Here is a 111,071-nt window from a genome sequence, read left to right on the forward strand (position 1 = left end):
GTCGGTCCCGAACGGCGACCCTCTTACCGCTGCCGAGTAAAGGCTTCCTAAAATATGGGTATCGGGGCGCCGGCCCCGGGCGTTCGTTCCGCCACCTTGGAGGCCCCCATGTATTCCACGCCCCTTGCAGCGTCGCAGGAGCCCACGGGCGGCATCGCGGGCTGGGCAGCCGGCCTCGTCGACACCCTGGGCGGTCCCGGTGCCGGACTGGCCATCGCTCTGGAGAACCTCTTCCCCCCTCTGCCCAGCGAGATCATCCTCCCGCTCACCGGCTTCGCGGCCGGCCAAGGAGTGCTGAGCCTCGCCTCGGCCCTGTTCTGGACGACGCTGGGTTCGCTGGTCGGTGCGGTGGCCCTCTACTGGATCGGCGTACTCATCGGCCGTGACCGGCTGTTCGCGCTGTGGGCCAAGCTGCCGCTGGTCAAGACCTCCGACCTGGAGCGGACCGAGGCCTGGTTCGCCAAGCACGGCACCAAGGCGGTGTTCTTCGGCAGGATGGTGCCCATCTTCCGCAGCCTCATCTCGGTCCCCGCGGGCCTGGAGCGGATGCCGATGCTGCAGTTCGCCGTACTGACGACGCTCGGCAGCCTCGTCTGGAACAGCGTCCTGGTGATGTGCGGCTACTGGCTGGGCAGCCGGTGGGACGTGGTGGAGACCTACGTCGGCTTCCTGAGCAAGGTGGTCCTGGTCGTCGTCGTGGTGGCCCTGGTCGTCTATCTGACCGTACGGATCAAGGGCCGCAACTCGAACGCGCAGCACCGCCGTACCTCGTGAACGCAGCACCGGACCCCGTGCCTCACGAGGAGCCCACTCGCCCCCGTTCCCGTGGCCGCGCCGCAGCGCGGGCGTGCTGCTCGGTTGCGTGACCGCGCTGGTCCGCTCCCTGTACTTCCTGGTCTCCGGTGCGGCCCTCGGACTTCTTCTCCCGTGGCCACGCACCCGCTCGAGCGCCCTGGCCCTGCTGACGGCCGGGGCGCGCCGCCCGGCGGGGCCCGAAGGGGCCCGCCGCTCCGTCTTCTTCCGCGACCCTTCCCCGAGCCTGCCGGGCCTCCGGCCAGAAGGTCATCCGCCACCACCTTCAATGGGTGGCTATGACCAGCACGGACCGAATCGATCTGACCGTTGATGTCGAGCCCTGTTCCGTACAGACGGTCCACCTTCAACCGGACGACCACTCGGCGCTCGGCTACCAACTCCTCCAGGAACGCGTCTTCATGCTCCGGCTTCGCGGCCGGTGGAATCAGTCCGAGGAGTTCCCGGCCGACCGCATCGCCAGGAACCGTGGTGGTATCGGAGACCTCGGCCTCGCCTTCAGCGACGGCGAACGACCAGACGGTCGGCACCAGGAGGCGGTGACCCCGTTACGCCGGACCCAGGCGGGCGCACCGGCGGCTGGCGCGGGCAGAGCCCGCCACCACTGCGTGCGAGGCCGCCGAGAGCGCCCCGGCCAGGGCGAGCAGCGGCCAGTCCGCGGTGAGCGCGGCGGCCACGGCCAGCGCGGGCGTCGCGACCGCCATGGCGACGCTGGTCGTGGTGCCGGCCCAGGCGACCGCCAGGGGCAGCCGGCGCGGGGTGGGCAGCCGACGGGCAAGGGCGCCGGTGGCGGCGAGCAGCGTCGCGGCGAGCAGCGCGGCGACGATCGCGACACCGGCCAGGCTCACCGCCACCATCCGGGCCATGCGCGGCAGGTGCCCCGCCGCGTCGGGGAAGCCCGACGTCCGGGCCAGGTACCAGCAGGCGACCAGGAACGGCGCGGTGAGGGTGACGGCGCGGGCCGTGTGCCGGGCCTGGGCGATGGTCAGTTCGCGCTGGGCGGCCGGGGCGATCTCCTCGACGGTCCCGAACTCCCGTATGGCCAGGCGGGCGGCCTGACCGTAGGGCGTTCCCTCGCGGACGTGGGCCTCGGCCGTGTCCGCCAGGCCGTCGCGCAGCTCCTCGATCATGCGGGCCTTCGGCCCACCGGGGCCGTGCAGGACGTCCGCCAGGGCCGCCTCGTAGTCGGCGATGGGGTCGGCCGACACCTGTGCGGTCATGTCGTCAGCCCGGGCGGGGTGGAGGGGTTGAGGACGGAGCCGATCGCCGTGGTGAATTCGTCCCACGCCGTCCGCTCCCCGGCCAGGGTGCGCCGCCCCTCCTCGGTCAGCTCGTAGCAGCGCCTGCGCCGTTCACCTGCGGACTCCCAGCTGCTGCTCAGGAGTCCGATCCGCTCCAGCCGGTTCAGGGCCGGATAGATCGTGCCCGTACGCAGTTCGAGTACGCCCCCGCTGCGGCGCTGCACCGCCGCGATGATCGCGTAGCCGTGCAGCGGGCCCGGTTCCAGCACGGCCAGCAGCAGTCCGTCGAGGTGCCCTCGCACCGCATCCGCCTTCATGGGTAGGCAGCCTACCCAAAAGAGCCGTAGGCAGTGTATGTATTGGCAGCCAACATATATGCGTGTTCCGAGCAGGAGGCACCCGCAGTGACCAAGCTGCTGCTATCCATCCATGTCATCGCCGCGATCGTGGCCGTCGGGTCGATCACCGTCGCCGCCTCGATGTTCCCGCGCTACGCGCTCCAGGCGCTGGACGGCACGGAGGGGCAGGGCAGGTCGGCCGGGGTCGCCGCCCTCCTGCACCGCGTCTGTTACGGCTACTCGCTCGCCGGCGTCTTCGTGCCGGTGTTCGGGATCGCGACCGGCGCCGCGCTAGGGGTCCTCACCGATGCCTGGCTGATCGCCTCGCTCGTCCTCACCCTGATCGCCGCTGCCATCCTCGGACTCGCCATCCTGCCCGGGCAGCGGCGCCTGCTCACCGAGGGCGAGGGCGAAGGCGGGGACCCACCCACCCTGGAGGCGGCACGCCCCATGGCGGCGCGTCTGACGATGCTCACCGGCATCTTCAACCTCGTCTGGGCGGTGGTCGTGGTCCTGATGATCGTCCGCCCCGGGTCCACCACCGGCGCGTGACCGGCGCCGTACGGTGCGAACTGACGCTGCCCCCACCCCTGTTGTCCACCGACCGGTGGACAACAGGTTCAACCGGCAGGACGTGCCGGGCGAGCCCCCTCGCCGACCAGGATTTCCGGCATGAGACAACTCCACTTGACGACCGCCCGATGGAGCGCCCGGCACGCCGGGCGCGCGATCACCGGCTGGTTCGCGTTCGTCATCCTCTGCCTCGTAGCGGGCATCTCGGTGGGCACCGACGAAGCCACCACCAAGGACTTCCGGGTCGGTGAGGCGGGACGCGCCGAAGCGATGGCGGCCGAAGGCGGCCTGGAGCGCTCACCCACCGAGCGGATCATGATCCGGTCCGGGTCCGGACCGCTGGACATGGCCGCTGCCGGGCAGGCGGCCCAGGACGTGACCGCGCGGATGCGGGACCTGCCCGAGGTGGAGAGCGTGGCGGCGCCCGTCCGCTCGGACGACGGGAAGGTCCTGCTGGTCTCGGTGGTCCTGAAGGGCCCCGAGCTGGAGGGCAGGAAGAACGTCGTACCGCTCCTGGAACAGACGGCGGCGGTCGGTGCGAGCCACCCGGACCTGATCGTGGAGGAGACCGGCTCCCCCGCCATCAGCAAGGGCGTCAACGACCAGCGCGGTGAGGACCTCGCACTCTCCGAACGCATCAGCCTGCCCGTCACGGTCATCACGCTGCTGGTCGTGTTCGGCTCGGTGATCATGGCGGGTGTGCCGCTGCTGCTGGCCCTCTCCTCGATCGCCGCCGCGATCGGGCTGTCCATGGTCGCTTCGCACGTCCTGCCGGACGCCGGGGTCGGGATGAACCTCATCCTGCTCATCGGGCTGGCGGTGGGCGTCGACTACACGCTCTTCTACCTGAAACGTGAACGCGAGGAACGGGCCCGTGCGGGTGGCAGGCTCAGCTCCGAGGCCCTCGTCGAGCTGGCCGCGGCGACGGCGGGCCGGGCCATCGTGGTCTCGGGCCTCGCCGTGATCGTCTCCACGGCCACCCTGTACCTGGCCTCGGACGTCATCTTCTCCTCGCTGGCGACCGGCACCATTCTCGTCGTGGCCGTCGCCGTGGCCAGCTCACTCACCGTGCTCCCCGCCCTGCTGGTCGTCATCGGCCGCCGGACCGAACGCCTCGCCCCCCGCAGGGCAGCCCGCCGGGCGAGGCGCGGCAAGCCGGCCCTGGCCGCGAAGCCGGAGACCGGGCGGGTGTTCGGCGCCCTGCTGAAGCCCGCCAGGACCCGTCCCGCCCTCACCCTGTGCCTGTCGGTCCTCGTCATGCTCGGCCTGGCCGCGCCCGCACTCGGCCTGAAGCTCATCGACCCGGGCAAGGACACCTTCTCCCGCGACATCCCGGCCATGCAGGTCTACGACCGGCTGACCGGCAGCTTCCCCGAACTCCTCGTCACGCACGAGGTCGTGGCCCGCTCGGCCCCGGAACAGAAGGACCGGGTGAAGCAGGCACTCAAGGACCTCGGACGGCGGACCCAGGCGGATCCTCTGTTCGCGAAGAGCGCGGAGCCCAGGGTGCGTACGTCGGCCGACGGCCGCATCAGCGTCCTGGAACTCGCCGTCCCCCACCCGGCGCCCTCCGCCGAGGCGATCGAGTCGCTCGCCCACCTCCGCCAGGACCACGTCCCCGCGATCGTCGGGCGACTGTCCGACGTGGAGACCGGGGTGAGCGGTGACGTGGCCCGGGGCCGGGACTACGTGGCACACGAGAGCGACAAACTGCCGCTGGTCATCGGGTTCCTGCTGCTGGTGACCTTCCTGATGACGGTGTGGGCGTTCCGATCGGTGGTCATCGGACTCGTCGGCGTCGCACTCAATCTGCTGTCCGCCGGCGCCTCGCTCGGCATGCTGGTCGTGTTCTTCCAGGGGACGTGGGCGGAGGGCCTGCTGGCCTTCGACTCCCTCGGGGCCATCGCGTCCAGGGTTCCGCTGTTCCTCGTGGTGATCCTCTTCGGACTGTCGATGGACTACCAGGTGTTCGTGGTCAGCCGGATCCAGGAGGCCAGGCAGAACGGCATGTCCGCCCGGGAGGCGGTACTGGAGGGCATCAACCGGTCGGCCAAGCTGGTGACCAGCGCGGCGATCGTGATGGTGACGGTGTTCGGCGCCTTCGTGGCCCTGCACCTGACCGAGATGAAGCAGATGGGCTTCTGCCTGGCCGTGGCCGTCCTGCTGGACGCGGTGATCATCCGGCTGATGGTCCTGCCGTCCGTGCTGCTGCTCCTCGGCGAGCGTGCGTGGTGGCCGGCCCGCCCGGTGCGGGACCGGCGTGCCGGGACGCCTGCCGCCGGACCCCTGGCAGAAGTAGGCTGACGCGGTGAAGCAACGGCCGCAGCCCGGCACCGAGTTGACCGTGCCGTCGCTGCACCGGTGGAACGCCGTCCTCTGGGTGCTGCTGGGCGTGGTCCCGCCGGCCCTCGCGGTCGCGGACGCCCCGGGCGCGACGAGGTTCCCGGTGCTGGCGCTGCTGGCCGTGCTCGCCCTCTCGTACGGCGCGGTGGGGCTGTTCCCCGGCAGCCCCGTCCTGCGCCACCGCCCCTACCTGTACGTCCTCGTGGTGGGCCTCGGCGCGATGTCGTACCTGCTCGACGGCAGCGCGGCGCTCTTCGTGGTGACGCTGCCGCACTTCTGGATCTACACCGCGAGCGCGCGGGCCGCGATCGCTCTCAGCGGCCTCGCCGCCGCTGGAGTGGTCGCCGGCAACGTCGTACGGCAGGGCTGGGACGGGGAGTTCTTCACCGGCAACGTGATCTTCACGCTCATCGGTTACGCGGCGGGCGTGCTGATCGGACTGGTGGTGCGCCACATTTCCGAGGACGCCGACGAGCGGGCCCGGCGGTTGCGGGCGGAGCTGGAGGACGCCCGGCTCCGGCTGGTGGAGGCACACCAGCGGCAAGGGGCGGCGGACGAGCGCGAACGGCTCGCGCGGGAGATCCATGACACGCTCGCCCAGGGCTTCGCCTCCATCGTCGTCCTCGCGGAGGCGGCCCGCTCCGGGCTCGAGGACGATCCCGGCCGGGCTGCGCGGCAACTGCTCGCGATCGAGAACACCGCACGCGAGAACCTCGCCGAAGCACGCGTCCTGGTCGGTGCGGCTCCCCGGGGCGGTGTCGCCGCCGGCTCGGTGGCGGACACCCTGCGGCGGACCCTGGACCGGTTCACCGAGGACACCGGCATCGGCGTCACCGCACACCTGCCCGACGTCGCCTGCGACCAGCAGACCCGGATCGCGCTCCTGCGCTGCACCCAGGAGTCCCTCGCCAACGTCCGCAAGCACGCGGGCGCGTCCGCGGTGGAGGTGGTGCTCACCGCGCAGGCGTACGGCGTGGAGCTGGAGATCACCGACGACGGCCGTGGTTTCGTGGCCGAGGACTCCCACGGTTTCGGCCTGCACGGCATGCGCGAACGCCTCGCCGAGCTCGGCGGCGACCTCACCGTCACCAGCTCGGTCGGCGACGGCACCCGCGTCCTCGCCATGGTCCCCACCACCACCGACGGACAGGACTGACATGACCGATGGCGTACCGGCGGCCGGCACGGTCCGGGTCGTCGTGGCGGACGACCACACGGTGATGCGTGCCGGGGTCGTCGCCCTGCTGACCGGCGAACCCACCATCGACATCGTCGGCGAGGCCGAGGACGGCCGGGCGGCCGTCGGGCTCGTCGAGCGGCTGGAGCCCGACGTGGCGCTGATGGACCTGCGGATGCCCGTTCTCGACGGGACGAGCGCCACCGAGGAGATCATCGCCGGCCGCACCAGGACCCGGGTCCTGATCCTGACCACGTACGACACCGACGCGGAGATCGAGCGCGCCGTCGAGGCCGGCGCCATCGGCTACCTGCTCAAGGACGCCACCCGCGAGCAGCTGGTGGATGCCATCCACGCCGCGTCCCGCGGCGAGACCGTCCTGGCTCCGCGCGTCGCGGCGCGGCTGGTGGCCCGGATGCGGAAGCCGCCCCCGGTGGCGCTGACCAGGAGGGAGGTGGAGGTGCTGGGCGCGGTGGCCGACGGGCTGTCCAACGGGGAGATCGGCCGCCGGCTGGTCATCACGGAGGCCACGGTGAAGACGCATCTGCTGCGGGTCTTCGCGAAGCTCGACGTCAGCGACCGTACGCACGCGGTGGTCAAGGCGCTGGAACTGGGGCTGCTCACCAGACAGCCGTGACGCCTCACACCGCGCCGAGCTCCCACACCAGCACCTCGGCGTCCCGCAAGGCCACCAGTTCCAGGCCCCGGGACCGGGTGATGCGCGCCGAGTCCCCTTCCCCCAGCTGCTCGCCGTCGAGGCTCACCTCGCCCCGGGCGACGTGGACGTAGACGCCCGCCGCGTCCGGCACGGCGGTGCGCTCGCCCTCGGACGGCCGGCACACGTGGAGCATCGCGCCCGCCTCCGGGAGGGCGTACGGGGTGGCGTCGGCGATCCCGGCGACATGCGTGTAGGAGGGCTCCCCGCCGGGCTCCAGGGGGGAGAGCCACATCTGGATGAACGTCAGCGGGCGTTCCCCGTCGTTGCGTTCGACGTGCCGCACACCGGCGGCCGAGCTGAGGTGCTGGACGTCCCCGGCCCGTACGACGGTGGCGTGCGCCGCCGAGTCGCGGTGGGTGAGCTCGCCCTCCACCACCCAGGTGACGATCTCGGTGTGGCTGTGCGGATGCTCGTCGAAGCCGGCGCCCGGGGCGAGCCGCTCCTCGTTGCACGCGAGGACGGGCCCGAAGCGCAGGTTGTCCGGGTCGTAGAACCGCCCGAAGGAGAACGCGTGCAGCGTCTCGATGCCCGCGGAGTCGCCCGTGGCGGGGTCCCCGCCGCGGAAACGGTCCCCGGACCTGCGTACGTCCATCACGCCCCCACGCTATCTCCGCCGGCCCGCGCCGCGCCCCTCCCTCCGGGCGCCTGTCCCGATAAGGCAGTCTTGTGTGCGTGCCCCGACCCGATCCTGAGCAGCCCGCCGCGCATGACGCCCACCTCCACGCCGCGACCCTGAAACGGCTCGAGCAGTCCTCCGGCCGGCTGGCCGCCGACGCCATCGCCCGCATGGACGAGACGCTGCCGTGGTACCGGGCGATGCCACCGGAGAACCGGTCCTGGATCGGTCTGGTCGCCCAGGCTGGTATCGCCGCGTTCACCGAGTGGTTCCGGCACCCGGAGACCCCGCAGGCGATCTCCACCGACGTGTTCGGCACGGCTCCGCGCGAGCTGACCCGGGCGATCACCCTGCGCCAGACCGTCGAGATGGTGCGGACGACGATCGAGGTCATGGAGACCGCGATCGACGAGGTCGCCGCGCCCGGCGACGAGTCGGTGCTGCGCGAGGCGCTGCTCGTCTACGCGCGCGAGATCGCCTTCGCGACCGCCCAGGTGTACGCACAGGCCGCCGAGGCCCGTGGCGCGTGGGACGCCCGGCTGGAGTCACTGGTGGTGAACGCGGTGCTGTCCGGTGAGGCGGACGAGGGAGCCGTGTCCCGGGCCGCCGCGCTCGGCTGGAACTCCCCCGAGCACGTGTGCGTCGTCCTCGGCACCGCCCCCGACGGGGACAGCGAGCTCACCGTGGAGGCGATCCGGCGGGCCGCCAGACACGCCAAGCTCCAGGTCCTGACGGGGGTCCTCGGACACCGCCTGGTCGTGATCGCGGGCGGCAGCGACAACCCTCTGAACGTCGCCAAGTCGCTGATCGGCCCCTATGCGGCGGGTCCCGTCGTCGCCGGACCCGTGGTGCCCGACCTCCTCGCGGCCACCCGGTCCGCACAGGCCGCGGCAGCGGGTCTCAAGGCCTGTTCGGCGTGGCAGGACGCTCCGAGGCCCGTCCTGTCGGACGATCTCCTTCCTGAGCGTGCGATGGCCGGCGATCCGGCCGCGCGCGATCAACTGGTGGAGGAGATCTACAGACCGCTGGAAGAAGCGGGTTCGGCACTTCTGGAGACGCTGAGTGTGTACCTGGAGCAGGCGAGCAGTCTGGAGGGCGCGGCACGGATGCTCTTCGTGCACCCCAATACCGTGCGCTACCGGCTGCGACGTGTGACCGACGTCACCGGCTGGTCACCCTCCGACGTGCGTTCCGCGTTCACGCTGCGGATCGCCCTCATCCTGGGGCGCTTGGCCACCGGGGACACTCGGTCCTAGACTTTTGTCGAACTTCAACAATTCCCCTGACGGTTCTTCGTCCCTGTCCCCACGGGCGTCCGGGGCCGTCCACAAGAGAGAGTGTGAGGGTGCTCGTACTCGTCGCTCCCGGCCAAGGCGCTCAGACGCCCGGCTTCCTGACTCCCTGGCTCGACCTCCCCGGTGCCGCCGACCGCATCGCGGGATGGTCCGACGCCATCGGGCTCGACCTTGCCCACTACGGCACGCAGGCCGACGCCGACGAGATCCGTGACACGGCGGTGGCCCAGCCGCTGCTGGTCGCCGCGGGTCTCCTCTCCGCCGCCGCCCTCGACGCCTCTCCGGGCGTCGTCGCCGGCCACAGCGTCGGTGAGATCACCGCCGCCGCGCTCGCCGGCGTCCTCGACGACGAGGCCGCGCTCCGCTTCGTACGCGCCCGGGGGCTCGGCATGGCCGAGGCCGCCGCGGTCACCGAGACGGGCATGGCCGCGCTCCTCGGCGGGGACCCGGACGTCACGGTCCCGCACCTGGAGAAGCTGGGGCTCACCCCGGCCAACGTCAACGGCGGCGGGCAGATCGTCGCCGCCGGCACCGCGGAGCAGATCGCCGCGCTGGCCGAGGACAAGCCCGAGGGCGTACGCCGTGTGGTACCGCTCAAGGTGGCCGGCGCGTTCCACACGCACCACATGGCCCCGGCCGCGGACAAGCTGCGTGCCGCCGCCACCGCCCTGACGGTCACCGACCCGAAGGTGACGTACGTGTCGAACGCCGACGGGAAGACGGTCGCCACCGGCGACGAGGTCGTCGCGCGGCTCGTCGGCCAGGTCGCCAGCCCGGTCCGCTGGGACCTGTGCATGGAGACCTTCGCCGCGCTCGGTGTCACGGCCCTCATCGAGGCGGCGCCCGGCGGGACCCTGGTGGGACTCGCCAAGCGCGCGCTGCCCGGTGTGAAGACCCTCGCGCTCAAGACCCCCGACGACCTCGACGCGGCCCGCGCGCTCATCTCCGAGCACGCGGGCGCCTAAGGAGCCCGAGAGCATGTCGAAGATCAAGCCCAGCAAGGGCGCCCCGTACGCGCGGATCATCGGTGTCGGCGGCTATCGCCCCACCCGTGTCGTGCCCAACGAGGTGATCCTCGAGACGATCGACTCGTCCGACGAGTGGATCCGCTCCCGCTCCGGTATCGCCACCCGCCACTGGGCCTCCGACGAGGAGACCGTGGCCATGATGTCCGTGGAGGCGTCCGGCAAGGCGATCGCGGACGCCGGGATCGCTCCGGAGCAGATCGGCGGAGTCATCGTCTCCACCGTCTCGCACTTCAAGCAGACCCCCGCCGTCGCGACCGACATCGCGCACCGGATCGGCGCGGGCAAGCCCGCCGCCTTCGACATCTCGGCCGGCTGCGCGGGCTTCGGCTACGGCCTCACGCTCGCCAAGGGCATGATCGTCGAGGGCTCGGCGGAGTACGTACTCGTCATCGGCGTCGAGCGGCTCAGCGACCTCACCGACCTGGAGGACCGCGCGACGGCCTTCCTGTTCGGCGACGGCGCGGGCGCCGTCGTGGTCGGCCCGTCCCAGGAGCCGGCCATCGGTCCGACGGTCTGGGGTTCCGAGGGCGACAAGTCCGAGACGATCAAGCAGACCGTCTCGTGGAACGACCTCCACATCGGCGACGTCTCCAAGCTGCCGCTCGACAGGAACGGCGAGGTCAAGTTCCCGGCCATCACGCAGGAGGGCCAGGCGGTCTTCCGCTGGGCCGTCTTCGAGATGGCGAAGGTCGCCCAGCAGGCGCTGGAAGCGGCCGGGATCTCGCCGGAAGACCTGGATGTCTTCATCCCGCACCAGGCCAACATGCGGATCATCGACTCGATGGTGAAGACACTCAAGCTGCCGGAACACGTCACGGTCGCCCGTGACGTGGAGACCACCGGCAACACGTCCGCCGCCTCGATCCCGCTCGCAATGGAGCGGCTCCTGGCGACCGGTCAGGCCAAGAGCGGCGACACGGCGCTCATCATCGGCTTCGGGGCGGGTCTCGTCTACGCCGCGACGGTCGTTACCCTCCCCTAGGCACCCCGGACCTTTCGGTCCACCTGCCCGAACCCTGCAGAAACACATCGAAGGAGCGCCAACATGGCCGCCACTCAGGAAGAGATCGTCACCGGTCTCGCCGAGATCGTCAACGAGATCGCCGGTATCCCGGTCGAGGACGTCCAGCTGGACAAGTCCTTCACCGACGACCTGGACGTCGACTCGCTGTCCATGGTCGAGGTCGTCGTCGCCGCCGAAGAGCGCTTCGACGTCAAGATCCCCGACGAGGACGTCAAGAACCTCAAGACGGTCGGCGACGCCGCCGACTACATCCTGAAGCACCAGAACTGATCCCAGTTCGTCCTGTGTGTCGCCACCCGGCGGTGGCGCCGCTGATTCACGACCCTCTACACGTGGAGAAGATTTTCCAGTGAGCCCGACCAATCGCACCGTGGTCGTCACCGGTATCGGCGCAACCACTCCGCTGGGTGGCGACTCCGCATCGACCTGGGAAGGTCTGATGGCCGGCCGGTCCGGCGTCAAGCCTCTCGAGGGCGAACGTTTCGCCGAACTGCCCGTCCGGATCGCCGCCCTCGCGGCTGTCGACCCGGGTGACGTCCTTCCCCGCCCCCTCGCCCGCAAGCTGGACCGCTCGGCGCAGTTCGCGCTGATCGCCGCCCGCGAGGCGTGGGCCGACGCCGGTTTCACCGGCAAGGCCGGCGAGGACGAGAAGATCCAGCCCGAGCGTCTGGGCTCGGTCATCGCCTCCGGTATCGGCGGCGTGATCACCCTGCTCGACCAGTACGACGTGCTGAAGGAGAAGGGCGTACGCCGCGTCTCCCCGCACACCGTTCCCATGCTCATGCCCAACGGTCCGGCGGCCAACGTCGGCCTGGAGGTCAACGCCCAGGCCGGTGTCCACACCCCGGTCTCCGCGTGCGCGTCGGGTGCCGAGGCCATCGGTTACGCCGTCGAGATGATCCGCACCGGCCGCGCCGACGTGGTCGTCGCCGGTGGCACGGAGGCGGCCATCCACCCGCTGCCGATCGCGGCGTTCGCCAACATGATGGCGATGTCCAAGAGCAACGACGAGCCCGAGAAGGCCTCGCGTCCCTACGACACGGGCCGCGACGGCTTCGTCCTCGGCGAGGGCGCCGGCGTCGTGATCCTGGAGTCCGCGGAGCACGCGGCCGCGCGGGGCGCCAAGGTCTACTGCGAGGTGCTCGGCCAGGGCCTGTCCGCCGACGCCCACCACATCGCGCAGCCCGAGCCCACCGGGCGAGGGATCGCCGCCGCGATGCAGAACCTGCTGGACTCCACGGACCTGAAGCCGTCGGAGGTCGTGCACCTGAACGCGCACGCCACGTCCACGCCGCAGGGCGACGTCGCGGAGATCAAGGCGCTGCGTGCGGTGCTGGGCGACGACCTGGACCATGTCGCGATCTCCGCCACGAAGTCCATGACGGGTCACCTGCTGGGTGGCGCGGGCGGTATCGAGACCGTGGCGACGGTCCTGGCGCTGCACAACCGGATGGCGCCGCCCACGATCAACATCGACGACCTCGACGAGGCGGTCGACGCGGACGTCGTGCGCGGTGAGCCGCGGGCGCTGCCGGAGGGGCCGATCGCCGCGATCAACAACTCGTTCGGCTTCGGCGGCCACAACGTGGTGCTGGCCTTCCGCTCGGTCTGACCAGCCACCCCTGCCACGAGGCCCGCTTCCCCCTGGGGAGGCGGGCCTTCCGCGCCGTGCGGGCCGTTTCCGGGGCTCCCGGCACCCTCACACGCCGGCGAGGCCGGAGCGCGCCTCCTGCGCCACGAGGAGAGCGGCATGGCTGAGGTCGGCCGGACCCACGAGGGCAACGTTTCAGCACACACAGGGACGCCGGGTCCGGGCCGGGCCCGTCACACCACCTGGTGCAGCCATCGCACCGGTGCGCCCTCGCCCGCGTGCCGGAAGGACTCCAGCTCGTCGTCCCACGGCTTGCCCAGGAGCTTGGCCACCTCGGCCTCCAGGTCCGTCTCGCCGTTCAGGGACCGCGCCAGCGCCGCCCTCAGCCGGTCCTCCGGGACCAGGATGTCGCCGTGCATGCCCGTGACGGCGTGGAAGATGCCGAGGCCCGGCGTGGAGCTGTAGCGCTCACCCTCCGCCGTGGGGCACGGTTCCGCCGTCACCTCGAAGCGCAGCAGGTCCCAGCCGCGTAGGGCCGAAGCCAGCTCCGAGGCCGTCCCCGTACGGCCCTTCCAGGAGACTTCCGACCGCCAGGTGCCCGGGGCGGCCGGCTGTCTGGTCCAGTCCAGCTGGGCCCGCACACCGAGTACACCCGCTACCGCCCATTCGACATGCGGGCACAGCGCGCGCGGTGCGGAGTGAACGTAAAGGACTCCACGTGTCGTCACCGGGACCTCCAGTGTGGGACGAGGTTCGCCTTCTCCAGCAGCCTCGCGCCCGTACCGTCTCTTTTCGGCCGGCTCCCGAGGTTGTCATCAGTAAACAGCATCGGGAGGGAATCTCCTGAAAAGGGACAGTATGTGACGTGAGCTAACTTACCGGACCCGCTGATGTGTCGCGGACCGGGCGGGCGTCACTGGTCCGACGGGGAAAAGCTACCGTGCCCCGGGGCCGGGCGTGTGACGTACGGTCAGTCCCGGGGCCATGATTCGCAGAGCATTCACCTGCGAGGGCGTGAAGGCCCGCCACCTGGGGCTGTCCGGTTGTGCCAGGGGCACGATCACCCGTGTGGCCGGAGGAGAAACAGGGATGTCCGAGCGTTCGTCACGTCGCCGTGTCCGAGGGGCCGCAGTCACTCTGACGGCGGTCGCGGCCGTGGGCGCCACCGCACTCGCAGGCTGCACCTCCGACGGAGGCCCGACCGCGCGGAGCACCGCGGGCGCCCGGAGCCCCTCCCCCTCGCCGACGCCGCTGTGGGACGCGAGCCCCGCGTCCATCGCCGCCGTCGGGGACTCCATCACCCGGGGTTTCGACGCCTGTTCGGTGCTGGCCGACTGCCCCGAGGTGTCCTGGGCGACCGGGAGCGACAGCGGGGTGCGGAGCCTCGCCGTACGCATCCTGGGCCCGTCGAAGGCCGCCTCGCACAGCTGGAACCACGCCGTGTCGGGCGCCAGGATGGCGCAGTTGCCGGAGCAGATGGCGCTGGCGGCGCAGGAGGAACCGGAGCTGGTCACGGTGATGATCGGCGCGAACGACGCCTGCCGTGACACGGTCGCGCTGATGACGCCGGAGGCCGACTTCCGGGCGTCCTTCGAGGCGTCGATGCGGCAGTTGCGCGCCGCGGCCCCGAAGGCACAGGTGTACGTGTCCAGCGTCCCCGACCTCAAGCGGCTCTGGTCGACCGGGCGGGAGAATCCGCTGGGCAAGCAGATCTGGGAGCTGGGGATCTGCCGGTCGATGCTGGGCGACGCCGACGACATGGGGGCCGCGGCCGTCGCCCGGCGCGACACGGTGCGGAAGCGGGTCGTCGCGTACAACGAGGTGCTGCGGGAGGTCTGTGAGGGGGACGAGCGCTGCCGCTACGACGGCGGGGCGGTGTTCGACTACCGGTTCACCGGTGAGCAGCTCAGCCAGTGGGACTGGTTCCATCCCGGCCGCGACGGCCAGGCCAGGCTGGCAGAAATCGCTTACCGCAACGTCACGGCGTCCGGGCCGCCCGCGTAAAGTCGGTGATCATGACGACGGGTGCAGCGGTACACAGCGAAGACTTCTCCACGCTCGGCGACGGTGCGCCGGTCCGGCGCTGGACCCTGGAGCGCGCGGGCGTCCGGGTGCGGGTCCTGACGTACGGCGCCGTGGTGCAGTCCGTCGTGGTCCCCGGAAGGGACGGCAGCCGGGCCGAGGTGGCTCTGGGGCTGCCGGACGTCAAGGGGTACGAGACGTACACCGGCCCCTACTTCGGCGCGGTGGTCGGCCGGTACGCGAACCGGATCGCGGGCGGTTCCTTCGTCCTGGACGGGCGTACCCACCGGGTGACGAGGAACGAGGGCCGCAACACCCTGCACGGTGGTGAGCGCGGCTTCGACAAGCGGGTGTGGGACGCCGAGGAGGTGCCGGACGGTGTGCGGCTCTCCCTGGTCGCCGAGGACGGCGAGGAGGGCTTCCCAGGGCGGCTGGCGGTGTCGGTGGCGTACACCCTGGACGAGGACGGCGCGCTGCGGATCACCTACCGGGCGACGACGGACGCGCCGACCGTGGTGAACCTGACGAACCACACGTACTGGAACCTGGCCGGCGCGGAGAGCGGGAGCGCCCTCGGGCACGAACTGCGGCTCGCGGCCGGGCGGATCACGCCGGGCGACGCGGAGTCGATCCCCACGGGCGAGTTTCTGCCGGTGGAGGGGACCCGGTTCGACTTCCGGGAGCCGAAGCCGGTGGGCCCCGGCTACGACACCAACTACGTGCTGGAGGAGACCGGAGGGGATCCGGTCGCCGAGTTGTACGACCCCGCCTCGGGTCGTCTGCTGACGGTCCGTACGACGGAACCCGGACTCCAGCTGTACACCGCCGATCACCTCGGCGGGGGCCCGTTCGTGTCGTGCGCCGGGATCGCGCTGGAGACGCAGCACTTCCCCGACTCGCCGAACCACCCGGATTTCCCGAGCACGGTGCTGCGGCCGGGCGAGGAGTTCGCGTCCACGACGGTGTACGGCTTCTCGGTGCGCTGACAGCCACCCCGGCGCGACGATCCGCGTCAACACGAGCCCGCCTGGATCACCGGCGGGTGATTCGCCGCCGATCCCGCGCGTCCTCCGGGTGCGGCACACCAGGCTGATCGCCATGATCACACCTGATGAGACGTCACCCGCCCTCACCTCCCGCCGTGCGGTGATCGCGGGCGCCACCGCCGGCGCCGCGGCGCTCGCCATGACGAGCGCCACCGGGTCCACCGCGGCGCCCCGCGCCGCGGCAGCCGCGCCGGGAGCAGCGTCCGGATCCGACCGGGAGGCCGCTCTCACGGTCGCCCGCGCCATCCTCGTACGTGACGAGGACAACCGTGACCTGATCCCCCGTTACCGCGAGGTCCTGCTGGGCAAGGGCCTGCCCCGCACCCGGGCCGCGCGCAGGAAGGTGCTGGTCGTCGGCGCGGGGCCGGCCGGGCTCACCGCGGCGCGGCTCCTCCGGGACGCCGGTCACGAGGTCACCGTGATCGAGGCCAACGGCAACCGCGTCGGCGGCCGCATCAAGACCTTCCGGGCCGGCGGGCACGAGCAGTCCGAGCCGCCCTTCGCCGACCCGAAGCAGTACGCCGAGGCCGGTGCGATGCGCATCCCGGACAGTCATCCGCTGGTCACCGGGCTGATGGCCCGTCTCGGGCTGAAGACCCGCCGCTTCCACCTGGTCGACGTGGACGGCGAGGGGCGCCCCGCCAACCGCACCTGGATCCACGTCAACGGCGTCCGCGTGCGCCGTGCCGACTACGCCGTGAAGCCGCAGGCCGTGAACCGCTCCTTCCACGTGCCCGCGGCTTACGAGAACATCCCGGCCTCCCGGATCGTGCGGAACGCCTTCGCCCCGGTGCGCGAGGAGATCGAGGGCAAGGAGGGCAGCGCCCTGGTCGAGGGCTGGGCGACGGTGCTCCAGCGGTACGGGCACTGGTCGATGTACCGCTATCTGACCGAGGCGGCCAAGCTCGACGAGCGCACCATCGATCTCATCGGCACCGTCGAGAACATGACCTCGCGGCTCCACCTCGCCTTCCTGCACAGCTTCATCGGGGCCTCGCTGATCAGCCCGGCCACTTCCTTCTTCGAGCTGCCCGACGGCACCGCGACCCTCGCCGACGCGATGTACGCGCAGGTGAAGGACCTGGTGCACCTGGACCGCCGGGCCACCCGGATCAGCCACACCAAGGACGGTGTGCGGGTCGAGACGGTCTCCGAGGGCCGGGGCGGCCCGGTGGTCCGGGAGACCTTCACCGGTGACCGGGCGATCATCACCGTGCCCTTCTCCGGGCTGCGGCACATCCCGGTGACGCCCGCGCTCTCGTACGGCAAGCGGCGGGCGATCACCGAGGTCCACTACGACGCGGCGACCAAGGTGCTGCTCGAGTTCAGCCGCCGCTGGTGGGAGTTCGACGAGGCGGACTGGAAGCGGGAGCTGGAGGCCGTACGCCCCGGTCTGTACGACGCCTACCGGCTGGGCAGGGCCCCGGCCGACGGCTCGCTGCTGGGCGCGCACCCCTCCGTGCCGCGCGGTCACATCCCGGCCAACCAGCGGGTGCACTACGCCGCTTGCCGGGCCACCGCCCGTAACCAGCCGGAGGCGGCACACGTCATCGGCGGCGGCTCGGTGACGGACAACGCCAACCGGTTCATGTACCAGCCCTCGCACCCGGTCGAGGGCAGCAGGGGCGGGGTACTGCTCGCCTCGTACAGCTGGGCCGACGACGCCCTGAAGTGGGACTCGCTGGACGACGACGAGCGCTACCCGCGCACCCTGGGCGGTGTCCAGGACGTGTACGGGCAGCGCGTCGAGGTGTTCTACACGGGTGTGGGCCGCACCCAGTCCTGGATGCGTGACCCGTACGCGTACGGGGAGGCGTCGGTACTGCTTCCCGGGCAGCACACCGAGCTGTTCCCCGATGTCCGCACCCCGGAGGGGCCGCTGCACTTCGCCGGCTGCCACACGTCCGTCAAGCCGGCCTGGATCGAGGGCGCCCTGGAGTCCGCGGTCAGGACCGCCCTGGAGGTCCACAGCGGCTGACCGGTGGCGGGCCGCAGGACCGGCGGCCCGCTCAGTCCTTGTGCAGGGTGTAGGGCTCAGGCGCGGGCGCCGCGGCGGGGCCGGTCCCGGGCGTCGCCGTCAGGTCACGGGCCAGCAGTGTGGCCCCGGCGACGGCGCCCGGCATCAGCAGCACCGCGACGAACGGGACGAGGAAGGCGAGCGCGAGGGGGACGCCGAAGCCGAGGACCATCATGCGGCGCCCGCGCAGCAGCACGAGGCGGTCCTTGAGGACCATGCCGCGGCGCTGGAGGGCGACGGCGGTGAGCTCCTCGGCGAGGAAGTAGCCGGTGACGCAGAAACCGAGGACGGGGATCACCGTCTGACCGATGACGGGGATGAACCCGAGGGCGAAGAGCACCACCCCGTACAGCGCGACGCGCAACAGGATGCGGACGGAGTCGCGGGCGGAGATCCACAGTTCGCGCCAGAGCGGCAGGCCCGACTCGGGCACCTCGCCGCCCTCGCTGCGGTCGACCTCCTCGGAGAGCGACTCGTAGAACGGCTGGCCGACCAGCAGGGTCGCCGCGGTGAACGTGATGACCGCGAGGAACGCCCCGAATGCGAAGACAAGGACGACCAGCGTGTTGCGCAGGAGCCCCAGCCAGGGTGAGGACCAGTCGTCGGCGAACGGGGTGGCCCAGCCGACGAAGTCGTCGGCGCCGTAGCCCAGTCCGACGAGCGCGCCCGCGTAGACGACCAGAGTGATCAGCGCGGGGAGCAGGCCGAAGCCGAACCACCGGCCGTGCCCGAAGGCCCAGCGCTGGCCCTTGATCAAGTAACTGAAACCCGCCCCGAGATCACTCATGACGTCAGCGTACTTGCGCTGAGGGCTGTCCCGTCATCCCCGGTGGATCAGCGCACGGCGTCGGACGCGGTGCGTCGTGGCGCGGAGGGCCATCCGCATACGGGCGGGGGTATCTCCCCGGGCGATGCCTCGGGGGAGTATGCGGGCGTTCCGACGACGCGGCGAGGTGCCTCGGCTGTCGTCGTGCGCCCGCCGGGGACAACGGGACGGCCCTCAGCCATTGACACGTCCCCTGGCCCGTCATTACCGTCACGCCAGCATTTCGAACGAGCGACGAAATACCGAACACGTGGAGAGGCAACACCCGTGCGCATCACCGGAATCAGCACGCATGTCGTCGGCACACCCTGGCGCAACCTCACGTATGTCCAGGTCCACACCGATGAGGGCCTCACCGGGGTCGGTGAGACCCGCATGCTGGGCCGCACGGACGCGCTGCTCGGCTATCTGCGCGAGGCGTCGGCCAACCACATCGCCGGCTCGGACCCGTTCGCCGTCGAGGACCTCGTCCGCCGCATGAAGTACGGCGACTACGGGCGGGCCGGGGAGATCGTGATGTCCGGTATCGCCGTCATCGAGATGGCCTGCTGGGACATCAAGGGGAAGGCGCTCGGCGTCCCCGTCTGGCAGCTGCTCGGCGGGAAGGTCACGGACCGGGTGAAGGCGTACGCCAACGGCTGGTACACCACGGAGCGCACCCCTGAGGCGTACCACAAGGCGGCGCAGGGCGTCGTCGGGCGCGGTTACCGGGCGCTGAAGATCGACCCCTTCGGTACGGGGCACTTCGAGCTGGGCCAGGAGGAGACCCGGTACGCCGTGTCCCTCATCGAGGCCGTCCGGGACGCCATCGGCCCTGACACCGAGCTGATGCTGGAGATGCACGGGCGGTTCAGTCCGTCGACGGCGGTGCGGATCGCCCGGGAGATGGCGCCGTTCGCGCCGGCCTGGCTGGAGGAGCCGGTGCCGCCGGAGAACCTCAAGGCACTGAGCAAGGTCGCGGAGAAGGTCGACGTGCCGATCGCGACGGGCGAGCGCATCCACGACCGGATCGAGTTCCGCGAGCTCTTCGAGTCGCAGGCCGTCGACATCATCCAGCCGGACGTCGGTCACATCGGCGGCATCCTGGAGACCCGTAAGCTCGCGGCGACCGCGGAGACCCACTACACGCTGATCGCCCCGCACAACGTGGGGGGTTCGGTACTGACGGCGGCCAGCCTGCAGGTCGCCGGCTGCACCCCCAACTTCAAGATCCTCGAGCACTTCAACGACTTCGCGGACGCGGACATCAAGAAGGTCGTCAAGGGGGCCCCGACGGTCGACCCCGCCACCGGCTGCTTCGAGCTCTCCGACGCCCCGGGGCTCGGCGTGGAGCTGGACGTGGACGCGGCGGCCGAATTCCCGCAGCAGCAGGCGCGGTTCGACCTGTGGGCGGACGGCTGGGAGAAGAGGCAGCCCAAGTGACGCCCCTGTCACGCTCGTTGACCGTGGAGCGGCCCGGCAGCCACCGGCTGTCCGAGGGGCCGCTCCCGGAGCCGGGCCCCGGTGAGGTCAGGGTGCGGGTCGCGGCGGCCGGCATCTGCATGAGCGACCGCGAGGTGTACGACGGCCACCGCGACCCGGCCTATGTGCGCTACCCCGTGGTGCCGGGTCACGAGTGGTCGGGGACCGTCGACGCGGTGGGTGAGGGCGTCGATCCCGCGCTGACCGGCCGGCGTACGGTCGCCGAGGGCTTCCGGGCCTGCGGGCGCTGCGAGCGGTGCCGGTACGGGGAGACCTCCCTGTGCACGGCGGGGTACGACGAGACCGGGTTCACCCGGCCCGGCGCGTTCGCCGACCACCTGGTGGTCCCGGCGCGGTTGCTGCACCCGCTTGCCGACGACGCCGATCTGCGGGCCGCCGCCCTGCTGGAGCCCGCCGCCGTGATCGCGGCGGCGATGCGGGCCGGGGCGCCCGAGCCGGGCGAGCGGATCGCCGTACTGGGCGCGGGCACCCTCGGCCTGCTCGCGGTACAGCTGCTGGCGGCGGTGTCGCCCGCCGAGCTCACCGTGATCGACCCGAGGGAGGGCCGTGCCTCCCAGGCCCTGGACTTCGGGGCGAGCGAGGCACGGGTGCCCGAGGAGGCCGAGGAGGTGCGGGGCCGGTACGACCTGGTCGTGGAGACGGCCGGAGCACCGTCCACCGCTGCCGACGCGTGCCTGCTGGCGCGGCGCGGCGGGCGGGTGGTGCTGACCGGGATGTTCACCCCGGGCGCGGCCGGCATCGACCCGGTGCACCTGTCGCTGAGCCAGCTCACCGTGCGCAGCGTCTTCGGCGCGTCCTCGGCGGCCTGGTCCTACGCGGTACGGGCGTTCACGGCCGGACTGCTCGACCCGGCGCCCCTGATCACCCACGAGTTCCCGCTGGAGCGGTTCGCCGAGGCCGTGGCGCTGGTGGGGTCCGGGGACCCGGCAACCGGGAAGGTGCTGCTGCGGCCGTGACGGGCCCGACCTGATCCGTGCGCCGGTACGGCGGCGTTCCGACCACCTCCGTACCGGCGCACCACCGACGATCCGCATACGGCCGGATCCGCACGCCTCCAGATCCGCATGCCGCCAGATCCGAATCTCGTCCGAAATACCGAACATGAAGGACCAGTCGTGAACGACACCCCCGTCTCATCCCCCGGCGCCGCCGGTGCCCGACGCCCTGGTGACGCCGCACTCACCGGGCTCGGCCTCGGCCCGGCGCCCCTGTCCCCCGCGGACGCCTCCCCGCACTCCTTCCCCGACGGCGGGAGCTGGCGCACCGAGGTCCCGTCCGTGGAGGGCCCGGAGGTTCTCGGTGTCGTACTCGAGGAGTCCGCGAGGCTCGACGTGCCGGTCCACCGCATCAGCCAGGGCAGCGGCATCTGGATGCTGACGGACGCGGAGATCACCGAGATGGTGGGGGCCTGCGCCGAACGGAACATCGAGCTCTGCCTCTTCACCGGTCCGCGCGGCACCTGGGACACCGGCGCGTCCGTCCGTACGGACTCCGGCGGCGCCGGGCTGCGCTCCCGTGGCCACGACGCCCTGGCCGGCTGTGTGGAGGACGCCCTGCGCGCCACCGCACTGGGCGTGAAGTGCCTGCTCGTGGCCGACGAGGGCGTGCTGTGGACCCTGCACCGGCTGCGCGAGCAGGGCGTGCTGCCCGCGGACACCACCTTCAAGGTGTCGGCGCTCATCGGGCCGGTGAACCCGGCCTCGTTCGCCGTGTTCGAGCAGCTCGGCGCCGACTCGATCAACATCCCGTCCGACCTGACGCTCGCCCAGTTCACGGAGATCCGGCGGGTCTCCCGGGCCCCGATGGACCTCTACATCGAGGCCCCGGACGACCTCGGCGGATATGTACGGATGTACGAGGTCGCCGAACTGGTCCGGCGCGGCGCGCCGCTGTATCTGAAGTTCGGCCTCTCCAAGGCCCCCGGCATCTACCCGTACGGCCGGCACCTGCGCGATCTGGCGCTGGCCACCGCCAGGGAGCGGGTGCGGCGCGGCCGGCTGGCGCTGGACCTGCTCGCGCGGCACGGGGCGGACGGCGGCATGGCGCCGCTCGGCAGCCGACTTCCGGGCCCGCTCAACAGGTTCGGAATCTCGTCATAACGTTCCGGAAACTCTCTCCCCAAAAGACGACACAGCCGCGCACAATCCCACACACCTGTTCTCGGTCGACCCGCCCTCAGCTTTCCGGGCGTGCCGGCGCCACCGGACCGAGCCCTGCTCCCCCATCAAGGATGATGACTATGCGCAACCGCAGAGCCGCACTTGCCGCCATGGCCTCCGCCACCACCCTCGCTCTCGCCCTGACCGCCTGCGGCCAGAGCGGCGAGGGAGGCAGCGAGGAGGAGAAGGGTGGCGCCGACGGCGGCACCATCGGCATCGCGATGCCGACCAAGTCCTCCGAGCGCTGGATCGCCGACGGCGCCAACGTCGTCAAGGAACTGAAGGCCAAGGGTTACGAGACCAAGCTGGCCTACGGCGAGGACGACACGGATCAGCAGGTCTCACAGATCGAGAACATGATCACGCAGGGGGTGGACGCCCTGATCGTGGCCGCGATCGACAACAAGTCCCTCAACAACGTGCTCCAGCAGGCCAAGGACGCCGACATCCCGGTGATCTCCTACGACCGGCTGATCCTGGGCACGGAGAACGTCGACTACTACGCCTCGTTCGACAACGAGAAGGTCGGCGAGCTGCAGGGCACGTACATCGTGAAGCAGCTCGGCCTGGCGGACGGCAAGAAGGGCCCCTTCAACATCGAGTTGTTCGCCGGTTCCAACGACGACAACAACACCAAGTACTTCTTCCAGGGCGCGATGAACGTCCTCCAGCCGTACGTGGACAAGGGTGAACTGGTCGTCCGGTCCAAGCAGACCGCCCTCAACCAGGTCACCACGCTGCGGTGGGACGGCGGTACCGCGCAGAGGCGCATGGACGACCTGCTGACGTCCAGCTACCGCAGCACGCGGGTCGACGCCGTGCTCTCGCCGTACGACGGCATCTCCATCGGCATCCTCTCCGCCCTGAAGTCGGACGGCTACGGCACGGCGGCCAAGCCGTTGCCGGTCGTCACGGGCCAGGACGCCGAGGTCGCCTCGGTGAAGTCGATCATCGCGGGCGAGCAGACGCAGACCGTCTACAAGGACCTGCGCCAGCTCGCCAAGACCGCCTCGAACATGGTCGACGCCGTCCTGAACGACAAGAAGCCCGAGGTCAACGACAGCAAGTCCTACGACAACGGTTCCAAGGTCGTCCCGGCCTTCCTCCTGCAGCCGGTCAGCGTCGACGAGTCCAACTACAAGGAAGTCCTGGTCGACGGCGGCTACTACACCGAGAACGACCTCAAGTAACCGGGCTCCCTCAAGGATTGGAAGGCACAACCATGGCGGGACCCGTCCTGGAAATGCGCTCGATCGTCAAGACCTTTCCCGGTGTGAAGGCGCTGTCGGACGTCACACTGACCGTCCGCCAGGGCGAGGTCCACGCCATCTGCGGAGAGAACGGCGCCGGCAAGTCGACCCTGATGAAGGTGCTCTCCGGTGTCCATCCGCACGGCAGCTACGAGGGGGACATCCTCTTCGAGGGCGAGACCTGCCGGTTCAAGGACATCCGGGCCAGCGAGCAGAACGGCATCGTGATCATCCACCAGGAGCTGGCGCTGGTGCCGTACCTCTCCATCGCGGAGAACATCTTCCTCGGCAACGAGCACGCCAAGCGCGGGCTGATCAACTGGAACGACACCCTCAGGCACGCCGGGGAACTGATGCGCCGGGTCGGTCTCGACGAGCACCCGGAGACCCGGGTCGCCGACATCGGCGTGGGCAAGCAGCAACTGGTGGAGATCGCCAAGGCGCTGTCGAAGAAGGTGAAGCTGCTCATCCTCGACGAGCCGACTGCGGCGCTCAACGACGAGGACAGCGGCAAACTCCTCGACCTGATCCTCTCGTTGAAGGAACAGGGCATGACCTCGATCATCATCTCGCACAAGCTGAACGAGATCCGCCGGGTCGCCGACTCGGTCACGATCATCCGCGACGGGCACTCCATCGAGACGCTCGACGTGAAGGCGGCGGAGACGACCGAGGACCGGATCATCAGCGGGATGGTCGGCCGCGACCTGGAACACCGCTTCCCCGAGCGCACCCCGCACCACCCGGAGGAGGGGACGGCGCCCGCCCTGGAGATCCGCAACTGGACTGTGCACCACCCCATCGACCAGCAGCGCAAGGTCGTCGACGACGTCTCGATCGAGGTGCGGCGCGGCGAGATCGTCGGCATCGCCGGACTCATGGGCGCCGGCCGCACCGAGCTGGCGATGAGCGTCTTCGGCCGTTCCTACGGCCGGTACGCGGGCGGCACCGTCCTCAGGGACGGCACCGAGATCCACACGAAGTCCGTCCCCGAGGCGATCAAGCACGGCATCGCGTACGCCACCGAGGACCGCAAGCACTACGGCCTCAACCTGATCGACACCATCAACCGGAACATCTCGCTGACCGCGCTGGGCAAGGTCGCCAGGCGGGGTGTGGTCGACGAGCACGGGGAACGGCAGGTCGCCGAGGACTTCCGCACGTCGATGAACATCAAGGCGCCGACCGTCTTCGAGCCGGTGGGCAAGCTGTCCGGCGGCAACCAGCAGAAGGTCGTCCTCAGCAAGTGGATCTTCGCGGGGCCCGAGGTGCTGATCCTGGACGAACCCACGCGCGGCATCGACGTGGGCGCCAAGTACGAGATCTACACGGTCATCGACCAACTGGCCGCCCAGGGCAAGGCGGTCGTCTTCATTTCCTCCGAGCTGCCGGAGCTGCTCGGTATGTGCGACCGCATCTACACGATGGCCGCGGGACGGCTGACGGGTGAGTTCTCGCGGGCCGAGGCCTCGCAGGAAGCGTTGATGCGTCAGATGACGAAGGACAAAGAGGTAACACGATGAGCACGGATGTGACCGCCAAGACCCCGGCCCCCACGCCGCCCGGCAAAGGCGGATCGGCCTCCGGCGACAGCATGCTGCAGCTGATGCTCGACGGCATGCGCCGCAACATGCGCCAGTACGGCATGCTGATGGCCCTCGGCCTGATCGTGGTGCTGTTCGCGGTGTGGTCGGAAGGTGACCTGCTGCTGCCGCGCAACGTCTCCAACCTGGTGCTGCAGAACAGCTACATCCTGATCCTCGCGATCGGCATGATGCTCGTCATCATCGCGGGCCACATCGACCTCTCCGTCGGTTCGCTGACCGCGTTCATCGGCGCGATGGCCGCCGTACTGATGGTCGAACACGACCTTCCCTGGCCGCTCGCGGTGGTGCTGTGTCTGGCCATCGGTGCCGTCGCGGGCGCGGTACAGGGCTTCTTCATCGCCTATCTCGGCATACCGTCGTTCATCGTGACCCTCGCGGGCATGCTGCTCTTCCGCGGTCTGACGGAGATCTTCCTGAAGGGCCAGACCCTCGGCCCCTTCCCGAAGGACCTGCAGGAGATAGCCAACGGCTTCCTGCCCGAGGTCGGTCCGGACACCAACTACCACAACCTCACCCTGCTGCTGGGCTTCGCCCTGATCGCCTTCGTGGTGATCCAGGAGGTCCGCGACCGCAAGCGGCAGCAGGAGTTCGCCCTCGAGGTGCTGCCGGCCAAGATGTTCGTGCTGAAGCTGGTCGCCCTGGTCTCGGCCGTCCTCGTCGTCACGCTGCTGCTCGCCAGCTACAAGGGCGCCCCGGTCGTACTGCTCATCCTCGGCGTCCTGGTCGTCGGATTCGGCTACCTGATGCGCAACGCGATCATCGGCCGCCACATCTACGCCATCGGCGGCAACCTGCCCGCGGCCAAGCTGTCGGGTGTGAAGGACAAGAAGGTCACCTTCCTGGTCTTCCTCAACATGGGCATGCTCGCGGCCCTGGCGGGTCTGGTCTTCGCCGCCCGCTTCAACGCGGCTTCGCCCAAGGCGGGCCTCAACTTCGAGCTCGAGGCCATCGCCGCCTCGTTCATCGGCGGCGCGTCGATGAGCGGCGGCGTCGGCACGGTCCTCGGCGCGATCATCGGTGGCCTGGTCCTGGGCGTGCTGAACAACGGGATGAACCTCGTCGGCATCGGCACCGACTACCAGCAGGTCATCAAGGGCCTCGTCCTGCTGGCCGCGGTCGGCTTCGACGTATGGAACAAGCGCAAGGTCGGTTCGTAACACACCTTCCCACCAGAGGAGTTGTTTCATGACCGGTACCAGCAGACGCACCGTCCTGGCGGCCACGGCCGTCACCGGGCTGGCCGTGGCGGCGGGCACCCCGGCCGCGCACGCCGCGGTCACCGGACGGGCCCCGTCCAAGGAGCTCTTCGGCACGCTCGCCGACGGGACGAAGGTGCACCGCTGGACCCTCGCCAACGGCGGGACCCGGCTGAAGGTCCTCTCCTGGGGCGGTGTCGTCCAGTCCCTGGAGACCGCCGACCGCAGGGGCCGGACGGCGAACGTGTCGCTCGGCTTCGACAACCTGCCGGACTACGTGGCGAAGTCCCCGTACTTCGGCGGGCTGATCGGCCGGTACGGCAACCGGATCGCCGAGGGGCGCTTCACACTCGACGGGACCACGCACCAACTGCCCGTCAACGACGGCCCGAACAGCCTGCACGGCGGGGACCAGGGCTTCGACAAGCGGGTCTGGGCCGTCGAGCCGTTCACCTCGCGCGGCGACGTCGGGCTGGTCCTGACCCGGACCAGCCCGGACGGCGAGGCCGGCTACCCGGGCGCGCTCTCCGTCCGTGTCGTCTACACGCTCACCTCCCGGGGCGAGTGGCGCATCGACTACACGGCGACCACGGACCGGGCCACCGTCCTCAACCTGACCAGCCACACGTACTTCAACCTGGCGGGCGAGGGCAGCGGGAGCGTCGACGGGCATCTGCTGGAGCTGGCGGCGGCGCGCTACACGCCGGTCGGCGCGACGCTCATCCCGACGGGTGAGCTCGCACCGGTGGCGCGTACACCGTTCGACTTCCGGCGGTCCCGGGCCATCGGGGAGGCGGTACGCACCCCGCACGAGCAGATCGGTCACGGGCAGGGGATCGACCACAACTACGCGCTGGACAAGGGGATCACGACCCGCCCGGAGTACGCGCTGACCGTGACGGACCCCGCCTCCGGCCGGGTGATGAAGATGTACACGACGGAGCCCGGCATGCAGGTCTACACGGGCAACTTCCTCGACGGCACCCTGACCGGCACCTCTGGACGGGTCTACCGCCAGGGCGACGCGTTCTGCCTGGAGTCCCAGCACTTCCCGGACTCCCCCAACCAGCCGTCGTTCCCCTCGACGGTGCTGCGGCCGGGCGAGACCTTCCGGTCGACGACGGTGCACGCCTTCTCGGCACGCTGACCCCCTGCCTACGACGGAAGGCGCCCTCCCCCGGCGGGGAGGGCGCCTTCCGTCGTCGTCAGACCAGCCGGATCATGTTCCAGGACAGCGGTTCCAGAGCCGCCCGCAGCGTGCCGTCGGTGAGCACGGTGCCCTCGGCGGCATGCGGGACGACCCGCTCGGGCTCGTCGAGGGTGTTACGGGCCTCCGGGTCGGCGTCCGCGACGACCTGGTGCTCGGCGACCCGCGCCAGATCCAGCCCCGTCAGGGCGACTTCGAGCGGCAGCACGGCGTCCTGGCTGCGGTTGACGGCGAAGACCGTGACGGCGCCCGTCTCCGGGTCCCGTACGGCGGTGGCGTGCAGCAGGTCCGTCTCGCCGTACTTCGCCGTCCCGTAGGTGGGCGAGTCCACCCGTACGTCCAGGACCTGTCCCTGCCCGTACCGTGCGGCCTGCGCGAAGGGGAAGAACGTGGTCTGCCGCCAGGCCGGTCCGCCGGGCTCGGTCATGATGGGTGCGATCACGTTGACCAGCTGGGCGAGACAGGCCACGGTCACCCGGTCCGCGTGGCGCAGCAGCGCGATGAGCAGGCTGCCGAAGACGACGGCGTCGGTGACGCTGTAGTTGTCCTCCAGCAGCCGGGGCGCCTCGGGCCAGTCGAGGGGGTTCTCCTCCGCGTCCTTCTGGTAGCGGCTCAAGTACCAGACGTTCCACTCGTCGAAGGAGAGGTTGATCTTCTTCGTGGACTTCAGGCGCGCACCCACGTGGTCGCAGGTCGCGACGACGCTCTCGATGAAGGACTCCATGTCCACCGCCGAGGCGAGGAAGGAGTCGCGGTCGCCGTCGGTCTCCTCGTAGTAGGCGTGCAGCGAGACGTAGTCGACGAGGTCGTAGGTCTCGGCGAGGACCGTCGCCTCCCAGGCGGCGAAGGTCGGCATGGCGCGGCTGGAGGACCCGCACGCGACGAGCTGGACGGACGGGTCGATCTGCCGCATCGCACGCGCGGTCTCGGCCGCCAGCCGGCCGTACTCCTCGGCGGTCTTGTGGCCGGTCTGCCACGGGCCGTCCATCTCGTTGCCCAGGCACCACAGCTTGATCCCGAAAGGGTCCTTGTCGCCGTGGGCGGCGCGGCGGTCGGAGAGTTCGGTGCCGGAGGGGTGGTTGGCGTACTCCTGGAGCTGGATGGCCTCCTGGACGCCGCGGGTGCCGAGGTTGACCGCGAGCATCGGTTCGGCCCGCGGGCCTATCTTCCTGAGGAAGTCGATGTACTCGGAGAGGCCGAAACGATTCGTCTCGGTGGAGCGCCAGGCGAGGTCGAGGCGGCGGGGGCGCTCGTCGGCGGGGCCGACGCTGTCCTCCCAGCGGTAGCCGGAGACGAAGTTGCCGCCGGGGTAGCGGATGGCGGTGACACCGAGTTCGCGGACGAGATCCAGGACGTCGGTGCGCAGTCCGGCGTCGTCCGCCGACGGGTGGCCGGGCTCGAATATGCCGTCGTAGACACAGCGGCCGAGGTGCTCGACGAAGGAGCCGAAGAGCCTGGGGTCGACGTCACCGACGGTGAAGGCCGGGTCGAGGGTGAAGCGCGCGGTGCGGGTCATGACTTCCTCAATCGTTCGATATTTCGAAAGCTGCTCGTAATCTCGAACGGGACCGTAGAGTTCAACCTCTGCGGCCGTCAATGCTTTCGCGCGCGCTTTTCCGGACAGGCCGCCGCACACGCCGGAGGGCCGCACCCCTGTGACGGGATGCGGCCCCCGGACGTACGCGACCAGGCTCGTGGACTCAGCCCCGGGTCAGGCGGCCGACAGCTCCACCTTGATGTTGCCCCGGGTGGCGTTCGAGTACGGGCACACCTGGTGGGCCTTCTCGATGAGCGCCTGGGCGGTGGCCTTGTCGACGTTCGGGATGGAGGCGCTGATCGCGACCTCGAGGCCGAAGCCGCCCGCTTCGGTCTTGCCGATGGAGACGGAGGCGGTCACCGTCGAACCGGAGATGTCGGCCTTCTCCTGGCGGGCGACCACGCCGAGCGCGCCCTGGAAGCAGGCGCTGTAACCGGCCGCGAAGAGCTGCTCGGGGTTGGTTCCCGCGCCGTTGCCGCCCATCGCCTTCGGCGGGTTGACGACGACGTCGAGCTGACCGTCGTCGGAGGAGACACGGCCGTCACGGCCGCCCGAAGCGGTGGCGACGGCGGTGTAGGCCACGTCTATGTGCTGGATGGTCATACGGTGATCTCCTCCTGCTGATTCGCCGCGACTCGCGCCCACGACCGCGACGGCCTCAGCGGAGCCTAGCGGGTGACGGCGCGTGGGCGGTGCTCCCGTCCGGCGCGGACGGGATAGGCATGGACCATGCAGACATTCCTGCCGTACGCCGATTTCCACCGAAGCGCCCTCGCCCTGGACCCACGGCGTCTGGGCAAGCAGCGGGTCGAGACGATCCAGGTACTGCGCGGGCTCACCGTCCCCGGCTACGGCTGGCGCCATCACCCCGCGGTCCGCATGTGGACCGGCTACGAGGAGGCGCTCGTACGCTACGGCCTGGACATGTGCGAGGCGTGGACCGCCGGAGGCAGGGCGGACACCTGCGCGGACACCCTGCGCAGGGACCTCGCCGCATCGCTGCGGCGCACCACCGTCCGGTCGGCCGCGGAACTCATGGCGGCGGGCGAACTGCCCCCGTGGCTGGGCGACGAACCGCTGCACGAGAGCCACCGCTCCGCGCTCGTGCGCAAGGATCCGGTGTACTACCGCCCGCTGTTCCCGGACGTGCCGCCCGATCTGCCGTACGTGTGGCCCCCCTCGGACCGCGCGGGGCGGTGAGGGACGGCCGCACGGGCGGCTTCACGGGCGGCTCCGCCGACGGCTGGACCGGTCAGGCGTCCAGCGAGACGATCATCTTGCCGGTGTTCTCGCCGCGCAGCAGGCCCACGAAGGCGTCGTAGCCGTTCTCGATGCCCTGGACCGTCGTCTCGCGGTACTTGAGCTCACCGGAGGCCAGCCAGCCGGCCACCTCCTGGACGAACTGCGGCTGGAGCGCGGAGTGGTCGCCGACGAGCATGCCCTGCAGACGCAGCCGCTTGCCGATGACGAGCGCCAGGTTACGCGGGGCCGGGGTGGGCTCCGTGGCGTTGTACTGGGCGATCATCCCGCAGATGGTGGCGCGGCCGTGGACGTTGAACGAGGAGATCGCGGCCTCCAGGTGCTCACCGCCGACGTTGTCGAAGTAGACGTCGATGCCGTCGGGGGCGGCCTCGGCGAGCTGGTCCTTGACGGGGCCGTTCTTGTAGTTGAAGGCGGCGTCGAAGCCGTACTCCTCGACGAGGAGCTTGACCTTCTCGTCGGAGCCGGCGGAGCCGATGACGCGGGAGGCGCCCTTGATCCTGGCCAACTGGCCGACCTGGCTGCCGACGGCACCGGCCGCTCCGGAGACGAAGACGGCGTCGCCCTCCTTGAAGGAGGCGACCTCGAACAGGCCGGCGTAGGCGGTGAGCCCGGGCATGCCGAGCACGCCGAGGTAGGCGGACAGCGGGGCCAGCGAGGCGTCGACCTTGACCGCGTGCTTGGCGGGTACGTCGGCGTACTCGCGCCAGCCGAGGCCGTGCAGGACGTGGTCGCCCACGGCGAAGCCGTCGGCGTTCGACGCGACGACCTCGCCGACCGCGCCGCCCTCCATGGGGTGGTCGAGCTTGAAGGGCGGGGTGTACGACTTCACGTCGTTCATCCGGCCGCGCATGTAGGGGTCGACCGAGAAGTGGAGGTTGCGGACGAGGACGCGGCCCTCACCGGGGGCGGTCACCGGCGCCTCGCGCAGCGCGAAGTCCGAGGCCTCGGGCCAGCCGTGCGGGCGTGCGACGAGGTGCCATTCGCGGCTGGACGTGGGAAGTGCAGACATGGGCTCGGGTTCTCCTCGATCTCGTACGGAGGGAAGCGAAAAGCTTCAGGACATGAAACAACCATGCGTCCAGATATTTCACCTTGTCAAGTAATTCGGTACCCTGGGTGTCATGGTCACCCACGCGCGCACGGACCCGCTCACCCTCGACGTCATCGAGCTCATCGGCGGAGTCGTGGCGCGCTACCACGAGGAGTACGACCGGGCCGCGGCCACACACGCGCTGACCGGCGCGCAGGCCAGGGTCCTCGGGCTGCTCTCCCTGGAGCCGATGCCCATGCGCAAGGTTGCCCGGAAACTGAAATGCGAACCGTCCAACATCACCGGAATAGTCGACCGGCTGGAGCTCCGGGGCCTCGTGGAACGCCGCCCCGACCCGGCCGACCGCCGGGTGAAGCTCGCCGCCCCGACCGAGGAGGGCCTCCGGACGGCCCGGCAGCTCAGGGACGCGCTGGACTTCGCCCGGGAGCCGCTCGCCGAGCTGTCGGACGCGGAGCGAACGGTGCTGCGCGACCTGCTGCGCCGGATGCTGGGCGAGGACGAGGACTAGGGCGTGTTTCGAAAGTCCCGCCTGCCTGGCGACGCCTGGCAGGCGGGACTTTCGAAACACGCCCTAGCAGGCTCCCCGCCGGCTCAGTCGCAGAAGAACTGCCACCACTCGCAGGGCTCCGCCGGCGACGGGGTGGGGGGCGGGGCGGGGTCGTCCGAGGGCTCCGGCGAGGTCGGGTCCGCGGTGGGTTCACCGGAGCCCGGGGGCTCGGGCGGCGCGCCGGTCTCCTCCGGAGCCGGCTCCGTGGACGCGGAGGCGGACGGTGGGACATCGGCGGGGGCGGAGGCCGACGGGACCGCCTCCGGCGCCGTGGTGGTCGCGGCGGGAGCGTCCGTGGGCGTCGCGGAGTGGGAATCGGTGACCGGTATGACGGTGGGCGCGTCCACCGGCCCGGGGTCGTCGGGCTCCGTGCTCGACGAGGCGGAGGGGACGGCTTCGGTGGCGGAGGACGTCGCCTCGCTGACGTAGTCCGCCGCGCCGCTGTCCCCCTCCGGCTCCGTCGCCAGCTCGGCCAGGCTCAGCGCGCCCAGCGCCAGCACCACACCGGCCGCCGTCAGCAGCAGCGCGCGGCCGCGCCGCCGGTGCGCGCGACGGCCGCGTCGCTCGGTGGCGCCGCGGGCACGGCGACGGTGACCGGCACCCCCGGAGGCCTCCGGGGTCCCGGTGGCGGGTCCGGCGTCACGGCCGGCGCGGTCCGGGACGGCATAGGGGGCCAGCGCGTCGGCGGGGGTCCCGCAACCGGCGCACGCCAGCGCCCCGTTGAGGTGCCGTTGGCACGGGTGGCAGTAATCCATGGAGCCCGCAGACTAGACGTGCCCGGAACAACACAGGAAGCCGCACGAGTGAGGATCCTGTGTGGAATCCGGAACTCCGCAGTACGCCGCCCGATACGTGCGATACGCGGCAGGATGGGCACCATGACCGCTCCCGCCCCGTTCGGGCCGCTCCAGTTCCAGCTCGTCCTGCTACGCCGGATGGCCGACCACCAGCCGGACCTCGCCGAGGACGCGCGTCATGAGCTGAGTGCCTCCCTCGCCGAGATGCGCGAGGCGAACCGCCGCTGGCAGGCGATGCAGCGCGCCCCGCGCGGCCGGGGCGCGCTGCGCCGCTACCGCTCGGTCCTGGGCGAGCCCGAGTCGTCCGTACGCCGCACGGTCGGCGACCTGGAGTGCGACGCGCTGCTGTGGGCGCTGCCACTCTGGCCGGACCTGCGGTTCGAGGTGATGGCGGGCCCCGGCGGAGCCGTGTGGAACGAATGGCTGGTCCGCGCCCCGGGTGCGGCGGGCCCCGAACTGCGTGGGGCCGCCGACCTGCGCCCGTGGTCCTGCACCGTGGACGAGGTGGCCAGGGCCTTCGCCCCTGCGCGCCCCCTGGAGGGCAGCGCGCCGACCCGCTGGGCGCTGGCCTTCACCGACCCGGCCGACGGCCGGGCGCAGGTCGCCGAGTTCACCTGGGGACTGTTCCAGCGACTGCTGCCCGGCCGCACCTGACATCTGGCGCGCCGTCAGTTCCCGGTCCCCCCGACGGCTCACCCAGCGCGCGGCGCCCTCGCACCGGCGCGACGATGCCAGGAGGGCCGGCTGCCGCCGGTGCCCCCCGCCAGCGCTCTCGGGAGAATCTGCCGTGACCGTCAGTCTCGATCAGTTGCGCCGTTGCCATGTCGCCGTCGATCTCGGGGCCGCCAGGACCCGTGTGTACGTCAAGGGAGTGGGGCTCGTCGTCGACGAGCCCAGTGTCGCCGCCGTGAACATGCGCACCGGCTCACTCATCGCCGTCGGCGCGCTCGCCGAACAGATGACGGGCCGTACGCCCGCGTACATCCGGGTGGCCCGCCCGGTCTCCGGCGGGACCGTCGTCGACATCGACATGGCGCAGCGCATGCTGCGCCATCTGCTCGGTGAGAAGCTCCGCCGCCAGCTGCGCCGCAAGCCCCGGCTGCGGGCCGCCGCCTGCACCCCGCACGAGGCCGATCCGCTGGCCCAGCGGGCGACCGTCGAGACCCTCGTGGGGCTCGGCGCCCGGCGGGTGGAGCTGGTCGACACCCTGATCGCCGCGGCCGTCGGCTGCGGGCTGCCCGTCGAGCAGCCGACCGCCACCCTGATCATGGTCTGCGGGGCCGCCACCACGCAGATCGCCGTGCTCTCGCTCGGCTCGATCGTGACGGCCGTACGCATCCCGATCGGTGGCGAGGCCATCGACCACGCGGTCATCCAGTACCTGCGCCAGCACCACGAACTGATGCTGCCCAGCCAGTCCGTGCGTCCTCTGCAGCTCGCGCTCCGGGGCAACGGCCTGACGCTCAACGGACCGGCGGTGACGGAGATCCACGGCCGTGACGTGGCCACCGGACTGGCCCGCTCGGTGCAGGTCGACACCGCCGCCGTACGCCAGGCGATCCATGCCCCGCTCACCGCGGTGCTCGACGGTCTGGGCAAGGTGCTGCGCGACTGCCCGCCCGACCTGGTGGCCGACATCGCCGAATCCGGCATCATGATGGTCGGCGGCAGCGCCCTGCTGCCCGGGCTCGACCAGATGCTCCGCGACGCCACGGGCGTTCCGGTGCGGATCGCCGAGCGGCCCGACGTGTGCTCGGTGCTGGGGCTCGGCGCGATGCTGGACGGCACGGTCCAGCCGCTGGTCCTCGCCCCGCTGGCCGGCTGAGAGCCGTCGGGCTCACCGGTGGCCGGAACGGGTCTCGACCTGAGGACCACCCTCCAGCACATCGTGGACACCGCCACGGCGCTGGCCGGGGCGCACTACGGCGCCCTGGCCCTCCTCCACGGCGAGGACCGCCGTGTCACCGATCTGTTCACCACGGGCATGTCCGACAGCGAACGCCGCGCCGCGACCCCGCTCCTGGACGGGCGCACGGGAGTCCTCGGCGCCCTCGTCGACGACGTACAGGCCGTGCGCGTCGACGATCTGACGTCAGGCCCGCGTCCCCGTGATCTGCCTGCTCCGCTCCTCCCGATGCGCTCCTTCCTCGGGGCGCCCGTCCGGGTGCACACGGAGGTGCTCGGCAGCCTCTGTGTCACCGCGGCTGAGCCGGAGCGTTTCACGGACACCGACCCCGCGCTGCTGCGACTGCTCGCCTCCCAGGCCGCCGCGGCGATCGGCGGCACCCACCTGCACGAGGCGGCACGGCAGCGGGAGCACTGGATCGAGGGTGCGGCGGCCGTCACCCGGGCGCTGCTGTCCGGAGCGGGCACGACGGACGCCCTGACGACCGTCGCCGAGCGGGCCAGGGTGCTGGCCGACGCGGCCGCCGGGGTGATCCTCCAGCCGACCCCGGGCGGTGGGATGGAGATCGTCGCCGCGTCCACCCTGGACGATCCGGCCGGTCTCGTCGGTACGTCCATCGAGCCCGGCTCCCCCGTCCTCGTCCAGCTGCTGGGCGGCGAGGAGGTCTACATCGAGGACTCCGCGACGGACGACCGGATGACGACCCCGGTGCGGTCCCGGTTCGGCCCCAGCATGATGCTGCCCCTGCAGAGCGGCGGACGGCTCATCGGCACGCTGGCCCTTCCCCGGCGGCGCGGGGAGGCCCCCTACACGGCGACGGACCGGCTGCTGGCCTCCCAGTTCGCCTCCCAGGCCGCGCTGGCCCTGGTGATGGCCGACGCACAGCACTACCGGGAACAGCTGGCGGTCTACGAGGACCGCGACCGCATCGCCCGCGACCTGCACGACCTCGTCGTACAACGGCTGTTCGCGACGGAGATGATGCTGGAGTCGACCCGCCGCAAGGACCTGGCGGGCGACACCGGGACCGCCGATCTGCTCGGGCAGGCCGTCGACGAGCTGGACTCCACCATCCAGGAGGTCAGGACCGCGATCTTCGCCCTTCAGCAGCCACCCGCCGACGCTCCCACGACGTTCCGCGGCAGGGTCCTGCGTGAGACGGGCGGCGCGGCGGCGGTGCTCGGCTTCCAGCCGTCGGTGCGGTTCACCGGCGCGGTGGACGCCCTGGTGACGGAGCCGGTGGACGGCGAACTGCTCGACGTGCTGCGCGGTGCCCTGGCCGCCGCGCACCGGCGGGCCGGGGTGTCGGCCGTCGAGGTGGAGGTGGACGCGACGGCGCGGCTGCCCGACGGGCGTGCGGCGGTGCGGCTGGCGGTCGCGGACGACGGGCTCGCCGAGGACGGCGCCCGGTCGCCGTCGGTCATCTGGCAGGCGCCGCTCTGAGAGCGATGCGGGTGTTGGAGTGGGCTACGCCCGCGTCGTTCCTCAGCCGGCGCAACAACGTGTCCAGGGAGCCGGAGTCGGCCGCCGTGGCGCGTACGAGGTAGTCGTGGGGACCCGTCACGTGTACCACCTCGGTGATGCCGGGCAGCGTGAGCACGGAGCGTTCGAACTGCTCGTTCGTCGTGTCCAGGCGCAGCGACACATCGATGAAGACGACGAGGCCCGACCGGGTGTCGGCGGCCGGGTCGACGATGACCGTGAAGCCGCGGATCACCCCGTCGCGGCGCATGCGGCGTACACGGTCCCCCGCCGCGTTGGCACTGAGCCCCACGCGTACACCCAGATCACGGTACGAGATCCGGGCGTCCTCCTGGAGGATGCCGAGGATCTCTCTGTCCAGCCGGTCCATACCTGAGATTGTCGCAGCCCCGGGCCGGAAAGGGCGGACGAGCGGTGCCTCCCGGGGTCCCGGAGGGGGTCCCCGCCCATGGGGGGTCTGCTGTGCGACGGCCTTGCCCGGATGGCTCAGCCCACCGCGCCCGGCCCCGTCGTCCGACCTTGACTTGCGGTGTGGACACGACCGCCGAGCAGGCTCCCCCGGACCGGAAGCAGTCAGCCGCCGCCTACCGGAACCTGATCATGGCCACGATCGGCTTCACGCTCACCTTCTGGGCGTGGAACCTGTACGCGATCGGCTTCGGCGGCATCGTGGCGTTCGGGGTGTACCTGCCGACATATCCGAAGGCCTGGTACGAGATGTCACCGACCGAGGCGGGAACCAAGGCGGCGGGATTCGCTCTGGTCACCGTCGTCTTCCGGCCGGTCGGCGGCTGGCTCTCGGACCGGGTCCACCCCGCCCTGGTCACGGCCGCGGCACTTCTGCTGGCCGCGCTGACGGCGATCGTCCAGGCCTTCGACCCGCCGCTGGATCCGCTCGGCACGATCGCGCTGCTCTGCATGGCGGCCGGGCTCGGCACCGCGAGCGGCAGCGTCTTCGCCCTGGTCTCCCAGGTGACACCGCAGGCCCAGGTGGGCAGCGTGACCGGCATCGTCGGCGCGATGGGCTCGGCGGCTTCGTGCCACCGCTGGTGATGGGTGCGATCTACAGCGCGAAGGACTCGTACTCGATCGGCTTCATGCTGCTCTCGGACCTGGCGCTGGCGGGTTCCGTGTACGCGTACGGTCGGATGCGGACCGTACGGCGCGACAGCTGACGGCCTGCGCGGGTCAGCCCGTAGGGTTCGTCGGGTGACCTCTCTTCTGCCCGCGCTGAGCGGAGCGTCGCGCCGGACGGACTCCCCGGAGGCCGTCCGGTTCGGCGAACACGTGCTGACCTACGCCCAGTTGGACGAGGCGTCCGCCTCCCTCGCCACCCGGATCGCGGGGGCGGGACGCGTCGCTGTCTGGGCGACGTCCACCCCCGAGACGGTGGTCGCCGTCGTCGCGGCACTGCGGGCGGGGGTGCCCGCCGTGCCTCTCAACCCGAGGACCGGCGGGCGCGAACTCGCGCACATCGTCGCCGACAGCGAGCCCTCCACGGTGCTGGCCGGGGCGCAGGACGCGCTTCCTGCCGCCCTCGACGGCCTGGAGCGGCTGGACGTCCGCACCGCCACCACCGGCCGGACCCCGGGGACGGACTTCCCCGAGCCTCCCGAGAACTCCCCCGCCCTCGTCGTCTACACCTCCGGCACGACGGGCCCGCCCAAGGGCGCGGTCCTCCCCCGCCGGGCGATCGCCGCGTCGCTGGACGCGCTGGAGGACGCCTGGCAGTGGACCGGCGAGGACGTGCTCGTGCACGCCCTGCCGCTGTTCCATGTGCACGGGCTGATCCTGGGCGTCCTGGGCCCGCTGCGCCGGGGTGGCTCCGTGCGTCATCTCGGCCGGTTCTCCACGGAGGGCGTGGCCCGGGAGCTGCTCTCCGGGGGCACCATGCTGTTCGGGGTGCCCACGATGTATCACCGGCTGGCCGGCGCGGTCACCGGTCCGGCGGCCTCCGGAGACCTCACGAAGGCGCTGGCGGGCGCCCGGCTGCTGGTCTCCGGCTCGGCGGCGCTGCCGGTCCACGACCACGAGCGGATCGCCGGGGCCACCGGCCGCCGGGTCATCGAGCGGTACGGGATGACGGAGACCCTGATGAACACCGGTGTACGGGCCGACGGCGCCGCGCGTGCCGGGACGGTCGGCCCGCCGTTGCCGGGAGTGGAGCTCAGGCTCGTCGAGGAAGACGGCACCGTGCTCCAGGACACCGCCTCCATCGGCGAGATCCAGGTGCGCGGCCCGAACCTCTTCACCGGCTATCTGAACCGGCCGGACGCCACCGCCGCCGCCTTCACCGAGGACGGTTTCTTCCGCACGGGCGACATGGCGACGGTCGACCCGGACGGCTGTGTGCGGATCGTCGGGCGCAAGGCCACCGACCTCATCAAGAGCGGCGGTTACAAGATCGGGGCGGGCGAGATCGAGAACGCGCTGCTGGAGCATCCGGGCGTGCGTGAGGCGGCCGTCACCGGCGAGCCCGACGCGGATCTCGGCGAGCGGATCGTCGCCTGGGTGGTGCCGTCCGACCCCGGATCGCCGCCAGGTGAGCGGGAGTTGGCGGACCATGTGGCAGACCTGCTGGCACCGCACAAGCGCCCGCGCGTCGTCCGTCACCTCGACGCGCTGCCCCGCAACGAGCTGGGCAAGATCATGAAGAGGTCGCTCGGTGCCTGACATCCCGTGCGCCCGCACGTCGGCGCGGGAGGCGATCGCCGCCGTCACCGCGAGCTTCACCGAACACCGTCCGTCCGCGCGCCCCGTCCTTCCCGACGGCCCGCTCGGCTGGAACGGTTACGCGGAGTCCAGGGCGCGCGCCTCTGCACGGACCGGTGAGGAGGAGTCCGTCCTGTACGGGACCGCCGTCGTCGGTGAGCGGGAGTGCGTCCTGGTCTCGTTCGAATTCGGGTTCCTGGGCGGCTCGTTGGGCGGACGCACCGGGGACCGCCTGGAGGCCGCGTACGCCCTGGCGGGTGAGCGGCGGCTGCCGCTCGTCTCGCTCGTCGCCACCGGGGGCAGCCGGATGCAGGAGGGCATGATCGCGCTGATACAGCTCCAGCGGGTGGCCCGCGCGTCCGCACGGCTGAGGGCGGCGGGGCAGGCGCAGATCTCGGTGCTGCGGGATCCGGCGACCGGGGGCGGCTGGGCCACCGTGGGGGCGGGTGCCGACGTGGTGCTGGCGCTGCCCGGGGCACAGATCGGGTTCGCGGGTTCCCGGGTACGGCCCGCCGACGCGGATCCGTACGCGTACACCGCCGAAGGCCAGCTGGCGGCAGGGCAGGTCGACGCGGTCGTCGCGCCGGACGAACTGGCCGGGACGCTGGGCCGCTGGCTGACGGCGTTGACGGTCGCGGGCCCGGCGCAGGCCGCCCCGGTGCCGGGCGCGCTGTCGGACACGGGGCTGCCGGCGACGGGGTGGGACGCGGTGGAGCAGGCCCGCGCGACGGCGCGGCCACGGGCCAAGGCCTATCTGGACGCGTACTTCGAGCACCGGCTGCCTCTGAGCGGCGACCGCTGCGGCGGCAGGGACCCTGGCCTGCTCTGCGGAGTGGGCATGCGCGCCGGGCGTCCGGTGGCGTACGCCGCCCAGTGCGGCACCGCGACCCGCCCGGCGGGCTACCGGACGGCGGCCCGGGTGATCCGGCTCGCGGACCGGCTTGGCCTCCCCGTGCTCACCCTGATCGACACCCCCGGCGCGGCCAACGACGCGGAGGCGGAACGGGCGGGCGCGGGCGCCGCCATCGCCGACACCTTCGCGGCGGTCGCCGCCGCCCGGGTCCCCGTGACGACGCTCGTGATCGGCGAGGGCGGATCCGGCGGCGCGCTGGCCCTGGCAGCACCGGACAACACCCATGTCACCGCGGACAGTTACTTCTCGGTGATCGCACCGGAGCTGGCGGCGGCCATCCTGAAGCGCGGTCCGGACGAGGTGCGGTCCACCGCCGACCAGCTCCGGCTGCGCCCCCAGGATCTGGTGGAGCTGGGGGTGGCGCGCTCGGTCGTCGGCCCGGAACGCTGAGGCGCGTTCGACGCGCCGCTCGGGCGACGGTTGGCTAGCGTGGCAGGAAGGACGATCCGCCGAGTGGAGAAGGGGCCGGGCCATGGCCGCACAATCCGAGGGCACTCCCTGCTGGGCCGACGGTACGTTCGGCGACCTGGAGGGGGCGAAGCGCTTCTACGGTGAGCTCCTGGGCTGGACGTACGGCGAGTCGATGCCGGAGTACGGCGACTACACCCAGGCCCATGTGAACGGCAGGGCGGTCGCCGCGCTGTCGCCTCCCATGCCGGGGCAGGAGGCGCCGTCGGCCTGGTGCCTGTACCTCGCTTCGCAGGACGCCGCCGCCACCGCCGCGAAGATCCGCGAGCACGGGGGCGAGGTGCTGGTGGAACCGATGCGGGTCGGCGGCTTCGGGACGATGGTGCTGGCCGCCGATCCCGGCGGGGCGCCCTTCGGGGTGTGGCAGGCGGGCAGCCACGAGGGCTTCCAGGCACAGGCGGTGCCCGGTGCGTACACCTGGGCCGAAATCTTCACCCGCGAGCCGGCGAAGGCGGACTCCTTCTTCTCGGCCGTCTTCGGGTACGGGGTGAAGCACCTGGACGACGACGCGATCGACTTCTCGCTCTACGACCTGGGCGCGGACCCGGTGCTCGGCCGGATGAAGATGGGGGACGACTTCCCCGCCGGGGTGCCGGCCCATCTGAACGTGTACTTCACGGTCGCGGACTGCGACGCCGCGGTGGAGAAGGCGAAGTCGCTGGGGGCGGAGGTGCGGTTCGGCCCGATGACCATCCCGTACGGCCGGTTCGCGTCCCTGGCGGACCCGCAGGGCGCGGTGTTCTCGGTGCTCGACCCCACGACGACCGGCGGCGAGATGCCGAGCGTCACGGACGCCACCTGACGGGTCCCGGGCCCTGCCCTGTCAGGGCTGCGGATCGTGCGCGTCGTACCGGGCGAAGCCGCGCCGGCGCAGCCCCGGCAGGCACACCAGCAGCACACAGACGATGCCTCCGCCGGTCACCGCCACGGCCGGTGACGTGAGGTCGGCGACGGAGCCGGCCACGAGATCACCGAGCCGTGGGCCGCCCGCCACGACGACGATGAACACGCCCTGCGGCCGGCCGCGCATCTCGTCCGGCGCCGCCGCCTGCAGCATGGTGTCGCGGAACACCATCGAGATGGAGTCCGCGCACCCGGCGAGCGCGAGCAGGGCCGGCCCGAGCCAGAGCTGCCGGGTGAGCCCGAACACGGCGATGGCTCCGCCCCAGCAGGACACGGCGATCAGCACCGCGAGCCCGTGCCGCCGTATGCGGGCCAGCCACCCGGAGAACACGCTGCCGAGCAGGGCGCCCAGCGCCGGGGCCGCGACCAGCAGCGAAGCGGCGTCAGGTCGGGGAGCATGCGGGTGCGGGGTACACCTTGTTCGGCTGTTTCGGTCACGGGGATGGTGACGACCGTGTGCCGCCGCCGTGACCCGCCTCGGGCCCGTCCGGGCCGGCGGGGGATCACGGTGGCCTCGGCCCGGCCGGCGCACCGTTTGCGCCACCCGATGCGAACGTGGCGCAATCACACGTTGCCGCCCCGTTCCGTGACGAGCAGCCTGGAGTCGCGGGAGCGCTCCCACACCTATCGAGGCCCGGCCTCACTCGTCCTCCGGGGAACCGCCACCGCATGCGAGCACCACCGCTGTGCAAGCGTCCTCTTTCCTGGAGCCCCTATGCCGATACGTCGCTGGACCGGGCCACTTCTGCTGGCCGCCCTCCTGTTGACCGCGCCCCTGTCGTCCCCCGTCGCGGCGGACGCCCCACCGCCCCGGACAGTGACGGCGCAGGGCGGCACGCCCGTGCCTCTGCCCTCGCTCAGCGCGACCACCACCCAGGTCGCCTCCGGGCTGAGACGGCCCACCGCGATCGCCGCCCCCGACGACGGCACGGACCGGCTGTTCATCACCGAGAAGTCCGGCACCGTCCGCGTCTACCAGCCGGACACCGGCCTGGCCGGGCCCCCGGTCGTCGACATCAAGTCGGCCGTGGACGAATCAGGCAACGAGCGCGGCCTGCTCGGCATCGCCGTCCCACCCGACTTCGCCGAGAGCCAGGACCTGTACCTGGCGTACACCGCGCTGCCCGACGGCGCGGTCACTCTCGCCCGGTACCGGCTCGACGAGTCCCGCCTGGAGGTCCTGCTCTCGCAGGAGCACGCCGAGCACAGCAATCACAACGGCGGCCAGCTCGCGTTCGGCCCGGACGGCCACCTGTACTGGAGCATCGGCGACGGCGGCGGCTCCGCCGACCCCTTCCACGCGGCCCAGCGACTGGACACACTGCTCGGCAAGGTCATGCGCATCGACGTGAGCCGGAGCTGCGGCGCGCTCGCCTACTGCGTTCCCGGCGACAACCCCTTCGTGGGCGCCTCCGGCGCCCGCGAGGAGATCTGGCTGTACGGGCTGCGCAACCCGTGGCGGTTCTCCTTCGACAGCGCCGACGGCTCGATGTGGATCGGCGACGTCGGCCAGGGCCGATGGGAGGAGATCGACCACATCACCCCCGGCCGGGGAGGGCTGAACCTCGGCTGGTCCTGCTACGAGGGACTGGAGAAGTTCACCGGCGGCGACTGCGCGCCCGGCGAGACGTACACGGAGCCGGTCTTCACGTACTCCCCGTACACCGGCGGCTGTTCGGTCATCGGTGGCCACGTCTACCGGGGACAGAAGTACGCCGGCCTGGTCGGCGGCACGTACATCGCCACCGACTACTGCTCGTCCACGGTCTGGGCGCTGCGCCCTGACGGGGAGGGCGGCTACGAGCAGGCCGAGATCGGGGAGATGCCCACCCAGGTGACGTCGATCGGGACGACCGTCGACGGGGAGTTCTACGTGGTCAACGATCTGCCCGGCGGCCTGCACCGGGTGTCGTTCGCGCGGGAGGAACCGACGTGCCGTGTCGAGCGCACGGTGAAGGCGTGGGGTACGGGCACGACGGTCGACCTCACCGTCACCAACACCGGCAGCACCCCCGTGGACGGCTGGACGCTCGCATTCCCGCTGGCTCTCGGGCAGACGGTCACCTCCGACTGGAACACGGACCTGACCCAGGGAAGCAACACCATCAAGGCGGCCGACGCCTCACACAACGCCGTGATAGCTCCGGGCGCGAGCATCACGCTCGGCTATCTCGCCGGCCACACCGGCGACGCTTCCCCGCCGCCGCGGTTCATGCTCAACGGGGACGCCTGCGCCGTGGGCGACTGAGACCGCCGACGAGGAGTGCACCCACCTGTGCCCGCCCGCCTGCCTGTTCCGGCGGGCGGGTCACAGGGGCGCCGATCAGCGCGGTCCTCGGATGCTGTCGATGATGCGAGTCCAGTTGTCGCTGCCGTGTCCGTCCTTGATCGCCTGAAGGTAATGGGCCCGTACGGCCTGTGGGAGCGCGAGGTCGAGGCCGAGTGACGTGCTGGTCTCGACGATGTGGTCGGCCGTCGCGCCCATCATGGTGACCGTGCTGAGGTCGCCGGGGTGCTCTCCGGCATCGAGCGCGACGCCGGGGTCCTCTTCACCGGCCCTCACCATGTCGCCGATCGATTCGACGGTGCGGAGCAACTCCGGCAGCGCTTGCCTGGCTTGTCTCCCTGCGGCACCCAGCATCGCGGTGGCCTGCATCAGTCCGGACAAGCTCGTCAGGAAGACCGTGAGTTGGGCTTGGTACATCAGCTGGGCGAGGCCCGGATCCTCGCCCAGGTGTTCAGGTGTCCCGAGCAGTGTCAACGTCGCCAGGTGCTTCTCCATCACCTCGTCGCTGCCGCTGTAGTAGACATGGGCCGCCTCGGTGCCGACCATCGGCGCGGGTACCATGACGCCTCCGGTGAGGAAGGTGGCGTCGTGCCCCGCGGCCCAGGCCGCTGCCTCGCGTGTGCGGTCAGGGGTGTCGGAGCTCATGTTGACCAGCGTCCGGCCGGCGAGTGACGCGGTGGCGCTGTCGAGGACGTCGTACATCGCCTGGTAGTCGGTGAGGCTGAGGATCACGAGGTCGCTCGCTTCGACCGCCTCGCCGGGGGTCGCCGCGAGCGTCGCCCCGTCGCGCACTACGCCGTCGGCCCGACCGGCGGTGCGGTTCCAGACGGTGACCGGGTGGCCGGCGGCGAGGAGGGTGCGTGTCATCGCCTGGCCCATCGGGCCGAGCCCGATCACGACGACAGGGCTCTTCTGCTTCAGGGTGAGGTTCTGTTGTCCGTTCACCCCTCCATGTTCGGAGAGCGCCACTACTCTCGGAAGTACCCACTATTTTCTGCGGTACTTACCTTTCAGTAAGGGGATCAGTGATGGCCAAGGCGCCCAGATGCGGGCCTTACATCTGCGGCATCGACGCCGCCCTCGACGTCCTGAGCGGCAAGTGGAAGGGGCTGATCCTCTGGGAACTCGAAGCCCACCGCGTACGCCGCTTCGCCGAGCTCCGTCGTGGGCTGCCGGGAGTCAGCGAGAAGATGCTGACACAGCACCTGAGGGAGATGGAGGCGGACGGACTCGTGCTCCGTAAGGTGTACGCCGAGGTGCCGCCGCGGGTGGAGTACTCCCTGACCGAGCACGGGCGCATGCTCAATCAAGCGCTCGAGCCGCTCGGCGTCTGGGGAGTCGAGCGGATACGTCGCGAAGGCCACGAAACGGTCGCCGCGGCCGGAGCCTCGCACAGCTGAGCATCCCGGCCACGGCCCCGTGCGTACGCCCCCCTGAGCGCCGGCTTTCCGTTTCGCCGGCTTCTCCAATCGGACGGCTGTTGATCCGTGCCATGACAGGAAAACCGGGAGGAACCACCGGTCCGCGTCATCGGCGGGGACGGGCCACACTCATTCCGCAGACGCGGGACCGCGGCTGCCGGGGGCGTCTCCGACGTACCGACTGAGCGGCGCCGGGGCAACGGAGGGTGTTATCGTGACGGGCGCAGCGATGATCAGTTCGCTGCTCATGGAGAGTGGAGGAGGTGAGTTGATGACTGTCGTGGAGACCACCGCTGTGCGCGGTGCCCGGATCATCCTCACTTCCCGGGCCTCGTCCTGACCTTCGCCTGCCTTCCTCCCGATGGGGAGTAGTTCCGGCACGCCTCCGTCCGGCGGGGCCCCTTCCCAAGGGTCTCCACTTGTTTCATCAACCCGCTTCATCACATCGCTCCGCTCTGCGCGTGGTCGACCTCACCGACCTGACGCGGGACCGCCGCTTCGTGGACTGCGCCCACACCACCGCATCGGGCTGCGCCGTGCCGACCGCCGTCCGGAACGGCCACCTCACCCAGCGGCGCCTCGACGGCTACCACCGACGGCAGCGCGAGAACGCCCATGCCGCCTCCCGCACCGACATCCGGCTGCGCGCCGAACAGGAGCGGCCCATGAAGGACATCGCGCGCCTGCCCCGCGCCTACGACAACTTCCCGTACCGCAAGGCATGACGAAAGGAATTCGGTCATGGACCTCCCTCGTATCTTCACCATCCGCGAGAGCGGCCACCGCATCCACAACCCGCTGACCGCAGCCAAGTACGCGGCCCTGGGCGAAGCACTCCACCTCGCCCCCGGGACACGGGTGCTCGACCTGGCCAGCGGCTCGGGCGAGATGCTGTGCACCTGGGCGCGTGATCTCGGCTTCACGGGCACGGGCGTGGACATCAGCACACTCTTCACTGAGCAGGCCCAGGCACGCGCCGCGCAACTCGGCGTCGCCGACCAGGTCGAGTTCGTCCACGGTGACGCCGTCGGCCATGTCGCGGACCAGCCGGTCGATCTGGCCGCCTGCGTCGGCGCCACATGGATCGGTAACGGTGTCGCCGGAACGGCCGAGCTGCTCAGCCGCAGCCTCCGCCCCGGCGGTCTGATGCTGATCGGCGAGCCCTACTGGCGGCAGACCCCTCCGGACGAGGAGACCGCCAAGACATGCCACGCCACCGGCATCGCCGACTTCCTGCTCCTCCCGGAACTGATCGAGCAGTTCCAGGGCCTCGGGTACGACGTCGTGGAGATGATGCTGGCCGACCAGGACAGCTGGGACCGCTACGCCGCGGCCCAGTGGCTCAGCATGCGCCGCTGGCTCGACCGGAACCCGGACGACGAACTCGCCCCCGACGTACGCGAAGAGCTCGCCGACGAGCCCGCACGCTACGCACGCGGCACGCGTGAGTACCTCGGCTGGGGAGTCTTCGCCCTCATGAAGCGCTGATGCTCCCGTCCCGTGCGGGGCCCGGACACGACACCGTCCGGGGCCCGCACGGGTCTCGCCCGATGTGGCTCCACCCCGGCATCGCGCCCGACCGTCCACGGTCGTGAGTCCGTCCCTGCCGGATGTCGCCGGGCAGCCTCTCCGGAGCATCTGGGGGCGACGGCTCGGGCTGCGTGCCGGAGGCGGTGCCGCCGGACCAAGCCCTGCCGGTTCCTGCCGGATACGGCTACAGCCGGGCACCGATTCCGGTCAGCGCGCGGACCTCCATCTCCGCCTGCTTGTCCGGATCTGCGGGGCGCCGGCTGAACACGGTGCCGAGGTATCCACACAGGAAGGAGAGCGGAATCGACACGATGCCGGGATTCGTGAGCGGGAAGCAGTGGAAGTCGACGCTCTTGATGATCGACGTGGAGGTGCCCGAGACCGCCGGCGAGAAGACGATGAGCACGAGGCAGGACACCAGACCGCCGTAAATGCTCCACAGCGTCCCCGAGGTGTTGAAGCGTTTCCAGTACAGCGTGTAGAGCATCGTCGGCAGGTTGGCCGAGGCGGCGAGCGCCAGGGCCAGCGACACGAGGAAGGCGACGTTCTGACCGTCGGCCACGATGCCGCCGACGATGGCCAGCAAACCGATCACGATCGCTGTCAGTCGCGCCACCCGTATCTCGGACCGGGGATCGGCCTTACCACGCCGTATCACGTTGGCGTAGACATCATGGGCGAACGAAGCCGAAGCGGCCAGGGTCAGACCGGCAACGACCGCCAGGATCGTCGCGAAGGCCACCGCCGAGACGACTCCCAGGAGCACGACTCCACCGACATGGAAGGCGAGCAGAGGTGCCGCGGAGTTCTCCCCGCCTGGCGCGTGAACAATCGCGTCCGAACCGACCAGGGCGGTGGCACCGTAACCGACGACCAGGATGCTCAGGTAGAACGTGAACATCGACCAGGTGCACCACACCACCGACCTGCGCGCCTCCTTGGCATTGGGCACGGTGTAGAAGCGCATCAGCACATGCGGCAGGCTGGAGATACCGAGGACCAACGACAGGGCCAGCGAGACGAGCTCGAGTTTGCTCATCGCGTCCTGGCCGTACAGGCTGCCCGGTTCGAGCAGTCTCTCGCCCAACGGGCTGTTCACCGTCGCCTGTTGCAGCAGCGCGGAGAAGCTGAATCCGAACTTGCCGATGATGAACACGCTGAGGAAGGTGACGCACGCCAGGAGCAGGCCGGCTTTGATGATCTGCACCCAGGTCGTGCCCTTCATCCCGCCCACCAGCACATAGAGGAGCATGACGACGCCGACGCCGCTGATGAGCAGCGCCCGCCCTCCCTTGGTGTGCACGTCCAGCAGCAAGGCGATCAGCCCACCGGCGCCGGCCATCTGGGCGAGCATGTAGAAGAACGTGATCACCAGGGTGGCGTTGGCCGCCGCGGCCCGCACCGGGCGCTGCCGCATGCGGAAGGCCATCACGTCACCCACGGTGAAGCGCCCGGTGTTACGCAGTCTCTCGCCGATGAGCAGGAGTGCGACCAGCCAGGCGACGAGCCATCCGACGGAGTAGAGGAACCCGTCGTAACCATGGACGGCGATCGCCCCGGAGATACCCAGGAAGGATGCTGCGGAGAGGAAGTCGCCGGACATCGCGATGCCGTTCTGCGCACCGGTGAAGGCACTGCCCGCGGTGTAGTAGTCGGATGCCGTCTGGTTCCTGTTGGTGACCTTGTAGACGATGAACAGAGTGATGACGACGAATAGCAGGAACACGCTCAGATTGAGCATGGGGCTGCCGGTCGCGCCGGCGGCGATCTGCTGTTTCATTCCGTGTCGACTCCCGCCAGTTCGCGAATCCTGTCCACTTCCGGATCAAGCTTCTTCCGGGCGAAACGCCGGTACGCCAGGACGATCATGATCGTGGACACGAACTGCATCAGACCGAGGACGGTGCCTGTGTTGATTTCGCCTGCGACCTTGTGGCTCATGAAGTCGTGGGCATAGGCGGAAAGCAGAGCGAACGTCATGTACCAGCAGAAGAAGAGCGCGCTCATCGGGAAGACGAACAACCGAAGCCGTCTGCGCAGGTGGGCGAATTCCTCACTCTGCTGAATCGCGGGGTAGTCGGGCTCACCTTCGTGACGGGAGTCGATGAACTCCCGTGCGGCAGGCCGCTCGGACCCTTCGACGGTGGGCAGCCCTGCCGGTCTGGTCACGTTCCTCTTTCTGTGGATTCGGGCAGGAGGACGCATGGCTGCTCCTGCGGCGAGCGACAGGAAGGAACAAACCGCAGCCCCCTGCGCGGTGGAAAGTGTAGTGAGACGCCACACACCGTCAACCAACACCCCACGACTCACGCGGTGAGCACCGAATCGTGCATGGGTATCCTGACGCAACACCGGGGACCGTTCGACCATTCAACGCCCTCAGTGGTCGCGAACTGAAGACGGCTTGATCTTTTCTTTGCCGAGCATTTACCGAACCCGCACTGTGCCGCCAACCGACCACACCGAATGTGGAGAACGCGTGCGTAACGGTTCGGTCGCGGGCGCCCGGGGTGGGGAGCCGCATTGTTGCCGTTCGCCTGACTGCCCTAAACTTGTCCATGTTCCCCGGCACTTGACAGGCCGGCACGCAGCGTGCGGAGATCGGTTCGCATCTGAGAACTGGGAGACGGAACAATGGATTTCCTTGGGCGCACCCCCGGCGCCGCCGGGTCGGTCGAGGGCCCTTGGTCGACCCCTCCCTCAGTTCTTGAGATGCGGTTCTCCACCGCCCGGGACTCACGCCCGCTCCTGGGTCCGCACACCGTGACGTGAGCGCTGGCAGTCGCGCCATCCCTCCGGCACTACCCTGCTGCCGGGCGTCCCCGTCCTGCTCAGGTGAAAACCCGGGAGAAAACAGCATCGTGACAGGTACCTGCGAGCAAGCTGTTCCGAGTACGGAACTCATATCGTGACCGCGGCCAGGCATGCGGCCACGCGTCCGGTAGGGCCGTCGTGGTGGGCTTCACTCGTGCAGTGGCGGAACTGGCGGCTGCTGGTGAAGCTGGCGGCGGTGCTGGTCGTACCTGCCCTGCTGGCTGTCGGTCTGGGCGTCGTGCAGATCCGTGACGACGTCAGACGCGCCAACTCGTACGCGGACATGCAACGCCTGGTCACGATGCGTGGTGAGCTGCGGACTCTGCTGAAAGCCCTGCAGATGGAACGCACGATGTCCGTCGAACGGCTGAGTGTCGGCGCTGCCGGAGACGCCGCCGCTCTGCGGCGGCAGAAGCGGAGTGTCGACAGCGCCCGGACCGCCGTCGCCAACCACAGGAAGCAGGGGGTCTCCCTTGCGGGCGTCACGGCGAATCGTTATCAGGACGCCGTCGGTCTTCTGGACCGCCTCCCCGCCCTACGCGCACAGGTGGCGTCCGGCAGCATCGGTTCGTGGACCACGCTCAATGACTACGGCACGGTCATCACGGGCCTGCTCAATCTGGACCACGCACTCGTCAGCCGATTCGCCAGTCCTGAACTCACCAGGTCAGCGACGGCGTTGTACGACCTGGAGGTGGTCGGGGAGCAGATCCACGTCGAGCACGCGATTCTGCTGCAGGCAGCCGACCGAGGCCGTCCGATGACCCCGGTGCTCATCAAGGGGCTGCAGGAGGCCGACGTACGCCTACAGGACAGGCTCGGTGACTTCCGGGCCCTGGCCACCCCCATGGAGCTGAGCGGATACGAGCGGACGGTCACCGGCCCCGCCGTCAGCCGGCGTGCGCACGTGGTGAGCGCCGTGCTGGCTGAGCCCTTCGCGACGGGCGCACAGCAGAAGGCCACCATGTCGCTGCCTGTCTCTGTCGACAGCTGGAACCGCGACTCCGAGACCACCGGGGCGCTCCTGGACAAGGTGTCGGAAAGCTTCCTCGACAAGCTGCGCACCTCGTCGGCCGAGCTGCAGGACCAGACGAGCAACCGTGCCGGCATGGCGTCCGTCATCCTTTTCGCCGTGCTCCTGCTCGCCCTGGCCATCGGTCTCGGGATCGGCAGGCATCTGCTGCGGTCGCTGGCCGTCCTGCGCTCGACGGCACTCGATGTGGCGGAACGCCAACTGCCGGCCTCGGTCGAGAGCATGCGCGAGGGGCGGAAGGCCGACGCCGTGGTCGACGTCGTGCCGGTCCACACCACAGAGGAGTTCGGTCAGCTCGCCAGGGCCTTCGACACCGTTCACTCGCAGGCCGTGCGCCTGGCGGCGGAGCAGGCCGCACTGCGCGGCGACCTCAGGAACACCCTGGTCAACCTCTCCCGGCGCAGCCAGAGCCTGGTGGACCGTCAGCTGCTGCTGATGGAACAGCTCGAGCGGCACGAGGAGGACCCGGAGCAACTGGCCAGTCTCTTCACGCTCGATCACCTGGCGACGCGTATGCGGCGCAACAACGAGAACCTGATGGTCCTGTGCGGCAGCACACTGGTGCGCTCTTCCCACGGTACGGCGCTGGACACCGTGCTGAGGAGTGCTGTCTCCGAGATCGAGCACTACCGGCGCGTGCTCGTTCAGCCCGGTCCTCCCGTCGAGGTGATCGGGTACGTAGCCGGTGACCTGGGGAGGCTTGTCGCCGAACTGCTGGACAATGCCACCGCGTTCTCCCCGCCGCACACCCAGGTGGTCATCGGCGGTTCCCGACAGCCCGACGGCTCTCTGCTGATCGAGATCCAGGACGAGGGAATCGGGATGAGCGAGAGCGACCTGACCAGGGCCAACCGACACGTGGCGACGGACGCCGCCACGGATACGCCCGCGTCCCGGCAGCTGGGACTGTTCGTGGTCGGTCGCCTGGCCGGTCGGCACGGCATCGCCGTCAACCTGAGCTCGCGGCCGGGCGTCAGGGGACTGCGGGCCCGTGTTCTGGTACCGCCCAAGCTGGTCACGGCACAGGCGCCGGCCCGCACAGACCAGCCGGGCACCATGGCCGGACGTAGCGCTGCCACGCTTCCGACGCGGCCGCGCGGTGGGCGGACGGACGGCGGTGACGCAGCGTTGCGCCCGCCGCAGCGGCCGTTCGCCGTCGCTGCCGCTACGGCAAGGCCCGTACCGGCCGGCAAGGACGCGCGTCGAAAGCCCGCCGACCCGTCGTGGTTCGTCCTCGCCGGATCGTCGACGGAAGCCCCCGGCGCAGGGAACGGCGTGGACGCACCGGTGCCGCGCGACACGGCGGAGGAGCCGGCATCCGTTCCCTCGGCCTCGACCGGGGCGCCCGGGGATCCGGAGCCGACAGGCCGCCCAGCGCCCGCACCCGCTGTCCGACGCCCGGCCGGGCGCGGTGCACAGGAGCCTGACCGGCCGTCCGACCTCACACAGGCCGGGTTGCCCAAAAGGGTTCCGCGTACGCGATCCGCTCCGGCCCGGACCGAGCGGTCCGCCGGCGGGGACGGGACAGCTGCGAGCCTGTACGCCAGCCGCGCCCACAGCTTCCTCAGCAGCTACCAGTCGGGCATCAGTCGGGCTCAGCCCGATCAGACGCACAATTCATCGGCGACGGGCAGGAAGAACCCATGACATCACCCCACTCCCCGGAGGTGAGCCAGTTCGGATGGCTGGTCACCAACTTCACGGAGCGAGTGCCCAATGTGGCGCACGCCGTTGTGATCTCGTCCGACGGACTGCTGCTCACCGCGTCGGACCAGCTGGCAGTCGATCGTGCCGAGCAGCTCTCCACCATCGCGGCAGGCGCCATCAGCCTGATCCAGGCCGCCGCCCGCTGTATGGACACCGGGGACCCGCTGCGCACGGTGATCCAGATGGAGCACGGCACCATGCTGATGATGTCGATCCGAGACGGTTCGTGTCTGGTTGCCCTGGCGGCTCCGGACAGCGAGATAGGCCAGATCGCCTACGAGATGGCCGTGCTCGTCGACCAGGTCGGCGAGATGCTGACTCCGGAACTGCGAACCGAGTTGCAACAGTGCCAGCAGACTGCTGCCCGATAGCCGGACGGGGAGAACATGAGCACCGGTGGAGGCCCGTCCGGCCCTCGAAGAGATCAGGAAGCGGAGGGCGAACAGACCTTCGCCGACGTGCTCAACGCGTTCAGTTTCGGCACCGGACGACGTAAGCGGAAGACCTCCGGCACCCGTGGCACGCCGCAGGACATGGCATACGACGGGAGCGACGAAGCCTCGCGGCCGCCTGTCCCCGAGTCGTACGGGCCGGCTTCCCCGGCGGACCGCCAGCCGTCCACCTGGGAAGCCGGGAACGTGGAGCCAGGAGCACCGGCCTCCTCCGTCCGCGCCTACGCATGGACGGGCGGCCGCACCAGGTCGCGCCACCACTTCGAGGTCGAGACGCTGGTCACTGCCGCCGAGCCGAGCGGCTTCCCTGGCGTTGCCGCGGAGTGGGACCGCACGGTGCTTGATCTGTGCCGGGAACCGAGGTCGGTGGCCGAGGTGGCGGCGCTCGTCGCGGTGCCCCTGGGTGTGGCCAAGGTTCTCCTCGGTGACATGGCGGATCGGGGGATGATCGTCGTCCACGAGGCGGCGAACGACGCCGGCGATGCCCCGACCCAGGCCCTGATGGAGAGGGTGCTGACCGGACTGCGTCGGCTCTGACGGGCGTCCTCGCACCTCAGGGGCATCGCGCTCCTGACGGCACGACCGAAGCCGCCGCCGATACCCGTACCACTCCACCAAGCGCAAACGTCACGGCATGAATATCCGGGGTGCCTCTGCGATCCTTCCGGACGGCTGCTGTGAGACTCGCCCGCGCTGGCTGCATCCACTCACGACCTGACTGCCGCCCACATCCGCGGCATCGTCGACGCGCCCGCCGAAGCCGGCCTCACGTACTGGCCCGACAAGGCCCGTCAGGGCGCCGGTGGCTCTGTCCGGGTGCCTTGCGCGGCCGACGCCTCAAGCGGTTCCACATCACGGTCTCTTGGGAGAGCCCGAACGTATTGGGCATGGTGAACACAGCGAAGCAGTAACCGAGGTACCGGTGGAACTGCTTTTCGGAGCCGAACAGCATCCGACGGGTGTGCGCGTGCAGACCGTCCGCGCCGAACACCATGTCGAACGTACGCGTGCTGCCTCTGCGGAAGTGACGTCGATGCCGTGCTCGTGCTCGTATTGAAGCCCGATCGGACTCGGGCTGAACCGACGTGGTCACGCTGATGCTCTGCTCGTTCGCCCGAGCCATCGCGACCCGGGGCCCGCCGCCTCGGCTCTCCCCCGCAGCCGAGGCGGCGGGCCCCGGCGCCTGCGGTCATGGAAGCTCCGCTCCAGCGCCACCCCGAAATAACCGCCGCCGTCGCACTCAAACTCGCCATCTGATCAAGATGGAAAAGGTTCCGTGGTCGGATTTTCCGGGTGTAAGGCGGCGCGACCGGGCCGCACCTGACTCAATCCATCGAGTGGAATTCAGGCTCCGGCATCAGCCTCGCGATCGAAAACGGCTCGAATTCGGGATCCGCCAGTACGCGGTAGACGAACTCACCGGTGGAAAGACTCACTTCTTGCCAGGTATATGGGTCGCCTTGCGTTACAATGGGCCAGTCCTTCGGATCCTCTTCAGCTGATGCCAGCCAGAAGTAACTGCATTTCATCTCACCGAACGCCCAGGGGATGAGACCGCGCTGATCAGGCTGGTATATTCGATAGGGCTTGAAGGCGGGATCGGGCCCGCTCTCCGGGCGGCCGTGGAGGAACTTTTTCCAGATCCTGACCAGGTCGAACTGCCTCGTGGCATCAACGGTAAGAATGCGCAAGAACTCCGAGAATTCTCCCTTGCCGAACGTGTCGACAAGCTTTTTGTAGTCCTCGGGCAGAGGTGTGCCGAGCTCTTCCTCAACGCCGTTCCAGGATACCCCTAGCCGAGTCGGCTCCCAGCGTGTGGCCTCGGCAATTCGCTCAATCCACATTCTCTTCACATTCCGATCGGTGGCTTGGATCGGCGGGTGCCAGATGTGCGACACGCCCCTCGATATCGCTCTATACAGTGTTGCCGACCCGTACTGAACCGCTGCACCGCTCAAACTGTTCCAGACTGTGTCGAACCGGTCCGGCATCGGACCGGTGGCACTGCGGTAGTACAACGGGACTGCCGGTGGCACGGGTCCCGCGGGTCGGCTTCGTGTGTCACTCATGTTTGTCAGTCCTGTCGTGGCTGGTGTCCGCACTCCAGGTTTCCCAGAGGGCTGCGTAGGAGGTCGCGGTGGTGACGAGGTGGTCGTGGTGGCCGAGCTCGGTGATGCGGCCCCCTTCCATGACGGCGATGCGGTCAGCGTCTCGGGCTGTCTGGAGTCGGTGGGCGACGGCGATGATGGTGCGGCCCTGGATGGTGGCGGCGAGGGCTTGTTCGGTGCGGCGAGCGGTCGTCGGGTCCAGCAGGGCGGTGGCCTCGTCGAGGACGAGGGTGCGGGGATTGGCGAGCAGGACTCGGGCGAGCGCGACGTGCTGGGCCTGGGCGCCGCCGAGCCGATGGGTGCCGAGGTCGGTGTCGAGCCCGTCGGGGAGGTCGTCGAACCAGTCTGCGCCGAGGACGTCGAGGGCCTCGATGAGCTCGTCGTCGGTGGCATGAGGTGCCGCGATGGTGAGGTTGTCGCGCAGCGGGTCGGCGAACACGTGGTGCTCCTGGGTCACCAGGACGACGTGCTGGCGAAGCTGCTCGGGTGCGAGGTCGGCGACGTCCGCACCGCCCACGGTGACCCTTCCTGATCGGGGACGGTCGATGCCGGCGATGAGGCGACCCAGAGTGGTCTTGCCTGCTCCCGACGTCCCCACGACGGCGAGATGCTCGCCGGCCCGGACGTCGAGGTCGACACCCTGGAGGACGTCGGCCCCGTCGTAGGCGTAGCGGACGCCGGTGACGACGATGTCCATGTCGGTGGGGACGGCCGTGACACCCTCGGCGCTGCGTCGTGGCGGTTCCGCTGACGAGGCGAGGCCCTCGATGCGGGCGAACGAAGCGGCGCTGCTCTGCAACGTCTCCACCCAGATCAGGATCGTGTCGATCGGGGTGGTGAGCTGGCGTAGGTAGAGGACGACCGCGACGACGGTGCCGAGGCTGAGCTGGTGGTCCATGTAGAGCAGGCCGCCCACGCCGAACGCGGCGCCGACGGCAAGGGCGGTGGAAGCGTCGATGGTCGGGAAGAACACGCTGCGCAGGCGAAGGGTGCGCAGCTGGGCCGCTGTCGCGGCGGCGATCGCGGCCGAGCAGTCGGCGGCCCGCAGCTCCTGCAGGCCGAGCGCTTCCACCGTCCGGGCGCCGGCGGCGGTGCCGGCCAGGACGTCGGCGACCTCGGCATGCGCGGCTGCCTGGGCCAGATAGGCCGACCGGGCGCGGCGCAGGTACCAGCGTAGGACCACGGGGATGGCGACGAGTGCGACCAGTCCGACGGCGCCCAGCACGGGGGAGAGCAGGACGACGGCGACGATGATGATCAGCGCCTGGGCAAGGGCGAACACCATTTCTGGCGCGGCGTCGCGCAGAGCGAACGACACCAGGCCGGCGTCGGTCGTGGCACGTGAGGTCAGGTCGCCGGTGCCGGCCCCTTCGACAACTCGTGCAGGCATCCGCATGAGCCGGTCGGCCAACTGCTCGCGCAGTCGGGCGGCGGTCCGTTCGGCGAACCGGTAGCCCAGGCGCCGGGCCTGGTGCCCGATCAGGAGCTGCGCGGCCGCGGCAAGCACCACGAGGAGGCCCAACCGGTCGATGGTCGCGACCCCAGCCCCGGCCTGCACCTCGTTGACGATCTGCCCGAGCAGCCACGGCCCGACCAGACCTGCGCCCGCCGCCGCGCAGTTGGCGAGCAGCACGACGATGAATGCCGCGCGGTCGGAGCGGATGAGCCGCCACGCGGCACGGCGGACCTCGCCGGGCTCTGCCACCGGCAACGGCTGCGCGCTCATGCCTTCATCTCGGGGTCGTGGGCGCTGGCGGCCGGTCCTCCGCGGTGGACCAGAGCGGCGTAGGCGGGGTTGGCCAGCAAGGCGGTGTGGGTGCCGCTTGCGACCACCCGACCGTCGGCGAACAGGTGCACCTCGTCGGCTCCTTGCAGCACGAGCGCGGACGTCGAGGTGACCAATGTGGTCTTGCCGCGACGGTGGTGGATCAGGCGGTCGACGATGGTGGCCTCCGTGGCGGCGTCGAGCGCCGAGGTCGGGTCCACCGCGAGCAGGACGGTCGGGTCGGCGATCGCCGCCCGAGCGAGCCGGACGCGTTGGCGTTGACCGCCTGAGAGGTTCCGTCCCCCGGAGTCGATCCTCGACCCCAGGCCCTCGGGCAGGCCCCGCACCACGTCGTCGTCGGCGGCGGCGGTGTGCAGCGCGTCCAGGATCGCAGCCTCACCGAGGTCGGCGACGTCGAGGCGACCGGCCACCACCTGGGCCAGGGACCCGGCGAACAGGGCGGCGTCGTTGTCGGCCACCAGCACCTGCTCGTGCAGCTGGGCGGGATCGATCTCGGAGGTCGGCTGCCCGGCCCAGGTGGCACCTGGGCGGAAGCCGCCGAGTCGGTCGACGAGGGCCACGGCCTCGGAGTGCTGGGCGGTGGCGACCGCAGCGAACGTCCCCGGTGTGATCCGCAACCCGGAGGCCTCGTCGATCAGGTCTCCCCGCCCCGGGGGCACCGCCGTGCCGGTGCTGTCGGGCCGCACGTCCAGGAAGTCGGTCACCCGACGTGCGGCCACGAGAGCCTGGCTGAGATCGAGCGCGCCCTCGATGAAGGAGGCCACCGGCACCGCCAGCACCGCGGCGTAGCCGGCGACCGCGACCAGTTCGCCCACCGTGATGCTGCCCTCGACCGCGAGCCGGGCGGCCAGCCACACCACCACTGCGGAGAACAGAGTCGGCAGCCCCAGACCGACTGCCTGGATCACGCTCGTGACGCGGCCGACCCGATAGCCGTGCTGCAGCAGCCGCTGCGACTCGGCGCGGAAACGGTCGGCGTAGACCGCTTTGCCGCCCAAGCCGTTCAGGACGCCCAGCCCCGCGACGATGTCCACGATCCGACCCGTCACGCGGCCCTGCTGCTCGCGATACGGCGTACCGACCGTCCGGAGACGGGCCGTCGCCGGACCCACGACCAGGGCCAGGACCGGAACCCCCGCCAGCACGACCACAGCCAGTGGCACCGAGATCCGCAACAGCAGCACCGCGATCACCACGTAGGCGAGCACCGCACCGACCCCCGGCCCGGTCGCGGTGAGGCTGCGCCCGATCGTCCACGCGTCCCCACCTCCGATGGCCACGACCTCCCCGGTGAGCGCGCGACGCGCCATCGTGTCTCCCAGACGGATGCCGTGGGCGTTCACCTCTGACACCGTCCGCAGCGCCGCATCCATGCGGACCCGGGTCATGGTGCGATGCCGCCAGATACTCAGGCCCGCCAGGGCGCCCCCGACCAGGAGCAGGACAGCCGTCCAGCCCAGCACCACGTTCTGCTGGCCCTCCGCGAGGCTGTCGATCGCACGGGACAGCACGTACGGCGATAGGGCGAGCCCCACCGTCCAGGCGCTGCCGAGCACGGCTCCGAGCGCCACCCGGCCGCGCTGCCGAGACACGAGCCACGCCAAGTACGACCACGGGCCACGGGTGTAGGGGCGCGTCGGCGGCACGGTGCTCCGGCGCATGTGTCGGCGTCCCCGGGCCTTGCCCGTCTGGACGACGACGACCAGCATCACTGCGAGAAGTGCGGCGGAGGTCGCCGGGACGAGGTCCAGGGGCAGCGTGTAGCTCATCACGACCCGAGCCGCAGCTCCGATGAGAAAGGCCAGTCCGAAGCCCCAGGTCATGCCCCGCATCGCTCGCCGAAAGGTCTCGCTCGTCTCCCAGGACCGGTGCCAGTCCTCGGCCGCCGCCGGGGGCATGAAACCGACGGTCTCCGTGAAGACGAGCGGTCGTGCCCGCAGCAGGACCCGAACTCCGACGAAGCCGGTCAGATAGCTCTCGCGGGCCATCAGCAGCCGCGAGTCGGCGGTCATGAGGCCGATCGCAGTCCCGACGGTGGTAAGCCCGAGAGCGAAAATGCTCGCCCCGGGGATGCGCCGCCGGAAGACCAGGCCGGCGCCCAGGCGGAGCATCGGCAGCGCGGCCCCGGCAAGGAGCGCTGTCCAGACGGATGCGCCCAGTGCGCGGAGCACGTAGTAGGACGCGAGCGGCACGACGAGGTCGACGAGGAGGAAGCCGGTGAAGGCGGCCGGACCGCTTCTCGGGGCCCTCATCGTGACTCCGTGGCCTGCAGTGCACGTCGGACGATGGTGACCAGGTGCTCGGCGTGGCCTTGTGGATCAGCCGTCGGGTCGCAGGCGGCGCGGGCCGCGGCGGCGTCGATCGACGCCCGGATCGTCATGGCCGGCACCCCGGCGTCCACATCCGCGACCTCACCCGTCGCCTGCCCTCGCTCGATCAGCTCTAGGGCGTGTTTCGAACGTAGCGCCGTCCGCCCGAAGGGCGGGCCTGGCGGCGTCTGGTGCGTGCGATCGCAAGGCGGAGGGTCGCCTCGATACTGGATGTATCGGGGTGATCCCGACAACGCGGCGAGCGTGCGTGCCAGGCGTCGCCAGGCAGGCGGGACTTTCGAAACACGCCCTAGCAGGTGGGCGCTCAAGGGGTCCTCACCTCCCGGGGGGCCGTCCGCGGATCGCATGTTCGCCGCCACCTCCATGACTGCACGCACGTGCCTCGGATGGTCGGCGACGAAGGTGAGGTTGCTCCTGATGTAGGTCGCGAGCTCGCCGATCACCGAGTCGCTGTCGCCCGTCGCCTCGCCGATCTGCTCCCCGGCCTCGCGGTAGAGGGAGTTCACCACCTCACCCAACGAGTCCTCCTTGGTCGGGAAGTGGTAGGTCACCACGTCTTTGCTGACGCCTGCGCGGCGAGCAACCTCGGCGACGGACGTGCCTGCAAACCCCAGCTCGACCAGCACGTCCACCGCGCAGTCGAGCAGCTGGGCCTTCCGGGCCAGCCCGCCGAGCGACGGGGTGGATGAGGGCGTCGTACGCACGCACGGACATTCGTACGTGCGTACGAATCCGACATCGTCGTCCTTGCAGGGTCGACGACCTCAGTGCGACGCTGGGGCGTTTCGGATGGCCTGAGCGGTGACGCTCGGGTCGTAGTCCTGGGGAACGCCGCCGACGAGGATGATGTCGCCCTGGATGTGCCGGGAGCGGAGGGGTGCGATCTCCCGGTAGGCGGGAGAGTCCCACCAGTCCCTGGCCTCGTTGATCCCTGGAAAGCCGATCACCACGACGTGTCCGGCCCACGCGCCCTCCTTCACCTCCGGTGGCGTGCCGTGCACCAGGAAGCGGCCCCCGAAGGGCTCGAACGTGCCGGCGATCCGCTCCATGTACTCGGCGACGTCCGGGTGCGGCTCGGCGTCGCGCAGGTGGGCGATGGCGTAGGCGGTCACAGAAGGTTCCTATCTGGAGAGCGTCGGTTCGCGTGAGCGTCAGTCGATCGGTCTGAGTTGGCGTGGCCGTGAAGTCGGCGGACAAGGAAGTCGAGGATCTCGTCGCGTGCCGTGGCGGTCGGTTCGCCCTCGCGATCGATGAGGTGAACGGTGACCACGCTGTGGGGATAGGGGACGTGAGCGGCGAAGAACGGCGGTGCATCACGGTTCGCGGCAGCGTCGGGGAGCTCGCGGCTGACGAAGGAGTCACCCAGGGCTTGCGCGTAGGCATCGAAGCGTGCCCTGGTGCAGACCGTGTCACCTTCGAATCGGTAGGCCAGGACGGTGAGACCGTCACGGTCGAGACGTTCCTTCACGGCTGTGAGCTCGGCGTCGCTGATCTCCAGGGCGCCCGGCTCATCCAGCGGCAGGGACGGCTGGCAGGCCACGGGCGCGACGACGGCGCTCTCGAGCATCATGGTGATGGCGAAGTTGCCGGTGAAGCACATCCCGACCGCGCCCACACCTGCTCCCCCGCACTCACGGTGCGCCGCGCGAGCGAGGGCCATCAACCACGTCGTGATGGGGCTCGACCCGCCACCGCCGAGTGCGCGGAACTCCTTCGCGACGCAGAGACGACGAAACACCTGTGCCCCGCTGTCGGCGTCGCCGAGGGCGCCGTCGGTGCCGAAGAGGGAAGGAAGGTAGACCGTCATGCCACGATCACGGACCCATCGGGCGAAACGAGCGACGTGTGGGCTGATGCCGGGCATCTCGTGCATCACGATCACGCCGGGACCGTCACCGCTGACATACACGCGACGCACCTGGCCGAGGAGCGAGATGGACCGGACGGTGAAGTCGGCGAGGTCGTCGTCTCGGGTCACGTCACGATCCGTCATGGAGATCCCTCTGAGATGGATCGTCGCGGAGTGCGGCCGATCTGGTGACTACGATGGATCAACGATGAAGTCCTTGGGAGAGCGAGACGTGCCACATTTCGGGCGGTTCGAGACATGACCTCGGTCCGCTTCCTGGATCTCGAGGGTGCGATGGCCACCTCCGTGGCCATCACGATTGATGTCCTCGACACCGCGAACAGGCTGGCCCTCCGATCGGGACGGGTCGACCAGTTCGAGGTCCAGCCCTGGGTCGCCAACGGCTATGGAGACGCCACAGATCCGGTGGATCTCGTGGTCGTCCCTGGCCTCGGGATGAGGAACACCCAAGAGGTTCGCAGCCGACTCGCAGCGCCCGATGCCAGAGCGGGGGCGCACTACTTGAAGGAAGCCGCCGCAGCAGGTAGCGAGATCGCGGCCTCGTGCGCCGGAGTGTTCCTCCTCGCCGAAGCCGGCATCCTCGATCAACGACGTGCGACTACCACTTGGTGGCTGGCGCCGCTGTTCGCCTGCAGGTACCCCGCAGTTCGGTTGACACCTGCTGATCTCGTCGTCACCGACGGCCCGGTGACAACCGCAGGGGCAGCCTTGGCGCACCTGGACCTGATGCTGACGCTCGTCGGGCGTCACGCTGGGGAGGCGCTCGCCAGGGAGTGCGCCAGGTACCTCGCGGTTGACCGTCGTCAGTCACAGTCTCCCTACGTGATGCCCGAGACGGTCAAGGGCGCCGACAGCGATGTCGCAATCGCGCGGTCATGGGCGCTCCAGCACCTCGACACAAGCATAGGAGTGAGGGACTTGGCAGCCGCCGCACACCTCAGTCCGCGCACCTTCACCCGCAGAGTCAGCGAAGCCACAGGTATGCCACCTGCTCGATTCCTACGACGCCTGCGTGTCGAGCGAGCTGTCGAGCTTCTGCACAACACCGACCTCGCCGTCACCGGAGTCGCCCACGCAGTCGGGTACAGCGACCCGACGGCACTTCGACGGGCCATGAGTCAAGAACTCGGCATGAGCCCCCGGACAGTCCGCGGACAGCGCACCCGCGCCCACTGAATGACATCCGCGACCGACGCGCCCCATCGCCTTGCACGAGAGCGTCCGAAGGCCGTCGGGACTCGGCTCGGCCGAAAGTCCTTCAGCGGACCAAATGACCCGAAGGCGTCAGTCACCAGAGCAGGATCGTGATCCGCACGATCGGAGATGTCGCCTATGGTCGTCGCCCGAACGAGTCGAGCAGCCGGATCTGTGGTGACGCGTCAGCAGGCAGCGTTCCGCTCGGACCGGCGCCATACGCTCCGAAGGCAAGCATTTCTTCCAGGTGCGGCTCGACCGTGTTCAGCACGCCGACAACAGTCTGCGGATCAAGGGTCTCGTCGAGACGCGCGGCACGCAGGAGGTCCCACGCGTGGACTACCAGGTCGACGAGACGGAATCGCAAGTAGGCGGCGACGGGAACATCTCCGTTCGGGCCCGCGACCTGTTGCTCGGGCGATGTCGCGAAGAATGCCTGTGCTTGGCGCTGTGCGGACTCCCTCACGTCAGCGACTGGGTCATCGCCGACCTGCTTGGCTGCAAGCATGGCGTGGGCCTCGTCGCGACCAACGCCTGCCAGCAGAAGTGCGGTGAAGCGGTTCCCCACCACCACGTGCTCAATCAATGCGCGTACCGAGATGCCCGACGGCGTCGGTTGCTCCCACGAGTCCGCGGGCAATTGGCGCACAACTCGTTCGAACTCTGCCGAAGCTGCCCTGATCAACTCCATGTGCTACAGGCTAGCGGCACGAGCCGCTCGTCCGGGAGGCGACCAACCCGACTTGGCTGCACACCCCCGGCAAGGATTCGGCCGTTTCCACTCCACGAGCTGCGTCTCGCGAGGGAATCCCGTACTGGTCACGCTCCGGCTGACTGTCGGGCGCATGCTGAGCGCGCCACAACAGGATGGAGCAGCGGAACGCAGTTCGGTGGAGCGGTCGAGTAGCGCGATCGGTCGGTCAACGTCTCCAGGGTAGGTGGTGGACCACCCCGCTGGGGCTGGGGACGACGTCGTGAGGGAATCGGTCATCGAGCTCGTCCGGGGACTGCCAGAGCCTGGTACTCGGACGAACTCCAGAGGGAGACCGCTTCGTGCAGGGTATCGACCAGATCCGCCTCGAGGAAGGCGCGGATGCTCTGCGCGCCCCCCGCCGAGGCGGACGTCCCGGCCGTCGGCTGCTGCCCGGGCCTGGTCCAGGGCTTTGTCGGGGGCGGCTTTACCAAAGTGCCCTGCTTGTACCCCCATTTCGATCCGGTTGCGTCCTACTCGATCCGGCTCGATCGGGGATGGTGCAGCGTTCGCTGCACCACCTTTCCAGTACCCCGCAGGGTTCACGGCACCGAACACTCCCCGCTCCAGCCTCGTCAAAGCGGCAATCGTTCGGGCCGCACGGCGCCGCCGGAAATTGGGCAGGCACGGCGGGAACCAACAGCCACCGTCGTCACACTCCGCCACGAGCGGCGCCCACCCGCGCCGAGCCCATGGGGATGTCAGGCCCGACCGGGACCTGCCGCGAGTCGCGCGTACATCGGGTCAGCCGAGGACGTAGGTCTCATCACCGAAGTCGGCGACGATCTTCAGCTTGCCGCCGAGCGCCTTGACATAGGCAGCCAGGGTGTCGACCTCACTGCGCTCCAGCTGGCCCTTCTCGATGTGCGAGACGCGGGCCTGAGTGACACCCATAACTTCGGCGACCTGAACCTGCGTGGTGTGCTGCCGCTTCCGCAACTCGGCGAGACGGTGGACACCGGAGGCCAGAACCAACGCCTGCACCCCCTTCTGGATGCGGTGCTTCTCCGCGTCGGTGAAGGAGAACTCTTCGGTCAGGTCCTCCCAGGAGACGGCCTGCGGGTCCTTGAGGTGATCAGTCATCGTGCCCCATCCTCTCCGTCAGTTCGCTTGAGATGTTCCGCGCATGCCTGCTCTGCCTGGGGCACCGCAACGCGGTACCAGCCGGACCAGTTGCCGGCCTTGTCGCCACCGACCAGGATCACGGCCTGACGGTATGGTCGAACACGAACAACAACCGCACTTCCGTGGCTCCAGCGGAGCCGGGCGGAGCTCCTTGAGGTTCGGCAGCACCGAGCCTGAGAGGGGTGCCTGATACCACCAGGCTGCATCCCGCTCGATCCGGCACCTGCGGATGCGGTGCAGCGTTCGCTGCACCGCATCCGCAGGGACGCAAGACCGATTAGCCAGACCCTGTACGGTCCACGACTCGCTCAGTCAGCACGGAGAGAACACTCCTGCTTCTACGGACGTTGAGCGCACATCCGGCACAGGACCGCCTGCGCGGCACAGGAGGATTGTCACCGTCAGTCACGGTGCCGATCTGCAAAGGTGCCCCCTCCCAGGCCGGCGCATAGATGAACTCGTGCAGCCGCACCGCCGAGGAAGGTATAAAGCCTGCCACGGTGTCGGCTGAGCGTCAGTACTACCTCTCCTCGGTACTGTCACTGTCGCGGCAACCTGGCTCTCGCTTGACACATGAACCGCCGACAGATCTCAGACGCAGGTGCTCGTCTCCGGAGTGCAGAGATGGACCTGCGGGTAGCGCATGGACGGCTTGTCCAGGAGCGGCTGCGGCCGGTTGCGCAGGTGCAAGTCGAGGAACGCGCGGGAGTACCGGCGGACGATCTCCGAGGCACGGGCAGCCGGCAATTCGGCGCCGATGTCGATTCCCAGCTGCTCGGCCAGCAGTCCGACGTCGGTGAAGGAGGCGTGTTCGGCTCCGGCCACCACGAGCCATCGCTTCCACCCGGTCAGGCGTTGCCAGTCGCGTTCCCAGGTGGTGACGGCGCCGTCACCACTGCCCGGACTGTACTGGGCCTCCCTGCCGAGGAAGAGGAACGGCCGGGACAGACCGCTGTCCGGGATCGGGACCTGGGTCGTGCCGTCGATGTCGATGCCCGCGCGTACCCGGGGGTCGGCCAGCATGGACGTGACGGCACTCGCACCGCCGACGGAGTGGCCCGCCATCGCGATCCGTGATGGGTCGATGAGCCGGGAGCCGTCCCATTCCGCGTGCGCCTTGGTCAGTTCGTCCAGTACGAAGGAGACGTCGGCGGCCCGGCTCGTGACCAGCCGATTCCAGAACGCTTCGTCATGCGGGACCTCGCAGGCGGTGCAGGTGGCGACCCGACCGTCCGGGAAGGTAGTGGCAACACTTTCGTAGGTGTGGTCGATCGCGGCCACTACATAGCCGTGGCTCGCGAGGTCCTCGGCGAGGGTGGTCAGCGTGGTGCGCGGCTTGGTGAAGCCGGGAGACAGCACGACCAGTGGCAGATTTCGCGTGCTCCCTGCCGGTCGGGCGTCGGCGAAGGCGTTGGTCCGTGTCGTGCTCAGCACGTCCAACGGCACACCGCTGATACCCCCTTCCTCGAGGAGCAGTCCGGACTCCGTCGGGGTCATGTACTGCGCCCGACGCCCGTTCGGCGAGGCCGTCGGATACCACAGGGAGACCATGAGTTCGCGGGCGTTGACCCCGGAAGCCCAGGGATCGGGGCGGTTGTCGTCCGTGAGGTGCAGGGAAGTGGTACCGACAGCACGGGGCCCGGTCGGCCTGGGCAAGTACGGTGCGCTGCCCGGGCCGTCGGCCGCTGCGGCGGGCGGTCCGCCCAGGCCGACGGCGAGCGTGAGCAGTGCGGTGGCGACGGTGAGGCCACGGCGGAAGATCGCAGGGTTCATGGGTTCGTCCGTTCTCCACTCGAGGAGGGCGGGCCGTCGTCGTACGGGCGGCTCACCTCACGCAGTTCGATCACCGGCATGGACATGAAACAGCACCTCGGACACGGCAGTTGGATGCGTGAACGTTAGAAGCGGGACCGGCTGTCACGCGTCAGTCGCCCGAACCCATTGGGATACCGCGCAGGGATGAGCCCCGGAAGCGTCATCCCTGGGATGTAGGCGGGTGCTGTAGCCGGTGCGACGGAGATGACCGCCAAGGCGGACTCCGCGGGTCCACGCGGCAGCGACAATGAACCGGTGATGAACGTACGTACGGACCTGAAGCGGCTTCAGGAAGCCGCGCGTCAGACGGTGCGCGAGGTCTGGCTCGCCAGTGGCCCATCTTTACGGCCCAGCAGGCGCGCCTGGCAGTTCGACGCGTTGGTGGCACTGACGATAGGTATCGCCACCGTCTACTACGGCATCGACAACGCCAGCAACGTCGTAGTGCGGGAGATCGCGCCCGGCGTGGAGCGCGTCATCACGCGCCCGAACGGGCCCGGCGGCATGGCCTTCATGGTGACCCTCGCGTTCATCGCCTCGGTTGCCCTGGTGCTGCGTCGCCGCTATCCGCTCGCCGTGCTGTGCGTCGTGACGGCCGCGACACTGGCGACACCGCAGAGCGTCCTGCGGCTGACCTTCTACGCGTACGTCATCGCCGTCTACAGCGCCGCCGTGTACGGCCCGTACCGGGTGGCGACCCTGGCGGCGCTGCCGGTGTCGGTCCTCCTGGTCGGCACCTCTGGGAACTCGGTCACCCCAATCGTCCCCAACGAATACACCGCGCTGCTGATCCTGGTTCCGATGGCCGTGGCCTCCGTCGGCCTGCGTACCTGGAAACTCCGCACCACCGAGGGGCGCACCCTGCTCTCCGCTCTGGAACGTGAACAGGCCGAGGCGCTACGCCGGGCCGTCGAACGCGAGCGGGCCAGGATCGCCCGCGAACTGCACGACGTCGTCACGCACAACGTCAGCGTGATGATCATCCAGGCGGGCGCCGCCCGCAAGATCATGAAAACCTCCCCTGAGCAGGCCGGCGAGGCACTGCTCGCGGTCGAGGCAGGCGGGCGAGCGGCCATGACTGAACTGCGCCACGTCATGGGACTGCTCACCATGGCCGACGAGGGCGGGGTGACAGGCGTGGACGGTCCGAACGCGGTGCCGGCCCCGCAACCCGGCCTGGGCCAGCTTGAAACGCTGGTCGGGCGGGTCCAGGACACCGGGCTGCTGGTCGAGCTGACCGTGATCGGCCCGCCATTCCCCCTCCCGCCCGGCGTCGAACTCACCGCCTACCGCGTAGTACAGGAAGCTCTGACCAACACGGTGAAGCACGCCGCTGGTGCCACCGCTGCCGTGACCGTCGAATACGGTCCGGACCGGCTCCGGGTAGAGGCCACCGATACCGGCGGGCACGCGGGTGCGGGCGCAGCCGACGGAAACGGCCGGGGCCTGATCGGGTTGCGCGAGCGCCTCGCCGTCTACGACGGGACCCTTAGCACCAGCCGACGTCTGACCGGCGGCTACCGTGTGGAAGCGCTGATACCTCTGGAGGCACAGTGACCGAGCCGCCGCGTGTGCTTCTCGCCGACGACCAGACACTGGTCCGTACCGGATTCCGCATGATCCTCGGCGCCGACGGCATCGACGTCGTCGCCGAGGCGACGAACGGGGCCGAAGCCGTCGAAGCGGCCCGCCGCACCCGGCCCGACGTTGTCCTGATGGACATCCGAATGCCCGAGATGGACGGCCTGGAAGCCACCCTCCGTATTCTCACCGCTCCCCAGGCCAGTGAACCCCGTGTGATCATCCTGACCACCTTCGACCTGGACCGGTACGTGTACGCGGCGCTCTCCGCCGGGGCCAGCGGCTTCCTCCTCAAGGACGTCACCCCCGAGTACCTGGTCGCGGCCGTTCGCACCGTCCGTACCGGCGACGCCCTCCTGGCCCCGGCCATCACCCGCCGTCTCGTGCAGCGGTTCGCCCAGCGTGGCAGCGATACCGCCTCCCTTCACCGCGACCTCGCCTCACTCACCCCGCGCGAACTGGAGGTACTCGGCCTGCTGGCCCGAGGACTGAGCAACGCCGAACTCGCCACCCGCCTCCACCTGGCCGAGACGACCGTCAAGACCCACGTCGCCCGCATCCTCGCCAAGCTCGGACTCCGCGACCGCGTCCAAGCCGTCATCGTCGCCTACGAGACAGGGCTGATCAGCGCCGGCGCGGCCGCCGAGCAGACGTAGCCCGAGGCCGAGCCCTGGGATCAGCAGCCGGGACCCGCGCCTGTCCCTGTAGATCAGCATGACTGTTTGCATCGTTCCGACATTCCTGCCGGTGATCAGTTGGCCAAGAGTCCTGGGCCTCTATGGCCGGTCCGCCCGCCACTCGGGAAGGCGGCGTGCGGAGGGGCTATGCCACGTCGATGCGGTGGCTGTCAGGTGGGGTGTGGCGTCTCTTTCAACGGCCGTGGGACCGTTCTTAACGCTCCCACAGACACGAGGGCCACAAAAGCCAGTTCACAACCGTGCAAGGTCCGTCTTGGCGGACCGAAGCCTCACGTTCGCTGCACCTTCGAGAAGCATCCACCCCGTACGAGCACTGCTCTCGAGAAGTAGGAAACGATCTCGTCTTCAGCATCACCGGATCGCCGCCGCATTGCAGAAGGCACCGCTGGAATCGGGCTGCCGCGCACGGTTACGCCCCGTGGTGAACGGCTGGCTGCGCGCCAAGGTAGTCGATTGTTCGTTTCGAGTGACAACGCTCGAGGGCTGCTGCACTGATCAGGGCGGATCCAGCCGGCCGAGCCCTGCAGAGTCAGCGTTCACCACATCGCGCAGCAGTCCCGCTTCACGTGATGATGAATCGGTCGACACCTGTTTCCAGCAGCGAGTCCATGGAGTCCAATCGGGTCGCAGCCGCGACAAGGCAGCTGTACTCCTCCTGCATGATCGAGATACGGAAGTACTCGATCATTCGCACTAGTTCATCCAAGGCCAATTCCGTTTCGTCGTTGCCGATGAGCTCTAGAACCGATGTCATCGACGTGATTGGCCGCCCCTCCTTAACCAGTCGCCGAGCGATGCCTTCAGTAGTCGAATACAAAAGAGCGTCGGGTGAGTCCAGTGGCCGCATATCAAGAATCCATTGTCTCGTGTGTCCAAGATCAGAGGTCAAGACCCGATGTCCTGCTGACCCCAAGTGCGTATCGTGTCCGCGTTCATCTGGTACGGCGCGGTGGCTCCGGACAGCGGAACGTCGTAGACGACGCTGGTGATCGCCTGGCCCTCGACCGTGTCCGCCGTGCCCGAGCAATTGTCAAGACCTGTGGATCGATCTTGGTCAGGTCGCGGTCTCGATGGGCGGCGTGACTGATTGTCGATCTTCTTCTCGTTCGAGGTCCGCGCAAAGCGTCGCCCGAATGAGGAGACCGTGGCTGCCCGTGAAGACCTCGACCCGTCCTGGTCCTATCCCTCAACCCACCCGTACGGCCAGTCGGCCGATCAGACGGTTCGTCGGCCGGCTGCCGGTCAGTCAGCGGGCAGGCCGAACCAGCGCAGGAGTACGGGTCGTGCGTCGTCGGGGGCGTCCTCGGGCCCGCGGGCGTAGCGCCCGAGCAGGGCCAGATAGTCGTCATGGAATGCGTCCAGCTCACCCTTCGTGAGGTGGATGAGGCTGCGTGAACCCCGCATCCAGCCTTCGGACTCCGTCTGTGCGGCGGTGAACTGCCGGGCGAGCTCGACGTCCTCCTCCATCCTCATCCGGTCCAGCTCGGCCGACAAGGCGCGCTCGGCCTCCGTCAGCTCACCCTGCGGCGGTCTGCGGATGTCGAGCCCGCGCACCCCACGCCACCAGCGCTCACGCCCGGTGGAGCGCTCAGGGATGTCCTCGATGAGGCCACTGCGCTCCAGCATGCGCAGGTGATAGCTGAGCGTCCCGGTGTTCTCGCCGAGGGCGGCGGCCAGCGTGGTCGAGGTGGCAGGGCCCGCCGCGCCGAGGTGGCGGAGGATACGCAGGCGCAGGGGGTGCGAGAGGGCCTTGAGCATCTCGGCGCTGTCGACCGCGCGCCGCCCTGCGGCTTCCGCTCTTCGCTCTTTCGTCATGGCGGCAGTCTATCCAGATAACAGCCTTTTCTCTGCAGACCTTCCTCTGCAGAGATATCTCTGCAATGCTGTGGCGTATGACGCCGAACCGCATGACCTTGAATCGCATAGTCCGCCGCTTCACAAGTGCTACTGCGGGGGCCCTACTTGCCGGACTCGCCCTGGGTGCCGTGCCCGTGCATGGGGCTGAACAGGCCGCGGATCTGCCCGAGTTCGACTTCTCCGCTTGCCCGGCCGTCGAAGAGCTGCCCGCGGGTGCGGACCCCGGGACCTGGCGCTGTGAGGTCATGCACGCCACAGGGCATCTGCGCATGGGCGCCATCGACGAGCCGCTCACCGAACCTATGAAGATCACCTTTGCGGAAGGCCGTGTGGACGGTGAATTCCGCCAGGCCTTCGGGGCGATGACCGCTGCGCCAATCCGGGCGGGAGGCACCCCGTTGACCCTGACTCCGCAGTACGGCGGCTACTCGGACTTCCTGTCCGACGACACCCGGCGCGGCGAATTCGACATCAAGTTCGCCATAGGCTCGACGCACGGGCTGCCGGCCCTGCCGTGGTCGGGCTGCTCGGTGGGCAGCGATGAGGACGCGGTCCACCTGGTACTCAAGGACACCGATCCCACTCGGGTGATATCCAGGGACCCTCTAGTTGTCGCCTTCGGTGCCAAGGACGCGGAGTTCGCCGCCCCGGACACCAGTGGCTGCGGCCCCCTGAGCCGCGCGTTCGACCGGGCCCTGGGCCTGCCGTCCGCGGCGGGGGCGAACGCCTTCGACATGGATGTCACGGTGGCCATCCGACCCTACATGGAGGCCGGTTCGGTCAACTGAACCGTTCCGGGTTCGGTAGAGACTCGATTCCGTATAAGGATTGAGTCATGGCAAGCCCTTCCTCCCATCCCGTTGAGCTGCGCAAACGAGCGGTCCGTATGGTCGTCGAGGTTCGTGGTGACCATCCGAACGAGTCGGCCGCGCTGAAGGCGGTCGCCCAGAAGCTGGGCATCGGTTCGGCCGAGACCCTGCGGAACTGGGTCAAGCGGGACGAGATCGACTTCGGGCGGCGTCCGGGGACGACCACGGAGGAATCCGTGCAGATCAAGGCGATGAAGAAAGGGATCGCCGAGCTGAAGCGGGCCAACGACATCTCGAACACGACTGCAAAGCGGTCGGCCGAGCTGTCCCCCTCTTGACCCTACGAAGTGACGCTCCGTGGCGAGGTGCGTCTTTTGCCGGCACCCGGCGGCCGGTCCAACCGAGGGCGGCCCGTGGACGAGTGCGCAATTCCGATGGACTCCCTCGAAGCTCATCCGAACCAAAAGCGGGTTGTGACGACCGTTTCCGGTGAAGCACCCGGGGACGCGTCCCTCCACTCTCCGCCCCAGCCGAAACGGGCGAGGGCCTGCGTCTGCGATCAGACTCTTTCCACCCGAATGCGATGGCCCGCCAGAAACTTGTCCATGTCGTCCACATCCGAGGTGAAGACAGTGACCTCGAAGCCGCGCTCCGCAGTCCTGACGGCTACCGCAGCCAAATCGGCGTCAATGGCGTACTTGTGCCCGTGCAGCCCGGCGGTCTTCAGCATGCCGCGGGCCAGGGAGATCACCTGGTCATCAGTATGCTCCACATCTATCCGGGACAGCGCCCAGTCCCACAGCCCTTGGCGCGCACCCAGCTGAGGGTTCCACGCCTCCAGCGTGGTGAGCGCGCTGGTGACAACAGCGATGTCCAGGCGCGGAGCCGCCTTCACCAAGGCCATCATCCGACGGTCGCCCTGGACTGTCATCGACAAGGCTTGGGAGTCGAGGACGAAGGCGCGCCTGCGAGCAGATGGAACACCGGCGCGCTTCGAAGGGCTCACGCCGCGGCGCCGGGCGAGCGCCGCTCGTCGTGCCAGTCGTCGACGGTCGCGATGCGCTCCAGCGCCGTCTGCTCTTCCTCGGCCGATACAGGACCGAACTCTGCCTCCAGGCGGTCCGTCAACTCCCGGAGCCGGTCCATGGCATCCTGATGCGCCGCAGCTGCCGCGATGTAGCTTGAGCCACCCGGGGCGCTGCGGCGCCGTCGCTCAGGGGGCCGTGCTGCTGGAGGCGGGTCAGAGTAGTTGACGAGGACCGGGATCGTGCCCTGATAGTCGCGGTAGCCGTCCTTGGAGTCTTGGTCGAAGTGGCTCCTCATCAGCGCGGCCTGCCTGCACCTGCCCGGACTCGAGTGGTATGTGAGCGACCCCTTCCTGCAGGTCCTCCACACGTTGATCGGAATGCAGCGCAGCGCGCCCATCTCGACGCAGGAAGCCACCATGCCTGGGTGCCGCACGTGTACGGGCCGATTCCGGTGGCGTCGGTGGACGTCTAGACCTGGGGATGATCGCCGGGGGACCGAGGTCAGGAGCGGCCGTCTGACCGTGCTCCGGCCGCGAGGAGAATCTCGGCCGTCTCGGTGTGGTCGCCCTCCCTCGCCCACTCGAGCGGGGAAAGGCCCTCGCCGTCGTCCTCGCGCAGATCAGGGTCTGCGCCGTGGGCGAGGAGCAGCCGCACCACGTCGGCGTGGCCCCAAGCGGCGGCCGCGCACAAGGGCGTTCCCTCCGTTTCGTCGCGGCTCTCGACGTCCGGGGAGGCGCCCGCGTCCAGTAGGCAGGCCACGGCATCCGCGGCGCCGCCGACCGCGGCCGCGTACAGCGGGGTGCTTCCGTCGGTGTCGGCATAGTTGGGGTCGGCGCCCGCCAGCATGAGTGCGCGCACCGCGCCGACCACCTCGAACCTGGCCGCTTCGACAAGTTTTCTCGACAGTTTCTTCTGTCTGCGCCTGTTCATGGCGGCAGGGTACAGAGCGAAAGAGGGATCGGCCGCCGTGCGGGCAGGCCGGTCCCTCCTTCAGGAACTCATCTCAGCGTGCGGGCGGGATCAGGGCCCGCAGCCGCACCAACTGCCGTACGTTCCACGCCACACGTAGCTGTAGTACATGACGCCACCGGTCCAGCGGTTCATGCGCCGCATCCAGTCTGGAGGGTTCCGGGTGTGGATCACCCTGGGGATGTAGTCCCCGTCGAAGAACTGCGCTACACGACTCTTGGTGCACCACCTGCCGTGGTTGGTGTCGCAGTGCTTCACACGGCAGCCCAGGGGGGACTGGCTGGAGGCGTCTTTCTTTGCGGCCTTCTCGGCGTCGGACGGTCGCTTTTTTTCAGGATCTCGATCGTCTGCTGCTGCTCGCGGTTCTCCTTGCGCAGCCGGCGCAGTTCGTCGCGCTCGGCGCTGGTCAGCTCGCCCGGAGCGTCCTCGCCCCGGTCGGCTTTGGTCCGGCGGTACCAGCCGCGCAAGGACTCCGAGCTGATGCCCAGCTCCCGGGCGACCGCGGTGACTGTCTTGCCCGAGGAGTCGACGAGCGCGATCGCGTCCCGCTTGAACTCCTCGGTGTACCGCTTCGTGTGCTTGTTTCCCACCTGGTGCTACTTCCTCTGGAACTTCAGGTCCCAGTCTCCAGGTGTCCACGATCAAGGGGAAGCTTCACTGAGTTGTGTGCCAGTCAGCCGGTGGCGTTCACAGACGGGCCTGTTACAGGCTTCTCCAGCTCGACCGAAGCCCGCGTATCGCGCCGACGCGGCCGCCTGCGAGGCGTCGGCCTGTGCTCGACGACGCCCGCAAGGACGACGGCTTCTCAGCTCAGCGCCAGCTTTCCTAGCCGCCGCCAGTCCATGGGAGCCCTGGTCCGGAGAACGCCAGGTCGGTGGCGCGGTACCCGTACACGCAGGGCCCGGGGTCGGATCGTGCATCGTACGGGGGTGGGGAGGGTCAGCGCCTCACCGTCGACCCCGGCATCGATCTCGGGCTCGTCCGCGTCGATGACGACCTCCTGGGCGGTCAGGGCGGTGAGGCCGGGCGCGTGTCTGCCCGCGAGCAACTCGGCTGCCTGTGCAGCGTTGTCGACACTGACGCCCAGGACGCCGAGGGCACCCGAGTCCAGCGCCTCACGGCGTCCGAGACCGGCGGGATCGCCCATCCGGTAGGGGTTGTTGCTGACGAGCACGGCCTGGGGTCCGTCGATGGCCGTGTCCCCAGTGCGGACGGTCAGTCGGGGACCGCGTCGGCGGGTCAGCAGGTCGGGAAGTGTCTGGAGGGTGGTGCGGACCTTGTCGTCACGGTAGGCGGGACTTTGCACCACGGCCGCGTAGGCGCCGAAGGACGCGTTGTTGACAAAGGCTCGCTCGCCGATGAAACCGAGGTCGACGCGGAGTTCGACGCCATCGGTGAGCGCGTCCAGGCAGGTCGACGGGTCGTCCCGGTCCAGACCGAGGTCCAGGGCGAAGTGGTTGCGGGTTCCGGCCGAGATCACCATGAAGGGAATGCCGTGCCTCGCGGCGACTCCGGCGACCAGGGCCTGTGTGCCGTCACCGCCTGCGACTCCGAGAAGGTCGGCGCCGTCTTCGACCGCCTTGTCGGCGAGAGCCACCACATCCTGCTCATGAGCTGCGTCCAGCAGGAGGACGTCGGCGTCGAGCGCCTCGGCCATTTCCCTGAGATGGAACTTCCCCACCTTTCCACCGCCTGATCGTGGATTCATGATGAGGCAGGGGCGCTTGGGAGGAGCGGTCCGCACCTCCGGGAGGCCGGCTTGCTCGCGGTCCATGCTGAGTGCCGCTACGCCGATGGAAACCCCGAGAGCCCACGAGGTGAGCGAAACGAGTACGACCCACAGCAACTCCGCCCATGCGTAGAGCGCCATCACTGCAAGCGGAGCGCCGGCGGCCAGGGTGAAGGCGAGCAGTCTGCCGATGCCACGCAGAGTCAGTGCCCACCACAGGCTCGCTGCCGATATGACCAGCCCTGCCAGCCCGGCACCCAGGAGCGCGATGCTCCTGACTCCGGCGAACACGAGAAGGATCACCACCGCGGCGACCCCTGCCGCGAGGGCGAGCCGTGCGGACCAGCGCTGTACGAGGCGACCGCGCGCCCCGGAATTTCTGGGCATGGAGCCTCCTGGCGGTCAGGGGTAAGGCCGACGCCACGGTGCGTGGCACGCGTCCGGTGTCGATCGCCGCCGTTGCCCAAGCGGAGCGGGTCACGGGCGAGGCCGGGCACAGGCGAAGGATGCCGGCACCGGTCAGGTCCTCCCCGCTGCGTCGTCGTGGACGCGGCGGCAACGCCCCTGGCCGTCGACCCGGCCCGTGCTCCGCCCCTCCTCGGGCTCGGGCCGATGGCCGTGCCCGGCGCGGAACTTATGAGTGGAGGACCTTTTCCTTGGCCCGGCGGAACTCCTCGTCGGAGATGTCGCCGCGGGACCGCATCTCCGCGAGCTTGGCGAGTTGGTCCGCCTCACCGGCCTGGCCGGTGGTGCCGACGGTCTGGCGGATGTAGCGGTCCATCTCGTCCATCTTGGCCCTGGTGTGATCCTGTTCGCGCTTGCCCATGCCCTTGCCACGGGCGATGAGGTAGACGAAGACGCCGAGGAAGGGGAGGACGATCGTGAAGATCAGCCATCCTGTCTTGGCCCATCCGTTCATGGAGTCGTCGCGGAAGACATCGGTGATGACACGGAAGAGCAGGAAGATCCATATGACCCAGAGGAAGATCCACATGATCGTCCAGAAGGCTCCGAGGACCGGGTAGTCATAGGCCAGGTTCACGTAGCTGTCCATTGCTTCTCCTGTGTGGTGTCGTCCGCGTCGAGTTTCCGGCGCGCGTACGGGAGGAAGGGCCGAGAGCCCGTGGCCTGGCCCGGTCGGGGCAGCGCGCTCCGGGCGGGCCGGTCGTCACTGCTCCTCGTCTGTGGGGTGTTCCGACTCCTCTTCCGGTGGTTGGGGTTCCGTACGTCTTCGGGAGTGCGTCGGGCGAGGCACTCCCGAAGTGCGCTACCCCGGGCGGATGACCGGCTGTGGCTGGTCGCCGGCGGCCGGCTGTCCGGCTGGGCCGGAGGCCGCGGCGAGGATGCCGAGGAGAGCCAGGACGAGGACGACGATGCCGAGGACCAGCGCCACGGCCCCGGGGGTGGGGTAGTTCCACAGGGCCAGGGCGAGTGTGCCGCCAGCAACGACGATGCCACTGGTCCACTTGCTGTGCGCGCCCAGCCAACGGCCGGTGGCGCCGGTGCGCAGACCGTGCCGTGCCATGGATCTGCCCGTCGCCCCGGTTCCGCTCGACGCTCCCCCTCTGACCCATCGGGCCCCGCGTCCGGGCCCGTACAGGTAGCCGGCCAGCGCGGTGACCACGGCGATGACCAGGACCGTAGCCGTGCTGTTCCTCAGGAAGCGGACAAAGGTGTCGTAGATGTCGGCCGCGGCATCCTGTGGCAGGGCGGACGTGGGAACGGAGTCCAGATAGACCTGGCGCATCACGGCGAGGCCGACAAGCAGCCCGATCATCATGATTCCGACCCCGATGGCCGCGGCCATCAGGGCGACCCGGGGTGCGGGTGCACTCCGGACGGCGAGCGCCGCCAGGACCAGGGCCAGGACCGGGAGCCAGGCACACCGAGCACGTTCAGCAGACGCATGGCATCCCGGGCTTCGTTCAGCTCGTCGGTCTCGAACAGGGTGATCGTCTTGTCGACGTCGGGGATCTTCGCCACCTGGTCGAAGCCCGCGTCCGCCAGTCGTTGCTTGACGATGTCGATGACGACGCCGAGGTTCAGGTCGATGCCGTCGTCACCGGCCTGGACGGCACTGCCGCCCTCACCGGTGAGGACCTTGACCACGGCAGCGTGGGCCTGCCGGTTGGCGTCGTCCCACGCGTCGGTGAACTGGTCGCTGGTCACCACCTTGTTCACGATGTCGTGGACGGCCGAGTCGAGCGCACTGGTCAGGGGTCCGGTCAGCGCCTCTGCCCCCTCGACCACCCGAGGGGGCGCCCCTTCCCGCTGCAACGTCCGACCGACGGCTGCGGTGAAGGCGGCGACGTCGACCTCGTCGACCACGCGCTTGGTGAGCCGGTCGGTCACGGTGTTCTGTACGGAGGGCTCGGTGGCGATCGGGGCGACGGTCCGGACGTACCGGTCGGTGTCGGAGACCTCGGAGTCGACCCAGGCCGCCACCACGGCCAGCGGTGCCAGAAGGAAGGCCAGCAGCAGCAGTACGGAGGTAGCCGCATAGCGCAGGCGCCGGTGACGCACCCCGGCCGACTCGCGGAGCCGTTCGTACTCCTCCCGTTCCGCGACGCTCAGAGGAGAGCCGCCGACGACCCGATGGTCAGGGCCTTCGGAGGCTGACGACGCCCCGTCACCGACCGTCGGCCGGTCGGAGACGCGTTCTGGCCTTCTTCCTTCGGTAACCATAACCAGGGCGTGAGGACGGCGCATTGCCAGACGACGGGTCGTCCCGCCTGCCGCCTCCGCGCTTCACAGGGAGGTGGGACGGTGATGACTTCGGGTCGGCCCCCTCGCCCGTGGCCCTCGCGAACAGTTCTCCGAGCACCGGCCCCGCTTCCTGGAGGCACGGTCGAGCCGATGCGCTGGGGTGGGGATGGGTGGGGTGCGACGTCTCCCTCGACGGCCGTGGGAGCCTTCACCACGCACCCCACCGAAGACTCGAACAAAACCCCGGGTCACAGGCCTCTTGAACCTCACGGGGAGGTAAAGCGCCACACCTTCGCCGATCCGATTCGAGACACCCAACCCCGAGAAATCCACGTTCCCGCAGGTCAGAACGTTTCCGCAGGGTGAAGCTGGTGGGGCGGGTGGGACTCGAACCCATGAGAGTGACGCCTCCCACCTGCGACGATACCGAAACAGCGGACATAACCGTCCGTTTCCTTCCAGCTGCGTCCCCCCTCGATCCCGCCCGGAGGGGAATCGGTTAGGCGTTCGCCACACCACGTCGCCCTTGCCGCACTGACTCTCTGGACCCTCCCGTGGGGCTGAGGGAACTGTCGCCTTTCAGTATCTTCAAGTCACCCCAGGGTTCGAGGGGCAGCTCCGCTCTTACGCGCTCTACCTGCCGCAGAGAGTCACCGCACCGTAATGAAGCATCGGTGCGGTGAAGCCCCCAGCAGATAGCACGAGCGGCCGGCCCGACGGAAGCCCGGATATCGTCTGGGCCGCACCGGAGTCCTGCGATGCTGCGAGATCGCGGACAGGAGCCTCAGTCAGTAGGGGAGACCTTCGGAAGCCGCGCGCAGGGCGGCGAGCAGGCATGTGGCGATCTCACTGCCGGCTGCGTCCGGATCGTCCGCGAACCGGCGGGCGAAGTCCTCCGAAGCCGCTCGCAGTGCGCCATTGAGGGTGGCGGCGTGCACTCTGATTCTCAGGTCGTCGGTGCTGCTGCCGGACCTCTCGGCAAGAAGTTGAGCCAGGACGGGCAGGGCGTCGTCGTGGGCCTGGAGCCAGACGGCACGCAGGGCCGGGTCGGTGGTGGTCATACGGATCAGGTCGAGGATGACGGGAGCCACCGCGGGCAATTCGCCGCTACGGAAGGAATCCGCGACGAAGTCCAGCAGATCCTCCTCCACCGGCCAGTGGCGCAGTCGGTCCACCGCGACGTCGAGTCCTGCGGAGAGGAGTGGCAGGACGCAGCTCTCCTTGGTGGGGAAGTGGCGCCACAAGGTGCGGGAGGAGATGCCGACGGCGCGGGCGATCTGCTCACCCGTCGTCCCGGTGACACCCTGCGCGGCGAACAGCCTGACCGCTTCGGCGGCGATCTCGAAGCGGAGTGCCGCCTTGCGCCGTTCGGCAAGCGACGGCACGGCATCTTCCTGAACCAACGTCCCGCGTATCGCGGTTGGCGCTTCGTCCACCCTCAGGTCCCCGCTTTCCGTCCCGCCCCGCAGCATAGCGACCCCTTCGGAAATGGCGCATGCAGACATCTTGTCTCTCACTGACACAGAGACCTACGCTGCCGTAAGTGACCAGCGAGTAACAGCGTTGCTGCGCACGGCATGTGGCGTGCCTGGTCATACCGGACAGCTCCAAGTTCAGGCGACACCGACCACCGAGGATCCGCCCAGCCTGGGCAGCTCGAATACCCCACTGATCGAACGGCGCCCCACCCCACCCCAAGGAGCCGCTCATGTCCACTCCCAGCAGGCGTGCCCTGCTCACCGCTACCGCAGGACTCGCAGCCGCAAGCGCCCTCCCCTCCCCCGCCGCCGCAGCCTCCGGGCCGAACCGGGTGAGACTGGCCCGCGAGGAACACCGGGCCGTCGTCATCGGCTCGGGCTTCGGCGGCGGTGTGGCCGCGCTGCGGCTGGCGCAGGCCGGCGTGCCGGTCACCGTCCTGGAACGCGGCCGGCGCTGGCCGACCGGGCCCAACTCCGAGACTTTCCCCCGCGTATCCGGCCTCGACAAACGGGCACTCTGGTACGGCACACTCCCTGCAGCCGTCCGCCCGCTCGCCCAACTCATCGGCACACCACTGAACTTCGGGCCCTACGTGGGCCTGCTGGAGCCGATACTCGGACAGAACATCCTCGGCGTCTGCGCGGCCGGGGTCGGCGGTGGTTCCCTCGTCTACCAGGGCATGACACTTCAGCCCTCCGAAGCGGTCTTCAACACCTGGCTGCCCCAGGAACTCGACTACCGACGCATGAACGAGATCCACTACCCGCGTGTCGCGAACATGCTCCGGGCGGCCACGGCACCGGACGAACTGGTCAGCGCGTCGAACTACTACGCTGCGCGGGTCTTCGCCGAGCGGGTGCGCAGGGCCGGGTACGGCCTGGAGAAGATCCCGATGCCCATCGACTGGGACTACGCCCTGGCCGAGCTGCGCGGGGAGATGAAGCCGTCCTACACGAACGGGGACTGTGCGCTCGGCGTCAACAACGGTGGCAAGCACTCCGTCGACGTGACCTACCTCAGCCAGGCGGAAGCGACGGGGAAGGTGACCGTCGAAACCCACCACAACGTCACCTCCGTGGCCCGGGCGGCCGACGGCCGTTGGGAGGTGCACGTCGACCGGACCGACGACACGGGCCGCGCCCTGGAGCAGAAAGTCCTCTCCACCCGCGCCCTGGTCATGGCGGCCGGCAGCATGAACACCAGCAAGCTCCTCGTCCGCGCGGGAGCCACCGGTGCCATCCCCGACCTGCCCGACGGTCTCGGCGAAGGGTGGGGGACCAACGGAGACCGCATCTACGCCTGGACCAACCTTCAGGAGGACTTCGGGGCCGAGCAGGGCGGCCCGGTCGTCTACGGCAGCAAGGCGTGGGACGACCCCGCCACGGCGAACACCATCATCCAGGCCTCACTCCCGCCCCTCGGCCTCAACTCCCGGACGACCATGCTCGTCGGCTTCGGGGTGAGCGCCGACCGCGGCCGGTTCCGATACGACGCCGCCACCGACTCCGTATCGCTGCACTGGCCCCTGGGCGGCGACGCCGCCAGCCACCGCACCATCCAGCGGCGCGTCACCAAGGTATCCAAGGGGCTCGGTGTCCTCACGGACACGAACGCCCTGGTCAACAGCACCTGGCACCCGCTCGGCGGCGCCCCGATGGGCACGGTCTGCGACCTCGAAGGCCGCGTCCAGGGCCAGCGCGGCCTGTACGTCCTCGACGGGGCACTGATCCCCGGCACCACCGGCGCCTGCAACCCCTCGATGACCATCGCCGCCGTGGCCGAACGGGCGATGGACGCCATCATCGCGCACGACATCGACACCATCATCTAAACGACGAACGAGGAGCATTCCATGAGCCGCAAGAGAACCCGTTCCCGTTCCGCCCTCCCCGCTCCCGCCGCGGCGACCGGTCGCGCCACCAAGCCGGGGCTCCGTTTGCTGGCCGGGGTCGTCGCCGCAGGCACGGTCTGCGCCGGCCTGTCGGCGGTACCGGCCTCGGCCGCCGCACCCGAACCCGTCGTCTCCCGCGGCGTCACCATTCCCGCGTTCTGCACGCCACCGACCCAACTCCCCTCCAAAAACGGCGCGTTGATACGCACGGGACCCCTGCCACTCGGACTGAGCATCCCCGGTCTGGACGGCCGACCGATGCCAGGAACGGCGACCCGCCTGATGTACAAGTCCACCGACTCGGCCGGTCTGCCCGTCGCCGTGACCGGCGCCTACATCGAACCCTCCGCCGTCTGGAAGGGAACCGGACCGCGCCCTCTGGTCGCGGTGGCCTCGGGCACCATGGGCCAGGGCGACCAGTGCGCCCCGTCCTTCGCCCTGCAGAACCCGCTCACCCTCAACGGCGACACGGTGTCCGTGGGCTACGAAGCCCTCGCGATCTACCGCATCCTGTCCACCGGGGCAGCCGTGGTCGTCACCGACTACGTCGGCCTCGGCACCACCGACCGCCTGCACACCTACGTCAACCGCCTTGACCAGGCACACGCCCTGCTCGACGCAGCGCGCGCCGCCCGCACCGTCCCCGGAGCATCGGTCACCGCAGCATCCCGCACCGGCCTCTACGGATACAGTCAGGGCGGCGGAGCCAGCGCCGCCGCAGCCGAACTCCAGCCCTCCTACGCACCCGACGTCGCACTCGCCGGCACCTACGCCGGCGCACCCCCGGCCGACCTGACCTCGGTCATGAAGGGCATCGACGGCAGCGCGCTCGCCGGCGCGCTCGCCTGGTCCATCAGCGGTTTCGCCCAGGCCGACCCGGACCTGCGTGCGGTCGTCGACGCCAACATCAGCTCCACCGGCAAGGCCGCCCTGACGGACGCGTCGACCATGTGCGTCGGCGACGCGCTCTTCGGGTACGGCTTCACCAAGAGCAGCAAGTGGACCACCAACGGCAAGTCCATCGGGGACATCATCGCCGCCGACCCCCGCGCGAAGGCGGCCTTGGACAAGCAGCGGATCGGCAGGCTCAAGCCGACTGGACCCGTGCGTCTGGCCACCGGTGTCCAGGACGACATCGTTCCGCACTCGCAGGCCCGGCAGCTGGCCGTCGACTGGTGCAACAAGGGCGCCAACGTCACGTACGACGCCATCATGCTGCCCAACCTCGGCGACAAAATCCTCACCAACCACCTCGTGCCCCTCATCACCGACCAGGGCGACGCCATTTCCTGGCTGACCGACCGCCTCGCCGGCAAGGCGGCCACCTCCAACTGCTGGTCGATGCCGATCCAGCGCTGAACCAGGTGTCCACACCGATCGTGCCGCGTCCATCGGATGACACCTGTGGACACGGCGCGTTCGTGCGTGCACCGCCAAGATGGCGCACGGCGCTGCACCGCAGACGCCGGTGAGCGGCCGGTTGGCTTCTTCCACCGAGGAATCCCGGTTGCGGGCGAGCCTCCTGCCGCGTAGAGCCGTTCTTCGTGTTTCAAGAGCGGATTCCGGCTCCTGAAAGACGTGGCCCATTTGACCGGATGCCACCTCCGCTTTACTTTCCAATGTGTGCGGAGGCCGCTTCCGTTTTTGAGCGGCCACAGGGTTGTCGTCATTTGGAAGGCGCATGAGCGTGAGTGAGCAGCGGGGGCGTAAGCCCCGCGCGGATGTCCAGCGCAACCGTGCGGCCCTTCTCGAGACCGCGCAGCGTCACTTCCTGCAGCATGGGGTCGGCACCTCGCTCGAGGCGGTGGCCAAGGAGGCGGGCGTCGGGCCCGGCACCTTGTACCGGCACTTCCCCACCCGGGAGGCACTGCTGGCGGCCGTACTGCAGACACGCTCCGAGGAGCTGGTGGCTCGCCAGGCGGACATCGAACGCCTTGGCGACGCCGCCGAGGCGCTGGAGCAGTGGCTGCGGGCGATGGAGGAGTACTTCAGCGCCTTCAGCGGGCTGCCGGACCCGCTCATGGCCGCGGCCAGGGCCCAGGAGCCGGACAATCCGCTCACGATCCCCTGCGACATCCTCATCACCGCCACCGATCAGTACGTGGAAGCGGCGCAGGGCGCGGGGCACATACGCGCGTCGGTGCGGGGGCACGACCTGTTCCTCGCGGCCTGTTCCGTTGCCTGGATCAAGGGCACCGGCATGGAGGAAGAGTCGCTCGACCGCCTCCGTACCCTCATCGCGACCGGCTACCGCGAGCGGGACGTCCAGGCGTAAACCGCCAACCCCTCACCCCGCCCAGCACACCCTCAAGCGGCGGCCACCCCAGCCATTACGCGTGCGCTGCCCCCCAGGCGCAGCGCGACCTCCTGCGCAGTGGGCTGCCCACGCTCATCAGGGCAGCCCACTGAAGCAGCCGCCGTGACGGCCTGGACGATGCCTCACGGGTGCGGAACATCTCGCCGTTCAAGCCGAGGCAACCGTGGGAGCATTCCACGACGCTCCCACGAAGGCTTGGCCACAAAACCCCAGGTCAAAGCTGTTCGGAGCTCATCTTCGACGCGCGAGGACCCGCGTTCGCCACACCACCGTGAGGCGACCGCCACACGCAGAATGACCCCACAGAACGCGTTTCCCCAGGTCAGAACGATTCTGCCTGGGGATGCTCGGTGGGGCGGGTGGGACTCGAACCCAAACCGGTGACGCGTCTCACCTGCGGAAACGCCACAGAGACGGACATTCGCACCCTGCTGGATCCTGCTGCATCCGCCTCGATCCCCGGCAACGGCAATGCGGTGCGGTGCGTACCGCACGGCTACAGGCAGCCCCGGTGCCTGCAGTAGGAGACGGCCCACCCGCTGCAAGACTGCCAACCCCATGGCTCACCCGTGGTGCATGCTGCCAGCTCCGTTACCGCCTCTCCTCCTGTTCGGCACAGTCACGCTCTGCTACGAGCGGAGTCGGCCGAGGTGTCGCCCGGGAGCGGGATATCAGGCCCTCACATAGTTCCGCGCTCTCCCTGATGGTCGTCCCGGGCCTTGTGCGTCGTCGCTGTCCGCCGCAGCCCCGCGCATCCCGCACGACGTCCTGGGGGCACTCTTCCAGATCAGGCTTGGGCACGTTTTCCCCTCGACCACTTCACAGAGCGCGGCCGCAACCCTGCGTAAAAGAAGTGCCCAAGTGGCGCGGCTGGTCCCCCGCCTAGCCTCGATCTTTCGTGATGGGTCGTCGGATTTTCCGGCGGTCTGTTTCGGTTTGTCAGGTCGGTGACGGGCAGGCAGGTGGCCCGGCTGTCGTGTCGGGTGTGCGCCGGGTTCCACAGTTCCGGTGGGTGGTTCGAGTTCGTCGGGATGGGCGGTTGCGGCTGGTCAGCCAGGGTTGGGGAGTGCGTCGAGTCGCTGGATTGCGCTGGTGATCACATCCGTCCAGGGCCAGTGGCGGGTGAATCTCAGGTGCCGGCGGCGGGCGGTGGTGACGAGCTGGGAGGCGGCGGAGAACAGCCGCAGTCGAAGGCGGCGAGGTTCCCAGAGGCGGGGTTTGCCGGTCAGGGCGAGCATCGGCAGCCAGGCCAGCAAGTCGAGGGCGAGCTGGACGATCTCCAGCCAGATTTGGTTCTGCGCGGTGTCGTGCAGGGGGAGGTTCCGCAGGCCGGTGGCGCGCGCGTTGCGGATACGGTCCTCGGCGCGGGCTCGCTGGCGGCGGCGTAGTTCGAGTGCGGCGATCGGGATGTCGGTGGTGTTGGTGGTGTTGGTGGCGAAGCACGTCAGCCGCAGTCCGTCGGCGTCGGTGAGGCGCAACTGGGCGCCTGGATGGGGGCGTTCCTTGCGGACGATCAGCCGCATTCCTTTCGGCCACCCCTTGAGGACGTCACCGTCGAGTTCGGCGGTCCAGGCGCCGTCGCGGATCTCGCCTCCCGGTTCGACAGCTGGTGTCCAGGCGGAGGCGGGAACCCTCAGGACGGCCTGGTGAATGGCGTCGGTGATGGTCATCCCGACCGAGTGCGACAGCCACCTGCCGCGTTTCGCGAGCCACGCGACGAACTCGTGGGTGCCGCCGGCGGAATCGGTGCGGATCAAGGTGGAGCGGCCTCGTCGGTATCGCTTGGGAAGCTGGGCCAGGGCGAGCTGGGTGGCGGTGACGTGATCGGCAGCGGTATTGCTACCCGCGTTCCCGGGCCGCAGCAGGGCTGCCACCGGCTCTCCGGTGCCGCCGCGACCATGGTCGACGAAGCCCATGAGCGGATGTCCGTAGGATTTCTTCCAGGTCGCGGCCGCGTCCTGCTTGTCGAAGTGGGCCAGAACCAGTACTCCGTCCAGGTCTACGATCACCTGCCCGGTGGTATCCGGCGACGATGTGCCGGCCAGCCCCCAGGCCCGCTCGCGTACTTCGGCCCGTGCCGACCGGATAGCGGTCAGAGCCTTCGGGCCTGCCGCGGCGAGCTTGTCGATGAGCCGGGAGACGGTCGGGTCGGAGGCCACCGGCCCGAACACGGCCGGCTCGGCCCGCAGCGTCGCGACATCCGCCAGACAATCCCCGCCCAGCGCGACCGCCAGGGCCACGTCCAGCAGGATCTTCCCCGGATCATGTACCGCCCGAGGACGCCGCCACGGTGCGAGCGCCGCCGATATTGCGGTGTCCAGGCCGCTCTTGCGGACCGTCTCGACCAGCAGCACCCCTCCGGCCTGGGAGACCACCGCCCGGCCACCGCCTTCGATGTGGACACGAGGATAGGACTCGATGCGCTTCTTCACCTGAGGAGTGCTTCTTTCCACGCGACGATCTGGATCCTAGAAAAGCCCAATTGTCCCAGGTCAGAGGCACTCTTCTGCATGCAGGGCCGCCAACAGAGCGCTCTGTGGCAGCGTGAGGCTAGGAGTGCGGAATGGCCCGTTCTGCGTGGACTCTCGGATCGAAGTACCTCACCGTCCAGGCCGGACCCAACTGCTTCGCAACATGCCGGGCAAGCACCTCGCCCGCCTGAACGAAACGTTGCTCAGCGTCCTCCGAGGGAAAGCCGGAGAGTTTGGGGTCCTCCCTGTTCAAGGTCCGGTCATACTCGGCCGCCCAGTTGTCCAGTCGCTCTGCCAGGTCAGATGTCAGGGCCAAAGCGAGGTCCTCCGGGGATACATCGCCGGCTTCCTCACCACTGAGCCAGAGTGGGTGGCACTCGTAGTCGGCCATGACACGAATAGTGCGCGGCTCAATCTCATCGCTCATGAACCTCTCATATGGGCGCCAGTGCCACGACTGAAGGTGGCTGTGCACCTCATAAGTGAGTCCGGCGACGGGAACCGATACCCTCGGCCTTCTCCATTTTCGCAGGTCGGAGACACTCTTCACGTGCGTGGCCGCTGGTCGGAGAGACATCTCACGAAAGCGCGAGGCTAGACCTCGACTGCCCTTGCGCGAGGCTCTCCGCCACCACGCGGAAGCGCTTGCCCGCCTCGTCGAGGTGGTCAGCGATGGACAAGGCGGTCTCTCCAGGAGAACCGAAATCGTCAAGGGTCGCGGCGAGGTTAGCTTTCACGTCCAGGCTGACAATCGGCCTCTCCAGAAGTTCATCCACCGGGTACCGGCGGAAGCGCGGGGACGGGATGCGCCCTCGATGGTCGCTCTCGCCGGGCCGGTAGGCGGCGAGGAAGTCCGCGAAGTCCGCCGACGGCCTGGGCAGCATGGTTTCGTGTGGAGCTGACGACAGGAGGCTTGACGGTGGGCACGGTCGATGAGGTGCTGCGGAGCGCGGGCGATGCCTGCGAGAGGCAGTTGCGGCGGTGGGTGGGACGCCGCAGGGGCGCCTGTCCCACAGGAAGGTACAGAGGGACAGCAGACGACTCGCTCGGCCGCCTCGACGACGACTACGGGCTCAACCGCCGCTTGGGTGCCGGGGCCGTCGGCCCCGCTGCCGCGTACGAACGAGCCGTCTGACATACCGATGCTGCCTGCGTGGTTGTCCCAGAAGGCTGCGCGGTCAGCGGCGGCGGCCGCCGCCGATGCGGCGGTCGTCGGCCAGTGCGGTCAGCGGGCCGAACTCGCGGGCAAGCTGGTTCCACGTCAGAACCTCGCCACAGCGGGCCGGGAATTCCTTCGGGTTGAACTCGGGCATGGTCCAGGTGCCGTTACCCCGGTCCCGCAGCCACAGGTCCCCGTCACCGTCGACCACAGTTGGCGGGACCGGTACGGGCTCGGCCTGATCGGTGGGCTCCCAGGTGACCCGGCCCGGGTGGGAAACCCGGCGCAGCTCGGTGGTGGCCAGCCGCGCGGCCAAGTCACGGGTGGACTCTTCGGCGTCCTTGACCGACGCGAGTCGAAATGCGTCGTCAAGTACGGGCAGGGCTGGATTCTTGCTGCGCTTTGAACTCATACGCTGGCTACCTCCGGTGGGGGGCGTCACTTCCGTTATGGCACCCCGTAGAGGAACACGGTATCCGAGGCGGGAACCGGGCCGGCTACGACCACTGTCCAGGTGGAGGCGCTGGCTGAGGTTGATCCCCGGGAGTGGACACCGGGTTTCATGCGGGGAGCGAGAGGTTACGCGACGTGATCAGCTGCTGTTCGAACTCGGCCGGTGTGAGGTAGTCGAGGGCGGAATCCCAACTGCGTTGGTGGGCGTCTTCCTGGGCCTGGACGTCGGCAAGCAGACGCATCACGGACACGGTCTGACCCCGGCAGGGAAGACAGGCCGCTGCCGAACGGCGAACCGAAGCTGCGGGCCGTCTTCGACAAGCTCGGGGCCAAGTTCACCACGGTGCTGGTGGTCGTGGATCAGCCCGCGTCCATCGGCGCCCTCCCGCTGACCGTCGCCCGGACGCCGGCTGTCAGGTCGCCTACTTGCCCGGACTCGCGATGCGGCGGATCACAGATCTCTACCCCGGTGAGGCCAAGACCGACGCGAAGGACGCCGTCGTCATCACGGACGCGGCCCGCACCATGACCCACACCCGGCGCACCCTGGACCTTGCCGACGAGGTCACCACCGAGCTGACCATGCGGGTCGGTTTCGACCAGGACCTCGCCGGCGGGGCCAACCGCACCAGCAACCGTATCCGCGGCCTGCTCACCCAGTTCCCCCCAGCCTCGAGCACGTCCTCGGCCCACGCCTGGACCACCAAGCGGTGACCTGGCTCCTCCAGCGTTACGGATCCCCGCAGGCTCTGCGGGAAGCGGGCCGCCGCAGACTGGTCGAGGTCGTCCGCCCGAGGGCACCGCGCATGGCCGAGCGGCTGGTCGAGGACATCTTCACCGCGCTGGACGAGCAGACCGTCGTCGTCCCGGGCACCGGCACTCTCGATGTGATCGTCCCGTCGCTGGCGAAGTCGCTGGCTGCCGTCCACGAACAACGCCGGGCGCTGGAGGTCCGGATCGAGGCTCTGCTGGAGGCTCACCCTCTTTCCGAGGTCATGACGTCGATGCCCGGCATCGACGTCAGGACCGCCGCGGTCCGGGTGTGCCCAGTAAAGGGACTGTAAAACGTTCCGTTCGGTGTAACTCCCGATCATGGAAGATGCGTCGATGACCAGCAACAACGTGACCGAGACCGAGCCGGTCGAGCCGTCTGAGACGGCGCCGTCGAAGTTTGTGGACGACCGGCTGATCGACGAGCTGGTGGGCCGGGCTCAGGCCGAGGGCCTGCAGCTGACCGGCGAGGGCGGACTGCTCCAGCAGCTGACGAAGCGGCTTCTGGAGTCGGCCATCGAGGGCGAGATCACCGACCACCTCGGCTATGACAAGCACGATCCGGCGGTGAAGAACGGCGGCAACTCACGCAACGGCACCTGAGCCAAGACCGTACTGACCGATGTCGGCCCGGTGGAGATAACCGTGCCCCGCGACCGCGAGGGCTCCTTCGAACCAAAGTATCGCCGTCGACATCGCCACCAGGCGGCCTGTGTGCCCTGCCGGGATATCCCGGCAGGGCACACGCGTCACTCTCTGCACCCTCATATCCGGAGGCGCAGAGTTACCACACCCCGGAAAACAGGAACCCTTCGCCATAATCACACAACGCCGTCTTAAGGGTTCTCAACCTGACTGGCGATACACAGCGAGCGATTCAGATCCAGGAGCGCACGCTCTTCATTCCCTTGTTTCCCTGGAGGGCCGGATACCTGGTTTCCAGATCATCAAGGACTTGCGAAAGGAATTTACGACTGGCGGCAATAAGCTCCCCCCTACGGATCTCCCCCCTGCCATCGGCGTAATTGCAGCTCACACCGACGAAATCTCCGGTGACCTTGAGGTGAATCTCGTCGGCCATCCCGGCGAACGCGATCCGGGCGTCCCCACCCGAGCCCACCGTCCGGGCAGCAGCGAAGAACTCCACAGCAAAATCGAGGATTTGCACGCCGCCCCCTGTGATGATGCTGAAGTCGGCACCGCCTACCCTGAATTCAAGGTCACCTCCGAAGCACGAGTAGCACAGGTCTGCCAGGTCAGCCTTCCTTAGACTCATTCGCTTCTGCTCACGGATCACCACAGGGTCGTCCGACAGAACGTACTTCAAAGTGATCACGGGGTGCCACTCCCCATCTTAATCGGAAATGCGGTCACGATATTTTTGTTGCGGACCACTACTCGAATCCCTGTAAGCGGCTTACCGCTACGGTCATACCCCACGGTCTTACCGAAGTCGTACTCGTGGACATGGCCACCCTTGAGCCCATTGGACTTCCGGGCTCCGAAATTCAGAGCTTCCTCCACCTGATTTCGAATAGTACTGGTGTTGTCCGTCATGAACCGGCTATTTCCGGGGTGACGGCTACTCACCGAATGACGGTTGAAAATATGGTGCCAGTCAGCCGACTTCACACGTCCGCCGCAGTTGTGCACCAGGATCGGACTCTCGCCCGCCACCACATGGTAGGTGTGCACCCCGGCGACCGTGAGGTCGTAGGTGCGGTCCGCGGCCCTGAATCGACGGATGCTCCCGATGGTCGCGGGCGTCCCGTCAGCGGTGAGCAGCCTGGTGCCGGGCTTGAGGTCAGCAGCGTTCACCCACGCCTGGGTGTTCGGGCTCCAGAAGGGGTGGTGGTCGGTGGCGGTGATGTCGGCTTCGCCGTCGGGCGTGGTGATCGTGAGCCGGGTGTAGTGCTTGTCGTCGTCCTTGGTGATGGTGGCGACTACTTCGCGGGCTTGTGTCTGGCCGGTTCGGGGGTCTGTGGCAAGGACTTTGTCGCCGACCTTCACCTGCTCTATGGGTTTGTGCGTACCGTCGGCCATCGCGATTTCCGTGCCCGCCACGAAGCTGTGCCGTACAGGACATGTCGCCAGCTTGGCGGCGTCGGTGTGCTTGCCAGCCTTGAGCAGCTTGGCAGCTTTGCCGATCTTGCCCCAGGGCGTGAGGCCGACGGCCGTCCAAAGGCATCCGCTGGCGCTGCCCTGGGCGCAGTCGATGGCATCTCGCACGCCGATCAGTTCCAGCAGGTCGACGCCGGAGGATTTCACCCAGCCGAGGTCGTGGGCTGCGGCACACACGTCGGACCCGGGTTCTGAGCGGCACTGTCCCTCGGACCAGCGCATGACCTGGGCCTGGTAGTCGTTCCACAGATCCTGGTAGCCGGAGCGGTAGTTCATCTCCTTCGGGGTGGGAATGCGCACGCCGGCCAGGAAGATCGGTTCAGGTTCGGCCACCGGCTTCGACTTCCGGCCCGATCCGGTGGAGGCCTTGCCGCTCGGCTGGGACGAGTTGGTCCCGCGGACGGAGTAGAGGACCTTGCCGTCCTTGTCGTAGCAGTTCTCCACGGTGCAGCCGGGTCCGCTGCCCGGTCCCCAGACGCTGTCGGGGTTGTTGTAGCTGCAGCTGTCGCAGTACAGGCCGGTGGGATCGGACCCGGTGACGGGTGAGTGGTTGGCGTAGGCGTAGCCGTTGATCTGCTGGGGGCCGGCCGGGTCCATGATGGGGTCGACGCTGATGAAGCGGCCGGTGGACGCGTCGTACTCGCGTGCTCCCAGGTGGGTCAGGCCGGTGCTGGTGTCGGTGGTGCCGCCGACGAAGCCCTTGGTTCCCGGCCAGTCGGCGGGTGTCTGGCCTCGGGGTGTGCCGAAGGGGGTCGTGCCGCGTCGGCTGATGGACAGGTCGGCCGCGTCGACGGCGAGCTGTCCGGTGCCGTGGTGGTCTCCGAGAGTGAAGGAGATGGTGCCGTCGTCGCTCTGGACGGCCTGGTTGCCGCCGCCGAGGTCGATGTAGCGGGTGGCTTTCGGGGTGGTGGCCCCCTTCGGCAAGGTGATCTCGGTGGAGCCGAGGTAACCAGGGCGACGGCCCCGGCTGCCGGCCGCCCGGGACCCGCCCAGGCCGGGCCCCGGCTTCGGCATGATCAGCTTCGCTGGTTCCACGGAGACCGGCAGACTGTCGCGGAGGGCGGCGTCCGCTCGCTCAGCCGGGCGGCCTGGAGCTGGGCGGCAACGACGCCGCGATCGTGCTGCCGCCCGTCGGCGCCGTACACGTTCACGAGGTGATCGACCAGGCCGGCGGCTACGACCTGGGGCGCGTCGTGCAGTCCGGCAACAAAAGGGCCGCCCGGCAGGTTCGCCGAACGGCTTGAGGCAGGCAGGGGTGAGGTCAACGACGCACGACACCGATGGCCCACCCCTCGATCGGCCCCTCACCCTCATCAACCCGGACAGTGGGCCGGCGCCACGAGGAGAGCACGGGGCGCTCTGCGATCTCATTGTGGGCTTCGACCGTGGCATTGGTAAGGCCCGCGGGTCAGGCGACAGGGTCACGCAAGATGGTCCGCAACGCGTCCTGCGGTGTCTGTGCGGTGAAGGGGTCGATGTGGATCTCTCGATGCGGGCCGGAGCGCCGAAGGCCCCTCGCACGGGCGAATGCGCCAAGTCGAGCCAGAGTTTCGAACTCGTTCCCGAAGGGCCCGTGATGCATCACCTGCACCACAAGGGTCTCGGGCAAGGTAACCAACTCCACTTCGCCACCGGGATCGTCGGCGCTGCCCACGGCGTCACGGCGGGCTGACGCAATTGCGTCACGGGTGATCGAGTCGGCGACGCGAGTGGTGATGCGGTATTCAAGGAGATCGACACTGTTACCGGTGTAAAAGTCTTCGATCTCGACAGGTTCGGCCTGCTTCGGATACCAGTAGAGAATCTCGATGACACATGCATCCGATGGAGACATCCTCAACGTGGCGGGGAGGGCCGCCTCCACGGCGGCAACGAAGGCCATCTTGCGATAGAACGTCTCGGTCCCCGGGCGGCCCGAGCCGCCCACCGAAAGGAATGTTGCCGCCGGCGCGCGCACAAGCTCCGGTGTGTCCGCTGCGGCAAGGTGGGAAGTGACGGCTCCAGGCTCAGGCATGAAGACCTCCTCAAGGGGCGCTTCCAACGAAGAATTCCTTCATGCCGTCAGAGACCCAGAGGATCAGCATCCTGACTAACACCGAACGCTGCTCAGTGAGTCTTTCGCTTAGCCCATCAACTCACGCCGTCGGGGTCCCACTCGCGACTCTGTAAGCCGGTCCGGCGCGACTCTGCCGCCCCGGCTGAAATACGCGCAGCGGAGCACTCGGGGCCGATGTCAAGGCGTCGGCGCGTACGGGCGTCGCCCCCCATATTGAAGGCTCTCAATTTGTGCCTGCGTGTCTGCGGTAGCAGATGAGAACGCAAGCAATGTTCGTGAAGGCGAGATGACCGATCGAGCTAGATTCCGGCGAGGACGGTGGGGTCTCCCTGGGTCCAGGCGTTGTCGACGGTGACGTGCTGGATGGGCCAAACGTCCCCGCTCCTGACAAGTTCGACGTCGTAGCGGTTGGTCATGAGGACGTGGCGGGAGTGGTCCTCCCGGGGCAGGTGCTGGCACGCCACGATCGCTTCGAGGCTCGCCCTGTCGCCGTCCAGGCTGACGCGCGGGTTGCTCACGGAGTGCGTGGTGTCCAGGTGACCGAGCGAGGCCAACAGGGCTGCGGCGATGGTCTCGCGGCCTTCCACCGGCGGGTACTCCTGACCGGCCTTCTTCGTGGCCGGACCGAAATCGGCTACTGCATCGTCTGTGAACGCGGACGAGAGAAGTTCCTTGTCACGCAGGTCGAGGCCGGCTGCGTATCGGTAGATGGTCTCCACCACGGCGAACTTGTCCGTGATTGCCGCGGTGGAGGTGCTGCTGCCTGTTGTCGACATGGTGCTTCCTTACTTGGCGGGTCGGTACACGATCCAACGTAGACCACTAAACGACAGGTGTCGAATAGTGGTAGCGTCGAGAGCGACCCGATCGAAGGAGCGACATGTCCGACGTGAATCCCCGTGCTCGAACGGCGGCCGTCGCCGGAGGCGGCAGAGACTCGGGCCTTCCCGTGCCGCCCTGTCGGCCACACGCCGCACGGAGGCGAAGCCTGGGTCTCCTCGCCGGCGCCTGCGACGCACCCTTGGCGTACCTGCCGATGGCCGGTTCTCGGCGATTGCCCCAGCGGCCCCGGGGGGTGAAGCGCTGCGATCACCCGCGAAGTAAAGTGCGTCCATGGTGAGTGATCAGCCCCCGGCAAACGACGCGGACCCGCGCTTCACGCGCTCGCGACGGGCGATCGCCGATGCACTTGCCGACCTCATGCAGCGGACACAGTCGTGCCCCTCGGTCTCCGCCCTCTCGGAAGCCGCCGGCATCCACCGCGCCACCTTCTACAACCACTTCGACTCCGTCGAAGAGGCGGCGGTATTCGTGATCGCAGACGATTTCCGCTCCCTTCACGACCTGAACATCAGCGATCGGCGGATGGGCGCGGACCCGACCGTCGTGGCAGTGGCGACGCTGAACGCCATGCTCGACTCCCTCAGGCAGCGCAGAAGCCTCTTCCTGCTGGCTTCGACCTGGCGATCGCCGAGCGGACTGATGGGGATCGGCGACCTTCTCCTGGAGCAGCTCCGCGCTCTTCGGCGCGACCTCGGCACCGACGAGCGGGAATCCGGCCCGCACAACTCGGTCGAGGACGTGTTTACCGCCTCCGGCGTGCACGGAGTCTTCTCTGCCGCCGTCGGGGGCAACACCGACTGCGACCCGGAAGAGATCGCTGTCCGTCTGTACGCCCTCCTCCCCGACTGGATCCGTCAGCCACCGCAGTCGCCGACGACCTGAGCCGACGGCTCGGCCGGCCGTGACGCCGAGCAGCCTCAAAGCATCACCGTGCGCTCTTCCGCCGGTGTGCCCTCATCACGTGGCGCGCGGGCACACCCGCCGTACGACCGCGCCGCCGCATTCCACCCGTGCGCCGCAGCGCCAACCACATCGGCTTCGACGAACCGGCCGCCTCATTGCCGCCGCTCGTCGCAAGGAGACAACAACATGAGCATCGCCCTTGTACGAAACCCAGGCGACGGCCAGGACTTCCCCTACTACGACAACATCATCGAGCAGGTGGCGACCAACGCCGAGACGAGCGGGGCGGTCAGCGTCATGCGTCTCACCGTCGGCCGCGAGGACGCGCCGCCCTTGCACACTCACAGCCGGGAGGACGAGAGCTGGGTGGTCCTGTCCGGCCGCGTCCGGTTCTGGGTCGGGTCGACCTCGCTGGACGAGTGCGAGGTACACGACGCCGAAGCAGGGGCCTACATCTACGTGTCCAGGCTGGTCCCACACACCTTTCAGACGATCACACCGACCGCGGAGGTCCTCGTCATCAACAACCCCGGAGCCGTCGAGGGGCTCTTCCACACGGTAGGACCCGCCGACGCACGTGCAGATTCCGAGCACACCGACCTCGCGTCGGAGTACGGAATCGTGAACCACGACGGCCCGCCGCCCGCCTGAACCCGGGCGGCGCCTGGTCATCGTCACCGAGAGACCAACACCCCGAGAAACGAGGGAATCGTCCACCGACTCAAGTCGCTGCTCCCCACGTCGGCCACACTGAGCGTCCGGTCGGACAGGACCCGCCCCCTGCCCCGTCGGCGCCCCGCAGCTTCCATCAGAAAAGGGACTTCCATGAGCCAGAACCTCAAAGACAAGGTCATCACCTACCTCCGCGCACTGGAGAAGTCCGACTGGGAGACCGCGCGTGCACTGTGCTCCGAGGCGGCCACCGTCTGGCACAACGACGGCAAGGGTGATGAGACGCTCGATGAGTACTTCGAGGGGCTGAGACGGCAGATCGGCTCCTACGAATCGATCCGCTACGACATTCTCCGCCAGCTCTCCCAGCCGGGCGAGGTCCTCCAGCAGCACGTCGTACGCGTGACAACGAACGACGGCAGCTGTGGCGAGGTGCATGCCGCGGTCCACTTCGGCTTCGACGGCACCGGTCTGATCACCCGCATCGAGGCGTACGCCAACTACATCCCCGTCAGTCAGCACAGCTGAGGCGCCGGCGCGTGCTCACCGCACCGGCGAACGACGACACTCGGACCCCCAAGGCCCGCGGTCTGCGCCGGCGGAACGAGAGCGTGGCCTCACAGAATGATGCAGAAGGGGTGCCCCGCCGGGTCCAGCAGGACTCGCCGCCGCTCGGGAAGCGGTTGCACCTCGGCTTCGACGGCTCCCAGCGCGATGAGCCTGGCCTGGGTGGTATCCAGGTCCTCCACGCCCAGTTCGAGGTGAGCCTGCTTCGGTACGGAGGAGTCCGGCCAGCTGGGGGGCTGGTAGTCCTCGACGCGGTAGAAGCCCAGCCCGGGTGACCCTTCACGGCCCAGCAGCACGAAACCGTCGGTGGAAAGAGTGACGGGCAGGCCGAGTGCCTCACCGTAGAAGCGGGCCAGCTCGGCAGGGTCGGGACAGTCGAAGGTGACGGCCAGGTAGCGGATCACAGGATCGGTATGGGTGCTCATCAGCGGACTCCTTGCTGGCGGGGTCGGCCACGCCTTGCCGGCGGGGCCGGCCACGCGCGGTGATGACTGTCGTTCGGCGGTGCCGGGCTGTGCCCGGCACCGCCCAATGCTCATGTTCCTGTGCGGCCGTCCACATGCTCCGTTTCAGCACGTGCCGGACCTGACGAAGCGCCCGCGCACTCGCGCTGAGGCGCCGTCACATGTGATCGGTGCGACACCGCGCTCACGGTGTGCGCACTTCACCGGTCGGAAAGTCCGGGATCGGTGTGAAGACCTCGATCATGGTGGTGTCCTCGAGCGCGATTGCGGAGTGGGGCACTCCACTCGGAATGCCAAGTGCCTCGCCCGGCCCCAGGACACGCTCCTTACCGTCGACCACGTACGCCATGCGACCGGTCAGGATGACGTCGATCTGCTCCATCGGGTGGACTTCCTGCTCGCCCGGATCCGCGGGATTGGGGATTACCGTGTCCGCCGCGATCGCCACGTGCAGTACCTGTACCTTGTCGGCGGTCAGCGCTTTGATCATGATCCGGTTGCCGAAGTCCCCCAGAGGCGTCGGCTCGATCTCACTCCAGATCCGGTGCTGCGGTCGGCCGAGTTCGTGGGCGGTGCTCTGTTCTGTGGTCATGGAGAAGACGCTACGGCGAGACCAGGACAGCTTCGGTCCTGATCATGGGGAAGACCCCACCTGTGATCAGCGCCTCTGCCCGCCTGTTGCGACACGACGGTTCGTATGCCTTCGCCCCAGGACCGAACAGTGCAGCTCACCCCCACCACGGTGGGCGTCCACCCCCCGGAAAGGCCTGACGGCGCCCTCGTGGAAATCGGCGGCTACGACCAGTGGCGGCCTTGCCCGCTACCTCCTCTGCCGGGTTGCGTCTCTGCCGGTCCTGTCACCCGACACCGTACGAGAGGCACTGCAGCGCCGGGGGGACGAACTGCCTCAGCGGCTGTGAGGCGCTGCCGCCGGCGGGCGGTGCGCCAGCAGCGTGTCAGCCCTTGGGCATGCTCTGCAGGGTCCGCCGCAGGCCGTCACCGATGCGGTCCATGGTGGCCTCGTAGGCCTCCGGCATGTCGACGTCGAGCCGGTCGGCGAGCACGAAGACCCACCACAGGCACTCGGCCAGCTTGTGCCGCAGTTCGGCGTCCACGTCACCGTCGATGCCCCAGGTGCGCTCAGCGGCGAGCACCAGGCGCCCGACGTAGGCTGCGTCGTTGGTGAAGCCGAGCGCGAGCTCGGGCAGGGTCCAGGTCCGGCCCAGTACGCGCTGCTCGATCTGCTCGTACTGGGCTCGGACCTGCAGTGCCTTCTCATCGGCCTCGATGAGGCCGGCCTTTTCGTCGTGTGCCGGCGTCTCGTTCATCTAGGTGTCCCTCCAGGGAGATGGTCGGTGTCATTGACGACGCTAAAGGCAGATGCGGACGGATTTTGTCCTGGTCTGTCGTTGTGGTGATGCGGTCTGTCGGCAGACGGGTGACTCGGTCCGTGCCGCACGTCACGGTGTGTCCGTGGGAGCCAGTTCGAATTCGGACCGCTCGGACTCGACTCCGTTGATCTGGAGGGAGATTGCATGTCGCCCGGGGTAGTAGCGGCGTGTCGTGATCGGCCGGAACGAATGCTCCCGCATCACCTCCATCTGTTCGCCCGGTGCGAGGGTCCGGGTGGTGAGTTTGAAGGTCTTGCCGGCCCGGTTTCCGTTGGCCTTGCGGTGATGCACGATGTAGTCGATCGTCAGCCGCGCCGCAGAGGCACCTACGTTGCGGATCGAGGCGGTGAGCTGGACGCTCTCGCCAAGAAGGACGACATCCCGGTCCAGACGAGGCCCGTCCACGTCCAGGACCGCGGGAGCGAAGCCGAGCAGTTCCAGTGCACCGAGGTGGCCGCGCTTGATGAGCGTGCGCAGCGCGTGCCGTACCAGGCGTTCCGTGGTGGCGTCAGGTCTGTCCAGCCAGCGGCGCGCCGTGTCGACGACGACCTCGGGATGGTCGCGGCTGAGGTCGTTGAGGTGGTTGGCGACCGAGCGGCGTACGTATGCGCTCTCGTCCCGGTAGAGGGCGTCCAGGACGGCGACGGTCACTCCGGGACGGGCCAGGACCTGTGGCACACGTACCGCCCAGGGCAGGTAGGGACGGGTGCCTTCGGAGGCGAGCCTGCGCACGTCGGGGTCCGCCGATCCGGCCCAGTCGCCCACGATGGTGCCGAGCGCCCGGTCGAGGTCGTGTCGCAGCAGTGTCCTGATCGCGAACTCGGAGGAGAGACGCCCGGTGAGCTCGGCGAGGAGCACCATCGCGTCGTCGAAGGCGGCGGTCTCGCCTTCCTGGACGGCGCGGGTGGCGACCGCGCTGGTGACCGGCCAGATCAACCATCCGGTGAACTGAGGTGCGTTGTCCCGGGCTGTACGTACGGTCCGGGCGAGTGTGGCGTAATCACCCGGCAGGTCGGTCAGCAGTGCGTCGCGCAGCAGGTCGGCGCGCTGTCTGAGTGCCAGCGGGCCGATCTGCCGTGCTGCCGCGTGCAGTGCCGTGAGGGTGGTGTCCGGAGCGGCGGCCCGGATGGCGTGCGTGAGGTTCTGCACGGTGTGGCGGCTGATGAGTTCGTCGGCGAACGGCATGCTGGTCTCTCCGTCATGTGACGTGGTGCAGCGCGGTGGTGAGCTGCCAGTCCACGCTGTCGTGGTCGATCGTGGCGTGGACGGGAGAGTCCGCCATCTCGCCGGTGATGCCGACGGCGCCGGTGCGGGCGTGCGGCAGGCTGTCGTAGGCGACGATGTCGATGACGCGTCCGTCGTCGGTCTCGACGATGCGTCGCCACAGGAAGCCGGACTGTCGCTTCAGGTAGGCGTCGATATCGGCGTTCGCCTTGACGAAGTCGGCGGCGGAGAGGCCCGGGGCCGGGCGCAAGGTGGTGATCTCAAGTGTCTCGGCCATGATGTGTTCCGTTCTCGTCACGCAGTGCTGTTGGCGGCGGTCAGCGGACGAATGCCTTGGCGGACAGGCCGTTGACCGTGGTGTCGCCCTGCTGGAAGCCGACCATGGACTCGATCATGCTGTGCGGGTAATCGAGGGTGGGTGCCGTGAGGCTGTTCAGTTCGGCGATCTGCGTGTCGGTGAGCGTGACGTCGAGCGAGGCGAGATTGGCGGCCAGTTGCTCCTGTGTCCGGGCGCCGACCAGGGTGGACGTCACCTCGGAGCGCTGCCGCACCCAGGCGAGCGCCACCGCTGCCACTGTCGTACCGAGGCTGCCGGCGATCTCCTGCAGGGCGTCGAGGAGGACGAAGGTCGGTTCGCTCAGGTAGGAGGCGGCGTACGCGGTGCGCCCGGAGCCGGCCACCTCGGTGGCGGTGCGCGAGTACTTGCCGGACAGGACACCGCTGGCCAGCGGACTCCATGGTGTGATGCCGAGTCCGAAGCGGCGGGCGGCTCCGAAGGTCTCGCCCTCGACGCTGCGGGCGAGCAGGGAGTACTCCACCTGAAGTGCGGCGACGGGCTCCCACTCCCGCAGCCGGGCGGTGGTGGCGGCCTCGGCGACCCACCAGGCGGGCGCGTTGGACAGGCCGATGGCGTGGATCTTGCCCGCGCGGACCAGATCGGTGAGGGTGGAAAGGGTCTCCTCGACGGGAGTGTGCCGGTCCCACTGGTGCATCCAGTACAGGTCGATGTAGTCGGTGTTCAACCGCCGGAGTGATGCGTCCAGTTGAGTGCGGATCGCCTTGCGGCCGGCACCGCCGGAGTTGGGATCGTCGGCTGCCAAGCTGCCGCCGAACTTCGTCGCCAGGACGACGCGGTCACGGCGGCCGGGACGCTGGGCGAAGTAGCGGCCCAGGGTCTCTTCGGAGGCGCCGCCGTTGTACATGTTGGCGGTGTCCACGAAGTTGCCGCCGGCGTCGAGGTAATGGTCCAGCAGACCGAACGAGGTTTCGGGGCCGGAGCCCCAGCTACCGTCGTCGAAGTTCATCGCGCCGAAGGCGAGAGGGCTCACGCGGAGCCCCGAGCGGCCGAGGGTGCGGTACGAGGTGAGTGACATGGTGTTTCCTTCTGGATTCTGGAGTAAGTCTCAGAACTGCGGATGCGGCGATGGTCCGCGGTGGGGCGTGGACTCCACACTCGCCGACAGGGCCCCGAAGAGGGAGGTTGTGCGAGGGTGGGTGTGCCACACCCAGGCAGACCGCCGGTGATCGTGGACGCGAGGCTCAGACGTCTGTTTCAGGACGGTCGGGATGCGCCCAGTGCGTGTGGAAGGCGCCCTGCCGGTCGATACGCCGGTAGGTGTGAGCGCCGAAGTAGTCCCGCTGGCCCTGCAGCAACGCGGCGGGCAGCCGGTCGGCCCGCAGTGTGTCGTAGTACGACAGTGCCGCGGCGAACGCGGGAGCGGGGACCCCACGTCGGGCAGCGGTGGCGACGACCTCGCGCCAGGGAACCTGGGCGGCGGTGATCTCCTCCGCGAACCCGGGCTCGCCCAGCAGGCTGACAAGGTCGGGGGCGGCCTTGTGCGCCGTGCGGATGCGGTCGAGGAATGCGGCGCGGATGATGCAGCCGCCTCGCCAGATACCGGCCACCGCTGCGAAGTCGATGTCCCAGCCGTATGCGAGCGCGGCGTCCTGGATCATCGTGAAGCCCTGGTCGTACGCGATGACCTTGGAGGCGTACAGCGCCTGCTCGACCTGCGACGTGAAGCGTTCTGCCTCAGAGCGAGTCTTCGGTATGTGCATGCCGCCGGGCAGCGGACGGTATGCGGTACGCAGGGCGGACTGGCCGGAGGCTGCGCGTGCGAAGGTGGCCTGAGCGATGGTCGTGACGGGTGAGGCGAGGTCGAGAGCGGTCTGCACGGTCCAGCGGCCGGTGCCCTTCTGCCCGGCGGCATCAGCGACCACGTCGACGAAGGGCCTGCCGGTGTCGGCATCCGTGTGGGAGAGGACCTCGGCGGTGATCTCGATCAGATAGGAGTTCAGTCGGCCCTTGTTCCAGGTGCGGAATATCTCGGCGATCTCAGCCGGGCTGTACTGGGCGACCTGGCGTAGCAGATCGTAGGCTTCGGCGATGAGCTGCATGTCGGCGTACTCGATGCCGTTGTGGACCATCTTCACGAAATGGCCGGCGCCGTCGGCCCCGATGTGCGTGCTGCATGCCTCCCCGCCGACATGGGCACTGATGGTCTCGAACATGGGGCCCAGGACGGCGTAGGCCTCCTTCGAACCGCCCACCATGATGGACGGCCCGTTCAGGGCGCCCTCCTCACCGCCGGAGACACCTGCTCCGACGAAGTGGATGCCGCGTTCGCGTAGATCCGCCTCACGGCGCCGGGTGTCGGCGAAGTGGGCGTTCCCGCCGTCGATGATCATGTCCCCGGACTCCAGTAGCGGGGCGAATTCATCGATGACCGCGTCCGTGGCGGCGCCTGCCTGCACCATGATCATGAGTCGGCGAGGGCGCTGCAGGGCATCGACGACATCCCGGGCGGTTTCGGCCGGTACGAAGGCGCCCTCGTGACCGAACTCCTCCATGAGGGCCTTCGTACGCGACGCGGTCCGGTTATGGACGGCGACCGTGTAGCCATGGCGTGCGAAGTTCCGGGCCAGGTTTCGGCCCATCACCGCGAGTCCGGTGACTCCGATGTGCGCGCGTGTGTTCATGATGATCTCTTTCTCTGCCACCTGTACGGCGGAAGACGAGTAGGTGGTCGTGGCTGTCATGGCTACTGTCCGCCCATGGCCGCGAGGTAGGTGAAGGCCTCGGCACTGCGACTTCCCGGGGCGGGGGCTCCGACCAGCAGGTGCTGTCCAGGGACGGCCGCCACGCCGTGGACGCGGTACGAGAGCTCGATGTGTCCGGCTGTTGGGTGGACCACCTTTCTGTACGCGTGGTCCAGACCGATCGCGGCGCTGTTCTCCCAGCTCCTCGCGAAGTCGGCCGACTCGGCGGACAGGCCGGTGATGAGGTCCATGATTTCGGTGTCGTTGGGCAGCCGGACGGCGTTGAGGCGCAGCGTGTGCAGCGAGCCGGCGGCGGCCACAGGCCATTCGGTGAAGTAGGTCCGTGCCCCGGGGTCCGTGAAGAGGATCCGGAGCAGGTTCTGACAGGTGCCGGCCGCGTCGGCGAAAGGGGACAGCAGCACTCGGGCGGGCGCGTTGGCCGCCAGGATGTCGAAGCAGGGACTCAGTACGTAGGCCGCTGCCTGGTGAGAAGCGTCCAGGATGTGCAGTAGTTCCGGGTGCACCTGTCCGCGTGCGGTGTCGGGACGCAGGTTCGGGTTGAGTCCGGCGAGACGGAACAGGTGGCTCCGTGCATCCGGGGCCAGACGAAGGGCCTGGGCGAGGGCTTCGGCGATCCGGGGCGAAGGGTGTCGCTCCCGGCCTTGCTCCAGTCGGCTGTAGTGGTCGGCGCTGACGTGTGCCAGGACCGCCACCTCCTGCCGGCGCAGCCCATCCACCCGGCGGCGACGACCACCGGTGCTCAGGCCGACGTCCGCGGGAGCCAGCCGGGATCTGCGGGCCCGGAGGAACTCCCCCAGGGAGTTCTCCTGTGGCTCCCCGGTGTTCTCGCGGGTTCGTGCCGAGCCCACGGGCGCCATGGAGGGCACGTGCATGCGCATCCGAATGTCTTCCCGGCTCGGCGCACCGGAAGTCGGCGTGCCCGACGCGAGCCGGTCCTTCGGTGCGCTTCAGGCGTCCGGGGTCTTGAGGTGGTAGCGGGTGTTGCCGGTGAAGTCGATGGTGACCTCCCGCCGGGCGAAGGACCACGTTCCCTGACGCCGCTCGAAGCGGTCGCGGTAGCGCCCGCCCGCCACCATCTGCAGCGGCAGGAGGCCGGGCACTGCCTGGAGGATGTTGTAGTACGACCGTGCTTCGGCGCTGTCGTCGTCCTCGTCCACCTCGATGAGGATGTTCGTCGTGATGTGCCGGGTGCGCAGGGTCCCGTCGTCGTGCACGACCAGCATCGAACTGATCAGGTCCTCGATGGCCTTACCGCCGCGGAGGCTCACCTCACCCGCCACGAACTCCGCGTTCTCGAAGAGTGCGCCGAACTTCGCGAAGTCACCGTCGTCGACGAGGTGCGAGTAGCGGGCGATGAGGTTCTCGATCTGTCGGGCGCTGGAGATCGAGGAGGTGGAAGCAGGCATGGAAGTGGCCTTTCGACAGGGGGATCCGCTCGCCCCGGCGGGCGAACACCCTCAGTCTGTTCCCGCGACGACGGGCCAGGAAGGACCTGTCTTCCTGGGTGCCACACACCCATGTTCCACTCGGATCCGTGGGTGGGCCGGCCCACCCACGGTGTCCCCTACAGGTCCTTGATCTGCGAGTCGCCGACGGCGAGAGCCAGTTCGGGGCCGTAGGCGGAGGAAGGCGACTGGAAGCCGGGCGTGAAGGAGCCGGTCAGCACGCGGCGGGCGATCTCCACGGAGGACAGCTGGGTGAACCGGTAGCCGGTCGGTGTGTCGATCAGGGAACGGACCACGCTGCCGTCCCGGCCGGTGACCTCGGCCACGACCTTGCTGCGTCCCACCTCCCGCTCCTGGGCGGTAGGGCCGTCGGGCAGCGTCGAGAGGTCCAGGTCGATGGGGAGCGGCTGCCCGACCTGCACGTACACCTCGATCGAGGGGACGCCCGTGGCGTAGTGGCTGGTGATCAGGTCGCCCATGGACACGGATACGCACTCTTCCGGACCGTCGTCACCGAAGTCGAACGAGGCGGCCTTGGGCTCCGGCAGCGCGACGATGTCCCCGTCCTTGCGGACCAGCACGCCCAGGTCACCGATGCCCTCGGTGGCGCTGACGATGGACCCGCGGGAGAAGAGATTCAAGCCCTCCGACTCCTCGGGGGTCGCGCTGAGGAGCTTGAGCGCCAGGCGCAGACCGATGGGCTCGTCGACGCGTGCCGCAGCATGGGCGGCCACGCAGTCGCTGGGCACGACGTCCCAGCCGGCGCCGGACATGACCATCACGCCGGCCGCCGCGGCCTCGGCGTGCCGGGAACGCGCGGTGGCGAACACGTCGTATTCGGCGGTGGTGTCGAGGTAGTGCACACCCTTGTCGATGCAGGCGTCCATCAGCGGGCCCGCGGTGCGCTGGAAGGGGCCGGCAACGTTCAGGACCACGGTGATGCCGTCGAGCGCGTCACGCAGGAGCGCGGGGTCATCGACCGTGAACGCCCGGCTGTCGACACCGAGTTCCTCACCGAGTGCCTTGACGCGCTCCTGGTTGCGGCCGGCCACGACGACGTCGAGGCCCGACTCCTTGGCGTGCTCGGCGACGAGCTTCCCGGTGTAACCGGTGGCTCCGTAAACGAGCAGGCGGGGGGTGGCTGACATGATGCGCTCCCATGAACAGGTAATGAGGTGGGACTGCGGGAAAGGCCCGTCCCGAGCGGTGACTCGCTCGGCGCTGTGTGCCTCGCATCCAGGCTAGGAGCAGATCCGGACACATACGGTCCTGGTCTCCCACCGGTCGCTGCGCGACCCGCCCGATCGTCACGAGCGGCTCGTCACGGCTGCTCGTCGGCTCCCTGCCGGCCCGCTTCGTTCCCTCGGTACAGAGCGTCGAGCCGGGCGAGCAGCGCCTCGCGAACGGAGTCGGGGGACAGCACCTCCAGCGGCGTGCGCAGGCTCAGGAGGTAGCCGGCGAGCTGGTCGGGGTCGGACCCGCCGATGCTGATGACCGTCGCGTTCGGCCCGTCGGGTTCATGGGTGGCGACGATGGGTGCCACCAAGCGCCGGGCGTCGTCGTAGGACAGCGGAAGCCGGACGCGGGCGAAGAAGGGATATCCGGTGCGGGTGATGGTGTCGGAGACCAACTGCGCGGCGTCCGGGGCATCCGGCACCTCGACCACCTCCCCGGTGGACTCGACCTCCACCACCCGGTCCGCACGGAACGTCCGCCAGGCCGACCGTTCGACGTCGCGGGCCACGAAGTACCAGTGGACGCCGGTGTACACCAGGCGGTACGGATCGACGCACCGGACCGTGGTGGTGCCATGCATGTCGCGGTAGGTGAGTGTGGTGCGCTCGGAGGCCCGGCAGACGGAGGCCAGCAGCAGGAGCACGTCGGCGGACGCCCGGGGGGTCTCGCAGCGCGGAGTGTGTTCGACGGTGGCATCGAGCCCCTCCAGCCGCCTCGCCATCCGGGTGGGGAGGATCTGCCGCAGCTTCAGCAATGCCGACAGTGCTGCCGGGTCGGCACCCAGTGCCGCTCCGTGTGCGGCTTCCCTGAGCGCCACGGCTACGGCGAACACCTCGTCGTCGTCCAGGTTCAGCGGCGGCATGCGGTTGCCCGCGCCGAAGCGGTAGCCGCCACCCGGCCCCGGTACGGACTCCACGCCGTAGCCGAGCTCACGCAGCTTGTCGACGTCCCGGCGCACCGTGCGCTCGGTGACGTCCAAATGCCTCGCGAGTTCCGTGTTGGACCAGGTGGGCCTGCTCGACAGCAAGGACACCAACCGAAGCAGCCGAGCAGAGGTGGTGATCATGGAACGAACCTATCCGGGAGCCGCGAACGGGGTGGCCCCGCGTGGGTCGGAGCCGGCGCGGAGCTCTCGCACACCGCCGTCGCGGCGCCGGCAGGACATCACGCGATGGTCGCGCCGCGCTCGGCAGGCCCCACGAGGGACGTGACCGCCGAGGCGCTCGCACTGCCGGCTTCGGGCACGCCGACCAGGAGCTGCTGTCCTGGAGCGTCGTGGACGTCGAAGGTCTGGTACGTCAGCTCGATGCGGCCGGCGCCGGGCAGCACGAAGACCTTGTACGCACGGGTCATGCTCTCGACCTCGTTCTCCTGCCACAACCTCCGGAAGTCCGGTGATTCCTGCGACATTTCGGCCACGAGACCGCTGATGCCGGGGTCGTCGGGGAACCGGCCCGCGTGCAGCCGCAGCGCGTGCACCGTGGCGCGCGCCACGACGGGCCACTCGACGAAGACCTCTCGTGCACGAGGATGCTGGAACAGCACCCGGACCATGTTCGAGGTGCCCTCGAAGGGTGCGAGAAGTACGGTGGCGACGGCGTTCTTCGCGAGTACGTCGAAGGCAGGGCTCAGCACATAGGCGGCGGCTGCGGGAAAGGCGTCCAGCAGATGCAGCAGAGAAGGATGGACCAGGTCACGGCCCGCGGCGGAGGTGAGCGCGGGGTGAAGGCCCGCCAGCCGGAAGAGGTGGGTCCGCGCGTCCGGTGTCAGGCGCATCGCCCGTCCCACCGCGTCGACCACCTGCGGTGAGGGGTGGCGCTCGCGCCCCTGTTCCAGGCGCGCGTAGTAGTCGACGCTCACGCCGGCGAGCACAGCCACTTCTTCCCGCCGCAGGCCCTTGACTCTTCGGCTGCCACCACCGGCGAGCAGACCCACGTCGGTCGGTTCGGTGCGGGCGCGGTTCGCGCGCAGGAAGGCACCGAGTTCGTTCTGCGGCTGCTGCATTTTCCGACCTGTCGGTTGGGGCGAACGGAAGGGTGATGTAGGGACCGGCGGGGCGGACACCGCCCTCGCTACCGGGCTTTGCGCCCGTCCTCAAGGAGGGCGGAGACAGTCCGCATCAAGTGCTCACGCACCGATTGCGGATCATCCAGGTCTCCCCCGGCCATCGCACCGTCCCGCAGGAGGATCAGCACCGCGGTGGTGTGCTCGCTGTCGGTGCAGCCCGCAGCGGTCGCGAGATTCAGGACCGTGTGCCGGAACCAGGTCCGGTGGGCCTGGACCGCCCGCCGGACAGGATGCTCGGGGTCCGGGTACTCGGCGGCGGCGTTGATGAACGGGCAGCCACGGAAGCCCGGCCCGCAGATCTCCGCCCCGATGCCCGCCATCATCATGAGCAGCAGGGCTTCGGGGTCGGTACTCGTCCGGAACGCCTCCGTCACCACCGACCTGATCTGCTGGTCGCGTTGCTCGACATGGGCGAGCACGAGGTCTTCCTTACTTGGGAAATGGCGGTAGAAGGTGACCCGGGTGACCTGGGCCTCAGCGATGATGCGGTCCACGCCGACGTGACGGATGCCGTCGGCGTAGAAGATGGCGGAGGCCGTCTCCAGGAGCCGGGCTCGGGCCGGAGACGCTGCCGCGGGGGCTTGACTCGGGGTCATTGCACCACCCTACCGGAACGACCGTTCTCCATCAGAACGGCGAAACCGCCGCACCCTCGGTCCCCCGGGTGCAGATGACTCACTGCCAGCCAACTCCTCAGCCGTCACAGCTTCCAGCGATTCAGTCGTCGATTGACGATCACGAGAGCGAGCGCTACGGTCGGCGAAGTAGATAGAACGTTCCATCTACTCGTGGAGCCCTCCGGGTCTCCTCATGCCACCAACAGGGAAGGCACACCATGTCCCGACGTCACACCCAGCCCGTACGCCGTACCCGTCGCGCCGTACTCGCGTTCGCCGGCGCGGCAGCCCTGGCCGCCGCCGCAGCCCCCGCCCTCGCCAGCAGCCCTTCCGATGATGGGCAGACCATCGCGGCCGCCGCTGCCGCCTCGCACTCGGCGCCGAAGCCGACCGTCCTGCTCGTACACGGCGCCTGGGCCGACTCCTCCAGCTGGAGCCCGGTGATCGACCGGTTGCAGGCCCAGGGATATCCCGTACAGGCGATCGCCAACCCCCTGCGCGGGCTCGCCTCGGACGCGGCCTACGTGAAGAGCCGGATCGAGAGCATCGAGGGCCCGGTCGTCCTGGTCGGGCACTCCTACGGCGGTGCGGTCATCGGGGAGGCTGCCACGGAGGAGCCCAATGTGAAGGCGCTCGTCTACGTTGCGGCCTTCGCGCCGGACAAGGGCGAGTCGCTCGGCGCGCTGGTCGCCAAGAATCCCGGCTCGCACGCCACACCGGACGCCCTGAACCCCGTCCCCTTCGACATGGGCAACGGGGTGAGCGGCGTGGACCTCTCCATCAAGCCCGACAAGTACCGTGACGTGTTCGCCGCGCCCCTGTCCGCACGCAAGGCCCACAGCCTCGCCGCCGTGCAACGGCCGATCAGCGCCGCGGCGCTCGAAGAGACCGCGACGAACGCCGCCTGGCGAGGCATTCCCTCCTGGTACCTGGTCACGCGCCAGGACCACGCTCTGCCCCCGACCACCCAGCGCTTCATGGCCCAGCGCGCACACGCGCACACCACCGAGGTCAACGCGCCCCACGCCGTCATGCTGACCCGCCCGGACACCGTGAGCGGTCTGATCCGGCAGGCGGCGACGGCCACCCGATGAACGGCACGACGTTCGCACCAGCTCACCCAGCACTCGCCGCACACAAGGAGACGCAATGGCAGGCTCGATAGAAACAGGAAGTACCGCACCGGAGTTCGTCCTCTCCGGAGGGGTGCTGCGGGACGGTGACTTCGCCCGCGGGGCCTACAGGCTCGACACCGGACGCGCGCGTCCCCTGGTCCTCGCTTTCTACCCGCAGGACAACTCAAGTGTCTGCACCAAGCAGTTGTGCTCCTACTCGAGCGGGCTGGAGCAGTTCACCGAACTGGGTGCCGAGGTCTGGGGCATCAGCCCACAGGACATCGACAGTCACGAGGAGTTCGCCCGCACGAACAACCTCCGCATGCCTCTGCTCAGCGATCCGGACCGCACCGTGGCCAGGCTCTTCGGCGTCGCCGCTCCCGGCGTCGGCCTCAGGCGCTCAGTGTTCCTCATCGCCCCCGGAGGGCGGATCGCGTGGAAGCACGCGGCGCTTGTCGGCTTGACCTGGCAGCCCTTGGAGAAACTCACCACGGAACTCGCTCTGCTCTGAGCCGAGATCCCGAGCGGTGGGGCTTCAGCGACAGCAAGCCGCATCTGGGCCGGTGCCCAGGCGCTCGCCGGCTGAGCACCCGACAGCGCCGCCTCAGCAGCAGCGGCGGCCGCGCTGCTGAGCTCGTCTTACAGGTACCGGCGAAAGGAAGCAAGGTGGTGCGCGGTCCACGGCCTGGGATGGCCGAAGCCAATTGCTGGCCGCGATGGAGCCCCCTGGCGTGCTCTCGGCCAAACTGCAGATTTCCAGCCCATACCCAGCGCCTCAAGAGCACGCCAACGCTCGCTCGCCGGCACTCGGCCAGCCGGCCAGTCGTCCCACTGTCCGGAGGAGCAGCGGGCGGACTCCTCTCTCGTGCACTTCACCGTGGCCCGAACCGAGTCCCCGGGCACCGAGGGGTGGGCGCTGCCGATGGGATTTCCCCCGGCGGCGACGCGGCCCGACGAACACCCCCCGGTGGCGGGCGCCGGCGCCCGCGGTCCGCTTCCGGGCGCCACGTCGTGCAGCATGGCAGCGACCTTCGACGGCAGCCCGCCGCGGCATCGCCAACTCCTCGACCATGGAAGCGAGAGCGCGCCGAGAGATCCCCGTGAACAGCCGCTGCACGCGGTGTCTCCTGGGAGACCGGGCACGGCAGGGACAGCGGGGACGTCATGCGATGGGCCGATCGCGGACGGAGCATGCAGCCTCCCGCGGCGGCCGTGGGACCGCGCCACGACACTCCCTCAGGAAACCGCCACAAAAGGCCAGGTCAGACGCATCTAAGGTGCGCCGGCACCCGGCGACAGCGGGCCAGTACCGCACGGCGCGCGGCTAATACCGCACGGAAAACAGCCGCGAATCCACGTTTCCACAGGTCAGAACGTTTCCGCAGGGTAAAACTGGTGGGCGGGTGGGACTCGAACCCAAATCGGTGACGCGTCTCACCTGCGGTTATCTCAAGGAGTCCGACATACCCACCTGTTTCAATCTGGCTGCACCCTGCTCGATCCGACTCCAGCGGGTTGCGGTGCAGCGTTCGCTGCACCGACCCGAGAGGCACATGAGGCCGCATCCCGGTCGTCCGGTCACGTCCCTCTCAACCGCACTGAGCGGAAGTCTCGCTTCCAGCCGGCAGGCCGACCAGAGAATCTGAGACATCGGCCAGGCGAACGTCCGGCATAACCATCAGTAACGGTTCGTCGAACGCCACCGAAGACTGCCGCAGGCGCGGGTCGAGGAGCACGCCGCCAAACCGGGCACGCCTCGAACGCCGCCAACTCCGCGCAGGCGAAGTCCGCTACCACCATGCTCGTAAGTGATCATTCCCGAGTTCGCGACGATCACGCTTATGAAGCAGGTCGACCGCGAAAACGACGAGGCCACCACACCAACTGAGCCGCCCGACGGGCTCTGCCGCACCCCAATGCCACCGAAGGCGGAGCCGCATGGCCGTCCGGAGGCGGATCGCGATCAGCCTTACGGGGATCCCCTCTGTACGTTATCGTGTACGTCATGAAGACAATGAGTGTCACCGAGCTACGCGCGGGCATCGCCGACGCCCTCGACGCGGTGGAGAACGACGCCGAGGAGCTGGTCATCACCCGGACTGGCCATGAGCCGATGGTCGTCGTCTCGCTCGCCGAGTACGAGGCACTGAAAGAGACCGACTACCTCCTGCGGTCGCCCGCGATGGCCGAGCGCCTGCGCAGGTCCATCGAGCAGGACCGGGCCGGCCAGGGTGCACTTCGCGAGCTGGTGGATCCCGATGACGAGGCCGGGCGTGGCGCCGCGTGAAGGTGCTGTTCGTCGACGACGGCTGGAACGACTACCTGTGGTGGCAGGGGAACGACCGCAAAATACTGAAGCGCATCAACCAGCTGATCGCCGACATCGACCGGGGCGGCCACGAAGGAATCGGCAAGCCCGAACCGCTGCGGAACGACCTCTCCGGCTACTGGTCGCGGCGTATCAACTCCGAACACCGGCTGGTGTATCGCATCGATGAGAACGCCATCATCCACGTGGTGGCGTGCCGCTTCCACTACGGACGGTGAACCAGGCGCATACCCACGGGCCATGCCTCGGCTCTTGACAGCGCCCATCAGCCTTCGCAGGACGCAGGCACGGGCTCGCGATCCACGTGTCCAGGGCGCGACGGTTTACTCGGAGGCGTATCGGACGCTGGGCATGGTCGTGATCCCCTGCTCCATGATGACCTCGCGGGCATCCGCTCCTGGGAGCGAGCAGCGCCCCTACACACCGTGGGGAGTCAGGAATCCAGGCGACGCGCGCTCAGCCAGGCGACCATCTCAGGGTCGCGGTGGTCGAAGAAGAGCTACGTGCCGGCTTCTGGGGTGGCGATGGCGTCCCTCTGGGCCTCGGTGAGCTCAAAGTCGGGGGCGTCGATGTTCTCCGGCGCCCAACGAGAACCTCCCCGTCGGCAGGAGGCGTTCGACAACCTCATGCACCAAAACCCTCACCGGTCACACCAGTGAGCTGCACTCAGTGGCGGTCTCGCCTGACGGAACCCGGCTCGCCTCTAGCCACATGGACCGGTCGGTGCGGCCGTGGGACCGCAGACCACTCATCCCACCGAGAAGGCGCCAAAACCCCAGGTCACGGATGCCCGGAAGGTCACGAGGACGCAGAACGCTGCACGTTCGCTGCACCGTTGCGGAGCCCGCAGGTCCCCAGAAAACGCGTTTCCCCAGGTCAGAACGATTCTGCCTGAGGACACTGAGTGGGGCGGGTGGGACTCGAACCCAAAAGCGTGACGGCTCTCACCTGCGACGATGCCGAAACGGCGGACATAGCCACCCGTTTCCATCCGGCCGCATCCCCCTCGATCCCGCTCGGAAGGGGATCGGTTAGGCGTTCGCCACACCGTTTCCCCCTGCGCCCCGCACGCCTACCGCATCTGCGGAGCCTAGGAGGACTCAGCCCGCCGACGTCCCCGAACCACTGCCTAGGTCATCATGGCTCCCCACACCCTGGCCCATGTCCGCCCCTTGCGTACAGTCACGCTACGTGGTACCGAACTCTTGGACTCAGGCGACCACGCGTGGGCGGTGGGGACGTCCTCATATCCTCCGTCGGCTGCGGATGACCGCGCCGAAGGCCGCACACAGGAGGCTGAGCACCCCCTCTGGACGTCTCGCTGCTTACGGTGCCGAGCTCGCTACTGGGCCGTCGGCGGTCTCGTCTCCGGCCAAAACGTCGGCAGCTCCACGTCCCCGAGCGATCACGCATCAGGTCGTCAAACGCCAGGCCCCGGGCCCACGGCCCGGGGAACCTGTCGAAGCGTCCGAAGTGGCTACGGGTTCTTCCTGATCTCGTAGCCGTACGGCTTGTCGACGTTCGTGCTGAAGAAGAGCACCTGCGGCGAACCGTCCTTAGCGACCATGAGAACGGCTATCTGGTCGGCGTCCGCGAACGAGCCGCCGGCGTCGATCATCAGGTTGAGGCTGTCCTCGTCTATATCATCCCGCTCCCAGGTTCCCGCGCCGGC

At 69.1% G+C, this 111,071-nt stretch carries 108 protein-coding genes and 7 pseudogenes (1 of these 115 running past the window's edge); 55 read left to right on the forward strand and 60 right to left on the reverse strand.

What is annotated here, in order from left to right:
• Positions 1–108: 108 nt before the first annotated feature.
• Positions 109–774, forward strand: coding sequence for a DedA family protein (locus ACFYSH_RS23715; protein ID WP_359471131.1), 666 nt, complete (start codon positions 109–111; stop codon positions 772–774).
• Between the two features lie 344 nt (positions 775–1,118).
• Here ACFYSH_RS23715 and ACFYSH_RS23720 read toward each other — a convergent pair.
• The 3 genes and pseudogenes from ACFYSH_RS23720 to ACFYSH_RS23730 all read right to left on the reverse strand — a co-directional run.
• Positions 1,119–1,334, reverse strand: a pseudogene (locus ACFYSH_RS23720) (PPOX class F420-dependent oxidoreductase); the annotation flags it as partial.
• 27 nt (positions 1,335–1,361) lie between these two features.
• Entirely contained in the window at positions 1,362–2,033 is a 672-nt protein-coding gene (locus ACFYSH_RS23725; protein ID WP_388754978.1) for a permease prefix domain 1-containing protein, read from the reverse strand.
• Complete coding sequence (locus tag ACFYSH_RS23730; RefSeq protein ID WP_351272247.1) at positions 2,030–2,371, reverse strand: helix-turn-helix transcriptional regulator; 342 nt, start codon at positions 2,369–2,371, stop codon at positions 2,030–2,032. Before ACFYSH_RS23730 ends, ACFYSH_RS23725 begins: the two co-directional genes overlap by 4 nt.
• An 87-nt stretch (positions 2,372–2,458) precedes the next feature.
• On the opposite strand from ACFYSH_RS23730, the gene ACFYSH_RS23735 reads away from it, so the two are divergent.
• From ACFYSH_RS23735 to ACFYSH_RS23750, 4 genes are all read left to right on the forward strand, one after another.
• On the forward strand, positions 2,459–2,944 hold the full coding sequence (locus ACFYSH_RS23735) for a hypothetical protein (protein WP_388754981.1): 486 nt from the start codon (positions 2,459–2,461) through the stop codon (positions 2,942–2,944).
• 120 nt (positions 2,945–3,064) lie between these two features.
• Positions 3,065–5,269: an MMPL family transporter gene (locus ACFYSH_RS23740; RefSeq protein WP_388754984.1), complete on the forward strand. Its 2,205-nt coding sequence runs from the start codon at positions 3,065–3,067 to the stop codon at positions 5,267–5,269.
• Between the two features lie 4 nt (positions 5,270–5,273).
• Positions 5,274–6,464, forward strand: a complete 1,191-nt coding sequence (locus tag ACFYSH_RS23745; protein ID WP_388754987.1) for a sensor histidine kinase — start codon at positions 5,274–5,276, stop codon at positions 6,462–6,464.
• Position 6,465: 1 nt separating this feature from the next.
• Positions 6,466–7,122: a response regulator transcription factor gene (locus ACFYSH_RS23750; RefSeq protein WP_359471120.1), complete on the forward strand. Its 657-nt coding sequence runs from the start codon at positions 6,466–6,468 to the stop codon at positions 7,120–7,122.
• Positions 7,123–7,126: 4 nt separating this feature from the next.
• On the opposite strand, the gene ACFYSH_RS23755 is transcribed toward ACFYSH_RS23750, so the two are convergent.
• Positions 7,127–7,795 carry a pirin family protein gene (locus tag ACFYSH_RS23755; RefSeq protein ID WP_388755167.1) on the reverse strand — a complete coding sequence of 223 codons (669 nt, stop codon included), beginning with the start codon at positions 7,793–7,795 and terminating at the stop codon, positions 7,127–7,129.
• Positions 7,796–7,875: 80 nt separating this feature from the next.
• On the opposite strand from ACFYSH_RS23755, the gene ACFYSH_RS23760 reads away from it, so the two are divergent.
• From ACFYSH_RS23760 to fabF, 5 genes are all read left to right on the forward strand, one after another.
• Positions 7,876–9,075 carry a helix-turn-helix domain-containing protein gene (locus ACFYSH_RS23760; RefSeq protein ID WP_359471118.1) on the forward strand — a complete coding sequence of 400 codons (1,200 nt, stop codon included), beginning with the start codon at positions 7,876–7,878 and terminating at the stop codon, positions 9,073–9,075.
• Positions 9,076–9,164: 89 nt separating this feature from the next.
• Positions 9,165–10,079, forward strand: a complete 915-nt coding sequence (locus tag ACFYSH_RS23765; protein WP_388754991.1) for an ACP S-malonyltransferase — start codon at positions 9,165–9,167, stop codon at positions 10,077–10,079.
• Positions 10,080–10,092: 13 nt separating this feature from the next.
• Positions 10,093–11,124 (forward strand): ketoacyl-ACP synthase III, encoded by a 1,032-nt coding sequence (locus tag ACFYSH_RS23770; protein ID WP_359471114.1) that lies wholly within the window; start codon positions 10,093–10,095, stop codon positions 11,122–11,124.
• A 63-nt stretch (positions 11,125–11,187) separates the two neighbouring features.
• On the forward strand, positions 11,188–11,436 hold the full coding sequence (locus tag ACFYSH_RS23775; RefSeq protein ID WP_359471112.1) for an acyl carrier protein: 249 nt from the start codon (positions 11,188–11,190) through the stop codon (positions 11,434–11,436).
• A 79-nt stretch (positions 11,437–11,515) separates the two neighbouring features.
• The gene (fabF, locus tag ACFYSH_RS23780; protein WP_359471110.1) at positions 11,516–12,778 is read left to right on the forward strand and encodes a beta-ketoacyl-ACP synthase II; all 1,263 of its coding nucleotides are present in this window, start codon (positions 11,516–11,518) and stop codon (positions 12,776–12,778) included.
• Between the two features lie 212 nt (positions 12,779–12,990).
• On the opposite strand, the gene ACFYSH_RS23785 is transcribed toward fabF, so the two are convergent.
• Positions 12,991–13,485 carry a DUF3145 domain-containing protein gene (locus ACFYSH_RS23785; RefSeq protein ID WP_359471108.1) on the reverse strand — a complete coding sequence of 165 codons (495 nt, stop codon included), beginning with the start codon at positions 13,483–13,485 and terminating at the stop codon, positions 12,991–12,993.
• 361 nt (positions 13,486–13,846) lie between these two features.
• Between ACFYSH_RS23785 and ACFYSH_RS23790 the strand changes: the two genes are divergently transcribed.
• The 3 genes from ACFYSH_RS23790 to ACFYSH_RS23800 all read left to right on the forward strand — a co-directional run bounded on the left by ACFYSH_RS23790 (position 13,847) and on the right by ACFYSH_RS23800 (position 17,803).
• Positions 13,847–14,761, forward strand: coding sequence for an SGNH/GDSL hydrolase family protein (locus ACFYSH_RS23790; protein WP_359471106.1), 915 nt, complete (start codon positions 13,847–13,849; stop codon positions 14,759–14,761).
• Positions 14,762–14,772: 11 nt separating this feature from the next.
• The gene (locus ACFYSH_RS23795) at positions 14,773–15,765 is read left to right on the forward strand and encodes an aldose epimerase family protein (protein WP_359471104.1); all 993 of its coding nucleotides are present in this window, start codon (positions 14,773–14,775) and stop codon (positions 15,763–15,765) included.
• Between the two features lie 112 nt (positions 15,766–15,877).
• A complete protein-coding gene (locus ACFYSH_RS23800) occupies positions 15,878–17,803 on the forward strand; it encodes a flavin monoamine oxidase family protein (RefSeq protein WP_388754997.1) in 1,926 nt (641 codons plus the stop codon).
• Between the two features lie 31 nt (positions 17,804–17,834).
• Here the strand turns inward: ACFYSH_RS23800 and ACFYSH_RS23805 are convergent, their stop codons facing one another.
• Positions 17,835–18,629, reverse strand: a complete 795-nt coding sequence (locus tag ACFYSH_RS23805) for an EI24 domain-containing protein (RefSeq protein ID WP_359471102.1) — start codon at positions 18,627–18,629, stop codon at positions 17,835–17,837.
• 306 nt (positions 18,630–18,935) lie between these two features.
• Here ACFYSH_RS23805 and ACFYSH_RS23810 point away from each other — a divergent pair, with 306 nt between their 5' ends.
• The 7 genes from ACFYSH_RS23810 (at position 18,936) to ACFYSH_RS23840 (ending at position 27,509) form a co-directional block, all read left to right on the forward strand.
• Positions 18,936–20,090, forward strand: a complete 1,155-nt coding sequence (locus ACFYSH_RS23810) for a mandelate racemase/muconate lactonizing enzyme family protein (protein WP_359471100.1) — start codon at positions 18,936–18,938, stop codon at positions 20,088–20,090.
• Positions 20,087–21,106, forward strand: coding sequence for a zinc-binding dehydrogenase (locus ACFYSH_RS23815; protein WP_388755001.1), 1,020 nt, complete (start codon positions 20,087–20,089; stop codon positions 21,104–21,106). Before ACFYSH_RS23810 ends, ACFYSH_RS23815 begins: the two co-directional genes overlap by 4 nt.
• Positions 21,107–21,265: 159 nt before the next feature.
• The gene (locus tag ACFYSH_RS23820) at positions 21,266–22,249 is read left to right on the forward strand and encodes a hypothetical protein (RefSeq protein WP_359471096.1); all 984 of its coding nucleotides are present in this window, start codon (positions 21,266–21,268) and stop codon (positions 22,247–22,249) included.
• Positions 22,250–22,389: 140 nt separating this feature from the next.
• Positions 22,390–23,499: a multiple monosaccharide ABC transporter substrate-binding protein gene (gene chvE / locus ACFYSH_RS23825; RefSeq protein ID WP_359471094.1), complete on the forward strand. Its 1,110-nt coding sequence runs from the start codon at positions 22,390–22,392 to the stop codon at positions 23,497–23,499.
• A gap of 32 nt (positions 23,500–23,531) precedes the next feature.
• Complete coding sequence (gene mmsA, locus ACFYSH_RS23830) at positions 23,532–25,082, forward strand: multiple monosaccharide ABC transporter ATP-binding protein (protein ID WP_359471092.1); 1,551 nt, start codon at positions 23,532–23,534, stop codon at positions 25,080–25,082.
• Positions 25,079–26,323, forward strand: a complete 1,245-nt coding sequence (gene mmsB / locus ACFYSH_RS23835; RefSeq protein WP_359471090.1) for a multiple monosaccharide ABC transporter permease — start codon at positions 25,079–25,081, stop codon at positions 26,321–26,323. The genes mmsA and mmsB overlap by 4 nt, the downstream gene beginning before the upstream one ends.
• A gap of 28 nt (positions 26,324–26,351) precedes the next feature.
• Positions 26,352–27,509: an aldose epimerase family protein gene (locus ACFYSH_RS23840; RefSeq protein WP_388755007.1), complete on the forward strand. Its 1,158-nt coding sequence runs from the start codon at positions 26,352–26,354 to the stop codon at positions 27,507–27,509.
• A 58-nt stretch (positions 27,510–27,567) separates the two neighbouring features.
• Here ACFYSH_RS23840 and ACFYSH_RS23845 read toward each other — a convergent pair whose 3' ends face one another.
• Together ACFYSH_RS23845 and ACFYSH_RS23850 are read right to left on the reverse strand one after the other, a co-directional pair.
• Entirely contained in the window at positions 27,568–29,085 is a 1,518-nt protein-coding gene (locus tag ACFYSH_RS23845) for an alpha-N-arabinofuranosidase (RefSeq protein WP_359471086.1), read from the reverse strand.
• 195 nt (positions 29,086–29,280) lie between these two features.
• Positions 29,281–29,709 (reverse strand): organic hydroperoxide resistance protein, encoded by a 429-nt coding sequence (locus tag ACFYSH_RS23850; protein ID WP_359471084.1) that lies wholly within the window; start codon positions 29,707–29,709, stop codon positions 29,281–29,283.
• 126 nt (positions 29,710–29,835) lie between these two features.
• Here ACFYSH_RS23850 and ACFYSH_RS23855 point away from each other — a divergent pair, with 126 nt between their 5' ends.
• Positions 29,836–30,306 (forward strand): MSMEG_6728 family protein, encoded by a 471-nt coding sequence (locus ACFYSH_RS23855; RefSeq protein WP_359471082.1) that lies wholly within the window; start codon positions 29,836–29,838, stop codon positions 30,304–30,306.
• Positions 30,307–30,358: 52 nt separating this feature from the next.
• Here the strand turns inward: ACFYSH_RS23855 and ACFYSH_RS23860 are convergent, their stop codons facing one another.
• Positions 30,359–31,378, reverse strand: a complete 1,020-nt coding sequence (locus ACFYSH_RS23860; protein ID WP_359471080.1) for an NADP-dependent oxidoreductase — start codon at positions 31,376–31,378, stop codon at positions 30,359–30,361.
• A 112-nt stretch (positions 31,379–31,490) separates the two neighbouring features.
• On the opposite strand from ACFYSH_RS23860, the gene ACFYSH_RS23865 reads away from it, so the two are divergent.
• Positions 31,491–31,928 carry a MarR family transcriptional regulator gene (locus ACFYSH_RS23865; protein ID WP_359471078.1) on the forward strand — a complete coding sequence of 146 codons (438 nt, stop codon included), beginning with the start codon at positions 31,491–31,493 and terminating at the stop codon, positions 31,926–31,928.
• An 83-nt stretch (positions 31,929–32,011) separates the two neighbouring features.
• Here ACFYSH_RS23865 and ACFYSH_RS23870 read toward each other — a convergent pair whose 3' ends face one another.
• Positions 32,012–32,722, reverse strand: coding sequence for a hypothetical protein (locus ACFYSH_RS23870; protein WP_359478625.1), 711 nt, complete (start codon positions 32,720–32,722; stop codon positions 32,012–32,014).
• Positions 32,723–32,845: 123 nt separating this feature from the next.
• On the opposite strand from ACFYSH_RS23870, the gene ACFYSH_RS23875 reads away from it, so the two are divergent.
• The 3 genes from ACFYSH_RS23875 to ACFYSH_RS23885 all read left to right on the forward strand — a co-directional run bounded on the left by ACFYSH_RS23875 (position 32,846) and on the right by ACFYSH_RS23885 (position 36,113).
• Entirely contained in the window at positions 32,846–33,418 is a 573-nt protein-coding gene (locus ACFYSH_RS23875; RefSeq protein WP_359478622.1) for a hypothetical protein, read from the forward strand.
• Positions 33,419–33,551: 133 nt separating this feature from the next.
• A complete protein-coding gene (locus ACFYSH_RS23880) occupies positions 33,552–34,589 on the forward strand; it encodes a rod shape-determining protein (protein WP_359478619.1) in 1,038 nt (345 codons plus the stop codon).
• Between the two features lie 18 nt (positions 34,590–34,607).
• Positions 34,608–36,113, forward strand: coding sequence for a GAF domain-containing protein (locus ACFYSH_RS23885; RefSeq protein ID WP_359478616.1), 1,506 nt, complete (start codon positions 34,608–34,610; stop codon positions 36,111–36,113).
• On the opposite strand, the gene ACFYSH_RS23890 is transcribed toward ACFYSH_RS23885, so the two are convergent.
• Positions 36,091–36,522: an Lrp/AsnC family transcriptional regulator gene (locus tag ACFYSH_RS23890; protein WP_388755014.1), complete on the reverse strand. Its 432-nt coding sequence runs from the start codon at positions 36,520–36,522 to the stop codon at positions 36,091–36,093. The two genes, ACFYSH_RS23885 and ACFYSH_RS23890, sit on opposite strands and share 23 nt — an antisense overlap.
• A 272-nt stretch (positions 36,523–36,794) precedes the next feature.
• Here ACFYSH_RS23890 and ACFYSH_RS23895 point away from each other — a divergent pair.
• From ACFYSH_RS23895 to ACFYSH_RS23910, 4 genes and pseudogenes are all read left to right on the forward strand, one after another.
• Positions 36,795–37,327, forward strand: a pseudogene (locus ACFYSH_RS23895) (nitrate/nitrite transporter); the annotation flags it as partial.
• Positions 37,328–37,361: 34 nt separating this feature from the next.
• The gene (locus ACFYSH_RS23900) at positions 37,362–38,825 is read left to right on the forward strand and encodes an acyl-CoA synthetase (protein WP_359478609.1); all 1,464 of its coding nucleotides are present in this window, start codon (positions 37,362–37,364) and stop codon (positions 38,823–38,825) included.
• On the forward strand, positions 38,818–40,167 hold the full coding sequence (locus ACFYSH_RS23905) for a carboxyl transferase domain-containing protein (RefSeq protein ID WP_359478606.1): 1,350 nt from the start codon (positions 38,818–38,820) through the stop codon (positions 40,165–40,167). The genes ACFYSH_RS23900 and ACFYSH_RS23905 overlap by 8 nt, the downstream gene beginning before the upstream one ends.
• A gap of 82 nt (positions 40,168–40,249) precedes the next feature.
• The gene (locus ACFYSH_RS23910; protein WP_359478603.1) at positions 40,250–41,047 is read left to right on the forward strand and encodes a VOC family protein; all 798 of its coding nucleotides are present in this window, start codon (positions 40,250–40,252) and stop codon (positions 41,045–41,047) included.
• Positions 41,048–41,068: 21 nt separating this feature from the next.
• On the opposite strand, the gene ACFYSH_RS23915 is transcribed toward ACFYSH_RS23910, so the two are convergent.
• Positions 41,069–41,770, reverse strand: coding sequence for an MFS transporter (locus ACFYSH_RS23915; RefSeq protein WP_388755019.1), 702 nt, complete (start codon positions 41,768–41,770; stop codon positions 41,069–41,071).
• A 93-nt stretch (positions 41,771–41,863) separates the two neighbouring features.
• Between ACFYSH_RS23915 and ACFYSH_RS23920 the strand changes: the two genes are divergently transcribed.
• On the forward strand, positions 41,864–43,396 hold the full coding sequence (locus ACFYSH_RS23920) for a PQQ-dependent sugar dehydrogenase (RefSeq protein ID WP_388755022.1): 1,533 nt from the start codon (positions 41,864–41,866) through the stop codon (positions 43,394–43,396).
• A 75-nt stretch (positions 43,397–43,471) separates the two neighbouring features.
• Here ACFYSH_RS23920 and ACFYSH_RS23925 read toward each other — a convergent pair whose 3' ends face one another.
• A complete protein-coding gene (locus ACFYSH_RS23925) occupies positions 43,472–44,380 on the reverse strand; it encodes an NAD(P)-binding domain-containing protein (protein WP_359478597.1) in 909 nt (302 codons plus the stop codon).
• Between the two features lie 83 nt (positions 44,381–44,463).
• On the opposite strand from ACFYSH_RS23925, the gene ACFYSH_RS23930 reads away from it, so the two are divergent.
• From ACFYSH_RS23930 to ACFYSH_RS23940, 3 genes are all read left to right on the forward strand, one after another.
• Positions 44,464–44,835, forward strand: coding sequence for a helix-turn-helix domain-containing protein (locus ACFYSH_RS23930; protein WP_359478594.1), 372 nt, complete (start codon positions 44,464–44,466; stop codon positions 44,833–44,835).
• 482 nt (positions 44,836–45,317) lie between these two features.
• On the forward strand, positions 45,318–45,581 hold the full coding sequence (locus ACFYSH_RS23935) for a hypothetical protein (RefSeq protein WP_359478591.1): 264 nt from the start codon (positions 45,318–45,320) through the stop codon (positions 45,579–45,581).
• Positions 45,582–45,597: 16 nt separating this feature from the next.
• Positions 45,598–46,344: a methyltransferase domain-containing protein gene (locus tag ACFYSH_RS23940; RefSeq protein ID WP_359478588.1), complete on the forward strand. Its 747-nt coding sequence runs from the start codon at positions 45,598–45,600 to the stop codon at positions 46,342–46,344.
• Positions 46,345–46,570: 226 nt separating this feature from the next.
• On the opposite strand, the gene ACFYSH_RS23945 is transcribed toward ACFYSH_RS23940, so the two are convergent.
• Both ACFYSH_RS23945 and ACFYSH_RS23950 read right to left on the reverse strand, forming a co-directional pair.
• Positions 46,571–48,166: a cation acetate symporter gene (locus ACFYSH_RS23945; protein WP_359478585.1), complete on the reverse strand. Its 1,596-nt coding sequence runs from the start codon at positions 48,164–48,166 to the stop codon at positions 46,571–46,573.
• On the reverse strand, positions 48,163–48,555 hold the full coding sequence (locus ACFYSH_RS23950; protein ID WP_359478582.1) for a DUF485 domain-containing protein: 393 nt from the start codon (positions 48,553–48,555) through the stop codon (positions 48,163–48,165). Before ACFYSH_RS23950 ends, ACFYSH_RS23945 begins: the two co-directional genes overlap by 4 nt.
• A gap of 799 nt (positions 48,556–49,354) precedes the next feature.
• Between ACFYSH_RS23950 and ACFYSH_RS23955 the strand changes: the two genes are divergently transcribed.
• Genes ACFYSH_RS23955 through ACFYSH_RS23965 form a run of 3 tightly spaced genes read left to right on the forward strand, consistent with a single transcriptional unit; the run spans position 49,355 to position 52,929 of the window.
• Positions 49,355–51,880: a nitrate- and nitrite sensing domain-containing protein gene (locus ACFYSH_RS23955; protein ID WP_388755028.1), complete on the forward strand. Its 2,526-nt coding sequence runs from the start codon at positions 49,355–49,357 to the stop codon at positions 51,878–51,880.
• On the forward strand, positions 51,877–52,311 hold the full coding sequence (locus ACFYSH_RS23960; protein ID WP_359478577.1) for a roadblock/LC7 domain-containing protein: 435 nt from the start codon (positions 51,877–51,879) through the stop codon (positions 52,309–52,311). Before ACFYSH_RS23955 ends, ACFYSH_RS23960 begins: the two co-directional genes overlap by 4 nt.
• Before the next feature lie 15 nt (positions 52,312–52,326).
• The gene (locus ACFYSH_RS23965) at positions 52,327–52,929 is read left to right on the forward strand and encodes a DUF742 domain-containing protein (protein ID WP_359478574.1); all 603 of its coding nucleotides are present in this window, start codon (positions 52,327–52,329) and stop codon (positions 52,927–52,929) included.
• Between the two features lie 307 nt (positions 52,930–53,236).
• On the opposite strand, the pseudogene ACFYSH_RS23970 reads toward ACFYSH_RS23965, so the two are convergent.
• The 7 genes and pseudogenes from ACFYSH_RS23970 to ACFYSH_RS24000 all read right to left on the reverse strand — a co-directional run.
• Positions 53,237–53,433 (reverse strand): annotated as a pseudogene (locus ACFYSH_RS23970) (FAD-dependent oxidoreductase); the annotation flags it as partial.
• A 284-nt stretch (positions 53,434–53,717) separates the two neighbouring features.
• Positions 53,718–54,290: an SMI1/KNR4 family protein gene (locus ACFYSH_RS23975; RefSeq protein ID WP_388755031.1), complete on the reverse strand. Its 573-nt coding sequence runs from the start codon at positions 54,288–54,290 to the stop codon at positions 53,718–53,720.
• 163 nt (positions 54,291–54,453) lie between these two features.
• Positions 54,454–56,226, reverse strand: coding sequence for an ABC transporter ATP-binding protein (locus ACFYSH_RS23980; RefSeq protein WP_388755034.1), 1,773 nt, complete (start codon positions 56,224–56,226; stop codon positions 54,454–54,456).
• On the reverse strand, positions 56,223–58,538 hold the full coding sequence (locus tag ACFYSH_RS23985; protein ID WP_388755037.1) for a VC0807 family protein: 2,316 nt from the start codon (positions 58,536–58,538) through the stop codon (positions 56,223–56,225). The genes ACFYSH_RS23980 and ACFYSH_RS23985 overlap by 4 nt, the downstream gene beginning before the upstream one ends.
• A complete protein-coding gene (locus tag ACFYSH_RS23990) occupies positions 58,535–59,320 on the reverse strand; it encodes a TetR/AcrR family transcriptional regulator (RefSeq protein ID WP_388755040.1) in 786 nt (261 codons plus the stop codon). The genes ACFYSH_RS23985 and ACFYSH_RS23990 overlap by 4 nt, the downstream gene beginning before the upstream one ends.
• A 60-nt stretch (positions 59,321–59,380) precedes the next feature.
• Positions 59,381–59,728 carry a DUF1330 domain-containing protein gene (locus ACFYSH_RS23995; protein WP_388755043.1) on the reverse strand — a complete coding sequence of 116 codons (348 nt, stop codon included), beginning with the start codon at positions 59,726–59,728 and terminating at the stop codon, positions 59,381–59,383.
• Positions 59,725–60,594, reverse strand: a complete 870-nt coding sequence (locus ACFYSH_RS24000) for a dienelactone hydrolase family protein (RefSeq protein ID WP_388755046.1) — start codon at positions 60,592–60,594, stop codon at positions 59,725–59,727. The genes ACFYSH_RS23995 and ACFYSH_RS24000 overlap by 4 nt, the downstream gene beginning before the upstream one ends.
• Before the next feature lie 129 nt (positions 60,595–60,723).
• On the opposite strand from ACFYSH_RS24000, the gene ACFYSH_RS24005 reads away from it, so the two are divergent.
• The gene (locus tag ACFYSH_RS24005; RefSeq protein WP_388755049.1) at positions 60,724–61,662 is read left to right on the forward strand and encodes a GlxA family transcriptional regulator; all 939 of its coding nucleotides are present in this window, start codon (positions 60,724–60,726) and stop codon (positions 61,660–61,662) included.
• 154 nt (positions 61,663–61,816) lie between these two features.
• Here the strand turns inward: ACFYSH_RS24005 and ACFYSH_RS24010 are convergent, their stop codons facing one another.
• From ACFYSH_RS24010 to ACFYSH_RS24025, 4 genes and pseudogenes are all read right to left on the reverse strand, one after another.
• Entirely contained in the window at positions 61,817–62,371 is a 555-nt protein-coding gene (locus ACFYSH_RS24010; protein WP_359478357.1) for a TIGR03086 family metal-binding protein, read from the reverse strand.
• Between the two features lie 229 nt (positions 62,372–62,600).
• A pseudogene (locus tag ACFYSH_RS24015) lies at positions 62,601–62,869 on the reverse strand (deaminase); the annotation flags it as partial.
• Between the two features lie 306 nt (positions 62,870–63,175).
• On the reverse strand, positions 63,176–63,514 hold the full coding sequence (locus ACFYSH_RS24020; protein ID WP_388755052.1) for an XRE family transcriptional regulator: 339 nt from the start codon (positions 63,512–63,514) through the stop codon (positions 63,176–63,178).
• Between the two features lie 633 nt (positions 63,515–64,147).
• Positions 64,148–65,329: an alpha/beta hydrolase gene (locus tag ACFYSH_RS24025; RefSeq protein WP_359478360.1), complete on the reverse strand. Its 1,182-nt coding sequence runs from the start codon at positions 65,327–65,329 to the stop codon at positions 64,148–64,150.
• A gap of 300 nt (positions 65,330–65,629) precedes the next feature.
• On the opposite strand from ACFYSH_RS24025, the gene ACFYSH_RS24030 reads away from it, so the two are divergent.
• Together ACFYSH_RS24030 and ACFYSH_RS24035 are read left to right on the forward strand one after the other, a co-directional pair.
• Positions 65,630–66,928 (forward strand): sensor histidine kinase, encoded by a 1,299-nt coding sequence (locus ACFYSH_RS24030; protein ID WP_388755056.1) that lies wholly within the window; start codon positions 65,630–65,632, stop codon positions 66,926–66,928.
• Positions 66,925–67,608, forward strand: coding sequence for a response regulator (locus ACFYSH_RS24035; RefSeq protein ID WP_388755059.1), 684 nt, complete (start codon positions 66,925–66,927; stop codon positions 67,606–67,608). The genes ACFYSH_RS24030 and ACFYSH_RS24035 overlap by 4 nt, the downstream gene beginning before the upstream one ends.
• A 604-nt stretch (positions 67,609–68,212) precedes the next feature.
• Here ACFYSH_RS24035 and ACFYSH_RS24040 read toward each other — a convergent pair.
• Both ACFYSH_RS24040 and ACFYSH_RS24045 read right to left on the reverse strand, forming a co-directional pair.
• The gene (locus tag ACFYSH_RS24040; protein ID WP_388755060.1) at positions 68,213–68,338 is read right to left on the reverse strand and encodes a hypothetical protein; all 126 of its coding nucleotides are present in this window, start codon (positions 68,336–68,338) and stop codon (positions 68,213–68,215) included.
• A gap of 554 nt (positions 68,339–68,892) precedes the next feature.
• Positions 68,893–69,465 (reverse strand): helix-turn-helix domain-containing protein, encoded by a 573-nt coding sequence (locus tag ACFYSH_RS24045; protein ID WP_359478372.1) that lies wholly within the window; start codon positions 69,463–69,465, stop codon positions 68,893–68,895.
• A gap of 176 nt (positions 69,466–69,641) precedes the next feature.
• Between ACFYSH_RS24045 and ACFYSH_RS24050 the strand changes: the two genes are divergently transcribed.
• Both ACFYSH_RS24050 and ACFYSH_RS24055 read left to right on the forward strand, forming a co-directional pair.
• Positions 69,642–70,295: a hypothetical protein gene (locus ACFYSH_RS24050; RefSeq protein WP_359478375.1), complete on the forward strand. Its 654-nt coding sequence runs from the start codon at positions 69,642–69,644 to the stop codon at positions 70,293–70,295.
• Positions 70,296–70,342: 47 nt separating this feature from the next.
• Complete coding sequence (locus tag ACFYSH_RS24055; RefSeq protein WP_388755063.1) at positions 70,343–70,654, forward strand: hypothetical protein; 312 nt, start codon at positions 70,343–70,345, stop codon at positions 70,652–70,654.
• 221 nt (positions 70,655–70,875) lie between these two features.
• On the opposite strand, the gene ACFYSH_RS24060 is transcribed toward ACFYSH_RS24055, so the two are convergent.
• From ACFYSH_RS24060 to ACFYSH_RS24100, 9 genes are all read right to left on the reverse strand, one after another.
• On the reverse strand, positions 70,876–71,220 hold the full coding sequence (locus ACFYSH_RS24060) for a hypothetical protein (protein ID WP_388755066.1): 345 nt from the start codon (positions 71,218–71,220) through the stop codon (positions 70,876–70,878).
• A gap of 98 nt (positions 71,221–71,318) precedes the next feature.
• Positions 71,319–71,639: a hypothetical protein gene (locus ACFYSH_RS24065; RefSeq protein ID WP_388755069.1), complete on the reverse strand. Its 321-nt coding sequence runs from the start codon at positions 71,637–71,639 to the stop codon at positions 71,319–71,321.
• Positions 71,640–71,845: 206 nt separating this feature from the next.
• Positions 71,846–72,274: an ankyrin repeat domain-containing protein gene (locus tag ACFYSH_RS24070; protein ID WP_388755071.1), complete on the reverse strand. Its 429-nt coding sequence runs from the start codon at positions 72,272–72,274 to the stop codon at positions 71,846–71,848.
• A 293-nt stretch (positions 72,275–72,567) separates the two neighbouring features.
• Positions 72,568–72,903 carry a transposase gene (locus ACFYSH_RS24075; protein WP_388755074.1) on the reverse strand — a complete coding sequence of 112 codons (336 nt, stop codon included), beginning with the start codon at positions 72,901–72,903 and terminating at the stop codon, positions 72,568–72,570.
• Between the two features lie 215 nt (positions 72,904–73,118).
• Positions 73,119–74,429, reverse strand: coding sequence for a diacylglycerol/lipid kinase family protein (locus ACFYSH_RS24080; RefSeq protein WP_388755077.1), 1,311 nt, complete (start codon positions 74,427–74,429; stop codon positions 73,119–73,121).
• 247 nt (positions 74,430–74,676) lie between these two features.
• Positions 74,677–75,096, reverse strand: coding sequence for an SHOCT domain-containing protein (locus ACFYSH_RS24085; protein WP_250287133.1), 420 nt, complete (start codon positions 75,094–75,096; stop codon positions 74,677–74,679).
• Positions 75,097–75,309: 213 nt separating this feature from the next.
• Positions 75,310–75,849, reverse strand: a complete 540-nt coding sequence (locus tag ACFYSH_RS24090) for a hypothetical protein (RefSeq protein WP_388755080.1) — start codon at positions 75,847–75,849, stop codon at positions 75,310–75,312.
• Positions 75,849–76,727, reverse strand: a complete 879-nt coding sequence (locus ACFYSH_RS24095; RefSeq protein WP_388755083.1) for a hypothetical protein — start codon at positions 76,725–76,727, stop codon at positions 75,849–75,851. The genes ACFYSH_RS24090 and ACFYSH_RS24095 overlap by 1 nt, the downstream gene beginning before the upstream one ends.
• 809 nt (positions 76,728–77,536) lie before the next feature.
• The gene (locus ACFYSH_RS24100; protein WP_359478417.1) at positions 77,537–78,133 is read right to left on the reverse strand and encodes a TetR/AcrR family transcriptional regulator; all 597 of its coding nucleotides are present in this window, start codon (positions 78,131–78,133) and stop codon (positions 77,537–77,539) included.
• A gap of 323 nt (positions 78,134–78,456) precedes the next feature.
• Here ACFYSH_RS24100 and ACFYSH_RS24105 point away from each other — a divergent pair, with 323 nt between their 5' ends.
• The 3 genes from ACFYSH_RS24105 (at position 78,457) to ACFYSH_RS24115 (ending at position 82,393) form a co-directional block, all read left to right on the forward strand.
• Positions 78,457–80,058, forward strand: coding sequence for a GMC oxidoreductase (locus ACFYSH_RS24105; RefSeq protein ID WP_388755085.1), 1,602 nt, complete (start codon positions 78,457–78,459; stop codon positions 80,056–80,058).
• 21 nt (positions 80,059–80,079) lie between these two features.
• Positions 80,080–81,477 carry a lipase family protein gene (locus tag ACFYSH_RS24110; protein ID WP_388755088.1) on the forward strand — a complete coding sequence of 466 codons (1,398 nt, stop codon included), beginning with the start codon at positions 80,080–80,082 and terminating at the stop codon, positions 81,475–81,477.
• A 322-nt stretch (positions 81,478–81,799) separates the two neighbouring features.
• Positions 81,800–82,393 carry a helix-turn-helix domain-containing protein gene (locus ACFYSH_RS24115; protein WP_359478426.1) on the forward strand — a complete coding sequence of 198 codons (594 nt, stop codon included), beginning with the start codon at positions 81,800–81,802 and terminating at the stop codon, positions 82,391–82,393.
• 1,091 nt (positions 82,394–83,484) lie between these two features.
• On the opposite strand, the gene ACFYSH_RS24120 is transcribed toward ACFYSH_RS24115, so the two are convergent.
• The 3 genes from ACFYSH_RS24120 to ACFYSH_RS24130 all read right to left on the reverse strand — a co-directional run bounded on the left by ACFYSH_RS24120 (position 83,485) and on the right by ACFYSH_RS24130 (position 85,790).
• Positions 83,485–84,867: an IS1380 family transposase gene (locus tag ACFYSH_RS24120; protein ID WP_388755091.1), complete on the reverse strand. Its 1,383-nt coding sequence runs from the start codon at positions 84,865–84,867 to the stop codon at positions 83,485–83,487.
• Positions 84,868–84,985: 118 nt separating this feature from the next.
• Positions 84,986–85,333, reverse strand: a complete 348-nt coding sequence (locus tag ACFYSH_RS24125; protein WP_388755094.1) for a hypothetical protein — start codon at positions 85,331–85,333, stop codon at positions 84,986–84,988.
• Positions 85,334–85,484: 151 nt separating this feature from the next.
• The gene (locus ACFYSH_RS24130; protein ID WP_388755096.1) at positions 85,485–85,790 is read right to left on the reverse strand and encodes a hypothetical protein; all 306 of its coding nucleotides are present in this window, start codon (positions 85,788–85,790) and stop codon (positions 85,485–85,487) included.
• Between the two features lie 35 nt (positions 85,791–85,825).
• On the opposite strand from ACFYSH_RS24130, the gene ACFYSH_RS24135 reads away from it, so the two are divergent.
• Positions 85,826–86,041, forward strand: coding sequence for a hypothetical protein (locus ACFYSH_RS24135; RefSeq protein ID WP_388755098.1), 216 nt, complete (start codon positions 85,826–85,828; stop codon positions 86,039–86,041).
• Between the two features lie 43 nt (positions 86,042–86,084).
• Here the strand turns inward: ACFYSH_RS24135 and ACFYSH_RS24140 are convergent, their stop codons facing one another.
• The gene (locus ACFYSH_RS24140; protein ID WP_388755101.1) at positions 86,085–86,477 is read right to left on the reverse strand and encodes a hypothetical protein; all 393 of its coding nucleotides are present in this window, start codon (positions 86,475–86,477) and stop codon (positions 86,085–86,087) included.
• Between the two features lie 148 nt (positions 86,478–86,625).
• Positions 86,626–86,760 carry a hypothetical protein gene (locus ACFYSH_RS24145; RefSeq protein ID WP_388755170.1) on the reverse strand — a complete coding sequence of 45 codons (135 nt, stop codon included), beginning with the start codon at positions 86,758–86,760 and terminating at the stop codon, positions 86,626–86,628.
• Here ACFYSH_RS24145 and ACFYSH_RS24150 point away from each other — a divergent pair.
• Positions 86,704–87,570, forward strand: a pseudogene (locus tag ACFYSH_RS24150) (IS110 family transposase); the annotation flags it as partial. The gene ACFYSH_RS24145 and the pseudogene ACFYSH_RS24150 overlap by 57 nt on opposite strands.
• 55 nt (positions 87,571–87,625) lie before the next feature.
• Positions 87,626–87,988, forward strand: a pseudogene (locus ACFYSH_RS24155) (transposase); the annotation flags it as partial.
• 178 nt (positions 87,989–88,166) lie between these two features.
• Here the strand turns inward: ACFYSH_RS24155 and ACFYSH_RS24160 are convergent.
• The 4 genes from ACFYSH_RS24160 to ACFYSH_RS24175 form a co-directional block, all read right to left on the reverse strand.
• Positions 88,167–88,625 (reverse strand): hypothetical protein, encoded by a 459-nt coding sequence (locus ACFYSH_RS24160; protein ID WP_388755105.1) that lies wholly within the window; start codon positions 88,623–88,625, stop codon positions 88,167–88,169.
• Positions 88,622–90,445: a polymorphic toxin-type HINT domain-containing protein gene (locus ACFYSH_RS24165; RefSeq protein WP_388755107.1), complete on the reverse strand. Its 1,824-nt coding sequence runs from the start codon at positions 90,443–90,445 to the stop codon at positions 88,622–88,624. The genes ACFYSH_RS24160 and ACFYSH_RS24165 overlap by 4 nt, the downstream gene beginning before the upstream one ends.
• A gap of 373 nt (positions 90,446–90,818) precedes the next feature.
• Positions 90,819–91,424 (reverse strand): hypothetical protein, encoded by a 606-nt coding sequence (locus ACFYSH_RS24170; RefSeq protein WP_388755110.1) that lies wholly within the window; start codon positions 91,422–91,424, stop codon positions 90,819–90,821.
• 341 nt (positions 91,425–91,765) lie between these two features.
• Positions 91,766–92,242, reverse strand: coding sequence for a nuclear transport factor 2 family protein (locus tag ACFYSH_RS24175; protein ID WP_388755112.1), 477 nt, complete (start codon positions 92,240–92,242; stop codon positions 91,766–91,768).
• Between the two features lie 337 nt (positions 92,243–92,579).
• On the opposite strand from ACFYSH_RS24175, the gene ACFYSH_RS24180 reads away from it, so the two are divergent.
• The 3 genes from ACFYSH_RS24180 (at position 92,580) to ACFYSH_RS24190 (ending at position 94,412) form a co-directional block, all read left to right on the forward strand.
• Positions 92,580–93,191, forward strand: a complete 612-nt coding sequence (locus ACFYSH_RS24180) for a hypothetical protein (RefSeq protein ID WP_388755114.1) — start codon at positions 92,580–92,582, stop codon at positions 93,189–93,191.
• A 207-nt stretch (positions 93,192–93,398) separates the two neighbouring features.
• Positions 93,399–93,863, forward strand: a complete 465-nt coding sequence (locus tag ACFYSH_RS24185; RefSeq protein WP_388755117.1) for a cupin domain-containing protein — start codon at positions 93,399–93,401, stop codon at positions 93,861–93,863.
• 174 nt (positions 93,864–94,037) lie between these two features.
• Positions 94,038–94,412 (forward strand): nuclear transport factor 2 family protein, encoded by a 375-nt coding sequence (locus ACFYSH_RS24190; protein ID WP_388755119.1) that lies wholly within the window; start codon positions 94,038–94,040, stop codon positions 94,410–94,412.
• Between the two features lie 89 nt (positions 94,413–94,501).
• On the opposite strand, the gene ACFYSH_RS24195 is transcribed toward ACFYSH_RS24190, so the two are convergent.
• The 13 genes from ACFYSH_RS24195 to ACFYSH_RS24255 form a co-directional block, all read right to left on the reverse strand.
• Complete coding sequence (locus ACFYSH_RS24195) at positions 94,502–94,876, reverse strand: VOC family protein (RefSeq protein WP_388755121.1); 375 nt, start codon at positions 94,874–94,876, stop codon at positions 94,502–94,504.
• Positions 94,877–95,099: 223 nt separating this feature from the next.
• Positions 95,100–95,507, reverse strand: a complete 408-nt coding sequence (locus ACFYSH_RS24200) for a cupin domain-containing protein (RefSeq protein WP_388755123.1) — start codon at positions 95,505–95,507, stop codon at positions 95,100–95,102.
• Between the two features lie 364 nt (positions 95,508–95,871).
• Positions 95,872–96,243: a hypothetical protein gene (locus tag ACFYSH_RS24205; protein WP_147963303.1), complete on the reverse strand. Its 372-nt coding sequence runs from the start codon at positions 96,241–96,243 to the stop codon at positions 95,872–95,874.
• A 132-nt stretch (positions 96,244–96,375) separates the two neighbouring features.
• Positions 96,376–97,491 (reverse strand): DNA alkylation repair protein, encoded by a 1,116-nt coding sequence (locus tag ACFYSH_RS24210; protein WP_388755125.1) that lies wholly within the window; start codon positions 97,489–97,491, stop codon positions 96,376–96,378.
• Between the two features lie 13 nt (positions 97,492–97,504).
• Complete coding sequence (locus tag ACFYSH_RS24215; RefSeq protein WP_147963305.1) at positions 97,505–97,807, reverse strand: hypothetical protein; 303 nt, start codon at positions 97,805–97,807, stop codon at positions 97,505–97,507.
• Positions 97,808–97,847: 40 nt separating this feature from the next.
• Positions 97,848–98,903: an aldo/keto reductase gene (locus ACFYSH_RS24220; protein ID WP_388755128.1), complete on the reverse strand. Its 1,056-nt coding sequence runs from the start codon at positions 98,901–98,903 to the stop codon at positions 97,848–97,850.
• Positions 98,904–99,069: 166 nt separating this feature from the next.
• Positions 99,070–100,509, reverse strand: a complete 1,440-nt coding sequence (gene gndA / locus ACFYSH_RS24225) for an NADP-dependent phosphogluconate dehydrogenase (RefSeq protein ID WP_388755131.1) — start codon at positions 100,507–100,509, stop codon at positions 99,070–99,072.
• Positions 100,510–100,571: 62 nt separating this feature from the next.
• Complete coding sequence (locus ACFYSH_RS24230; RefSeq protein WP_388755134.1) at positions 100,572–101,462, reverse strand: helix-turn-helix transcriptional regulator; 891 nt, start codon at positions 101,460–101,462, stop codon at positions 100,572–100,574.
• Between the two features lie 75 nt (positions 101,463–101,537).
• Positions 101,538–101,996: a nuclear transport factor 2 family protein gene (locus tag ACFYSH_RS24235; RefSeq protein ID WP_388755136.1), complete on the reverse strand. Its 459-nt coding sequence runs from the start codon at positions 101,994–101,996 to the stop codon at positions 101,538–101,540.
• 158 nt (positions 101,997–102,154) lie between these two features.
• Positions 102,155–103,183 (reverse strand): saccharopine dehydrogenase NADP-binding domain-containing protein, encoded by a 1,029-nt coding sequence (locus tag ACFYSH_RS24240; RefSeq protein WP_356842840.1) that lies wholly within the window; start codon positions 103,181–103,183, stop codon positions 102,155–102,157.
• Positions 103,184–103,356: 173 nt separating this feature from the next.
• A complete protein-coding gene (locus ACFYSH_RS24245; RefSeq protein WP_388755139.1) occupies positions 103,357–104,337 on the reverse strand; it encodes a helix-turn-helix transcriptional regulator in 981 nt (326 codons plus the stop codon).
• A gap of 98 nt (positions 104,338–104,435) precedes the next feature.
• Positions 104,436–105,275 carry a helix-turn-helix transcriptional regulator gene (locus ACFYSH_RS24250; RefSeq protein WP_388755142.1) on the reverse strand — a complete coding sequence of 280 codons (840 nt, stop codon included), beginning with the start codon at positions 105,273–105,275 and terminating at the stop codon, positions 104,436–104,438.
• A gap of 68 nt (positions 105,276–105,343) precedes the next feature.
• A complete protein-coding gene (locus ACFYSH_RS24255) occupies positions 105,344–105,934 on the reverse strand; it encodes a TetR/AcrR family transcriptional regulator (RefSeq protein ID WP_388755145.1) in 591 nt (196 codons plus the stop codon).
• 239 nt (positions 105,935–106,173) lie between these two features.
• Here ACFYSH_RS24255 and ACFYSH_RS24260 point away from each other — a divergent pair, with 239 nt between their 5' ends.
• The 5 genes and pseudogenes from ACFYSH_RS24260 to ACFYSH_RS24280 all read left to right on the forward strand — a co-directional run.
• Positions 106,174–107,049 (forward strand): alpha/beta fold hydrolase, encoded by an 876-nt coding sequence (locus ACFYSH_RS24260; protein WP_388755148.1) that lies wholly within the window; start codon positions 106,174–106,176, stop codon positions 107,047–107,049.
• Positions 107,050–107,104: 55 nt separating this feature from the next.
• Entirely contained in the window at positions 107,105–107,581 is a 477-nt protein-coding gene (locus tag ACFYSH_RS24265) for a peroxiredoxin (protein ID WP_388755150.1), read from the forward strand.
• Between the two features lie 1,494 nt (positions 107,582–109,075).
• Positions 109,076–109,357, forward strand: a complete 282-nt coding sequence (locus ACFYSH_RS24270; protein WP_164493698.1) for a type II toxin-antitoxin system Phd/YefM family antitoxin — start codon at positions 109,076–109,078, stop codon at positions 109,355–109,357.
• Positions 109,354–109,617, forward strand: a complete 264-nt coding sequence (locus ACFYSH_RS24275; RefSeq protein WP_359478431.1) for a Txe/YoeB family addiction module toxin — start codon at positions 109,354–109,356, stop codon at positions 109,615–109,617. Before ACFYSH_RS24270 ends, ACFYSH_RS24275 begins: the two co-directional genes overlap by 4 nt.
• Before the next feature lie 418 nt (positions 109,618–110,035).
• Positions 110,036–110,434: pseudogene (locus ACFYSH_RS24280) on the forward strand (hypothetical protein); the annotation flags it as partial.
• Between the two features lie 442 nt (positions 110,435–110,876).
• Here the strand turns inward: ACFYSH_RS24280 and ACFYSH_RS24285 are convergent.
• On the reverse strand, positions 110,877–111,071 hold the 3' portion of the coding sequence (locus tag ACFYSH_RS24285) for a hypothetical protein (protein ID WP_359478434.1). It continues 117 nt past the right edge of the window; 195 of the gene's 312 nt are visible here — the last part of the coding sequence; its start codon lies beyond the right edge, outside the window — the gene reads right to left on this strand; the stop codon is at positions 110,877–110,879.

It is taken from the genome of Streptomyces sp. NPDC005791, assembly GCF_042871485.1.
In the GTDB taxonomy this organism is placed as follows: Bacteria; Actinomycetota; Actinomycetes; order Streptomycetales; family Streptomycetaceae; genus Streptomyces.

Bases quoted from the DNA above. Each gene is read 5' to 3' on its own strand.
- ACFYSH_RS23715 (WP_359471131.1), top strand. From the start codon at position 109: ATGTATTCCACGCCCCTTGCAGCGTCGCAGGAGCCCACGGGCGGCATC.
- ACFYSH_RS23725 (WP_388754978.1), bottom strand. From the start codon at position 2,033: ATGACCGCACAGGTGTCGGCCGACCCCATCGCCGACTACGAGGCGGCC.
- ACFYSH_RS23730 (WP_351272247.1), bottom strand. From the start codon at position 2,371: ATGAAGGCGGATGCGGTGCGAGGGCACCTCGACGGACTGCTGCTGGCC.
- ACFYSH_RS23740 (WP_388754984.1), top strand. From the start codon at position 3,065: ATGAGACAACTCCACTTGACGACCGCCCGATGGAGCGCCCGGCACGCC.
- ACFYSH_RS23750 (WP_359471120.1), top strand. From the start codon at position 6,466: ATGACCGATGGCGTACCGGCGGCCGGCACGGTCCGGGTCGTCGTGGCG.
- ACFYSH_RS23755 (WP_388755167.1), bottom strand. From the start codon at position 7,795: ATGGACGTACGCAGGTCCGGGGACCGTTTCCGCGGCGGGGACCCCGCC.
- ACFYSH_RS23770 (WP_359471114.1), top strand. From the start codon at position 10,093: ATGTCGAAGATCAAGCCCAGCAAGGGCGCCCCGTACGCGCGGATCATC.
- ACFYSH_RS23775 (WP_359471112.1), top strand. From the start codon at position 11,188: ATGGCCGCCACTCAGGAAGAGATCGTCACCGGTCTCGCCGAGATCGTC.
- ACFYSH_RS23790 (WP_359471106.1), top strand. From the start codon at position 13,847: ATGTCCGAGCGTTCGTCACGTCGCCGTGTCCGAGGGGCCGCAGTCACT.
- ACFYSH_RS23795 (WP_359471104.1), top strand. From the start codon at position 14,773: ATGACGACGGGTGCAGCGGTACACAGCGAAGACTTCTCCACGCTCGGC.
- ACFYSH_RS23800 (WP_388754997.1), top strand. From the start codon at position 15,878: ATGATCACACCTGATGAGACGTCACCCGCCCTCACCTCCCGCCGTGCG.
- ACFYSH_RS23805 (WP_359471102.1), bottom strand. From the start codon at position 18,629: ATGAGTGATCTCGGGGCGGGTTTCAGTTACTTGATCAAGGGCCAGCGC.
- chvE (WP_359471094.1), top strand. From the start codon at position 22,390: ATGCGCAACCGCAGAGCCGCACTTGCCGCCATGGCCTCCGCCACCACC.
- mmsA (WP_359471092.1), top strand. From the start codon at position 23,532: ATGGCGGGACCCGTCCTGGAAATGCGCTCGATCGTCAAGACCTTTCCC.
- mmsB (WP_359471090.1), top strand. From the start codon at position 25,079: ATGAGCACGGATGTGACCGCCAAGACCCCGGCCCCCACGCCGCCCGGC.
- ACFYSH_RS23840 (WP_388755007.1), top strand. From the start codon at position 26,352: ATGACCGGTACCAGCAGACGCACCGTCCTGGCGGCCACGGCCGTCACC.
- ACFYSH_RS23845 (WP_359471086.1), bottom strand. From the start codon at position 29,085: ATGACCCGCACCGCGCGCTTCACCCTCGACCCGGCCTTCACCGTCGGT.
- ACFYSH_RS23850 (WP_359471084.1), bottom strand. From the start codon at position 29,709: ATGACCATCCAGCACATAGACGTGGCCTACACCGCCGTCGCCACCGCT.
- ACFYSH_RS23855 (WP_359471082.1), top strand. From the start codon at position 29,836: ATGCAGACATTCCTGCCGTACGCCGATTTCCACCGAAGCGCCCTCGCC.
- ACFYSH_RS23860 (WP_359471080.1), bottom strand. From the start codon at position 31,378: ATGTCTGCACTTCCCACGTCCAGCCGCGAATGGCACCTCGTCGCACGC.
- ACFYSH_RS23865 (WP_359471078.1), top strand. From the start codon at position 31,491: ATGGTCACCCACGCGCGCACGGACCCGCTCACCCTCGACGTCATCGAG.
- ACFYSH_RS23870 (WP_359478625.1), bottom strand. From the start codon at position 32,722: ATGGATTACTGCCACCCGTGCCAACGGCACCTCAACGGGGCGCTGGCG.
- ACFYSH_RS23875 (WP_359478622.1), top strand. From the start codon at position 32,846: ATGACCGCTCCCGCCCCGTTCGGGCCGCTCCAGTTCCAGCTCGTCCTG.
- ACFYSH_RS23890 (WP_388755014.1), bottom strand. From the start codon at position 36,522: ATGGACCGGCTGGACAGAGAGATCCTCGGCATCCTCCAGGAGGACGCC.
- ACFYSH_RS23910 (WP_359478603.1), top strand. From the start codon at position 40,250: ATGGCCGCACAATCCGAGGGCACTCCCTGCTGGGCCGACGGTACGTTC.
- ACFYSH_RS23920 (WP_388755022.1), top strand. From the start codon at position 41,864: ATGCCGATACGTCGCTGGACCGGGCCACTTCTGCTGGCCGCCCTCCTG.
- ACFYSH_RS23930 (WP_359478594.1), top strand. From the start codon at position 44,464: ATGGCCAAGGCGCCCAGATGCGGGCCTTACATCTGCGGCATCGACGCC.
- ACFYSH_RS23940 (WP_359478588.1), top strand. From the start codon at position 45,598: ATGGACCTCCCTCGTATCTTCACCATCCGCGAGAGCGGCCACCGCATC.
- ACFYSH_RS23945 (WP_359478585.1), bottom strand. From the start codon at position 48,166: ATGAAACAGCAGATCGCCGCCGGCGCGACCGGCAGCCCCATGCTCAAT.
- ACFYSH_RS23960 (WP_359478577.1), top strand. From the start codon at position 51,877: ATGACATCACCCCACTCCCCGGAGGTGAGCCAGTTCGGATGGCTGGTC.
- ACFYSH_RS23965 (WP_359478574.1), top strand. From the start codon at position 52,327: ATGAGCACCGGTGGAGGCCCGTCCGGCCCTCGAAGAGATCAGGAAGCG.
- ACFYSH_RS23980 (WP_388755034.1), bottom strand. From the start codon at position 56,226: ATGAGCGCGCAGCCGTTGCCGGTGGCAGAGCCCGGCGAGGTCCGCCGT.
- ACFYSH_RS23985 (WP_388755037.1), bottom strand. From the start codon at position 58,538: ATGAGGGCCCCGAGAAGCGGTCCGGCCGCCTTCACCGGCTTCCTCCTC.
- ACFYSH_RS24005 (WP_388755049.1), top strand. From the start codon at position 60,724: ATGACCTCGGTCCGCTTCCTGGATCTCGAGGGTGCGATGGCCACCTCC.
- ACFYSH_RS24010 (WP_359478357.1), bottom strand. From the start codon at position 62,371: ATGGAGTTGATCAGGGCAGCTTCGGCAGAGTTCGAACGAGTTGTGCGC.
- ACFYSH_RS24020 (WP_388755052.1), bottom strand. From the start codon at position 63,514: ATGACTGATCACCTCAAGGACCCGCAGGCCGTCTCCTGGGAGGACCTG.
- ACFYSH_RS24025 (WP_359478360.1), bottom strand. From the start codon at position 65,329: ATGAACCCTGCGATCTTCCGCCGTGGCCTCACCGTCGCCACCGCACTG.
- ACFYSH_RS24030 (WP_388755056.1), top strand. From the start codon at position 65,630: ATGAACGTACGTACGGACCTGAAGCGGCTTCAGGAAGCCGCGCGTCAG.
- ACFYSH_RS24040 (WP_388755060.1), bottom strand. From the start codon at position 68,338: ATGATCGAGTACTTCCGTATCTCGATCATGCAGGAGGAGTACAGCTGC.
- ACFYSH_RS24045 (WP_359478372.1), bottom strand. From the start codon at position 69,465: ATGACGAAAGAGCGAAGAGCGGAAGCCGCAGGGCGGCGCGCGGTCGAC.
- ACFYSH_RS24055 (WP_388755063.1), top strand. From the start codon at position 70,343: ATGGCAAGCCCTTCCTCCCATCCCGTTGAGCTGCGCAAACGAGCGGTC.
- ACFYSH_RS24060 (WP_388755066.1), bottom strand. From the start codon at position 71,220: ATGGCCTTGGTGAAGGCGGCTCCGCGCCTGGACATCGCTGTTGTCACC.
- ACFYSH_RS24065 (WP_388755069.1), bottom strand. From the start codon at position 71,639: ATGAGGAGCCACTTCGACCAAGACTCCAAGGACGGCTACCGCGACTAT.
- ACFYSH_RS24070 (WP_388755071.1), bottom strand. From the start codon at position 72,274: ATGAACAGGCGCAGACAGAAGAAACTGTCGAGAAAACTTGTCGAAGCG.
- ACFYSH_RS24080 (WP_388755077.1), bottom strand. From the start codon at position 74,429: ATGCCCAGAAATTCCGGGGCGCGCGGTCGCCTCGTACAGCGCTGGTCC.
- ACFYSH_RS24085 (WP_250287133.1), bottom strand. From the start codon at position 75,096: ATGGACAGCTACGTGAACCTGGCCTATGACTACCCGGTCCTCGGAGCC.
- ACFYSH_RS24090 (WP_388755080.1), bottom strand. From the start codon at position 75,849: ATGGCCGCGGCCATCGGGGTCGGAATCATGATGATCGGGCTGCTTGTC.
- ACFYSH_RS24095 (WP_388755083.1), bottom strand. From the start codon at position 76,727: ATGGTTACCGAAGGAAGAAGGCCAGAACGCGTCTCCGACCGGCCGACG.
- ACFYSH_RS24105 (WP_388755085.1), top strand. From the start codon at position 78,457: ATGTCCACTCCCAGCAGGCGTGCCCTGCTCACCGCTACCGCAGGACTC.
- ACFYSH_RS24110 (WP_388755088.1), top strand. From the start codon at position 80,080: ATGAGCCGCAAGAGAACCCGTTCCCGTTCCGCCCTCCCCGCTCCCGCC.
- ACFYSH_RS24115 (WP_359478426.1), top strand. From the start codon at position 81,800: ATGAGCGTGAGTGAGCAGCGGGGGCGTAAGCCCCGCGCGGATGTCCAG.
- ACFYSH_RS24125 (WP_388755094.1), bottom strand. From the start codon at position 85,333: ATGAGCGATGAGATTGAGCCGCGCACTATTCGTGTCATGGCCGACTAC.
- ACFYSH_RS24130 (WP_388755096.1), bottom strand. From the start codon at position 85,790: ATGCTGCCCAGGCCGTCGGCGGACTTCGCGGACTTCCTCGCCGCCTAC.
- ACFYSH_RS24140 (WP_388755101.1), bottom strand. From the start codon at position 86,477: ATGAGTTCAAAGCGCAGCAAGAATCCAGCCCTGCCCGTACTTGACGAC.
- ACFYSH_RS24145 (WP_388755170.1), bottom strand. From the start codon at position 86,760: ATGCGTCTGCTTGCCGACGTCCAGGCCCAGGAAGACGCCCACCAACGC.
- ACFYSH_RS24170 (WP_388755110.1), bottom strand. From the start codon at position 91,424: ATGCCTGAGCCTGGAGCCGTCACTTCCCACCTTGCCGCAGCGGACACA.
- ACFYSH_RS24175 (WP_388755112.1), bottom strand. From the start codon at position 92,242: ATGTCGACAACAGGCAGCAGCACCTCCACCGCGGCAATCACGGACAAG.
- ACFYSH_RS24180 (WP_388755114.1), top strand. From the start codon at position 92,580: ATGGTGAGTGATCAGCCCCCGGCAAACGACGCGGACCCGCGCTTCACG.
- ACFYSH_RS24185 (WP_388755117.1), top strand. From the start codon at position 93,399: ATGAGCATCGCCCTTGTACGAAACCCAGGCGACGGCCAGGACTTCCCC.
- ACFYSH_RS24190 (WP_388755119.1), top strand. From the start codon at position 94,038: ATGAGCCAGAACCTCAAAGACAAGGTCATCACCTACCTCCGCGCACTG.
- ACFYSH_RS24195 (WP_388755121.1), bottom strand. From the start codon at position 94,876: ATGAGCACCCATACCGATCCTGTGATCCGCTACCTGGCCGTCACCTTC.
- ACFYSH_RS24200 (WP_388755123.1), bottom strand. From the start codon at position 95,507: ATGACCACAGAACAGAGCACCGCCCACGAACTCGGCCGACCGCAGCAC.
- ACFYSH_RS24205 (WP_147963303.1), bottom strand. From the start codon at position 96,243: ATGAACGAGACGCCGGCACACGACGAAAAGGCCGGCCTCATCGAGGCC.
- ACFYSH_RS24210 (WP_388755125.1), bottom strand. From the start codon at position 97,491: ATGCCGTTCGCCGACGAACTCATCAGCCGCCACACCGTGCAGAACCTC.
- ACFYSH_RS24215 (WP_147963305.1), bottom strand. From the start codon at position 97,807: ATGGCCGAGACACTTGAGATCACCACCTTGCGCCCGGCCCCGGGCCTC.
- ACFYSH_RS24220 (WP_388755128.1), bottom strand. From the start codon at position 98,903: ATGTCACTCACCTCGTACCGCACCCTCGGCCGCTCGGGGCTCCGCGTG.
- gndA (WP_388755131.1), bottom strand. From the start codon at position 100,509: ATGAACACACGCGCGCACATCGGAGTCACCGGACTCGCGGTGATGGGC.
- ACFYSH_RS24230 (WP_388755134.1), bottom strand. From the start codon at position 101,462: ATGCACGTGCCCTCCATGGCGCCCGTGGGCTCGGCACGAACCCGCGAG.
- ACFYSH_RS24235 (WP_388755136.1), bottom strand. From the start codon at position 101,996: ATGCCTGCTTCCACCTCCTCGATCTCCAGCGCCCGACAGATCGAGAAC.
- ACFYSH_RS24240 (WP_356842840.1), bottom strand. From the start codon at position 103,183: ATGTCAGCCACCCCCCGCCTGCTCGTTTACGGAGCCACCGGTTACACC.
- ACFYSH_RS24245 (WP_388755139.1), bottom strand. From the start codon at position 104,337: ATGATCACCACCTCTGCTCGGCTGCTTCGGTTGGTGTCCTTGCTGTCG.
- ACFYSH_RS24250 (WP_388755142.1), bottom strand. From the start codon at position 105,275: ATGCAGCAGCCGCAGAACGAACTCGGTGCCTTCCTGCGCGCGAACCGC.
- ACFYSH_RS24255 (WP_388755145.1), bottom strand. From the start codon at position 105,934: ATGACCCCGAGTCAAGCCCCCGCGGCAGCGTCTCCGGCCCGAGCCCGG.
- ACFYSH_RS24260 (WP_388755148.1), top strand. From the start codon at position 106,174: ATGTCCCGACGTCACACCCAGCCCGTACGCCGTACCCGTCGCGCCGTA.
- ACFYSH_RS24265 (WP_388755150.1), top strand. From the start codon at position 107,105: ATGGCAGGCTCGATAGAAACAGGAAGTACCGCACCGGAGTTCGTCCTC.
- ACFYSH_RS24270 (WP_164493698.1), top strand. From the start codon at position 109,076: ATGAAGACAATGAGTGTCACCGAGCTACGCGCGGGCATCGCCGACGCC.